This is a genomic window from Vannielia litorea, assembly GCF_900142295.1.
In the GTDB taxonomy this organism is placed as follows: domain Bacteria; phylum Pseudomonadota; class Alphaproteobacteria; order Rhodobacterales; family Rhodobacteraceae; genus Vannielia; species Vannielia litorea.
In genome coordinates, this window is record NZ_FSRL01000001.1 from 2,942,142 (window position 1) to 3,049,595 (window position 107,454).

Annotated in this window: 118 protein-coding genes (2 of these 118 running past the window's edge); 52 read left to right on the forward strand and 66 right to left on the reverse strand. The window is 68.0% G+C overall.

The window, feature by feature from the left end:
* The 3 genes from prpE to BUR94_RS14320 form a co-directional block, all read left to right on the forward strand.
* Window positions 1–576: the 3' end of a propionate-CoA ligase PrpE gene (gene prpE / locus BUR94_RS14310; RefSeq protein ID WP_074256865.1), read on the forward strand. Its footprint begins 1,323 nt before the window's first position; the window shows 576 of its 1,899 coding nt (coding positions 1,324–1,899); its start codon lies beyond the left edge, outside the window; it ends in the stop codon at window positions 574–576.
* A gap of 139 nt (window positions 577–715) precedes the next feature.
* Window positions 716–2,317 carry an ATP-binding response regulator gene (locus BUR94_RS14315; RefSeq protein ID WP_074256866.1) on the forward strand — a complete coding sequence of 534 codons (1,602 nt, stop codon included), beginning with the start codon at window positions 716–718 and terminating at the stop codon, window positions 2,315–2,317.
* Window positions 2,314–3,750 carry a sigma-54-dependent transcriptional regulator gene (locus BUR94_RS14320; RefSeq protein WP_074256867.1) on the forward strand — a complete coding sequence of 479 codons (1,437 nt, stop codon included), beginning with the start codon at window positions 2,314–2,316 and terminating at the stop codon, window positions 3,748–3,750. The genes BUR94_RS14315 and BUR94_RS14320 overlap by 4 nt, the downstream gene beginning before the upstream one ends.
* Window positions 3,751–3,763: 13 nt before the next feature.
* Here BUR94_RS14320 and BUR94_RS14325 read toward each other — a convergent pair whose 3' ends face one another.
* Together BUR94_RS14325 and BUR94_RS14330 are read right to left on the reverse strand one after the other, a co-directional pair.
* Window positions 3,764–4,138: a hypothetical protein gene (locus BUR94_RS14325; RefSeq protein ID WP_074256868.1), complete on the reverse strand. Its 375-nt coding sequence runs from the start codon at window positions 4,136–4,138 to the stop codon at window positions 3,764–3,766.
* 54 nt (window positions 4,139–4,192) lie between these two features.
* Complete coding sequence (locus BUR94_RS14330; RefSeq protein WP_074256869.1) at window positions 4,193–4,951, reverse strand: NAD kinase; 759 nt, start codon at window positions 4,949–4,951, stop codon at window positions 4,193–4,195.
* A 167-nt stretch (window positions 4,952–5,118) separates the two neighbouring features.
* Here BUR94_RS14330 and glyA point away from each other — a divergent pair, with 167 nt between their 5' ends.
* The gene (gene glyA / locus BUR94_RS14335; RefSeq protein ID WP_074256870.1) at window positions 5,119–6,408 is read left to right on the forward strand and encodes a serine hydroxymethyltransferase; all 1,290 of its coding nucleotides are present in this window, start codon (window positions 5,119–5,121) and stop codon (window positions 6,406–6,408) included.
* Window positions 6,409–6,629: 221 nt separating this feature from the next.
* Here glyA and zapE read toward each other — a convergent pair whose 3' ends face one another.
* On the reverse strand, window positions 6,630–7,715 hold the full coding sequence (zapE, locus tag BUR94_RS14340; protein ID WP_074256871.1) for a cell division protein ZapE: 1,086 nt from the start codon (window positions 7,713–7,715) through the stop codon (window positions 6,630–6,632).
* A 106-nt stretch (window positions 7,716–7,821) separates the two neighbouring features.
* On the opposite strand from zapE, the gene BUR94_RS14345 reads away from it, so the two are divergent.
* Complete coding sequence (locus tag BUR94_RS14345; RefSeq protein WP_074256872.1) at window positions 7,822–9,066, forward strand: MFS transporter; 1,245 nt, start codon at window positions 7,822–7,824, stop codon at window positions 9,064–9,066.
* Window positions 9,063–9,701: a hypothetical protein gene (locus tag BUR94_RS14350; RefSeq protein WP_074256873.1), complete on the forward strand. Its 639-nt coding sequence runs from the start codon at window positions 9,063–9,065 to the stop codon at window positions 9,699–9,701. Before BUR94_RS14345 ends, BUR94_RS14350 begins: the two co-directional genes overlap by 4 nt.
* Here the strand turns inward: BUR94_RS14350 and BUR94_RS14355 are convergent.
* The 3 genes from BUR94_RS14355 to BUR94_RS14365 are packed head-to-tail and all read right to left on the reverse strand — an operon-like array spanning window position 9,698 to window position 12,155.
* Window positions 9,698–10,630 (reverse strand): alpha/beta fold hydrolase, encoded by a 933-nt coding sequence (locus tag BUR94_RS14355; protein WP_074256874.1) that lies wholly within the window; start codon window positions 10,628–10,630, stop codon window positions 9,698–9,700. The genes BUR94_RS14350 and BUR94_RS14355 overlap by 4 nt on opposite strands.
* Window positions 10,627–11,538, reverse strand: a complete 912-nt coding sequence (locus BUR94_RS14360) for an ornithine cyclodeaminase family protein (RefSeq protein ID WP_074256875.1) — start codon at window positions 11,536–11,538, stop codon at window positions 10,627–10,629. Before BUR94_RS14360 ends, BUR94_RS14355 begins: the two co-directional genes overlap by 4 nt.
* Complete coding sequence (locus BUR94_RS14365; RefSeq protein WP_074256876.1) at window positions 11,535–12,155, reverse strand: HAD family hydrolase; 621 nt, start codon at window positions 12,153–12,155, stop codon at window positions 11,535–11,537. Before BUR94_RS14365 ends, BUR94_RS14360 begins: the two co-directional genes overlap by 4 nt.
* 135 nt (window positions 12,156–12,290) lie before the next feature.
* On the opposite strand from BUR94_RS14365, the gene BUR94_RS14370 reads away from it, so the two are divergent.
* The gene (locus BUR94_RS14370) at window positions 12,291–13,466 is read left to right on the forward strand and encodes an acetyl-CoA C-acyltransferase family protein (protein ID WP_074256877.1); all 1,176 of its coding nucleotides are present in this window, start codon (window positions 12,291–12,293) and stop codon (window positions 13,464–13,466) included.
* 27 nt (window positions 13,467–13,493) lie between these two features.
* Here the strand turns inward: BUR94_RS14370 and BUR94_RS14375 are convergent, their stop codons facing one another.
* Window positions 13,494–14,159, reverse strand: a complete 666-nt coding sequence (locus tag BUR94_RS14375) for a hypothetical protein (protein WP_074256878.1) — start codon at window positions 14,157–14,159, stop codon at window positions 13,494–13,496.
* An 80-nt stretch (window positions 14,160–14,239) separates the two neighbouring features.
* Entirely contained in the window at window positions 14,240–14,974 is a 735-nt protein-coding gene (locus tag BUR94_RS14380; protein ID WP_074256879.1) for a hypothetical protein, read from the reverse strand.
* A 113-nt stretch (window positions 14,975–15,087) separates the two neighbouring features.
* Here BUR94_RS14380 and BUR94_RS14385 point away from each other — a divergent pair, with 113 nt between their 5' ends.
* The 5 genes from BUR94_RS14385 to arfB all read left to right on the forward strand — a co-directional run bounded on the left by BUR94_RS14385 (window position 15,088) and on the right by arfB (window position 19,606).
* Window positions 15,088–16,428 (forward strand): MFS transporter, encoded by a 1,341-nt coding sequence (locus BUR94_RS14385; RefSeq protein ID WP_074256880.1) that lies wholly within the window; start codon window positions 15,088–15,090, stop codon window positions 16,426–16,428.
* Window positions 16,425–17,330, forward strand: a complete 906-nt coding sequence (gene mepA, locus BUR94_RS14390; protein ID WP_074256881.1) for a penicillin-insensitive murein endopeptidase — start codon at window positions 16,425–16,427, stop codon at window positions 17,328–17,330. Before BUR94_RS14385 ends, mepA begins: the two co-directional genes overlap by 4 nt.
* Window positions 17,303–18,208 carry an esterase-like activity of phytase family protein gene (locus BUR94_RS14395; protein WP_074256882.1) on the forward strand — a complete coding sequence of 302 codons (906 nt, stop codon included), beginning with the start codon at window positions 17,303–17,305 and terminating at the stop codon, window positions 18,206–18,208. Before mepA ends, BUR94_RS14395 begins: the two co-directional genes overlap by 28 nt.
* A 93-nt stretch (window positions 18,209–18,301) precedes the next feature.
* A complete protein-coding gene (locus tag BUR94_RS14400; RefSeq protein WP_074256883.1) occupies window positions 18,302–18,928 on the forward strand; it encodes a queuosine precursor transporter in 627 nt (208 codons plus the stop codon).
* Window positions 18,929–19,183: 255 nt separating this feature from the next.
* Complete coding sequence (arfB, locus tag BUR94_RS14405; RefSeq protein ID WP_074256884.1) at window positions 19,184–19,606, forward strand: alternative ribosome rescue aminoacyl-tRNA hydrolase ArfB; 423 nt, start codon at window positions 19,184–19,186, stop codon at window positions 19,604–19,606.
* 27 nt (window positions 19,607–19,633) lie between these two features.
* On the opposite strand, the gene BUR94_RS14410 is transcribed toward arfB, so the two are convergent.
* The 4 genes from BUR94_RS14410 to pncA form a co-directional block, all read right to left on the reverse strand.
* Window positions 19,634–20,464, reverse strand: a complete 831-nt coding sequence (locus BUR94_RS14410) for a sulfite exporter TauE/SafE family protein (RefSeq protein ID WP_245794474.1) — start codon at window positions 20,462–20,464, stop codon at window positions 19,634–19,636.
* Entirely contained in the window at window positions 20,461–21,753 is a 1,293-nt protein-coding gene (gene pncB, locus BUR94_RS14415) for a nicotinate phosphoribosyltransferase (RefSeq protein ID WP_074256885.1), read from the reverse strand. Before pncB ends, BUR94_RS14410 begins: the two co-directional genes overlap by 4 nt.
* An 84-nt stretch (window positions 21,754–21,837) precedes the next feature.
* Window positions 21,838–22,551 carry an arsenical resistance protein ArsH gene (arsH, locus tag BUR94_RS14420; protein ID WP_074256886.1) on the reverse strand — a complete coding sequence of 238 codons (714 nt, stop codon included), beginning with the start codon at window positions 22,549–22,551 and terminating at the stop codon, window positions 21,838–21,840.
* Window positions 22,552–22,604: 53 nt separating this feature from the next.
* Window positions 22,605–23,204 carry a bifunctional nicotinamidase/pyrazinamidase gene (pncA, locus tag BUR94_RS14425; RefSeq protein WP_074256887.1) on the reverse strand — a complete coding sequence of 200 codons (600 nt, stop codon included), beginning with the start codon at window positions 23,202–23,204 and terminating at the stop codon, window positions 22,605–22,607.
* 90 nt (window positions 23,205–23,294) lie between these two features.
* Here pncA and trhO point away from each other — a divergent pair, with 90 nt between their 5' ends.
* On the forward strand, window positions 23,295–24,191 hold the full coding sequence (gene trhO, locus BUR94_RS14430; RefSeq protein WP_074256888.1) for an oxygen-dependent tRNA uridine(34) hydroxylase TrhO: 897 nt from the start codon (window positions 23,295–23,297) through the stop codon (window positions 24,189–24,191).
* Entirely contained in the window at window positions 24,188–24,754 is a 567-nt protein-coding gene (locus BUR94_RS14435; RefSeq protein WP_074256889.1) for a hemerythrin domain-containing protein, read from the forward strand. Before trhO ends, BUR94_RS14435 begins: the two co-directional genes overlap by 4 nt.
* A gap of 1 nt (window position 24,755) precedes the next feature.
* Here BUR94_RS14435 and BUR94_RS14440 read toward each other — a convergent pair whose 3' ends face one another.
* Window positions 24,756–25,520, reverse strand: a complete 765-nt coding sequence (locus BUR94_RS14440) for an HpcH/HpaI aldolase family protein (protein WP_074256890.1) — start codon at window positions 25,518–25,520, stop codon at window positions 24,756–24,758.
* 149 nt (window positions 25,521–25,669) lie between these two features.
* Here BUR94_RS14440 and BUR94_RS14445 point away from each other — a divergent pair, with 149 nt between their 5' ends.
* The gene (locus BUR94_RS14445) at window positions 25,670–26,626 is read left to right on the forward strand and encodes a hypothetical protein (protein WP_074256891.1); all 957 of its coding nucleotides are present in this window, start codon (window positions 25,670–25,672) and stop codon (window positions 26,624–26,626) included.
* On the opposite strand, the gene BUR94_RS14450 is transcribed toward BUR94_RS14445, so the two are convergent.
* Window positions 26,623–27,681 (reverse strand): bifunctional transcriptional activator/DNA repair enzyme AdaA, encoded by a 1,059-nt coding sequence (locus BUR94_RS14450; RefSeq protein ID WP_074256892.1) that lies wholly within the window; start codon window positions 27,679–27,681, stop codon window positions 26,623–26,625. The two genes, BUR94_RS14445 and BUR94_RS14450, sit on opposite strands and share 4 nt — an antisense overlap.
* A 145-nt stretch (window positions 27,682–27,826) precedes the next feature.
* Between BUR94_RS14450 and BUR94_RS14455 the strand changes: the two genes are divergently transcribed.
* From BUR94_RS14455 to BUR94_RS14470, 4 genes are read left to right on the forward strand one after another with little or no spacing between them, the layout of a single operon-like run.
* A complete protein-coding gene (locus BUR94_RS14455; protein ID WP_074256893.1) occupies window positions 27,827–29,251 on the forward strand; it encodes a cytochrome ubiquinol oxidase subunit I in 1,425 nt (474 codons plus the stop codon).
* A 3-nt stretch (window positions 29,252–29,254) separates the two neighbouring features.
* On the forward strand, window positions 29,255–30,286 hold the full coding sequence (gene cydB / locus BUR94_RS14460) for a cytochrome d ubiquinol oxidase subunit II (RefSeq protein WP_074256894.1): 1,032 nt from the start codon (window positions 29,255–29,257) through the stop codon (window positions 30,284–30,286).
* Window positions 30,286–30,381 carry a DUF2474 family protein gene (locus tag BUR94_RS14465; RefSeq protein ID WP_074256895.1) on the forward strand — a complete coding sequence of 32 codons (96 nt, stop codon included), beginning with the start codon at window positions 30,286–30,288 and terminating at the stop codon, window positions 30,379–30,381. Before cydB ends, BUR94_RS14465 begins: the two co-directional genes overlap by 1 nt.
* A gap of 8 nt (window positions 30,382–30,389) precedes the next feature.
* Window positions 30,390–30,818: an acyl-CoA thioesterase gene (locus tag BUR94_RS14470; RefSeq protein WP_074256896.1), complete on the forward strand. Its 429-nt coding sequence runs from the start codon at window positions 30,390–30,392 to the stop codon at window positions 30,816–30,818.
* Window positions 30,819–30,837: 19 nt separating this feature from the next.
* Here BUR94_RS14470 and BUR94_RS14475 read toward each other — a convergent pair whose 3' ends face one another.
* Window positions 30,838–31,425 carry a YdeI/OmpD-associated family protein gene (locus BUR94_RS14475; RefSeq protein WP_074256897.1) on the reverse strand — a complete coding sequence of 196 codons (588 nt, stop codon included), beginning with the start codon at window positions 31,423–31,425 and terminating at the stop codon, window positions 30,838–30,840.
* Window positions 31,426–31,524: 99 nt separating this feature from the next.
* Between BUR94_RS14475 and BUR94_RS14480 the strand changes: the two genes are divergently transcribed.
* Window positions 31,525–32,700 carry a winged helix-turn-helix domain-containing protein gene (locus tag BUR94_RS14480; protein ID WP_074256898.1) on the forward strand — a complete coding sequence of 392 codons (1,176 nt, stop codon included), beginning with the start codon at window positions 31,525–31,527 and terminating at the stop codon, window positions 32,698–32,700.
* On the opposite strand, the gene BUR94_RS14485 is transcribed toward BUR94_RS14480, so the two are convergent.
* The 13 genes from BUR94_RS14485 to BUR94_RS14545 form a co-directional block, all read right to left on the reverse strand.
* Entirely contained in the window at window positions 32,681–33,019 is a 339-nt protein-coding gene (locus BUR94_RS14485) for a hypothetical protein (RefSeq protein WP_074256899.1), read from the reverse strand. The two genes, BUR94_RS14480 and BUR94_RS14485, sit on opposite strands and share 20 nt — an antisense overlap.
* Before the next feature lie 50 nt (window positions 33,020–33,069).
* Window positions 33,070–35,487 carry a DNA topoisomerase (ATP-hydrolyzing) subunit B gene (gene gyrB / locus BUR94_RS14490; protein WP_074256900.1) on the reverse strand — a complete coding sequence of 806 codons (2,418 nt, stop codon included), beginning with the start codon at window positions 35,485–35,487 and terminating at the stop codon, window positions 33,070–33,072.
* Window positions 35,488–35,571: 84 nt separating this feature from the next.
* Entirely contained in the window at window positions 35,572–38,787 is a 3,216-nt protein-coding gene (locus BUR94_RS14495) for a caspase family protein (RefSeq protein WP_074256901.1), read from the reverse strand.
* A gap of 48 nt (window positions 38,788–38,835) precedes the next feature.
* Complete coding sequence (locus BUR94_RS14500; protein ID WP_074257745.1) at window positions 38,836–39,456, reverse strand: LysE family translocator; 621 nt, start codon at window positions 39,454–39,456, stop codon at window positions 38,836–38,838.
* Window positions 39,457–39,553: 97 nt separating this feature from the next.
* Complete coding sequence (gene recF / locus BUR94_RS14505) at window positions 39,554–40,672, reverse strand: DNA replication/repair protein RecF (RefSeq protein WP_074256902.1); 1,119 nt, start codon at window positions 40,670–40,672, stop codon at window positions 39,554–39,556.
* 31 nt (window positions 40,673–40,703) lie between these two features.
* Window positions 40,704–41,822 carry a DNA polymerase III subunit beta gene (dnaN, locus tag BUR94_RS14510; RefSeq protein ID WP_074256903.1) on the reverse strand — a complete coding sequence of 373 codons (1,119 nt, stop codon included), beginning with the start codon at window positions 41,820–41,822 and terminating at the stop codon, window positions 40,704–40,706.
* A gap of 146 nt (window positions 41,823–41,968) precedes the next feature.
* Window positions 41,969–43,387, reverse strand: coding sequence for a chromosomal replication initiator protein DnaA (gene dnaA / locus BUR94_RS14515; protein WP_074256904.1), 1,419 nt, complete (start codon window positions 43,385–43,387; stop codon window positions 41,969–41,971).
* A gap of 572 nt (window positions 43,388–43,959) precedes the next feature.
* Window positions 43,960–44,226, reverse strand: coding sequence for a 30S ribosomal protein S20 (rpsT, locus tag BUR94_RS14520; protein ID WP_074256905.1), 267 nt, complete (start codon window positions 44,224–44,226; stop codon window positions 43,960–43,962).
* A gap of 174 nt (window positions 44,227–44,400) precedes the next feature.
* Complete coding sequence (locus BUR94_RS14525) at window positions 44,401–44,901, reverse strand: RES family NAD+ phosphorylase (protein WP_074256906.1); 501 nt, start codon at window positions 44,899–44,901, stop codon at window positions 44,401–44,403.
* Window positions 44,901–45,251: a DUF2384 domain-containing protein gene (locus BUR94_RS14530; protein WP_074256907.1), complete on the reverse strand. Its 351-nt coding sequence runs from the start codon at window positions 45,249–45,251 to the stop codon at window positions 44,901–44,903. Before BUR94_RS14530 ends, BUR94_RS14525 begins: the two co-directional genes overlap by 1 nt.
* A 74-nt stretch (window positions 45,252–45,325) precedes the next feature.
* Window positions 45,326–46,102 carry an enoyl-CoA hydratase gene (locus tag BUR94_RS14535; protein ID WP_074256908.1) on the reverse strand — a complete coding sequence of 259 codons (777 nt, stop codon included), beginning with the start codon at window positions 46,100–46,102 and terminating at the stop codon, window positions 45,326–45,328.
* A 64-nt stretch (window positions 46,103–46,166) separates the two neighbouring features.
* Window positions 46,167–47,018, reverse strand: a complete 852-nt coding sequence (gene mutM, locus BUR94_RS14540) for a bifunctional DNA-formamidopyrimidine glycosylase/DNA-(apurinic or apyrimidinic site) lyase (protein ID WP_074256909.1) — start codon at window positions 47,016–47,018, stop codon at window positions 46,167–46,169.
* Window positions 47,019–47,079: 61 nt separating this feature from the next.
* On the reverse strand, window positions 47,080–47,790 hold the full coding sequence (locus BUR94_RS14545; protein ID WP_074256910.1) for a hypothetical protein: 711 nt from the start codon (window positions 47,788–47,790) through the stop codon (window positions 47,080–47,082).
* Between the two features lie 85 nt (window positions 47,791–47,875).
* On the opposite strand from BUR94_RS14545, the gene ubiE reads away from it, so the two are divergent.
* A complete protein-coding gene (gene ubiE / locus BUR94_RS14550) occupies window positions 47,876–48,628 on the forward strand; it encodes a bifunctional demethylmenaquinone methyltransferase/2-methoxy-6-polyprenyl-1,4-benzoquinol methylase UbiE (RefSeq protein WP_074256911.1) in 753 nt (250 codons plus the stop codon).
* 6 nt (window positions 48,629–48,634) lie between these two features.
* Window positions 48,635–50,167, forward strand: a complete 1,533-nt coding sequence (ubiB, locus tag BUR94_RS14555) for a 2-polyprenylphenol 6-hydroxylase (RefSeq protein WP_074256912.1) — start codon at window positions 48,635–48,637, stop codon at window positions 50,165–50,167.
* Window positions 50,168–50,259: 92 nt separating this feature from the next.
* Here ubiB and BUR94_RS14560 read toward each other — a convergent pair whose 3' ends face one another.
* Window positions 50,260–50,943: a flagellar hook capping FlgD N-terminal domain-containing protein gene (locus BUR94_RS14560; RefSeq protein ID WP_074256913.1), complete on the reverse strand. Its 684-nt coding sequence runs from the start codon at window positions 50,941–50,943 to the stop codon at window positions 50,260–50,262.
* A gap of 12 nt (window positions 50,944–50,955) precedes the next feature.
* Window positions 50,956–52,527, reverse strand: a complete 1,572-nt coding sequence (locus BUR94_RS21065) for a flagellar hook-length control protein FliK (protein WP_074256914.1) — start codon at window positions 52,525–52,527, stop codon at window positions 50,956–50,958.
* Window positions 52,528–52,639: 112 nt separating this feature from the next.
* On the opposite strand from BUR94_RS21065, the gene BUR94_RS14570 reads away from it, so the two are divergent.
* The 6 genes from BUR94_RS14570 to BUR94_RS14595 all read left to right on the forward strand — a co-directional run bounded on the left by BUR94_RS14570 (window position 52,640) and on the right by BUR94_RS14595 (window position 57,179).
* Complete coding sequence (locus BUR94_RS14570; protein ID WP_074256915.1) at window positions 52,640–52,915, forward strand: rod-binding protein; 276 nt, start codon at window positions 52,640–52,642, stop codon at window positions 52,913–52,915.
* Window positions 52,908–53,261: a flagellar export chaperone FlgN gene (locus tag BUR94_RS14575; protein ID WP_074256916.1), complete on the forward strand. Its 354-nt coding sequence runs from the start codon at window positions 52,908–52,910 to the stop codon at window positions 53,259–53,261. The genes BUR94_RS14570 and BUR94_RS14575 overlap by 8 nt, the downstream gene beginning before the upstream one ends.
* Before the next feature lie 288 nt (window positions 53,262–53,549).
* Window positions 53,550–55,103 carry a flagellin N-terminal helical domain-containing protein gene (locus BUR94_RS21070; protein ID WP_074256917.1) on the forward strand — a complete coding sequence of 518 codons (1,554 nt, stop codon included), beginning with the start codon at window positions 53,550–53,552 and terminating at the stop codon, window positions 55,101–55,103.
* Between the two features lie 113 nt (window positions 55,104–55,216).
* Window positions 55,217–55,576: a flagellar biosynthesis regulator FlaF gene (gene flaF / locus BUR94_RS14585; protein WP_342745214.1), complete on the forward strand. Its 360-nt coding sequence runs from the start codon at window positions 55,217–55,219 to the stop codon at window positions 55,574–55,576.
* Window positions 55,573–56,013 (forward strand): flagellar biosynthesis repressor FlbT, encoded by a 441-nt coding sequence (gene flbT / locus BUR94_RS14590; RefSeq protein WP_074256919.1) that lies wholly within the window; start codon window positions 55,573–55,575, stop codon window positions 56,011–56,013. The genes flaF and flbT overlap by 4 nt, the downstream gene beginning before the upstream one ends.
* Window positions 56,013–57,179, forward strand: a complete 1,167-nt coding sequence (locus BUR94_RS14595; RefSeq protein ID WP_074256920.1) for a DUF1217 domain-containing protein — start codon at window positions 56,013–56,015, stop codon at window positions 57,177–57,179. The genes flbT and BUR94_RS14595 overlap by 1 nt, the downstream gene beginning before the upstream one ends.
* A gap of 9 nt (window positions 57,180–57,188) precedes the next feature.
* Here BUR94_RS14595 and BUR94_RS14600 read toward each other — a convergent pair whose 3' ends face one another.
* Window positions 57,189–57,431, reverse strand: a complete 243-nt coding sequence (locus tag BUR94_RS14600; RefSeq protein ID WP_139301291.1) for a hypothetical protein — start codon at window positions 57,429–57,431, stop codon at window positions 57,189–57,191.
* Between the two features lie 152 nt (window positions 57,432–57,583).
* Here BUR94_RS14600 and BUR94_RS14605 point away from each other — a divergent pair, with 152 nt between their 5' ends.
* From BUR94_RS14605 to BUR94_RS14620, 4 genes are all read left to right on the forward strand, one after another.
* The gene (locus BUR94_RS14605) at window positions 57,584–58,294 is read left to right on the forward strand and encodes a M48 family metallopeptidase (protein ID WP_074256921.1); all 711 of its coding nucleotides are present in this window, start codon (window positions 57,584–57,586) and stop codon (window positions 58,292–58,294) included.
* 113 nt (window positions 58,295–58,407) lie between these two features.
* Window positions 58,408–58,770, forward strand: a complete 363-nt coding sequence (locus tag BUR94_RS14610; protein WP_139301292.1) for a diacylglycerol kinase — start codon at window positions 58,408–58,410, stop codon at window positions 58,768–58,770.
* Between the two features lie 56 nt (window positions 58,771–58,826).
* Complete coding sequence (lfb1, locus tag BUR94_RS14615; RefSeq protein WP_074256922.1) at window positions 58,827–59,165, forward strand: LIC10280 family protein; 339 nt, start codon at window positions 58,827–58,829, stop codon at window positions 59,163–59,165.
* Window positions 59,166–59,279: 114 nt separating this feature from the next.
* Window positions 59,280–59,636: a DUF6455 family protein gene (locus tag BUR94_RS14620; RefSeq protein WP_139301293.1), complete on the forward strand. Its 357-nt coding sequence runs from the start codon at window positions 59,280–59,282 to the stop codon at window positions 59,634–59,636.
* Between the two features lie 216 nt (window positions 59,637–59,852).
* Here BUR94_RS14620 and rimO read toward each other — a convergent pair whose 3' ends face one another.
* The 7 genes from rimO to BUR94_RS14655 form a co-directional block, all read right to left on the reverse strand.
* The gene (rimO, locus tag BUR94_RS14625; RefSeq protein ID WP_074256924.1) at window positions 59,853–61,235 is read right to left on the reverse strand and encodes a 30S ribosomal protein S12 methylthiotransferase RimO; all 1,383 of its coding nucleotides are present in this window, start codon (window positions 61,233–61,235) and stop codon (window positions 59,853–59,855) included.
* 8 nt (window positions 61,236–61,243) lie between these two features.
* The gene (locus BUR94_RS14630; RefSeq protein ID WP_074256925.1) at window positions 61,244–61,747 is read right to left on the reverse strand and encodes a GNAT family N-acetyltransferase; all 504 of its coding nucleotides are present in this window, start codon (window positions 61,745–61,747) and stop codon (window positions 61,244–61,246) included.
* Between the two features lie 9 nt (window positions 61,748–61,756).
* Window positions 61,757–62,518: an ABC transporter permease gene (locus BUR94_RS14635; protein ID WP_074256926.1), complete on the reverse strand. Its 762-nt coding sequence runs from the start codon at window positions 62,516–62,518 to the stop codon at window positions 61,757–61,759.
* Window positions 62,515–63,453, reverse strand: a complete 939-nt coding sequence (locus BUR94_RS14640) for an ABC transporter ATP-binding protein (protein ID WP_074256927.1) — start codon at window positions 63,451–63,453, stop codon at window positions 62,515–62,517. Before BUR94_RS14640 ends, BUR94_RS14635 begins: the two co-directional genes overlap by 4 nt.
* 89 nt (window positions 63,454–63,542) lie before the next feature.
* Complete coding sequence (locus BUR94_RS14645; RefSeq protein ID WP_245794478.1) at window positions 63,543–64,529, reverse strand: nucleotidyltransferase family protein; 987 nt, start codon at window positions 64,527–64,529, stop codon at window positions 63,543–63,545.
* 113 nt (window positions 64,530–64,642) lie between these two features.
* Window positions 64,643–65,239 carry a GcrA family cell cycle regulator gene (locus BUR94_RS14650; protein ID WP_074256928.1) on the reverse strand — a complete coding sequence of 199 codons (597 nt, stop codon included), beginning with the start codon at window positions 65,237–65,239 and terminating at the stop codon, window positions 64,643–64,645.
* A gap of 55 nt (window positions 65,240–65,294) precedes the next feature.
* Window positions 65,295–66,224: a DMT family transporter gene (locus BUR94_RS14655; RefSeq protein ID WP_074256929.1), complete on the reverse strand. Its 930-nt coding sequence runs from the start codon at window positions 66,222–66,224 to the stop codon at window positions 65,295–65,297.
* A 226-nt stretch (window positions 66,225–66,450) separates the two neighbouring features.
* On the opposite strand from BUR94_RS14655, the gene BUR94_RS14660 reads away from it, so the two are divergent.
* Both BUR94_RS14660 and argF read left to right on the forward strand, forming a co-directional pair.
* On the forward strand, window positions 66,451–67,632 hold the full coding sequence (locus tag BUR94_RS14660; protein ID WP_074256930.1) for an aspartate aminotransferase family protein: 1,182 nt from the start codon (window positions 66,451–66,453) through the stop codon (window positions 67,630–67,632).
* Complete coding sequence (argF, locus tag BUR94_RS14665; RefSeq protein ID WP_074256931.1) at window positions 67,629–68,555, forward strand: ornithine carbamoyltransferase; 927 nt, start codon at window positions 67,629–67,631, stop codon at window positions 68,553–68,555. Before BUR94_RS14660 ends, argF begins: the two co-directional genes overlap by 4 nt.
* Window positions 68,556–68,726: 171 nt before the next feature.
* Here argF and BUR94_RS14670 read toward each other — a convergent pair whose 3' ends face one another.
* The 6 genes from BUR94_RS14670 to BUR94_RS14700 all read right to left on the reverse strand — a co-directional run bounded on the left by BUR94_RS14670 (window position 68,727) and on the right by BUR94_RS14700 (window position 75,273).
* Window positions 68,727–69,947 carry a LysM peptidoglycan-binding domain-containing protein gene (locus BUR94_RS14670; RefSeq protein ID WP_074256932.1) on the reverse strand — a complete coding sequence of 407 codons (1,221 nt, stop codon included), beginning with the start codon at window positions 69,945–69,947 and terminating at the stop codon, window positions 68,727–68,729.
* A 23-nt stretch (window positions 69,948–69,970) separates the two neighbouring features.
* The gene (locus tag BUR94_RS14675; RefSeq protein ID WP_074256933.1) at window positions 69,971–70,588 is read right to left on the reverse strand and encodes a rhodanese-like domain-containing protein; all 618 of its coding nucleotides are present in this window, start codon (window positions 70,586–70,588) and stop codon (window positions 69,971–69,973) included.
* A gap of 278 nt (window positions 70,589–70,866) precedes the next feature.
* Window positions 70,867–72,084: a bifunctional folylpolyglutamate synthase/dihydrofolate synthase gene (locus BUR94_RS14680; protein WP_074257748.1), complete on the reverse strand. Its 1,218-nt coding sequence runs from the start codon at window positions 72,082–72,084 to the stop codon at window positions 70,867–70,869.
* Between the two features lie 26 nt (window positions 72,085–72,110).
* Window positions 72,111–73,070: an acetyl-CoA carboxylase, carboxyltransferase subunit beta gene (accD, locus tag BUR94_RS14685; protein ID WP_074256934.1), complete on the reverse strand. Its 960-nt coding sequence runs from the start codon at window positions 73,068–73,070 to the stop codon at window positions 72,111–72,113.
* A 365-nt stretch (window positions 73,071–73,435) separates the two neighbouring features.
* On the reverse strand, window positions 73,436–74,329 hold the full coding sequence (locus BUR94_RS14695; protein WP_074256936.1) for a CPBP family intramembrane glutamic endopeptidase: 894 nt from the start codon (window positions 74,327–74,329) through the stop codon (window positions 73,436–73,438).
* A gap of 62 nt (window positions 74,330–74,391) precedes the next feature.
* Entirely contained in the window at window positions 74,392–75,273 is an 882-nt protein-coding gene (locus tag BUR94_RS14700) for a type II CAAX endopeptidase family protein (RefSeq protein WP_074256937.1), read from the reverse strand.
* Between the two features lie 113 nt (window positions 75,274–75,386).
* Here BUR94_RS14700 and ilvD point away from each other — a divergent pair, with 113 nt between their 5' ends.
* From ilvD to BUR94_RS14725, 5 genes are all read left to right on the forward strand, one after another.
* Window positions 75,387–77,150 carry a dihydroxy-acid dehydratase gene (ilvD, locus tag BUR94_RS14705; protein ID WP_074256938.1) on the forward strand — a complete coding sequence of 588 codons (1,764 nt, stop codon included), beginning with the start codon at window positions 75,387–75,389 and terminating at the stop codon, window positions 77,148–77,150.
* Between the two features lies 1 nt (window position 77,151).
* Window positions 77,152–77,811 (forward strand): hypothetical protein, encoded by a 660-nt coding sequence (locus BUR94_RS14710; RefSeq protein WP_074256939.1) that lies wholly within the window; start codon window positions 77,152–77,154, stop codon window positions 77,809–77,811.
* A gap of 161 nt (window positions 77,812–77,972) precedes the next feature.
* On the forward strand, window positions 77,973–78,749 hold the full coding sequence (locus tag BUR94_RS14715) for a DUF6478 family protein (protein WP_245794480.1): 777 nt from the start codon (window positions 77,973–77,975) through the stop codon (window positions 78,747–78,749).
* Between the two features lie 16 nt (window positions 78,750–78,765).
* Window positions 78,766–79,170, forward strand: a complete 405-nt coding sequence (locus tag BUR94_RS14720) for a hypothetical protein (RefSeq protein WP_074256941.1) — start codon at window positions 78,766–78,768, stop codon at window positions 79,168–79,170.
* A gap of 10 nt (window positions 79,171–79,180) precedes the next feature.
* The gene (locus BUR94_RS14725; protein WP_074256942.1) at window positions 79,181–79,669 is read left to right on the forward strand and encodes a DM13 domain-containing protein; all 489 of its coding nucleotides are present in this window, start codon (window positions 79,181–79,183) and stop codon (window positions 79,667–79,669) included.
* Window positions 79,670–79,672: 3 nt separating this feature from the next.
* Here the strand turns inward: BUR94_RS14725 and BUR94_RS14730 are convergent, their stop codons facing one another.
* Entirely contained in the window at window positions 79,673–79,969 is a 297-nt protein-coding gene (locus BUR94_RS14730; protein ID WP_074256943.1) for an alkylphosphonate utilization protein, read from the reverse strand.
* Window positions 79,970–80,098: 129 nt separating this feature from the next.
* Between BUR94_RS14730 and BUR94_RS14735 the strand changes: the two genes are divergently transcribed.
* Window positions 80,099–82,111 carry an NADPH-dependent 2,4-dienoyl-CoA reductase gene (locus BUR94_RS14735; protein ID WP_074256944.1) on the forward strand — a complete coding sequence of 671 codons (2,013 nt, stop codon included), beginning with the start codon at window positions 80,099–80,101 and terminating at the stop codon, window positions 82,109–82,111.
* A gap of 10 nt (window positions 82,112–82,121) precedes the next feature.
* Here the strand turns inward: BUR94_RS14735 and BUR94_RS14740 are convergent, their stop codons facing one another.
* Window positions 82,122–83,186: an alcohol dehydrogenase family protein gene (locus BUR94_RS14740; protein ID WP_074256945.1), complete on the reverse strand. Its 1,065-nt coding sequence runs from the start codon at window positions 83,184–83,186 to the stop codon at window positions 82,122–82,124.
* A gap of 174 nt (window positions 83,187–83,360) precedes the next feature.
* Window positions 83,361–83,606, reverse strand: a complete 246-nt coding sequence (locus BUR94_RS14745) for an EF-hand domain-containing protein (protein ID WP_074256946.1) — start codon at window positions 83,604–83,606, stop codon at window positions 83,361–83,363.
* Window positions 83,607–83,958: 352 nt separating this feature from the next.
* On the opposite strand from BUR94_RS14745, the gene BUR94_RS14750 reads away from it, so the two are divergent.
* Complete coding sequence (locus tag BUR94_RS14750) at window positions 83,959–84,519, forward strand: type 1 glutamine amidotransferase domain-containing protein (protein ID WP_074256947.1); 561 nt, start codon at window positions 83,959–83,961, stop codon at window positions 84,517–84,519.
* A gap of 189 nt (window positions 84,520–84,708) precedes the next feature.
* A complete protein-coding gene (locus BUR94_RS14755; protein ID WP_074256948.1) occupies window positions 84,709–85,614 on the forward strand; it encodes a LysR family transcriptional regulator in 906 nt (301 codons plus the stop codon).
* 66 nt (window positions 85,615–85,680) lie between these two features.
* On the opposite strand, the gene BUR94_RS14760 is transcribed toward BUR94_RS14755, so the two are convergent.
* Complete coding sequence (locus BUR94_RS14760; RefSeq protein ID WP_074256949.1) at window positions 85,681–86,109, reverse strand: VOC family protein; 429 nt, start codon at window positions 86,107–86,109, stop codon at window positions 85,681–85,683.
* Window positions 86,110–86,182: 73 nt separating this feature from the next.
* Here BUR94_RS14760 and BUR94_RS14765 point away from each other — a divergent pair, with 73 nt between their 5' ends.
* Entirely contained in the window at window positions 86,183–86,815 is a 633-nt protein-coding gene (locus BUR94_RS14765) for a TetR/AcrR family transcriptional regulator (protein ID WP_084193055.1), read from the forward strand.
* On the opposite strand, the gene BUR94_RS14770 is transcribed toward BUR94_RS14765, so the two are convergent.
* From BUR94_RS14770 to BUR94_RS14785, 4 genes are read right to left on the reverse strand one after another with little or no spacing between them, the layout of a single operon-like run.
* Window positions 86,799–87,815 carry an OmpA family protein gene (locus BUR94_RS14770; RefSeq protein ID WP_245794482.1) on the reverse strand — a complete coding sequence of 339 codons (1,017 nt, stop codon included), beginning with the start codon at window positions 87,813–87,815 and terminating at the stop codon, window positions 86,799–86,801. The genes BUR94_RS14765 and BUR94_RS14770 overlap by 17 nt on opposite strands.
* Entirely contained in the window at window positions 87,812–88,399 is a 588-nt protein-coding gene (locus BUR94_RS14775; RefSeq protein WP_074256951.1) for a peroxidase-related enzyme, read from the reverse strand. Before BUR94_RS14775 ends, BUR94_RS14770 begins: the two co-directional genes overlap by 4 nt.
* Window positions 88,396–89,130 carry a GNAT family N-acetyltransferase gene (locus BUR94_RS14780; RefSeq protein ID WP_074256952.1) on the reverse strand — a complete coding sequence of 245 codons (735 nt, stop codon included), beginning with the start codon at window positions 89,128–89,130 and terminating at the stop codon, window positions 88,396–88,398. The genes BUR94_RS14775 and BUR94_RS14780 overlap by 4 nt, the downstream gene beginning before the upstream one ends.
* Entirely contained in the window at window positions 89,127–89,849 is a 723-nt protein-coding gene (locus BUR94_RS14785) for a competence/damage-inducible protein A (protein WP_074256953.1), read from the reverse strand. The genes BUR94_RS14780 and BUR94_RS14785 overlap by 4 nt, the downstream gene beginning before the upstream one ends.
* A gap of 46 nt (window positions 89,850–89,895) precedes the next feature.
* Between BUR94_RS14785 and sfsA the strand changes: the two genes are divergently transcribed.
* Window positions 89,896–90,594 carry a DNA/RNA nuclease SfsA gene (sfsA, locus tag BUR94_RS14790; RefSeq protein WP_074256954.1) on the forward strand — a complete coding sequence of 233 codons (699 nt, stop codon included), beginning with the start codon at window positions 89,896–89,898 and terminating at the stop codon, window positions 90,592–90,594.
* 30 nt (window positions 90,595–90,624) lie between these two features.
* Here sfsA and BUR94_RS14795 read toward each other — a convergent pair whose 3' ends face one another.
* The gene (locus BUR94_RS14795) at window positions 90,625–91,482 is read right to left on the reverse strand and encodes a mechanosensitive ion channel family protein (RefSeq protein WP_074256955.1); all 858 of its coding nucleotides are present in this window, start codon (window positions 91,480–91,482) and stop codon (window positions 90,625–90,627) included.
* A gap of 190 nt (window positions 91,483–91,672) precedes the next feature.
* On the opposite strand from BUR94_RS14795, the gene map reads away from it, so the two are divergent.
* Complete coding sequence (gene map / locus BUR94_RS14800) at window positions 91,673–92,482, forward strand: type I methionyl aminopeptidase (RefSeq protein WP_074256956.1); 810 nt, start codon at window positions 91,673–91,675, stop codon at window positions 92,480–92,482.
* A gap of 41 nt (window positions 92,483–92,523) precedes the next feature.
* Here the strand turns inward: map and BUR94_RS14805 are convergent, their stop codons facing one another.
* The 4 genes from BUR94_RS14805 to BUR94_RS14820 are packed head-to-tail and all read right to left on the reverse strand — an operon-like array spanning window position 92,524 to window position 95,282.
* A complete protein-coding gene (locus tag BUR94_RS14805) occupies window positions 92,524–92,886 on the reverse strand; it encodes a hypothetical protein (RefSeq protein WP_074256957.1) in 363 nt (120 codons plus the stop codon).
* Entirely contained in the window at window positions 92,879–93,535 is a 657-nt protein-coding gene (locus BUR94_RS14810) for an HAD family hydrolase (protein ID WP_074256958.1), read from the reverse strand. Before BUR94_RS14810 ends, BUR94_RS14805 begins: the two co-directional genes overlap by 8 nt.
* A complete protein-coding gene (rsmD, locus tag BUR94_RS14815) occupies window positions 93,532–94,083 on the reverse strand; it encodes a 16S rRNA (guanine(966)-N(2))-methyltransferase RsmD (protein WP_074256959.1) in 552 nt (183 codons plus the stop codon). The genes BUR94_RS14810 and rsmD overlap by 4 nt, the downstream gene beginning before the upstream one ends.
* Complete coding sequence (locus BUR94_RS14820) at window positions 94,080–95,282, reverse strand: NAD(P)/FAD-dependent oxidoreductase (RefSeq protein WP_074256960.1); 1,203 nt, start codon at window positions 95,280–95,282, stop codon at window positions 94,080–94,082. Before BUR94_RS14820 ends, rsmD begins: the two co-directional genes overlap by 4 nt.
* 85 nt (window positions 95,283–95,367) lie before the next feature.
* On the opposite strand from BUR94_RS14820, the gene BUR94_RS14825 reads away from it, so the two are divergent.
* Window positions 95,368–95,856: a peroxiredoxin gene (locus BUR94_RS14825; RefSeq protein WP_074256961.1), complete on the forward strand. Its 489-nt coding sequence runs from the start codon at window positions 95,368–95,370 to the stop codon at window positions 95,854–95,856.
* Between the two features lie 123 nt (window positions 95,857–95,979).
* On the opposite strand, the gene BUR94_RS14830 is transcribed toward BUR94_RS14825, so the two are convergent.
* From BUR94_RS14830 to BUR94_RS14855, 6 genes are all read right to left on the reverse strand, one after another.
* Window positions 95,980–96,297: a hypothetical protein gene (locus tag BUR94_RS14830; protein WP_074256962.1), complete on the reverse strand. Its 318-nt coding sequence runs from the start codon at window positions 96,295–96,297 to the stop codon at window positions 95,980–95,982.
* Window positions 96,298–96,451: 154 nt separating this feature from the next.
* On the reverse strand, window positions 96,452–96,709 hold the full coding sequence (locus tag BUR94_RS14835) for a 4a-hydroxytetrahydrobiopterin dehydratase (RefSeq protein WP_074256963.1): 258 nt from the start codon (window positions 96,707–96,709) through the stop codon (window positions 96,452–96,454).
* Window positions 96,706–97,887: a GNAT family N-acetyltransferase gene (locus tag BUR94_RS14840; protein WP_074256964.1), complete on the reverse strand. Its 1,182-nt coding sequence runs from the start codon at window positions 97,885–97,887 to the stop codon at window positions 96,706–96,708. The genes BUR94_RS14835 and BUR94_RS14840 overlap by 4 nt, the downstream gene beginning before the upstream one ends.
* Before the next feature lie 34 nt (window positions 97,888–97,921).
* Window positions 97,922–98,677 (reverse strand): glycerophosphodiester phosphodiesterase family protein, encoded by a 756-nt coding sequence (locus BUR94_RS14845; RefSeq protein WP_074256965.1) that lies wholly within the window; start codon window positions 98,675–98,677, stop codon window positions 97,922–97,924.
* Complete coding sequence (locus tag BUR94_RS14850) at window positions 98,674–99,138, reverse strand: RidA family protein (RefSeq protein WP_074256966.1); 465 nt, start codon at window positions 99,136–99,138, stop codon at window positions 98,674–98,676. Before BUR94_RS14850 ends, BUR94_RS14845 begins: the two co-directional genes overlap by 4 nt.
* Before the next feature lie 52 nt (window positions 99,139–99,190).
* Window positions 99,191–99,877 (reverse strand): rhomboid family intramembrane serine protease, encoded by a 687-nt coding sequence (locus BUR94_RS14855; protein WP_074256967.1) that lies wholly within the window; start codon window positions 99,875–99,877, stop codon window positions 99,191–99,193.
* Window positions 99,878–99,950: 73 nt separating this feature from the next.
* On the opposite strand from BUR94_RS14855, the gene trpS reads away from it, so the two are divergent.
* On the forward strand, window positions 99,951–100,970 hold the full coding sequence (trpS, locus tag BUR94_RS14860; RefSeq protein ID WP_074256968.1) for a tryptophan--tRNA ligase: 1,020 nt from the start codon (window positions 99,951–99,953) through the stop codon (window positions 100,968–100,970).
* 165 nt (window positions 100,971–101,135) lie between these two features.
* Here the strand turns inward: trpS and BUR94_RS20305 are convergent, their stop codons facing one another.
* From BUR94_RS20305 to BUR94_RS14875, 3 genes are all read right to left on the reverse strand, one after another.
* Window positions 101,136–102,452: an HNH endonuclease gene (locus BUR94_RS20305; RefSeq protein WP_139301294.1), complete on the reverse strand. Its 1,317-nt coding sequence runs from the start codon at window positions 102,450–102,452 to the stop codon at window positions 101,136–101,138.
* A 24-nt stretch (window positions 102,453–102,476) separates the two neighbouring features.
* Window positions 102,477–103,136 carry an MT-A70 family methyltransferase gene (locus BUR94_RS14870; RefSeq protein ID WP_074256970.1) on the reverse strand — a complete coding sequence of 220 codons (660 nt, stop codon included), beginning with the start codon at window positions 103,134–103,136 and terminating at the stop codon, window positions 102,477–102,479.
* Window positions 103,137–103,511: 375 nt separating this feature from the next.
* Window positions 103,512–103,835, reverse strand: a complete 324-nt coding sequence (locus tag BUR94_RS14875; RefSeq protein ID WP_074256971.1) for a putative antibiotic biosynthesis monooxygenase — start codon at window positions 103,833–103,835, stop codon at window positions 103,512–103,514.
* 343 nt (window positions 103,836–104,178) lie between these two features.
* Between BUR94_RS14875 and BUR94_RS14880 the strand changes: the two genes are divergently transcribed.
* From BUR94_RS14880 to BUR94_RS14900, 5 genes are all read left to right on the forward strand, one after another.
* On the forward strand, window positions 104,179–105,042 hold the full coding sequence (locus BUR94_RS14880; RefSeq protein WP_074256972.1) for a branched-chain amino acid aminotransferase: 864 nt from the start codon (window positions 104,179–104,181) through the stop codon (window positions 105,040–105,042).
* On the forward strand, window positions 105,039–106,094 hold the full coding sequence (locus tag BUR94_RS14885) for an AbrB family transcriptional regulator (RefSeq protein ID WP_074256973.1): 1,056 nt from the start codon (window positions 105,039–105,041) through the stop codon (window positions 106,092–106,094). Before BUR94_RS14880 ends, BUR94_RS14885 begins: the two co-directional genes overlap by 4 nt.
* Before the next feature lie 60 nt (window positions 106,095–106,154).
* A complete protein-coding gene (locus tag BUR94_RS14890) occupies window positions 106,155–106,610 on the forward strand; it encodes a universal stress protein (RefSeq protein ID WP_074256974.1) in 456 nt (151 codons plus the stop codon).
* A gap of 102 nt (window positions 106,611–106,712) precedes the next feature.
* Window positions 106,713–107,120 carry a hypothetical protein gene (locus BUR94_RS14895; RefSeq protein ID WP_074256975.1) on the forward strand — a complete coding sequence of 136 codons (408 nt, stop codon included), beginning with the start codon at window positions 106,713–106,715 and terminating at the stop codon, window positions 107,118–107,120.
* A 90-nt stretch (window positions 107,121–107,210) separates the two neighbouring features.
* Window positions 107,211–107,454 carry the start of a NifU family protein gene (locus BUR94_RS14900; RefSeq protein ID WP_074256976.1) on the forward strand. It continues 320 nt past the right edge of the window, so the window shows 244 of its 564 coding nt (coding positions 1–244); it begins with the start codon at window positions 107,211–107,213; the stop codon falls past the right edge of the window.

A 107,454-nucleotide genomic window follows, 5' to 3' on the forward strand; every position in this document is an offset into this window, starting at 1 on the left:
GCCATCAAGCTCCCGCTGCCGCCGGGCACGCTGCCAACGCTCTGGAACGCCGAGCCCCGCTACCGCAAGAGCTACCTCGAGCACTTCCCCGGCTATTACGAAACCGGCGATGCCGGCATGATCGACGAGGACGGCTACCTCTACATCATGGCGCGCACCGATGATGTCATCAACGTCGCCGGCCACCGCCTCTCCACCGGCGCGATGGAGGAGGTGCTGGCCGCCCACACCGACGTGGCCGAATGTGCGGTGATCGGCGTCAGCGACGCGCTGAAGGGCCAGGTGCCGATGGGCTTCCTCTGCCTCAACGCGGGTTGCAACAGGCCCCATGACGAGGTGGTCAGGGAATGTGTCACCCTGGTGCGCGAAAAGATCGGCCCCGTCGCCGCCTTCAAGCTCGCCTGCGTGGTCGACCGCCTGCCGAAAACCCGCTCGGGCAAGATCCTGCGCGGGACGATGGTCAGCATCGCCGACGGCAAGGCCTACAAGACGCCCGCCACCATCGACGATCCCGCCATCCTCGATGAGATCAAGGAGGCCCTTGCCACCCTGGGCTACCCCGAAAAAGCCGCCTGAGCGCCATGGCAGGGTCCGGAATACCTGCCCTTAAATACAGCTAGCCCGACAGATAGGCTTTGTTTAATCCTGTCGACCGTGCAACCTTTGCGGGAAATCATGGTCGACGGCTGTGCGCCCCTCACGGCGGAGTGTCCTCATGGCTGAAGACTGGTCACCAGCCTCCCCTGCCCCCGGTGCCGGGGCCGATGCCGACAGTGCCATCGAACTGTTTTCGCATGACATCCGCTCCGCGGTGAACGACGTGGTCAGCGGGCTCCGGCTGGTGGACTTCTCCCAGCTCGACCCGGCCACCGCCGCCCAGCTCCAGCGCGTCTCGACCGCGGGCGAAAGCCTCGCCCGCCTGCTCGACAGCGCGCTCGACCAGCTGGGCAACAACGGCTCCCGCCGCGAGCCCGAGCCGGTGCCGCTGCTGGCGGTGCTGCGCAGCCTCGAGCGGCGCTGGTCCGGCCACGCCCGCGAGCGCAGCATGTCGCTCCGGCTCGACATCGCCGCCAACCTGCCCACCGTGCTGCACCTCGATCCGGGCGCGCTCGACCGGGTGCTGTCCAACCTGCTGTCCAACGCCTTCAAATATGCCGACTGGGGCGAGGTGCTGCTGACCGTCGACATGCGCGATGGCGACGAGCTGCGCTTCCGCGTACGCGACCAGGGGCCGGGCTTTTCCGACTCGGCGCTGGCGCGGCTGTTCCAGCGCGGCGGGCGGCCCGGCGGCCAGGCCCAGCCCGGCAGCGGTCTCGGCCTGCACATCGCCAAGGATATCGCCACACGCCTCGGCGGGCAGTTGCAGGTGTCCAATGCCTCGGCCGGCGGCGCCGAGGTTTCGCTTCTGCTGCCCCGGCCCGCCTGGGCCTGGCGCCCCGCCGCCGAGGCCGACGCGGCCAGCCCCGATGCGCCCCCGCCCCTGCCCGACCTCTCCGGCCTCACGGCTCTGGTGGCCGAGGACAACCCGACCAACCAGCTGCTCTTCACCCAGATGCTCGACCACCTCGGCGCAAGCTGGAAGCTCGCCCCCGATGGCGCCGAGGCCCTGCGCCTGCTCTCCGGCGGCGGCTTCGACTTCGCGCTGGTGGATATCGACATGCCCGAGCTGTCGGGCACAGAGGTCATTGCCCGCACCCGCGCGCTGGCGGGCGAAACCCGGCTGATCCCCATGCTCGCGGTCACCGCCTACGTGCTTCAGGAGCACCGCGAGCGCATTTACGACGCCGGGGCCGATGGCATCCTCGCCAAGCCGGTCGGCTCGCTCGCCGCCTTCGGGCAGGCCATCGCCACGCTCATGCTGCGGACCCGCGGCACCGCGCCCGCCCAGATCAACCCCGAGGCCCGCGGCCCGACCGCCCACGCCGAGGGCGAGAACCCCGATTACTGCCTCCAGCGGCTCGAACGGCTGATCGCGATCTCCGGCAAGGACGGCGGGCGCGAGTTCCTGACCCGGCTCCACGCCGACCTCTGCCGCAGCCGCGCCCTGCTGGCCCGCGCCGGAGCCGATGGCAACAGCGATGAGGTGCGGGCCCAGACCCATGTCATCATCTCGCTCTCCGGCGCCGTCGGCGCCCTGCCGCTCCAGGATCTCGCCAACCTCGCCAACGCCGCCGCCCACCGCGCCGAGCCCACCGAGAGCCAGGCCCGGACCCTCGCCGAGATCGACACCCGGCTCGGCCGGCTGATCGCCGCCATCTCCGCAGAACAGGCCACGCGCTTCGGCGCAGGCAGCGACGGGCCCGGGGCGGCAGGATGACCCCGGTGCTCCTCATCGAGGATGTGCCCTCGATGCAGCTCGTCTACCAGAGCGTGCTGCAATCGGCGGGCCACCACGTCGAGAGCGCCTCGACCGCTGCCGACGGGCTGCGCCAGTTCCGCCAGCACCGCCCCGGCGTCGTGCTGGTCGACCTCATGCTGCCCGACCGGGACGGCCTCGAGCTGATCGAGGAGTTCATCGCCGCCGACCCCTTCACCCACGTCATCGTCATCACCGCCAACGGCTCGATCAACCGCGCCGTCGAGGCCATGCGTGCCGGGGCGTGGGAGTTTCTGGTCAAGCCCTTCGACGAGGCCCGCCTGCTCGATGCCGTCTCCGGAGCCGTGACCGACCACGCCCGCGCCGCCGGCCAGCGCAGCCCCGGCGGGCCGATGCCCGACCCGATCGCCGTCCTGCCCGCGCCCGAGACCACCGGCCTGATCGGCACCTCCACCGCCATGCGCGAGGTCATGCACAAGATCGGCTCGGTGTCGCGCTCGATGGCCACCGTCTTCATCTCCGGCGAAAGCGGCACCGGCAAGGAGCTCTGCGCCCGCGCCCTGCACGACTTGTCATCGCGCGCCTCGGGCCCCTTCATCGCGCTGAACTGCGGCGCCATCCCGGGCGACCTGCTCGAGAGCGAGGTCTTTGGCCACCTCAAGGGCAGCTTCACCGGCGCCCTGGCCGACAAGCCCGGCGCGGCTGCGGCGGCCGATGGCGGCACGCTCTTCCTCGACGAGATCTGCGAGATGGACCTCGGGCTGCAAACCAAGCTCCTGCGCTTCCTGCAAACCTCCACCATCCAGCCCGTCGGTTCCACCAAGCCGCGCAAGGTGAGCGTTCGCATCCTCTGCGCCACCAACCGCGACCCGCTGGCCGAGGTGAAAGCCGGCCGCTTCCGCGAAGATCTCTACTATCGCCTCCACGTCGTGCCCCTGCACCTGCCGCCCCTGCGCGAGCGCGGCCGCGACGTGGTCGAGATCGCCCGCCACGCCCTGGCCGAATTCGCCGCCGAGGAGGGCAAGGGCTTCACCTCGCTGTCGCCGGAGGTCGAAGACCTGTTCTGCGCGCTGTCCTGGCCCGGCAACGTGCGCCAGCTGCTGAACGTGCTGCGCAACGTCGCCGTGCTGCACGACGGCACCGAGGTGACCCTGCCGATGCTGCCGATGGAGCTGCACCACGAGGTCGAGGCCCGCGCCGAGGCTGCCCGCCTGAACCAGTCCGCCGCCGCGCACCCCTCCCTCTCGCAACCGGCAGAGCCGGTCGAAGGGCTCGACGGGCTCATCGGCAAGTCCATGGCCGAGATCGAACGGCTCGTGATCGAGGAAACCATCGCCCGCAACGAGGGCTCCGTGCCCAGGGCCGCCCGCATCCTCGGCCTCTCGCCCTCCACGATCTACCGCAAGCGCGAGAGCTGGGAAAACCCGGGCTGACCCGGCCCGGCCGTCACCGGTCCAGCCCAAGCCCCCGATGCGCCGCGAACGCGCGGCAGTAGTCCATCCAGTCCCGGAACTCCCGGCTCAGAAACAGCCGCAGGCCCCTGGCCTCCCAGTCGCCTGTCCTGTCGTCGATCAGTGCACCCATTCGCGCCGGCGCATCTGCGATGCCCTCCGCCTCGGCCTGCGCGATGGCCGCGTCGCGCCACCCCGCATGCACCCGCATCAGCGCCGCGGCCTCCGCCTCGCCCTCTACCCACTGCGCCGCGTTCTGATGCAGCGCCGCGCACTCCGCCATGCTCGTGCTGAAAGGCTGCGCGCCGCCCGTGCCGGGCAGGACCAGCGCGGCCAGACCGGCCGCGGTGAGAAAGAGGGTGCGTGTCATGCCGCCGGGTCTATACGGCCCGCATGGCCATTCTGTGGCGGCAGGCCGGCGCCGTCAGGCAAACTGCTCCCGGATCAGCCGTTCCTCCAGCCCGTGGCCGGGATCGAAGAGAATCCGGTGCCGGATGCTCTCGTCCGAGCGCACGATCACCGTCACCACGTTCTCGACCGAGCGGCCATCGGCCTCGGCCCGAACCGGGCGCTTGCCGGGGTTCAGCACGTCGAAGCGCACCTCCGCGGCCATCGGCAGCAACGCCCCGCGCCACCTTCGCGGGCGAAAGGCGGCCACCGGCGTCAGCGCCAGCACCTCCGCCCCGATCGGCAGGATCGGCCCGTGGGCCGAGTAGTTGTAGGCCGTGGAGCCTGCCGGCGTGCAAAGCAGTGCCCCGTCGCACACCAGCTCGTCCATCCGCACCCGCCCGTCGACCTGAATGCGCAGCTTCGCCGCCTGCGGCCCTTGCCGCAGCAGGCTCACCTCGTTGATCGCCAGGGCCTCCTGGGTCGCGCCCCCGTCGGTGAAGGCCCGCATCCGCAGCGGGTGCAGCACCTCCTCCTCCGCCGCCTCCAGCCTCTCGGTGAGCGCCGGCTCGGCATATTCGTTCATCAGAAAGCCGATGGTCCCGCAGTTCATGCCGTAGACCGGCGTGTCGAGATGCTCGGTGTCCCGCAGCGTCTGCAGCATGTGCCCGTCGCCGCCCAGCGCCACGATCACATCCGCATCCTCCACGCCCGCATCGCCGTGCTGCGCGGCCAGGTGGCGGCGCGCCTCCCCGGCAATCTGGGTCTCCGCGGCCACGAAGGCGATCTTCTGCACGGGCGGTCCTCCCTGTTTCCCCAAAGACTTCGCGCGGCGCGATCGGAAACACAAGACCGCCGATATGCCGCCATTCCTCGCAAAAGCGGCGCTTTGCCGCTTTTGCCCCGGCCCGGCATGGGATACATCCCCGCCATCCTGACACGCATCGCAAAGAGGCCTGCCCCATGAACGCGCCCCACCGAGACAGCGGATTCTTCACCGAGACCCTCGCCTCCCGCGACCCCGAGATCGCCAAGGCCATCGGCCAGGAGCTGGGCCGCCAGCGCGACGAGATCGAGCTGATCGCCTCCGAGAACATCGTGAGCAAGGCCGTGCTCGAGGCCCAGGGCTCGGTGCTGACCAACAAGTATGCCGAGGGCTACCCGGGCAAGCGCTACTACGGCGGCTGCCAATTCGTCGACATCGCCGAAACCCTCGCGATCGAGCGCGCCAAGGAGCTCTTCGGCTGCGGCTTCGCCAACGTCCAGCCCAACTCCGGCAGCCAGATGAACCAGGCCGTGTTCCTCGCCCTGCTCCAGCCGGGCGACACCTTCATGGGGCTCGACCTGAACAGCGGCGGCCACCTCACCCACGGCTCGCCCGTCAACATGTCGGGCAAGTGGTTCAACGTGGTCAGCTACGGCGTGCGCCAGCAGGACCAGCTGCTCGACATGGAAGACATCCGCGCCAAGGCTCTGGCCAACAAGCCCAAGCTGATCGTCGCCGGCGGCACCGCCTATTCCCGCGTCTGGGACTGGGCCGCCTTCCGCGAGATCGCAGATGAGGTCGGCGCCTACCTGATGGTCGACATGGCCCATATCGCCGGGCTCGTCGCCGGTGGGGTGCACCCCTCGCCGCTGCCCCACGCCCATGTCTGCACCACCACCACCCACAAGAGCCTGCGCGGCCCGCGCGGCGGCATGATCCTCACCAACGACGAGGACATCGCCAAGAAGGTCAACTCCGCCGTCTTCCCCGGCCTCCAGGGCGGCCCGCTGATGCATGTCATCGCCGCCAAGGCCGTGGCCTTCGGCGAGGCGCTGCGCCCCGAGTTCAAGAGCTACGCCGCCCAGGTGGTGAAGAACGCGCAAGCCATGGCCGACCAGCTCCAGAAGGGCGGGATCGACATCGTCTCCGGCGGCACCGACAACCACCTCTGCCTTGCCGACCTGCGCCCCAAGGGCGTCACCGGCAAGGCCGCCGAGGCAGCCCTTGGCCGCGCCCACATCACCACCAACAAGAACGGCGTGCCGTTCGATCCCGAAAAGCCCTTCGTCACCTCCGGCATCCGCCTCGGCGCGCCCGCCGGCACCACCCGCGGCTTCGGTGAGCCCGAGTTCCGCCAGATCGCAGACTGGATCGTGCAGGTCGTCGACGGCCTCGCCGCCAACGGTGAAGAGGGCAACGCCGAGGTCGAAGAAAAGGTAAAGGCCGAGGTCTCCGCCCTCTGCGCCCGCTTCCCGCTCTACGAGTAAGGCGCACGCCCTGTCATCCTCGGTCCCGACCCGGTCATCCTCGGGCATGACCCGAGGATCTCCCACCTGCCAGAACCCCGCCCCACCCGGCGGGGTTTTTCATGCCACCAGGCGCACGCTCCATTAATTAATGCCGCCTATGTCATCCGACATGCATACGGGTTGTGCATGGGTTGTGCATCGGTTGTGTATGTGACCTTTTTGCGGTTAACGCGGGGTCCTTACCCCTCCGCACGCCCCCATCCGGCCCCCATCATCTCGCGCAACCGGCTTGCCGTGCGCTCGAACTCGAAGGTGCCTTCGCCCTCCAGATAAAGGCTCTCCGGCTGGTCCGCCGCCGAACAGATCAGCCGCACCTTCCCCTCGTAAAGCGCATCCACCAGCGTCACGAACCGCTTGGCCTCGTTGAAGTTCGAGCGGCTCAGGCAGGGGATGTCATCCACCATCAACACCCGCGCCGCCTCGGCGATGGCCAGGTAATCCGCCGGGCCCAGCGGCTTGCCGCAAAGCTCGTAAAAGCTGGCCCGCGCGACCCCGTTGGAGAACTTCGGCAGCTCCACCTCGCGGCTCTTGACGACAAGCTTCAGCGGCGCTGCATCCGGCCCCGAAAGATCGGTCCAGACTTCGTCCATCTGCGCCCGCGCCTTCGGGCCAAGCGGCGAGAAATAAACCGGATTCCCGGCCAGCCTGTCCTGCCGGTAGTCCACGTCGGCGGACAGCTCGCGCACCTCCATCCGCTGCTCCAGAAGCTCGATGAACGGCACGAAGAGCTGCCGGTTCAGCCCGTTCTTGTACAGGTCTTTCGGCGGCCGGTTCGAGGTGGTCACCACCGCCACGCCCGCCGCAAAGAGCTTCTCGAAGAGCCGCCCCACGATCATCGCATCGGTGATGTCGGTGATCTGCATCTCGTCGAAGCAGAGCAGCTCCACCTTGCCCGCCACATCCTCGGCCACGGGCCGGATGGCGTCATCCACCCCGGTCTTGCGCGCCTCGTGCAGCCCGGCATGAACCTCCTGCATGAAGGCATGAAAGTGGACGCGGCGCTTTTTCGGGGTGTTAACGCTTTCGTAGAACAAATCCATCAACATGGACTTGCCCCGGCCCACACCGCCCCAAAGGTAAAGGCCCGTCACCGGCTCGGGCGCCGATTTTCCGCCGAAGAGGCTCCGCAGGCCTCCCTTCGGCTCCGGTCGCGCCTCCAGCGCGGCCCGCACCCGTTCGAACGCGGGCAAGGCGGCCCTCTGCGCGGGGTCGTCCTTCAGCGTGCCTGTCGCAACGCGGGCGTCATAGAGGTCTGGCAGGGTCATGCTGTCCTCTAACCTTTGCGCAAGACGGGTGAAACCCACCACCCGTGATGCTCTCCATCAAGAAAAGCAATTTGACGTGTTAAGGGGCATCGTCAATTAAACACGCATGGAAACCCGCGCCCCCCTCCTCACCCCGGTCCTGATCGGCGGTTGCCTCGTCATCCTCGTCGGTTTCGCCATCCGGGCGAGCTTCGGGGTGTTCCAGATACCCATCTCGGAAGAGTTCAACTGGCCGCGCGCCGAGTTCTCCCTCGCCATCGCCATCCAGAACCTCGCCTGGGGCATCGGCCAGCCGATCTTCGGCGCCATCGCCGAAAAGATCGGCGACCGGAAGGCGATCATCATGGGCGCGGTGCTCTATGCCGTGGGCCTCGTGCTCTCCTCGGTCGCAGTCTCGCCGCTCCAGCACCAGCTGCTTGAAATCCTTGTCGGTTTCGGCGTCGCGGGCACCGGCTTCGGGGTCATCCTCGCGGTCGTGGGCCGGGCCTCCTCGGATGAAAACCGCTCCATGTCGCTCGCCATCGCCACCGCCGCAGGCTCCGCGGGCCAGGTCTTCGGGGCCCCGCTGGCCGAATGGATGCTGGGCTTCCTGAGCTGGCAGCAGGTCTTCCTCGTCTTCGCCGCCGCCATCCTCGCAGTGCTCGCCGTCCTGCCGATGATGCGCTCGCCCCAGGCCGCCACCCGCGCCGAGCTTGAGGAGTCCATCGGCCAGGTCCTCGTCCGCGCGGCAAAGGACCCCTCCTTCACCCTGATCTTCCTCGGCTTCTTCTCCTGCGGCTACCAGCTGGCCTTCGTTACCGCCCACTTTCCGGCGCTGGTGGCCGAGATGTGCGCCCCGATCCAGGCCGGCGGCATGCTGGCGGGCCTCGGCATCTCCACCACCTCCGCGCTCGGCGCCGTGGCGATCTCGCTCATTGGCCTCGCCAACATCGCCGGCACCCTCGCGGCCGGCTGGGCCGGCAAGCGCTACACCAAGAAATACCTGCTCGCCGGCATCTACACCGCCCGCACCATCATCGCCGGAGCCTTCATCCTCTTCCCGATCACCCCCGCCACGGTGCTGATCTTCTCGGTCCTCATGGGCTCGCTCTGGCTCGCCACCGTGCCGCTCACCTCGGGCCTCGTCGCCCACATCTACGGGCTGCGCTACATGGGCACGCTCTACGGCATCGTCTTCTTCTCGCACCAGCTCGGCAGCTTCATCGGCGTCTGGCTCGGCGGGCGGATGTATGACATCTATGGCGACTACACGATGGTCTGGTGGATCGGCGTCGGCGTCGGCGCCTTCTCGGCGCTGGTGCACCTGCCGATCCGCGAGAACCGCACGCCGCCGCAAGGACTTGCCGCTTGATCCGCCTGCTGCTCGCCGCCCTGCTTGTCCTCGTACCGCTCGCGGCCACCGCCGACGACACCCTCGCCTGGGCCCGCGCCCAGCCGCAGCCCATGCGCACCGTGCTGCTGCGCATCGCAAAGGATCCGGCCTTCACCTCGACCCTCTCGCAATGCCCCGGCGCGCTCTACCGCGCCTCCAAGGCCCGCTACCGCAGCGACACCTCCTGCGCCCGCAAGCCCAACGCCTGCCTCGACCGCTGCCTGAAGGGCGACCAGTCCTCCTGCTTCAACCTCGCCAACGCAATGCAAACCGTCGCGCCGCTGGAGGAAGAGAGCCGGTTCGCCTACCCGCTCTACGCCCGCGCCTGCGCGCTCGGCAATGCCAACGCCTGCGTCAATGCCGCCGCCACCGCCCGCAACGGCAGCTGGCGTCCCGGCACCCGCCCCGGCACCGCCACGGCCCCCGCCTGCCAACTCAAGACCTACGCCGAGGCCTGCACCAACGGCGCCGCCTGGGGCTGTTACATGGAGGGCAACATCCACCGCGACGGCGCCCCCGGCACGCGCCGCGACCCGGCCCGCGCCGATGCGCTCTACGCCCGCGCCTGCACCCTCGCGCCCAAGTCGGGCGCCTGCATCTCGGGCGATCGCTAGAGCCGCGCGAGAAAGCCGGTCAGCGCCTTCAGAACCTCGCGCGGATGGGTGTGCGGCACACCGTGGCCCGCCGCCTCCACCGTGATCTGCTCCGCTCCCGGCGCCACCTTCGCAAGCCGCTTGCCGGCCGCCTTCAGGATCAGCCCGTCCTCGCCGCCCCAGACGGCGAGCATCGGCAAACCGGCCGCGTCGAGCCCCTTGAGGGTGGGCCGCATGTCCTCGGCCAGCATGTGCCGGATCGAAGACAGCACCGCCCGCCGATACCCCCGCGTCCGGCTCTCCTGCGCCAGCCTTGTGGCGATGTTCTCCACCGAAGAGGGCCCCTGCCGCGCCGCCTTCCGCGCCGCAGCCCTCAGGCCCGGGCCGGAGAAGGTGGCCCAAAGCCAGTCACCCAGCACCGGTGTCGCGGCGCAGAACCGGGTGAACCCCTCCATCCGGTGCCCCAACCCGGCCGGAGCCAGCATCGCCAGCCCCCGCACATGGCTCGGGTAGGCCTCCGCATAGGCCGCCGAAATCGCCGCGCCCATGGAGTAGCCCACCAGCAGCACCCGCGCGTCGCCCGCCTCCGCCTCGATCACCCCCGCAAGCTGGCGGACGAACAGTGCGCGGTTCTGCGCCTTGCCCGGCATGTCCGAGCCGCCCCGGCCCCAGAGATCGTGGCGCACCACGCGCCAGCCCAGCACGACGAGCCCCGCCGCGATGGCGTCGAACACCCAGGAGGGCGTGGTCAGCCCATGCACCAGCACCGCCACCGGCCGGCCCGGCAACCCGTCCACCGTAACCCGCGTGAGCCCGTCGGGCAGCCGCAGCATCCGCCCCGGCAGGCCCTCCCGCGCGGCGGCGCGTGAGCGGCACATCAGCCAGGCGAGGAGAGGCGGCAGAATGACGAGGGCAACGGCCGCCGCAAGGAGCCAGCCCCAGGGGGTCACGCTCCGACCCAGTCGAGAATGTGCCGCGCGGTCATCAGGTCCAGATGCGCGCCGCCGCCGTTCTTGGCCACCGTGATCTCCGTGTCGCTCTCGCGGCGCACCGCATCGAGCTGGTAGAAATCGGCGATGATGTCCTCCTCCGAGATCACCCCCCGCGCCAGCGGATCCTTGATCTCGCCGATGTGCCCGACCGTCGTCGCCCGGCTGTCCACGAAGAGCCGCGCGCGGCGCAGCACCTCGTCATCGGCCTCCCGCATGTCGGGCCGATAGGCGCCGATCAGGTCGATGTGCTGGCCCGGTTGCAGCCATTCGCCCTTGAGCACCGGCTCGGTGCTCATGGTCGCCGTGGCGATGATATCGGCCCGGCCCACGGCTTCGGCCAGGTCCTCCGCGACCAGCGCGCCGGTCTGCTCCGCCAGCTGCGCCGCCCGCCCTGCGGTGCGGTTCCACAGGGTGAACTTCGCCCCCGGAAAGCCCGCCGAATAGGCCTCGATCAGCGAGGCCGCCACCGTGCCCGCGCCCAGGATCAGGATGTTGCGGCTCTCCGGCCGCGCCAGCCGGCGCGCCGCCAGCAGGCTGTCTCCGGCGGTCTTCCACTTGGTGACGAGGTGAAAATCCACGAAGGCCTCCGCCTCGCCGGTCCGATCGGAGAAGAGCGTCACCGCCCCGTTCACCGCAGGCTTCTCCACCGCCGCATTGCCCGGAAAGATCGTCGCCGTCTTCACCAGCGAGCCCAGCCCGTCGATCCAGGCGGCCCGGCTCAGCAGCGTGTCCTCCCCCCGGTAGAGAAAGATATCCTCGATCTCCGCCTCGGGCAGCCGGTGGGCCTCGGCCAGCGCATCGGTGAGCGCCAGCCAGTTCAGCGCAGCCTCGCCCTGTTCATAGGTTATAAACTTCGGTGTGGTCATATCGCCTTGTCCTCGGAGAGCAGGCCCTCGGCCACCAGCCGTTTCGCCAGCCCCTCCGGCCCCTCGAAGAGGTGGGTCTGCCAGCCGCGCGATGCCGCAACGCGGATGTTGTCGGTCCGGTCGTCGGCAAACAGCAGCGCCTCGGGCGGCACGCCGCAATCGGCTTCGACGGCGGCGTAGATCTCGGGGTCCGGCTTGGCCATCTTCATGTGGCCGGAAATATAGCGCCGGTCGAACTCGGCCAGAAACGGGTAGTGGCTCTCGCCCAGCTCGAAACTCTGGATACCGAAGTTCGACAAGGCGAAGACGGGCACACCGCCCGCCCGGAGCGCCCGGAGCAGGCGCACCGAATGGTCGATCGCAGGCCGGGCCATCTCGATCCAGCGGTCGTGCCAAAGGATGATCTCCGCCGTCCAGTCGGGGTAGGCCGCCGCCGTCTCCATCACCATGTCCCGAAAGGTCTCGCCCCGGTCCACCCGGTCGTTCATCCCGTGCAGGTCCACCTCGGCAAAGAGCCGCTCCCGCCGCGCGCGCCCGATCTCGGCGTCGTAGAACCGCTCCGGGTTCCATTCGATGAGCACGTTGCCGATGTCGAAGATGACGGCGCTGACAAGCATGCGGATTCCTTTCCGGGAGGCTTCGGGGCAAACTCAATCATCTGACGTTGCGGCTCTCAACCCCCAGCGCACGCTCCCCCGGTTGCCCGGCGGCCCCCGCGGGTTACACTCCCGGCAACGGCAGAGGAGGCCCCCATGGACGATATCGTGATTCTCGACGGTGCCCGCACCGCCATCGGCACCTTCGGCGGCGCGCTCGCCGCCACCGCTCCCACCGCGCTCGGCGCCACCGTCGCCCGCGAGGCAATGGCCCGCTCCGGCGTGGAGCCCGGCCAGATCGGCCATGTCGTCTACGGCCACGTCATCAACACCGAGCCGCGCGACATGTATCTCTCCCGCGTGGCGGCAATGGATGCCGGCATCCCCGAGAACACCCCAGCGATGAACGTGAACCGCCTCTGCGGCTCCGGCGCGCAGGCCATCGTCTCCGCCACCCAGGCGCTCGCGCTGGGCGATGCCGATTTCGCGCTCGCCGGCGGCGCCGAGAGCATGAGCCGCGCGCCCTACGTCCTGCCCGACGCCCGCTGGGGCCAGAAGATGGGCGATATCAAGTCGCTCGACATGATGCTGGGCGCGCTCAACTGCCCCTTCGGGACCGGCCACATGGGCGTGACGGCGGAGAACGTCGCCGCCGAGCACCAGGTCAGCCGCGCCGACCAGGACAATTTCGCGCTCGAAAGCCAGACCCGCGCCGCCGCCGCCATCGCCGAAGGTCGCTTCCAGAGCCAGATCGTGCCGGTGGAGATCCGCGTGAAGCGCGAGATGGTGCCCTTTGCAACCGACGAGCACCCCAAGCAGACGACCGCCGAAAAACTCGCCGGCCTCCGCCCCGCCTTCCAGAAAGACGGCACCGTGACCGCCGGCAACGCCAGCGGCATCAACGACGGCGCTGCCGCCCTCGTGCTCGCCCGCGCCGAGGCCGCCGAGAAGGCCGGCCTCAAGGCCCGCGCCCGTGTCATCGGCTATGCCCACTCGGGTGTCAGCCCCCATGTCATGGGCATCGGCCCGGTGCCCGCCGTGCGGGCCCTCTGCGCCCGCACCGGCCTTTCGGTCGATGATTTCGACGTGATCGAAAGCAACGAGGCCTTCGCCGCCCAGGCCATCGCCGTCAACCGCGGCCTCGGCCTCGATGGCACACGGGTCAACCCCAACGGCGGCGCCATCGCGCTTGGTCACCCGGTCGGCGCGACCGGCGCGATCATCACCGTCAAGGCGCTCTACGAGCTTGAAAGAACAGGCGGAAAGCGTGCGCTGATCACCATGTGCATCGGCGGCGGCCAAGGCATCGCGCTGGCCATCGAGGCCATCTGACCCGCGCCTGCCGCCGGGCGGAGTGCCTCACTCGAACTTGAGGCTCTCCAGCACACGCCCGCTCAGCGAGGACGGAAAATCATCGGGCGAGCCGATCGGCACCGCCTCTTCGGATATCTGGGCGAGGGCCACCACACCGGCCTCCGCCTGGGGGTTGGGCAACCCGAGCAGGCGCCAGTGCACCTTGCCGAAGGTGGGGTCGTCGTAGCTTCCGAAGATCTCCACCGCCCGGAGCCCGCCCACGTCGACCTTGCGGATATTCTGCCGGCTGGCCCCGGCCTTGCCCTCGATGAAGCCCGGCACGACCAGCGCGTTCATGATCTCCATCAGGTACTCCAGCCGCGGCTCTTCTTCGGCCATGGGAAGGCTGAGGTCCGAGAAGGTCACCGCCTCGATCAGCCCGCCCCCCTCGGTCGAGAAGACGAACTTGACCAGCCCGGTCTGCGGGGTCTCGACCACCCGGCTCTGGTAGCTGCCATCGCCCGAGAGCGGCACGACCACAGCAAAGGCCGCAGCCTCGTCCTTGCCGTGCTTTGTGAGGTAGTCGCGGTCGGCCTTGAAGGTCTCGCCCGCCACCACGTCCTGGTTGGAGCGCAGGTTGAGCTTGAACCCCCCGAGTTGCTCGGTCTGGCTCTGCGCCCAGAGCGGCGAACACAGGAGGAGGGCGGTCAGGAGGGTGAAGGCGCGCGTCATGAAAAAGGCATCCGTCGTTGAAAGCGGGTGCCGGCAGTCTAAGCGCGCCGGGGCCGAGAGGGAAAGCCCCGCCTTTGCGCCTAGTCCGCGTCCGGCGCCGCCGGGCCTTCCTGTGCGGTCTCCCGCACCGGCGGCTCCGAAAGCCGCAGGGTGGAGAGCGCCTTGCCGGTCAGGCTGGGGCCGAAGTCGGCAGCCTCGACGGCCAGATGCGCGCGATTCACATGACTCACCGCATAGAGGCTCTCGGCACGCTCCGGGTCGGGCAGGGCAATGAACCGGTACGAATAGCGGGCCTCGTCGCGCGGATCGAGATAGGTGCCCGTGAGTTCCATCGCGCGGTAGCCCTCGCCATGACCCACGCGCACCTCGCGCACCGGCTCTGCGGTGACCTCCTCGAACTTCTGGCTCAGCAGCGCGGGCCCCTGCTCGGCGAGCTTGGGCGCGATGGCGGCCAGCCGGTCATCCATCTCGCCCAGCGGAATCCGGATCGGCGCCATGAACAGGCTCTCCAGAAAGCTCTCGTCCTCGGCGCGAAAGTTGAACTGCACAACGCCGCCCTCGGGCAACTCTTCCACGCCGATGCTGTGGCTCTGCTCCGGCCGCTTGGGCAGGATGATCTGAAAGGCCACGCCCGGCACCTGCCCGGTGCGCGCGACAAAGGCTTGATCCACCCGGTAGGTGCGCCCGATCACCACCTGCTCGCTGACCGCAGCCACGTTGTCTCCGGGGCCGCCCCGGCGCATCGCCTCGCGGGCCACCAGCAGGCTCCCCGCCACGAGGACAGCCAGTATGACAAGATTGATCGGACGAAACATCGGCCACTCTGCTCGGTTTTCCGCGACCATATTTGAGCCGCACGGCCCCCGCAATGCGCAGTTGCGCCCCGGCCCGCTTCAATGCTCTATGAACCCGGACAGGGGGCAGCAAAATGTCGGAAGTTTCAGCGAAAAAGCGCATCTGGGGCTGGTTCTTCTTCGACTGGGCCTCGCAGCCCTACAATACGCTTCTGCTCACCTTCATCTTCGCGCCCTATGTCGGATCGGTCCTCGAAGACGGCAGCCGGGCCCAGGCGGCCTGGGGCTTCGGGGTCGGGGCGGCGGGCATCGTCATCGCGCTCCTCGCTCCCATCCTCGGCGCGATGGCAGATACCTCGGGCCGCCGGGTGCGCTGGATCTGGGGCTTCTCCCTGCTCTACGTCGTCGGGGCATACGGCCTCTGGTGGGCCGAGCCTCAGGACTTCGACCTCACCCGCACCCTCGTGCTCTTCGCCATCGGCCTGATCGGGATGGAGTTTGCCACGATCTTCACCAATTCCATGCTGCCCGATCTCGGCACCCGCGAGGAGATCGGCCGCATCTCCGGCAACGGCTGGGCCTTCGGCTACGTCGGCGGCCTCTTCGCGCTGGTCATCATGCTGGTCTTCCTGGCCGAGAGCCCGACGACAGGAAAGACCATGGCCGGCTTCGCACCCCTCTTCGGGCTCGATCCGGAGGCCCGCGAGGGCACCCGCGCCGTGGGGCCGCTCACGGCGATCTGGTACGCGATCTTCATGGTGCCCTTCTTCCTCTGGGTCCGCGACCCGCGGCGCGAGAAGCCCTCCGCCGGCGCGGTCAAGAAGGCGCTCTCCGGTCTGGGCAACACCCTGCGCACCCTGCCGCAGTCGCCCTCGTTGCTGGCCTACCTGACCTCGTCGATGTTCTACCGCGACGCGCTGAACGGCATGTATACCTTCGGCGGCATCTACGCCGCAGGCGTGCTCGGATGGTCGGTCGTGCAAACCGGCATCTTCGGCATCCTCGCAATCATCACCGGCGCGATCTTCGCCTGGCTCGGCGGCCGCGCCGACACTGCCTTCGGGCCGAAGCCGGTGATCGTGACCTGCGTCGTCGTCCTGACCGCCGTGGCCATATCGGTGGTCATGGTCAGCCGCGAGAGCGTCTTCTTCCTGCCCGTGGGCCCCGAGAGCCAGCTGCCCGACCTCGCCTTCTACTTCCTCGGCGCGGTGATCGGAGCGGCGGGCGGCGTGCTTCAGGCGGCCTCGCGGACGATGATGGTGCGCCAGGCCAACCCGGCACGGATGACAGAGGCCTTCGGGCTCTATGCGCTGGCCGGAAAGGCCACCTCCTTCATCGCGCCGATCTCGATCGGGGTGGCCACAACCCTTACCGGATCACAGCAACTTGGGGTCTCGCCGCTGATCGCCCTCTTCATTATCGGGCTCGTTCTGCTACTCTGGGTCAAACCGGACGGAGCAGAACCCCAACAATGATCCGAGCAGCCCTGGCAGCCCTTTCCCTTGTTCTCGCGGCACCGCTGACCGCGCCCGAGGCCTCCGCGCAATCGAAGGCCAGCGCGCTTTTTGCCTCCAAGCCCAGGCCGGCGCGCGGCAAATCCGAGGTCTTCGGCTTCTACTCCAAGGGCTGCGCCGCGGGCCTTGTCGAACTGCCCGAGACCGGGCCGCGCTGGCAGGCGATGCGCCTGTCGCGCAACCGCAACTGGGGCCACCCCGAGATGATCGAATTCATCGAGCGGCTCTCCGCCCAGGCCGTAAAATTCGGCTGGCCCGGCATCTACGTCGGCGATATTTCGCAACCCCGCGGCGGCCCCTCGCCCTCGGGCCACTCCTCGCATCAGACCGGCCTCGACGTGGATATCTGGTATACCCGCCCCTCGCGGCTGAACCTTACCCGCGGCGAGCGCGAGAGCCTCGGCGCCCTGATCGTGCGCAACAATGACCAGCGCACGCTGAACAACAAATGGACCAACGCCCATGCCGCTCTGCTCGAAGCCGCCGCCCGCGACCCGATGGTCGACCGCATCTTCGTCACCGCTCCGATCAAGATCTCGATGTGCCAGAAGGCCACCCGGCGCGACAAGAAATGGCTCCAGAAGATCCGCCCGCTTTATGGCCACCACGATCACTTCCACGTTCGGCTCAAGTGCCCGCGCGGCTCGCCGGATTGCGTGGTGCAATCGCCCGGCGTCGACGAGCTTTCCAAGGGCGGTGACGGCTGCGACGAGAGCCTGATGTGGTGGGTCACCGACTACCTCAACCCGCCCAAGGTCAAGGCCGATCCCAACGCCAGGAAGGCCCCGCGCAAGCGCCACCCGCGCGACTACGTCATGGCCGACCTGCCCCGCTCATGCGTCGGCGTTCTCAACTCGGACTGAGCCTCGCCGCCCTCGCGCTCTGTGCCGGCCTCGCCCTCGCGGCAGGCCAAGGCGGGCAGCGCGTGGTGTCGGTGAGCCTCGGCAGCAGCGATGCCGAAACCCGCTTCGGCGGGTTCTCGGGGCTCGAGGTCTCGGAGGATGGCATCCGGTTCTGGGCCCTTTCCGACCGTGCCGCGCTGGCCGAAGGCCGGCTGCTGCGCGATGCGGCGGGCAGCCTGACCGGCGTCGAGATCACCACCCACAGCCGGCTGACCGATCCCGACGGCCACCCGGTGAACGGCTACGAGAGCGATGCCGAGGGCCTGGCCCGGCGCGACGACGGGCGGTTCTTCGTGTCCTTCGAGGGCTACCACCGGATCTGGACATGGCGCGGCGACGACATCCTCCACGGCGGCGAGGCCGCGTGGCTGCCCCGCCACCCCGACTTCAAGACATTCCAGAACAACTCCGCCCTCGAGGCGCTGGCCATTGCCCCGGATGGCGCGCTCTACACCCTGCCCGAACGCTCCGGCAGCTACGCCACGCCCTTCCCGGTCTATCGCTATGCCGAGGGCGCGTGGCAAGTTGTCGGGCACATCGAGCGCGAGGGCGAGTGGCTCCCCGTCGGCGCCGATTTCGACGACCGTGGCCGCCTCACCCTGCTCTGGCGCCACTTCACCGGCTACGGCTTTTCCAGCCGCATCACCCGCCACGACATGACGGGTAACCTGTGGCCCGGCCAGGAGCTTTACCGCTCCGGCCCGCTGACCCACGGCAACCTCGAGGGCCTGTCGCTCTGGCGCGATGCCAGGGGCCGACTTCGCGCGGTGATGGTGTCCGACGACAACTTCAAGGGCTACCAGCGCAGCGAGATCGTCGAGGTGCAGCTGTCCGACTGAGGCTTGCAATGCCATCGCCACGGGTCTAGAAGCCCGCCGTCCCGCACGGTGCGGGGCCAAGTCCCCGACCACCTTGCAAAAACGGGCCATATCATGAAGACCAACCTCATCATCGGCGTTCTCGCCATGGCCGCCGTCGTGGTGGCCTCCAACATCCTCGTCCAGCATCTTCTGGGCGACTGGCTGACCTGGGGCGCACTGACCTACCCCATCGCCTTTCTCGTGACCGACACGATGAACCGCCTCTACGGCGCCCCCACCGCCCGCAAGGTGGTGATCGCGGGCTTCGTCGTGGGCGTCGCCTGCTCTTTCGTCGGCTCCCAGATCCAGGGCGAGTTCGGCCCGCTGGTCACGCTGCGCATCGCACTCGGCTCGGGCCTGGCTTTTCTTTCTGCCCAATTGCTGGACGTTGCGGTGTTTGACCGGATGCGTGCGCGGGCATGGTGGCAAGCCCCGCTCGGCTCCACGCTGGTCGGAAGCACCACCGACACGGTGATCTTCTTCTCCGTCGCCTTCGCCGCCACCTTCAACGGGCTGGAGCCGGCCGCCGTGCCGGACTGGGCGCAGGAGGGCATTCCCCTTCTGGGCAAGGGCCCCGTGGCCCCGCTCTGGGTCTCGCTCGCCGTGGCCGACTGGGGCGTGAAGCTGGCCCTGGCCGCCCTCGCCCTCATTCCCTTCCGCCTCATAACTGCAAATTTCGCGCGCGCAGAAAAAGTTTGACAGGTGCACACTTCCGATTCACGCTGAACTTGCGTTTTTCAACAGCTGAAAGGAGGTGATCCAGTGTCGAGAGCTACATTGGAGAGAGGTGTCGGGACAACGGCGGAGGTCAGCGCGTAGGGCAGCCCTTGCGCGGAGATGACCGCAATTGGCCGAGGGTCTAACCGGACCTCGCCTCCAACACAGTTCGACAGGGCCGTTCCGTCTTCCGGAGCGGCCCTTTTGATTGCCCCGCCACGGCGCTAGGAAAGAGCCATGCCGATCCGGATCAACGATCAGATCACGATAGAGGACTGGGAGCTTGTCGAGGTTTTCACCACCTCGCAGGGCCCGGGCGGCCAGAACGTGAACAAGGTCGCCACCGCGGTCGAGCTGCGTTTTGCCGCCGCCGCCTCGCCCCACCTGCCCGAACCGGTCAAGACCCGCCTGCGCCGTCTTGCGGGTCGCCGCTGGACCGATGCCGGCGAAGTGCTGCTGCTGGTGCAAGACACCCGGTCCCAGGCGCGCAACCGCGACCTCGCCCGCGAACGGCTGGCCGAGCTGATCCGCAAGGCGCTCGAAAAACCCAAGAAACGCATCCCCACGCGCCCGACCCTCGGCTCCAGGAAGCGGCGCCTGAAGGCAAAAAAGGAACGCGGCGAGGTAAAGTCCCTGCGCGGCAAGGTCGATCCCGAGTAGGGCGGGCAGGCTGCCCGCCACCCCGGCTCACCCCAGCGCCGACCAGAGCATCTTGAGCGCCGAGAGAAAGAGAAAGGCCGCAAAGGCCAGCTTCAGCCGCGCCGGGTTGAGGCTGTGGGCGATCCTCGACCCCACCGGCGCGGTGAAGACCGAGGCCGAGAAGATCAGCACCGCCGCCGGAACCGAGACATAGCCCAGCGAGTAGGGCGGCCTGAGCGGCACGCCCCAGCCCGACCAGACAAACCCGAGGGCAGCAGGCACCGCGATGACGAGCCCGAAGGCCGCCGCCGTGCCCACCGCGCGGTGCACCGGAAACGAAAACGCCGTCAGCGTCGGTACCGAGAGCGTGCCCCCGCCGATCCCCATCAGCGCCGAGAACACCCCGATGAACCCCGGCACCAGCCCTCGGGCCACGGGCCCCTGCGGCAGGTCGTCGCCCAGGACGATCTTTTTGGGCAGGGCCATGTTGATCGAGACCAGCAGCGCGATGACCCCGAAAATCAGCGTCAGCCCGCTCGAGGCGATCACCTTCGAGAGCAACCCGCCCGCCAGCGCGCCGACAAAGATCAGCGGCGCCCAGCTCTTCAGCAGGTCCGCGTCGATCGCGCCCTTGCGGTGATGCGACCGCGCCGAGCTGATCGAGGTCGGGATGATCGTGGCGAGCGAGGTCGCCACCGCCACATGCATCGCCACCGCCTCGGGCACGCCGAGCCAGCCAAAGAGCCAGAACAGCACCGGCACGATGACGATGCCGCCGCCGACACCGAGCAACCCGGCCAGTACGCCCGCCACCGCCCCCGTCGCCACCAGCCCCAGGCCCAGCGCGACCAGAAGGCTCATCGAATAGGTATCGCTCAAACGACGACCTCCATGGCATCCTGTGCCCCCACGCCGAAGACCCGCTTGTAACGCGCGATCTCCTCTTGCGGGCCCATCGCCTTGCGCGGGTTGTCCGAGAGCTTCACCGTCGGCTTTCCGTTGGCCTCGACCGCCTTGCAGACAAGGCTGAAGGGCGCCAGCGCATCGCCCGGCGTCAGGCCTCGAAAATCATTGGTCAGCAGGGTGCCCCAGCCAAAGGAGACCCGCACGCGGCCCCGGAACTGTGCCGAAAGCTCCTCGATCTTTTCCACGTCGAGCCCGTCGGAGAAGATCACCAGCTTCTGCGTGGGGTCCTCGCCGCGCGACCTCCACCAGTCGATCGCCACCTCGGCTCCCTCCGCCGGGTCGCCCGAGTCGATCCGGATGCCGGTCCAGCCGGCCAGCCAGTCGGGCGCGCGCTCCAGAAAGCCCCGCGTGCCGTAGGTGTCGGGCAGGATGATCCGCAGGTTGCCGTCATGCTCCTCGTGCCAGTCGCTCAGCACGTCGTAGGGAGCCTGGGCCAGCGCCGCATCGTCCTCTGCCAGCGCGGCATAGACCATCGGCAACTCATGGGCATTGGTGCCGATCGCCTCGAGGTCGCGGTTCTTGGCGATCAGGCAGTTCGACGTGCCCGTGAAGGCCGGGCCAAGCCCCTCGAACATCGCCTGCACGCACCAGTCCTGCCACAGAAACGAGTGCCGCCGCCGGGTGCCGAAATCGGCCAGCCGCAGCCCCTCGATCTCCTTCAGCCGTTCGATCTTTTCCCAGAGCTTGGTCATGGCGCGGGCATAAAGCACCTGAAGCTCGAACCGCCCCATGTCGCCGAGCACGGCGCGGCCACGAAGCTCCATCAGCACTGCCAGCGCCGGGATCTCCCAAAGCATCACCTCCGGCCAGTTGCCCTCGAACGTCAGCTCGTATTGGTCGCCCACCCGCTCCAGGTGATAGGCAGGCAACCGCAACCCCTCGAACCACTCCATGAAATCCGGGCGGAACATCTGGCGCTTGCCGTAAAAGGTGTTGCCCCGAAGCCAGGTGCTTTCGCCGCGCGTCAGCGAGAGCGAGCGGATGTGGTCGAGCTGCTCGCGCAACTCGCCTTCGTCGATCAGCCTGGCCAGCGGCACCGACTTGGTCCGGTTGATCAGGCTGAAGGTCACCTGCGTTTCGCGCTTGTTGCGAAACACCGACTGGCACATCAGCAGCTTGTAGAAATCCGTGTCGATGAGCGACCGCAAGATCGGGTCGATCTTCCACTTGTGGTTATAGACGCGGCTCGCGATGTCGACCATTGGCTCCTCCGGCACGGCACCGGGTGGTTATTTCAAGCGCGGAAGATGAAGTCCAGCCGGGCCGATCCTGTCGGCACCCGGCCCTCAGATCGCATTGGGCAGGTTCACCCGTTTCGAAAGTTCCTCGCGGGTTTCCACCCGTTCCGAGTAGCGGTCCACCAGGTGATCCTTGATATCGCGCGTGAGCAGGGTAAAGCGCACCAGCTCCTCCATCACGTCGACCATCCGGTTGTAGAACGGCGAGCGCTTCATCCGGCCTCCCTCGAACTCGGTCCAGGCGCGCGGCACCGAGCTCTGGTTGGGGATTGTGAGCAGCCGCATCCAACGGCCCAGAATCCGCATCTGGTTCACCGAGTTGAAACTCTGGCTCCCGCCAGACACCTGCATCAGCGCCAGCGTCTTGCCCTGGGTCGGGCGCACACCGCCGATGGGCGAGAGCGGGATCCAGTCGATCTGGGTCTTCATGATGCCGGTCATCGTGCCGTGCCGCTCGGGCGACGACCAGACCATGCCCTCGCACCACATCGCCAGGTCGCGCAGCTCTGCCACCTTGGGGTGATCCGCAGGCGCATCATCCGGCAGCGGCAGGCCCGACGGGTGGAAGATACGGGTCTCGCAGCCCATCTTCTCCAGCACCCGCGCCGCCTCTTCCACCATCAACCGCGAATAGGCCGTTTCACGCAGCGACCCGTAGAGCAGCAGGATGCGCGCCGGATGGCCGCTATGCGCCCGCGGAAAGAGCTGATCGGGGTCGGGAGCGCGAAAGCTGGCTTCGTCGAGCTGCGGTATATCGGTCATGGGTCTCTTCGGTGGTCACTGAACGCTGTGCCGACCTACCTGGGGCGCGCGCCTCAGTCCACCACCACGCCCGCGCCGCGCATCCCCTCCATTGCCGCCTTCAGCGAGCCGTCGAGGTCGATCGCGCGGCAGAGGTCGGTGCGTACGGTCACGGTAAAGCCCAGCTTTGCCGCATCCACCGCCGAGAAGTTCACGCAGTAATCCGTCGCCAGCCCCACCAGTGTCAGCTTCTCGATGCCCCGCGTCCGCAGGTATCCCTCCAGCCCGGTCGGCGTTTCGTGGTCGTTCTCGAAGAAGGCCGAGTAGCTGTCGATCCGCGGGTTGTAGCCCTTCCGCACGATCAGGTCGGCGCGGCTGGTGTCGAGCCCGGCATGAAACGCCGCACCCTCGCTGCCCTGGATGCAATGCTCGGGCCAGAGCACCTGCGGGCCATAGGGCATGTCGATCACGCTGAACGGCTCCTGCCCCGGATGGCTCGTGGCAAAGCTCGAATGGCCCTCGGGGTGCCAGTCCTGGGTCAGCACCACGGCCGGAAACGCCGCCATTAGCTCATTGATGCCGGGCACGATCCGGTCGCCGCCCTCCACCGCCAGGGCCCCTCCGGGGCAGAAGTCATTCTGCACGTCGATCACGATGAGGGCGCTGTCGGGCATGGGCGGTCTCCTTGAGTTGGGCCGAAGGTAACATCCGCATCCCGCGGGTCAATCTTGCCCGCTCGCGCAAGGGCGGCTATGCCGCGCCCCATGTATACCGTCGCCGCGCTCTACAAGTTCGCCTCCTTCCCCGACCCCGCCGCCCTGCGCGGGCCGTTGAGGGCGCTCTGCGAGGCCGAAGATCTCTGCGGCTCGCTCCTGCTGGCGCCAGAGGGCATCAATGGCACCGTTGCGGGCCCCCGCGCGGGCATCGACCGGCTCATCGCCCACATCAGGCGTCTGCCCGGCTGCGCGGATCTCGAGTGGAAGGAGAGCACCGCGCCCGCACGCCCCTTCCGCCGGATGAAGGTGCGGCTGAAACGGGAGATCGTCACCATGGGCGTCGAGGGCGTGGACCCGACCGCCTCGGTTGGCACCTATGTCGCCCCCGCCGCGTGGAACGCGCTCATCGAGGCTCCCGACGTGGCGCTGATCGACACGCGCAACGACTACGAGGTCGCCATCGGCACCTTCGAGGGCGCGGTAAACCCCGAAACCGCGAGTTTCGGCGAATTCCCGGCCTGGTGGGAGGCCAACAAGGACCGCTTCACGGGCAAGCGGGTGGCCATGTTCTGCACCGGCGGCATCCGCTGCGAGAAATCCACCAACTACCTGAGATCGCAGGGCGTGGAGGAGGTGTTCCACCTTCAGGGCGGCATCCTGAAGTATCTTGAGGAGGTGCCCGAGGCCGAGAGCCGCTGGACCGGCGAATGTTATGTCTTCGACCAGCGCGTCTCGGTCGGGCACGGGCTCACGCCCGGCGACTACCAGCTCTGCCACGCCTGCGGGCGCCCGGTTTCCGCCGCCGACCGCGCCGCGCCGGAGTATGAAGAGGGCGTTCAGTGCCCGGCCTGCGTGGGTGCCTATTCCGAGGCCGACCGCACCCGCTTCCGCGAGCGCCAGCGCCAGCTTGCACTGACCCGCGCCCGCGCCAGCTCCGGCCCATGAACGATCTCGCCCTCGCGCACCGTGCGCACCTGCCCGACGCGCTCCGCGTCCTGCTCGCCGATTACCCGCGCGAGACCTGGGAGGCGCATCCGCACTTTGCCGGGCTGGTGGCGTTCTGGCTCGACCGCCACCTGATGTTCCGCCGCCTGCTGGAGGCGCTGAACACCGAAACCCGGAGCCTGCTCGACGGCGGCGACCCGGCCCGCTTCGGCACGGCTCTGCCCCGTTTCGGCGGCATGCTGCTGCAACAGCTCCAAGGCCACCACCAGATCGAGGATGCGCACTACTTCCCGCTGCTGGAGAAGGCCGCGCCCGAGATCGCCCGCGGGTTTCAGCTCATGGAGGCCGACCATGTGCAGCTCGACCCGGCGCTGGCAGGCTTCGCAGATGCCGCCAACCTTGCGCTCGGCCAGCTCTCCGAGGGTGCCGATGCAAAGGACAGCGTTGCGCCCTTTGCGGCATCACTCCGGAGCCTGAGCGCCCTGCTCGACCGTCACCTGACCGACGAGGAAGAGCTGGTGGTGCCGGTGATCCTCAAGCTCGGGCCCGACACCATCGGCTAGGTCAGCCCTGAAACCTCTCCCGCGCCGCGATCGCGCCCGCGCGCAGCACCGAGGCATCCAGCGCCACCGCCACGAAGATCGCACCGGCGTCCCGCGCCTCGTCCTGAAATGCCGGATCCAGCGTCAGGATGCCGGGCGCCTTGCCCGCCGCCTTGATCCGCTTGATCCCGTCGAGGATCGCCGCCTTCACCTCCGGGTGCGTCGGCTGGCCCGGGTAGCCCATCGACACAGCAAGGTCGCCCGGGCCGATGAACACGCCATCCACCCCGTCCACCGCTGCGATCTCCTCGGCCTGCGCCATCCCTTCCACGCTCTCGACCTGCAGCAGCAGGCAGATCTCCTTCTCGGCGTTCTGGATGTAATCCTTGACCGCGCCATAGCGGCTGGCCCGGGTGGTGCCGCCCACGCCGCGCACGCCCTTCGGCGGATAGCGCACGAAGCGCACCGCCTGCTCGGCCTCCTCCACGCTCTGCACATAGGGAATGAGCAGCGTCTGCGCCCCCTGGTCGAGCAGGCGCTTGATCTCCACCATGTCGTTCCATCCCGGCCGCGCGATGGTGCTCACCGGGTAGCCCGAGGCGGCCTGCATCAGCGGCATCATCGCCGGGGTCGTCACCGGCGTGTGCTCGCTGTCGATCAGGATCCAGTCGAAGCCCGCACCCGCAAGCAGCTCCACCACGCTCGGATCGGGGATCGTGTTCCAGATGCCCACTTGCAGCTCTCCCGCTGCAATCGCGGCCTTGAAGGCGTTCTTCGGCATGTCCATGGCATCCTCCCTCGTGTTTCGGCGCGACACTGCGCCAATTCCGGCGCAAAGCCAAGCCGATGATGCGGCGAGACAAAATCGCCCGACCTGTGCCACATTCGTGGCCCCTGCCCGTGCCACCCTCGCGCAACCCGAAGCGGAGAGAGCGCATGGCCGACGAGACCTTCCTGAGCTACCACCTGCCGTATCGCCTGATGCGGCTGCGGCGGCGGATCGTGGCGCTGTCGGCGCTGCCGCTCCTCGGCGCGGGGCTCTCGGTGCTGCTCCATCCCGGCATCGCGCCGCTGGCCGATCCGCTCGTGCTTGTCACCGTCATGGCGCTCTGGGCCGGGTTCATGACCTGGCACCACGCCGTCTTCCCCGGCGGCTGGACAGAGGCGCTGCCGATGTCGCTCCTGTTTACCTGCCTGCTGGCCACCACGGGCACCATGACCGCGCAGGCCGGCACCCCCGCGCTCGCCGACCTGAAGGTGCAGTGGCACGTCATCAGCCTGTTTCTCACCTTCGTGGCTGGCACCGTTCTGCTCGTCTGGCTCCTTCCGGCAGCCCTGATGGCCCTGCCCAACCGCACCGGCCGCACCGGGCACAGAACCTGGGTTCCGGTCGCCCCCGAGGTGCTGGAGGCGGCGATGGTCATGCGGCCCGGCGAGACCAAGGGCCACCACCGCTGCGGCGCGCCCGATGCCGAGGGTTTCTTCCCGGTCTGGTTCACCGCCAACCTCCCCGATGCCGAGACCTTCGAGCCTTGTCCGCAGGAGATGGGCTACAAGGCCCGCATCATCGAGGGCGAGGACGGCGAGATCATCACCCATGCGGTCGTCCCCGAGACCGGACGCAGCTCGATGGCTCGCCAGCGGTTTACCCCCGAGAACGGCGGCACCCGCTACGAGATCGAAGAGGTGCACGACCACTTCAATGCCTTTACCCGCCTGCTCTTCTGGTTGGACGACGCGCAGGAAGATTACGTCACGGCCTTCGTCGACGAGATCGAGGGAAACCCGCCCCGCGCGATCAAGCAGCAGCTGCAGGACATGATGATCTCCCGCCTCGCCGGCTGGATGGTGAAAAACGATCTTGCAGGCCCGAATGCCGGCAAGGGCCGCTAGGCCGCGCGGGCCGCAAAGCCGCGCTCCAGCGCGATCAGCCGCTCCTTGCGCCACAGCCCTCCGCCGTAGCCGGTGAGGTTGCCATCGGCGCCGATCACCCTGTGGCAGGGAATGACCAGTGCGATCTGGTTGGCCCCGTTGGCCCGCGCCACCGCCCGCACCGCCTGCGGCCTGCCGATGGCCTTCGCCACCTCGCTGTAGCTGCGCACCTGCCCTGCCGGGATCTCGCGCAGCGCCGCCCAGACCGCCCGCGTGAACTCCGAGCCATGCAGCGCCAGCGGCACGCCGAAGGCGGCGCTCTCACCGCGAAAGAACCGCCCCAGTTCTGCCGCGACCTGTTCCGTCGGCTCAGGCCGTCCGAACCCCAGCGCGCCCTTCACCCCGGCGTGCAACCGCTGCAACTCGCGCGGCAAGGCCTTGCGGCCGACGAACTCCAGCAGGTGCAGCGCCCGCGCATCCGACACCGCCACCATCGGCCCAAGGGGCGTGTCGATCCAGTCGGCCATCAGCAGGGGCTTGCGGTCAAAGCTCCCCGGCGCCACACCGAGCATCCGTGCAAAGGCCGCCCGAAAGGCCGAAGCGCTCTCGAAACCCGCATCATGCTGCGCCTCGATCACCTTTCCGCCCTCGCCCAGCACCTGCAGCCCCGCCAGCAGCCGCCGCTGCCGTGCCATCTCGAGGAAGGTGGTCCCAAAGGCCCGCCGGAAGGCCCGCCGCACCGTGGAAGGGTCATAGCCCTCCGCCTCCACCTCCGCCTCCGACCAGCGCCGCGCCGGATCGCGGGCCAGCGCCTCCAGGAGCGCGGTCACCGTGGGGTCGTCGGTCAGCGCGGCGAGCGGCCTGCACCGCCTGCACGCCCGGTATCCCGCCTCGATGCAGGCCTGCGCCGTCTCCCTGAACTCGCAGTTCTCCCGCAGCGGCTTGCGCGCCGGGCAGGTCAGCCGGCAGAAAATCCCGGTCGTTTGCACGCAAACCAGCGCCCGCCCCTCGTAGCTCGCATCTCGCGCCATCAGCGCGGCATGGAGCGTGTCATCATCTGGCAATCTGAACAGCATGGCCCCAGCCTAAACCGCTGCCCGCACCGACGCAGCCGAAAATCGGGCGCCTATTTCCGCCCTGCGGCAAACCGGCACCCTGACTCGACGGCCCGGCGCTTCAGCCTACCTCCACCGCGAACCGAAACAGCCACGACGATCTGAGATGTTCGAAACCTTCGACGCCGTCTTCCTCGCCCGTTTGCAATTCGCCTTCACGGTCTCGTTCCACTTCCTGTTCCCGGCCTTCACCATCGGCCTGGCCTCCTACCTCGCCGTGCTCAACGCCCTCTGGCTGACCACGAAGCAGGAACGCTTCCTCAACCTGTTCCGCTACTGGGTCAAGATCTTCGCCCTGGCCTTCGCCATGGGCGTGGTCTCGGGCATCGTCATGTCCTACCAGTTCGGCACCAACTGGTCGGTCTTCTCCGACAAGGCCGGCCCGGTGATCGGCGCGCCCATGGCCTACGAGGTGCTCTCGGCCTTCTTCCTCGAGGCGGGCTTCCTCGGCATCATGCTCTTCGGGCGCGACCGCGTGGGCCCCGGCCTGCACATGGCCGCCACCGCAATGGTCGCCGTCGGCACCTTCATCTCGGCCTTCTGGATCCTCTCGGTGAACTCCTGGATGCACACGCCCGCGGGCTTCAGCATCGACCCGGAGACAGGCCAGTTCCTGCCCGAGGACTTCTGGCAGATCATCTTCAACCCCTCCTTCCCCTACCGGCTGATGCACACGGTCACGGCGGCCTATCTCACCACCGCCTTCATCGTCGGCGGCGTGGGCGCATGGCACCTGCTGCGCCACCGCCGCCGGGGCGAGATCGCCACGGGCGAGAGCCGCACCATGTTCTCCATGGCCATGTGGATGGCCGCCATCGTCGCCCCCGTGCAGATCTTCCTCGGCGACCTCCACGGGCTCAACACGCTGGAGCACCAGCCGGTCAAGGTCATGGCGATGGAGGGGCACTACGAGAGCCACCCCGAGGGCGCGCCGCTCTACCTCTTCGGCTGGCCCAACGACGAGACCCAGACGCTCGACTATGCCGTGGGCATCCCCAAGCTGTCGTCGCTGATCCTCAAGCACGATCTGAACGCCCCGCTCGACGGGCTGGATACCGTGCCGGACGAAGACCAGCCCCCGGTCTTCATCGTCTTCTGGTCCTTCCGCATCATGGTGATGATCGGCTTCGCCATGCTGGGCCTCGGCCTCTGGTCTCTCGCCGCCCGGGCGAAAGGCCGCCTCTACGACTGGCCCATGCTGCACCGCGCCGCCGTGCTGATGGGCCCCTCCGGCCTCGTCGCGGTGCTGGCCGGCTGGGTGACGACGGAGGTGGGCCGCCAGCCCTTCACCGTCTACGGCCTGCTGCGCACCGCCGACAGTGCCGCGCCCCTCGCGGCGCCCGCCGTCGGTGCCTCGCTCATGGCCTTCATCATCGTCTATTTCGCCGTCTTCGGCGCCGGCACATGGTATATCCTGCGCCTGATGGGCCACGAGCCCAGCCCCGCCGAACCGCGCCTGAAAGACGTGACCACAGGCCCGACCCACGCGGCCGGTCGCTCGCCCGTGCCCAACGCGCCAAAGGAGGAATGATCCATGCCCCTCGCTGAAGGCATCTCCTTCGATCTCACGGTGATCTGGGCCTTTCTCATCGCCTTTTCGGTGCTGGTCTACGTCGTGCTCGACGGGTTTGACCTGGGCCTCGGCATGCTCTTCGCGCTCGAGCCCCGCCGGAAAGACCGTGACGTGATGATGAACTCCGTCGCCCCGGTCTGGGACGGCAATGAAACCTGGCTGGTGCTCGGCGGCGGCGGTCTCTTTGCCGCCTTCCCTCTGGCCTACGCCCTGATCCTTCCGGCGGTCTACGCGCCGGTGATCGCCATGCTCCTTGCGCTCATCTTCCGCGGTGTCGCCTTCGAATTTCGCTGGCGCACCGAACGCTGGAAGCCGCTCTGGGATGTCGCCTTCATCTCCGGCTCGGCGCTCGCTGCCCTCTCCCAGGGCATCATCCTCGGCGCCCTGCTCCAGGGCATCGAGATCGACAAACCCGCCCGCGCATACGCGGGCGGCTGGTGGGATTGGCTCACCCCCTTCACCCTCGCCGTCGGCCTTGGCGTCATGGCGGGCTACATGCTGCTCGGCGCCTGCTGGCTGGTGCTCAAGACCACCGGCGAGTTGCAGAACCGGATGCGCCGCTGGGCCATGGTCTTCGCACCGCTCACCGTGGGCTTCATCGCCCTTGTCTCGCTCTGGACGCCCTTCCTGCAGGAGGGCTACTACAGCCGCTGGTTCACCGGCTGGGGCTGGGGCCTCGCCGCGGTGGTCGCCGCCCTCACCGCTGCGGCCTTCTTCGGCCTGCTCACCCGCCTGCGCATGGCCTCGGCCGAGCTCTCGCCCTTCCTGCTGGCGCTGGCACTCTTCATCCTCTGCTTCGGCGGCCTCGGCGTGTCGATGTTCCCCTATATCGTGCCTACCGAGGTCACGATCTGGGAGGCCGCCGCACCGGAGAAATCCCAGCTCTTCATGCTGGTCGGCGCGGGCATCCTGATCCCGATCATCCTGGCCTACACCGCCTTCGCCTACTGGGTGTTCCGCGGCAAGATCGACGCGGACTCGGGCTACCACTGATGCGCCGCGCGCTTTGGTTCATCGCCCTCTACGCCGGGTCGATCCTTGCGCTCGGCCTCGTCGCCCTTGCCATCCGCAGCTGGCTCGGGCTCTGATCGCGGGCATGAAAGCACCACCCGGCACCCGCGCCGACTACCGCGTCCTGAGCCCCCATGACACCCGCTGGAAGGACATGGACCCCTACGGCCATCTCAACAACGTGGCCTACTACGAGCTCTTCGACACGGTGGTAAATGCCTGGCTGGTCAACGAGGGCCTTATCGACATCCATGACGGCGACCAGATCGGCGTGATGGCCGAGTCGGGCTGCCGGTTCTTCTCCGAGGTCCGCTTTCCCGCGCCGGTCACGGCCGGCATCCGCATCGCCCACATCGGCACCAGCTCCGTCCGCTGGGAGGTCGGGCTCTTCGCCGGCGACAGCGCTTCCGCCGCCGCCGAAGGCTTCTTCGTGCATGTCTACGTCGATGCAGACACCCGCCGCCCCAAACCATTGAACGATACCCTGCGCGAAGGGCTCGCCCGCCTCCTCTAGGAGAGCCCTGCCACCCATCCTATCGGTCGTGCATCCCCTTGCCATCGAGGATCGCGTCCCGCGCCTTCTCGATCCGGCGCACCCGCGTCTCCGCCTTCTTCGCCCCGCCAAAGTGCAGCGCCCAGCCGCGCCGCCGCCCCGGTGTCAGCCCCTCCCAGGCCTCCCGCAGCTCATCGTCAGCCGCCAGCGCTTCTTCCAGCTCCTCGGGCAGGTCAAAGTCATCGTCCGGCAGGTCAACCGTCCGCCCCTCCTCCACCAGCGTCACCGCCTGCGCCACGAACCCCTCGATCGCGGCCCGCGCCGCCTCCACCTCCGCCACCGAACGAAACTCCATCACCCGCGCCGCCCGGCTGTTCGGCCCCGGCGGCACCAGCAGCCCCTCCGGATCCTCCATCAGCACCCCGCGAAAGAACGAGAGCCTGCACCGCCCGCCATAGCCACCCGGCATGCAGACGTTGGTGCCGTTCCAGACGTAGCAGGGCTGCCGCCACTTGAAGGTCTCGTCCAGCGGCCCGGCCAGCAGCACCGCCCGCACCGCCTCCATCTCCGCCTTCCACTCCCCGAGCTTGCCATAAAACACCCCGGCCCGCCGATCCTCGCTGCCCATGCCGTCCTCCCGCCGTCGCTGGGCAAAGCAAACCCCAACCCCCGCCAAATGTCAGCAACCGGATTGCAACTCCCTCCCGCCCGGCCCAATCCTGCCGCCATGACCGCGCTCCGCATCTCCAACGCCCAGGCCCGCGCCCTCTGGCTCACCGCCCACGGCCTCGCCACGCCGCCCACGGGCAAGCTCGACGCCCCCGCCATCATCCACGATCTCGGCTTCGTCCAGCTCGACTCCATCCAAGTCGTCTCCCGGGCGCATCACCACATCATGTGGTCGCGCAACGCCAACTACCGCGAGCCGGTGATGGACAAGCTCCTGGGCCGCCAGCGCGCCGTCTTCGAGCATTTCACCCACGATGCCTCCGTGCTGCCGATGGAGTTCCTCCCCATGTGGCAGCGCCAGTTCCGCCGGATGCGCGAGCGCATCTCCCGGTCGTCATGGTGGGGCCGGATGGACCCGGATCTGCTCGCCTCCGTCAAGGCCCGCGTGGCCGAGGAAGGCCCGCTCTGCACCCGCGACTTCGAGCACCAGCACCAGGGGCCCAAGGAAATGTGGCACCGACCGCCGCACAAGAAGGCCCTCGATTTCCTGTGGTTTTCCGGGGAGTTGGCCACCTGCCACCGCGACGGCTTCACCAAGCACTACGACCTTGCCGAGCGCATCTTTCCCGCACACCTCCGCGAGCAGCACCTCCCCGACGAGGCCCAGATCGACTGGCTCTGCCACGCCGCCCTGCACCGCCTCGGCTTCGGCACGCCCGGCGAGATCCGCAAGTTCTGGGATGCCACCACCGTGGCCGAAACCGCCCGCTGGGCCGACCAGGCCCGCGATCTCATCCTCGTCGAGGTCGAAACCGCCGACGGGGGCACGCTCAAGGCGCTGGCCTGCCCCGACATCGAAGTGCGCATCGCGGCGCTTCAGCCCCCCACCTCGCGCCTGCGCATCCTCAACCCCTTCGACCCGGCGATCCGCGACCGGATCCGCCTCAAACGCCTCTTCGGCTTCGACTACACGGTCGAAATGTTCGTCCCCGCCGAGAAACGCCAATGGGGCTACTACGTCTTTCCCCTGCTCGAAGGGTCGCGCTTCGTCGGCCGGATCGAGGCCAAGGCCGACCGGCGCACGGGCACTCTGACGGTGCTCAACCGCTGGACAGAGCCCAGCCTGCGCCCCTCCAAGGCCCGGGACGACAAGCTGGAGGCCGAACTCGCCCGCCTGTGCCGCCTCGCCAACCTCGAAACCGTCACCTGGGCGCTCAGCCCCGGTGCACCATGAAGGCCACCGTCGCCCGCTCGGCAAAATCGCCGTGGCGCGCCGCGTCCTTCAGGTCAGCCCTTGCCTGCGCCCGCGCGGCCTCGGGCAATTCCGCAAGCAAGGCGCCGGTCACCGGCCCCTCGAACCGCTCCGCCCGCATCGCGGCCTCCTGCTCGATGATCCAGGCCTTCACCGCCGCCCGGCGTTTGCCGTAGGCCGCGTTCTCCAGCCCGGCGGCCACGCCCCGAACCGGCAGGAGCAGCGGGTTGCCCAGGTGGTTTGCCCCGGTGCAGGCCGCAAGGCTACCAGCCAAGCCCACGCATATGACCCAGCGCAACATGGCCGAAATCCAACTGGACTCCGGCCATGGCGTCAACTGTCCTGCCAACCTCAGAAGTCGAGATTCTCCACGCTCAACGCGTTCTGCTGGATGAACTCGCGGCGGGGTTCCACCACGTCGCCCATCAGCTTGGTAAAGAGGTCGTCGGCCTCCGCGAGGTCCTCCACCTTCACCTGCAACAGCGTGCGCGCCTCGGGGTCGAGCGTGGTCTCCCAGAGCTGAGAGGGGTTCATCTCGCCTAGGCCCTTGTAACGCTGCAGCGTCAGCCCGCGTTCGCCCTCTTCGAGGATCGCTTCGAGCAGGTCGAGCGGGCCGTGGATCGGGGTGTCGCGGTCCTTGCGGCTCAGTTTGCCGGTCTCGCGATAGACATCCCGGCTCTCCGCCGCCACCTGGGCCAGCCGTCGGGCCTCGCCCGAGCGCAGCACCGCGCCGTCCAGCGTGCGGATCTCCTCGACCCCCCGCAGGATGCGCGCCAGCCGGATCCCGTGGTCCTGGGTGATCCGCCCCTGCCATCCCCGCTCGTATTCCACCGCCACCTGGTCGAGCCGGTTGGCAATGGCATCGGCGACGGCCTGAAGGTCGGCATCGGCACGGCCCGGCTCGAAGGCCCCGGCCAGGGCCGCCTGCTCCAGAATCCGCTGCGGGTAATGCGTCGGGAAGGCCTGAAGGATGCGGCGGAAGCTCCGCGCGGCATCGGCCACCCGTGCCAGATCCTGCCCGGCAATCTCTTCGCCCGAGGGCAGCCGCAACACGGCGCCCTCCACACCCTGCGCGATGAGGTAATCCTCCAGCGCCGGCACGTCCTTGAGATACACCTCCGACCGCCCGCGCGACACCTTGTAGAGCGGCGGTTGCGCGATATAGAGATAGCCCCCCTCGATGATCTCCGGCATCTGCCGGTAAAAGAAGGTCAGCAGCAGCGTCCGGATATGCGCGCCGTCCACGTCGGCATCGGTCATGATGATGATCTTGTGGTAGCGCAGCTTCTCGATGTTGAACTCGTCGCGCCCGATCCCGGTGCCGAGCGCGGTGATCAGCGTGCCCACCGTCTCGGAGGCAAGCATCCGGTCAAACCGGGCCCGCTCCACGTTGAGGATCTTCCCGCGCAGCGGCAGCACGGCCTGGTTGCTTCGCGCCCGGCCCTGCTTGGCCGAACCGCCCGCCGAGTCACCCTCCACGATGAAGAGCTCCGATTTCGCCGGATCCTTCTCCTGGCAATCCGCCAGCTTGCCGGGCAGGCTCGCCACATCCATCGCCGTCTTGCGGCGGGTCAGCTCGCGGGCCTTGCGCGCCGCCTCACGGGCCAGCGCGGCCTCGACGATCTTGCCCACGATCTGGCGGGCCTCCGTCGGGTGCTCCTCGAACCACTCCGCGAGCTTCTCGTTCACCAGCCCCTCGACCGCGGGCCGCACCTCGGAGGAGACCAGCTTGTCCTTGGTCTGGCTGGAGAACTTCGGGTCAGGCACCTTCACGCTCAGCACGCAGGTCAGCCCCTCGCGGGCATCGTCGCCCGAAAAGGTCACCTTCTCCCGCTTCGCGATCCCCGAAGACTGGGCATAGAGGTTGATCGTGCGGGTCAGCGCACCGCGAAATCCCGCCATATGGGTGCCGCCGTCGCGCTGCGGGATGTTGTTGGTGAAGGGCAGCACCGTCTCGTGGTAGCTGTCGTTCCACCACATCGCCACTTCCACGCCGATCCCGTCCTTCTCGCCTTCCATGAAGATCGGCAGCTCCATCACCGGCGTCTTGTGCCGGTCGAGGTACTTGACGAACTCGCGCACCCCGCCCTCGTAGAACAGCTCGCTCTCCAGCGGCTCCGCCGGGCGCTCGTCGCGCAGCAGGATGCGAACGCCAGAGTTGAGAAAGGCCAGCTCGCGCAGGCGAGTTTCCAGCGTCTTGAAGCTGTATTCGAGGTTCGAGAAGGTGGTCGTCGAGGCCAGAAAGCGCACCTCCGTGCCCTTCTTGCCCGCCGCTTCGCCCACGACCTTCAGGTGCTCCGCCGTCTCGCCCCGCTCGAAGCGGGCGGTATGCTCCTTGCCGTTCCGCCAGATCCGCAGCTCCAGCCAGTCCGAGAGCGCGTTCACCACCGAAACGCCCACGCCGTGCAGGCCGCCGGACACCTTGTAGCTGTTCTGGTCAAACTTCCCGCCCGCATGGAGCTGGGTCATGATCACCTCGGCGGCGCTGACCCCTTCCTCGGGGTGCATGTCCACCGGAATCCCGCGCCCGTTGTCGAAGACCGAAACCGAACTGTCGGCATGGATCGTCACCACCACGCGGTCGGCATGCCCGGCCAGCGCCTCGTCGATCCCGTTGTCCACGACCTCATACACCATGTGGTGCAGGCCGGAGCCGTCATCGGTGTCGCCGATGTACATGCCGGGGCGTTTGCGAACAGCCTCCAAGCCCTTGAGAACCTTGATGGAATCCGCGCCGTATTCTTCGGGTGCCTGTGCGTTTTCGGCCATGCCGCCTGTCCGTTGTTGTTGTGCCGGACTTATAAGCCGTCGGGCCGGGGATGTCACGCAGATGACAGGAAAATCAGCCGCTTTTCAGGGGCTTTTCGTGGCCGTGCCATCCGCCTGATTTTCCTGACCGAATTCGGCGATCCGGTCGCGCGTGACGGCGATGAATTCGGCCTGCTCCGGGGCGAGCCAGCCCTTGCCCTCCATCTCCTCCAGAACGGCCAGCGCCCGGGCCATGTTGGCGGCCGGCTCCACACCCAGATCGGCCAGCTGAAAGTAGCTGACGAAGAGCCCCCAGGTGATGCCGCTGTCGGCCTTCGCCACCTCCAGCATGTCCAGCCGCATGTCGCGGGCCACGACATGTTCGGCAATCGCCGCCTCCCGGTCGCCCTGCGCCTTCAAGGCGTTGCCAAGTTGCTCATGGCTCACCGAGGCCAGCCAGCGCAGATGCAGGTTGTCCTCCCCGGTCTCCAGCCTCCGCTTGCGCAGGTCCAACGCGATCCGGTGCCAGGCCGCCGCACTCTCCGCGCTGCCGTGGTTCAGCTCGAGATCCCCCAGCGTGGCCGCCGCCTCCGCGGCAAGATAGAGCGGTTCGGCCGGGTCCATCCTCTGCATTGCCGAGGTCAGTTCCTCATAGGCGCTGCGCAGGGTCTCGTCGGCTCCAACCAGCTCACCCAGCGCCAGCTCCGTCTGCCCCAGCCGCAACTGCCCGAGCCCGAGCTCGAGCGCCCGCCGCGGATTGGCCCCGTCATGCAGCCGGAACCACAGCCGCCCCAGCACGATATGGGTGCGGGTCAGCAACAGGTCGGAGTGGATATCCGGCCCCTGAAGGGCGAGCTGCTCGGTCTCGATCCTGAGGTTCAGGTCGAGCTGGAGAGTCTGCCAGCGCGGGTTCTTGTCGTCGAGGTCCACCAGCAGCCCGGCATAGCCCCTCGCCTCGATCAGCCGGTCCAGCGCTGCCTCGCGGGCACCGGTCCGCGCCTCGCGCTGCGCCAGGCGCATGTCCAGCGCGACGCTGTCGTAGACGAGGCCCATGTTGGTCGGATTGGTCTCCCGCGCCACATCCAGCACCCGCCGGGCCTCCTCCAGAAGATCCGTGGCCTCCTCCTGCGCGCCGCGGAGCCCGAGCGCCGCGCTCAGCGCCTCCAGGCCCTCGAACCGGGCCTGCAGGTTGGCCGTGTCCTTCGGAGCCTGCATCATCAGCGGCTCCAGCAGCTCCAGCGCCTCACGCGCCTGGGTCACCGCGGGCTCCAGCTCCCACAGGCGGGTATGGGCGCGCGCCTGCCCGGTCAGCGTCTGGCTCAGGGCGCGGCTCAGGGCGGCTCGCTGCGGGTCGGCCTCTCGCTTTTCCCGCAGGAACTGCTCGGCGCGGGTCAGGTAGGCCAGCGCCTGCTTCGGATCGCCCGCCCCGAGCAGCGCCACGCCCGCCTTCATTGCCGCCCGGCCCACCGCAAGGTCGTCGCGCGCGCCGGCGCCGCGCGGGAGGGCAAGGTAAACCTCCAGCCCCTCCCAATAGGTGTCGAAGGCGCGCATCGCCGCGCCCACGCCCATCTCCGCATCTCCCCGCCGCTCGTTGGCCTCCGCCAACCGCTCCTGCACCTCCAGATCGTCCGGAGTGGCCTCCGCATGGGGCCGCATCCGGTCTGCCGCTTCGCCGAAGTTGCGCAGGGCATCCCTGTACTCCCCCAGAAACATCGCCAGGTCACCGAGCAGCATCTCGATTTCCCACAGGTCGATGTCATATTGCCGCTCGGCGCCGGGGCCTTCGCCCGCGCGCAGCGACCGAAGCGCCATTTCCAGCGCCTCCCGCACCGCGCGGCTGTCGCCCAGCCCCTTCTGAGCCTTCGCGATGCCCAGGAAGGCCGTGTAGAGAAACCGGCGGATTTGCAGGTCATCGGGGCCAGCCTCCAGCTCCGCCGCCGCAAGGTCGCGCATGCCCTCGTAAGCCTCCTGCGCAAGAGGGGTATCGCCCATCAGCGCGAAGAGCTCGGCCGCTTCGGCAAACAGCGCGATCCGCGCCAGCCGCATCTCGCGGGTCGGCCCCAATGCGGCGATCTCGGCATGGATAGCCCCGGCCTGCTGCAACACCTCCATGGCGAGGGCATAATCCAGCCGGGTGCGCGCCACGCCGGCCTTGATCCGCAGGGTCTCCGCCTCCGACACCCGGCGGGCCAGCAGGTTCTCCTTCAGCGCGTCGCCAGAAGCCCGGTCGAGTGCCACCGCCGCGTCGAGCGCCTGCAGCGCTCCGGTGAAGTCGCCCAGCTCCAGCCGCGCCTCGGCCTTCTGCCGCATCTCCGCCACCGCCCCGTCCGAGGCCGAAAGCGCCCGCAGCTGCGCCTGCGTCTCGCTGAAGGCCCGCGCCGCCTGCGCCAGCTTCTCGGCGCGTTCGCTGGGTGCGGCCCCGCTCAGGTCGGCCGCCAGGAGCGCCCCGTAGATCGGCGCCAGCGGCACCCGCGCGTCGCGGGCCACCCGCTCCACCTCGGCCCGCAGATCGGGCGTCAGCTCCGCCATCGCCAGCAGCAACCGCTCCCGTTCCGGCAGGGCATCGCTCTGTCCCGCGGCAAAAAAGAGCCGCGGCAGGGCGCTCTCCACATAAGGAAGTTGCGCACCCCGCGTGCGGTCATACACCTCCTGCTGCACCAGCGTGAGCACAGAGCGCACCTCCAGCCCCGGCACCGCAAGATGCCGCGCCAGCGCGGCGGCAAAGGGCGAGTTGCTGCCCTCGCCATCCAGCGCCACGGCTCCCGGTGCGGTCGAAAACCCGATCAGCGTGCCCTCGGCCCGTGGCACGGCGGCAAACCCCGGCGACTCGCCCGCCTTGAGCGCCACCGCCGCCCGGCCCTCCTCGGACCCCTCGAAAGGGTCCACCCGGCAGGCATCCACCAGCACCACCGCCACCGGCGCGATCCGCGCCACCCGGGCCCGGATGTCGCCCAGGCTCAGGCTCGTCTCCATCAGCGTCTCCAGGCTCTCGCCCTTGCCGTCCACCGGCAGCAGCCGGTTGTCGCCCCCCACCTCGAAGCCATGCCCGGCGAAATAGACCACCACCACATCGGCCCCTTCGCCATCGTATTCGAGGTCTTCCAGAGCCCGTTCCATCCGCCGCTTGTCGCGGTCGCGCTCGTAGAACACCTCGAAACCGAGCGCCTCCAGCGCCGCGCCCACCGTGTCGGCATCGTTGGCCGCGTTGGCCAGCGGCCTGATGTTCTCGTAGCGGTCGTTTCCGATCACCAGCGCAACCCGCTTCTCGGCGAGAGCGGGCAAGGCCGTGAGGCAGAGGAAGACGACGACGAGCAGGCGCATTTTCGAGAGGATACCGGGGAAGTTCTCGAACGCCAGTGACGATTTCCGTCAGGTAAACGGGATCACGAGCCCCACCACCATGAGCAGGCTCCCCGCCACGATGTTGGTGCCCCTCAGCGCCCTCGGCGAGGCCAGCAACCGCCGCGCCCGGTCGATCATCAGCGCGAAGACGAGGTTGCCGAAGAGCGGGACCACGGCGGAGATCGCGGTGATGGTGGCAATGTCGGCCCAGGTCACGCGGGTCAGGTCAAAGAAGCCCGGCAACACCCCCATGTAGAACAGGATCGCCTTCGGGTTGGCCAGGATCACGGCGACGCCCGCGGCAAAGCCGGCCCACATGCCGGGGCGGGTCAGGCGGCTGTCGGTGGCAATGGTCCTGCCCGCGTTGCGCAGGATCAGCGCGCCCATGACCAGGAAGATCCCCGCCGCAACCCACTTCAGCGCGGTCATGAAGCCCGCGAAGACGGTCGTCACCCAGGTGATCCCGTAGATCGCGAGGAAGGGCCAGAGCACGTCGCCGATGACCACGCCCAGCGCCAGCGGCCATGCCGCGTTGAATCCGCCCGAGAGCGCCCGCGCGGTGAGCGCCATCCAGACCGGGCCGGGGGTGAGAAAGAGGATGAGGAGCGCAAAGGCATAAAGCCCCAGTTCGGCCGGCGTGATCGTCATGGCGCGCCCGCCGCGGCAAAGCGGCATGCCCGGGCCGCCCTGCCCCCAAAGGTCGACCATCCCGCCGCCTTCGGCACGTGAAGGGAGAGCCCTGACCTCACACCGAAACCTCCCGCACCCGCGACACCCCGGCCTCTTCGGTGACCTCGAAATGCTGCGCCTTGCCGCCCAGCTCGTCGAAGAGCTCCGCCCCGGTGCCGGTCATGAAGGCCTGTGCGCCCAGCCGCTCGATCTCGGCATAGAGCGCGGCGCGGCGGCCGGCATCCAGATGCGCGGCCACCTCGTCCAGCAGCAGCAGCGGCGGCGCTCCGAAATCCTCCGCCAGCGCCCGCGCATTGGCGAGGATGAGCGACAACAGCAGCGCCTTCTGCTCGCCGGTGGAGCAAAGCCGCGCCGGGGTGGCCTTGGCGATGTAGGTGGCATCGAGGTCAGCCCGGTGCGGGCCGGCGAGCGTGCGGGTCGCCGCAAGGTCGCGCGCGCGGCCCTCGGCAAGCGCGGCGGTCAGGGCCTCGGCATCGCCCGGCGTGTCGCAGGCCGGCTCCGGATGGGCCAGCACCAGCTCCGCCGCCGGAAAGGCCCCATCCGCCTCGCCCTGGGCCCCGGCCAGCCGGATCAGCGCATCCTCCCGATTCCTGTGAATACGCGCGCCCTCCTCGCCCATCCGGGCCTCCAGCGCGGCATACCAATGGGCATCGCGCACCATGTCCTTCAGCAGACGGTTCCGCTCGCGCATCGCCTTCTCGTAGGCCAGCACCGCTTCGCCATGCGAGGGCTCGAAGCTCAGCACGATCCGGTCCAGAAACCGCCGCCGCCCCTCCGCGCCCTCGATCCAGAGACGGTCCATCGCGGGCACCAGCCAGACAACCCTCGCCAGCCGCCCCAGCGCCACCTGCGCCGCCGTCTTGCCATCAATCTTCACCGAGCGCCCGGAGGCACCCGCCTCGGCCCAGGTTTCCAGCTCGTGGTGGTGCCCCAGCGAGGTGAGCTCCGCCTTGACCTTCCAGCCCAGCCCCTCCGGCGCGCGGGCCATCTCCTCTGTGGCCGCCCGCCGCAGCCCGCGCCCCGGCGAGAGCATCGACACGGCTTCCAGCACGTTGGTCTTGCCCGCCCCGTTCGGCCCCCAGAGGGCGACGGGCCGGCCATCCAGCACCAGCTCCGCCCGGCGATGCGAGCGGAAATGCGAGAGGGTCAGAGAGGTGAGCGCGAGGCGGGGCATATCGGTGGCGCGGGCCTTGGCCCGCGCTCCATCAAACCCGCATCGGCATCACGACGTAGAGCGCAGAGGTGTCGGAGCCTTCGCGCATCAGGGTCGGGTCGCCGGCGGAGTTGAACAGGAACACCGCGTTCTCCCGGTCCACCTGGCTGGCGATCTCCAGCAGGTACTTGGCATTGAACCCGATATCGAGGTGCTCGTCGGCATAGGCCACCGCCAGCTCTTCCTCGGCGTTGCCGCTGTCTGGCGCGTTGACCGACAGCACCAGCCGGTCTTCATCCAGCGAGAGCTTCACCGCGCGCGAGCGCTCGCTCGAAACTGTCGCCACCCGGTCCACCGCGCGGGCGAACTCGGCGGCATCCACCTCGAGCTTCTTGGTGTTGCCGGTCGGAATGACACGGGTGTAATCGGGGAAGGTGCCGTCGATCACCTTGGAGGTCAGCGTGATCTCGGGCGTGGCAAAGCGCACCTTGGTCTCGCTGACGGAAACGGCGATCTGCGCCTCGTCGTCATCGAGCAGCTTGCGCAGCTCGTTCACCGTCTTGCGCGGCACGATTACGCCGGGCATCGTCTCCGCGCCCTGGGGCAGCGGCGCGTCCACACGGGCCAGCCGGTGCCCATCGGTCGCCACGCAGCGCAGCGCCTGCCCATCCTCGCCGGTGGCGACATGCATGTAGACACCGTTGAGGTAATAGCGCGTTTCCTCGGTGGAAATCGCAAACTTGCTCTTGTCGAAGAGCCGCCGCAGCGTGCCCGCATCGGCGCTGAAGTTGGCGCCATACTCGCTCGACGCCATCACCGGAAAATCCTCTTTCGGCAGGGTCGCGAGCTGAAAGTTCGAGCGCCCGGCCGCCACTGTCAGCCGCCCGGCCGCGGAGTCGTCGGAGAGCTGCACCTGGGCGCCATCGGGGAGCTTGCGGACGATTTCGTGCAGCGTCACCGCGCTCACCGTCGTCGCGCCCGCCTTCTCGACCATCGCCGGGGCCTTGTCGACCACCTCGATATCGAGGTCGGTGGCGCGGAACTGCACGCCATCCCCCTCGGCCTCGATCAGCACGTTGGCGAGGATCGGAATGGTGTTGCGCCGCTCGACGACCGACTGCGCCTGCGCGATGGCCTTCAGCAAGACGGCCCGCTCGATCGAGAATTTCATTGCTCTGTCCCCCATGGTGCCGGGACGCGCAGACTATGCGTTTCGCCCCCGCAGGCAAGTTGTTTCTCGCAGTTTCGTGAGTTTTGGAGGAGCGTCAAGAGCGCCCCCCGCGACATGGTGGGTGGGCAATCTGCCCACCGCCCGGATCAGGCCTCGAGCATCCTCTTCAGCATCTCGACATCATCGGCCAGGCCGCTGTCGGTCTGCATCATCTCCTCGATCTTCCGCACCGCATAAAGCACCGTGGTATGGTCGCGGTTGCCGAAGCGGCGGCCGATCTCGGGCAGCGAGCGCGAGGTCAGCCCCTTGGCGAGGAACATCGCCACCTGGCGCGGACGGGCAATGGTGCGGTGCCGCTTGGGGCCGGTCATGTCGGAGATGCGCACATTGTAATGCTCGCACACCCGGCGCTGGATCTCCTCGATGGTCAGCTTGCGCTCGGAGGCGCGCAGCAGGTCGGCAAGGCACTCCTGCACCATGTCCAGCGTCACCTCGCGGCCCACAAGGTTGCCGAAGGCGAAGATCCGGGTCAGCGCGCCCTCGAGCGTGCGCACGTTGCCGGTGATCCGGTGGGCAAGAAACTCCAGCACATGCTTGGAGATTTCCAGGTTTCCGTAGTGGCCGCGATAGAAATCGGCCTTCTGCTGGAGGATTCCGAGGCGCAGCTCGTAATCGGTCGGGTGCAGGTCCACCACGAGGCCCGAGGCCAGGCGGCTCGCGATCCGGTCCTCGATCTTCTTGATGTCGTGCGGCGCGCGGTCGGCGCTGATGACGATCTGCTTGCCCTGATCCGAGAGCGCGTTGAACGTGTGAAAGAACTCTTCCTGCGTGCTGTTCTTGCCCGCAAAGAACTGCACGTCATCCACCATCAGCACGTCGACTGAGCGGAAGGCCTCCTTGAACTCGTGCATCCCGTCCTCGCGGAGGGCCCGCACGAAACGATACATGAACTGGTCCGACGACAGGTAGACCACCTTCTTTTCCGGGCAGTTCTCCTTCAGCGCCCAGGCGATGGCGTGCATGAGGTGGGTCTTGCCGAGGCCCGAGCCGCCATACAGGAACAGCGGGTTGAAGGTGAGCGGCCCCCCCTCCGACACCCGGCGCGCGGCGGTATAGGCCAGCTGGTTCGGCTTGCCGACAACGAAGCTCTCGAAGGTGAAGCGTTCATCTAGTGAGGCGCCCGGCAGGTCATCGTCGCCACCGTCCTGGCCGGTCCCCGACCCGGACGCTGCTCCACGGCCCGCACTGCCGGCCTGGCTCGTGCCATCGGCCGAGGCCGCGACGCGGTCAGGCGCACCGGCCGTCGGCTGCATCCGCGGCCGCGCCGACGGAACGCGAAACTCCAGCCGCCGCACCTGGAGCCCGTCCCGGCTCATGTGCTTGACGATCGTGTCCGAGAAATTGCGGCTCACCCAGTTGCCGAAAAAGTTGGTCGGCACATCGAAATGCGCAACCCCGTCTTCCAGGCTGCTCAGCTTGAGGGGTTCGATCCAGGTCTTGTAATTGTTGTGCCCGACCGTCGTCCTGAGCGTTTCGCTAACCTGGCCCCATCGTTCTTGTGGCATTCCGAATGTCCTGTCCCGTCTTATGTTTGTTCCACTCATAAACAAACCGCCCCTGCCTAATCCTGGCGGCCCGCACCGCTGCGGCCCATACACCTCGGGGGTAGGACAACACTTAAGCCTGCCTGTTGCGTCGCACCGCACAGGCTGCTCGACCGAGCAAACAATAAGGCGGACCAAACGGACGCAAGCTATGCCCGTCGGCCAGTGACATCTCTTCGGACATGTTGCGTCGGCAGCAGCGAACCTGCTCACACGGCCTTCCGGCCGCCCTTGCAGACTCTATTCGACAACAACTCGTTTCCGACGTGCGGTCTCGGTGCAGCGCTTCCCCTGAAGCTCCGAGACCTGGCCGGAAACGACCATGTCCCCCCTAGGCGACGTGAATCGCAGGATTGGTGATAGCAAGGCGTCGCGCGGCCCGGCAACTGACCTTTTGACTTGACTCAATCTTTTCCGAGGCGAATCCTGCCACCCCTCTGAACGCCCTAGTTTTTATGACTCTCGCGCCACGTGAGAACAAAAAAGGGCGCCGACCCGAAGGTGGCGCCCTCTGGCAGAAATGTCGCAGCGACTCAGTTGCCGACGGCCTTCACGCGGGAAGTGAGGCGCGACATTTTCCGGGCTGCGGTGTTCTTGTGGTAGACGCCCTTGGTGACGCCGCGCATCAGCTCGGGCTGGGCAGCGCGCAGGGCGGCGGTGGCGGCTTCCTTGTCGCCGGAGGCGATGGCTTCCTCGACCTTGCGAAGGAAGGTGCGGATGCGCGAGCGGCGCGCCTTGTTCACCGCAAAGCGGGCTTCGTTCTGGCGGGCGCGTTTCTTGGACTGGGGCGAGTTGGCCATGGTGTGTCTCTCTCTCGTCGGGCCGCCTCGATGCGAGAACGGCAATCAAAACTGGTTCGCGCGGGAAGACCCGACCCCGGGTTCGCTACCGGGCGATTCTGGCCAGAGCGGGCCTCACACGCATGTATCGGCGGGCATATACAGCCCTCGCCGTGATTTGCAAAGGAAAAACGCCTACTCCGGCGGCTCGGGCGGGTAGCGCAGACGCCGGTGGTCGTCGATCACCCTGACCCGCCCGTCCCAGCGCCAGAGCACCAGGTTGATGTCGCCCGGCCCGGCACCCGGCGCGAAGCTCCGCACCCGCATCGCGTCATGGCGTTCGGCCAGCCGCGCCGCGATCTCCTGAACCCGCGCCACGCCGCGCCGGTCGGCCTCGTCGGCCCAATCCGGTTGCGCCAGGTCCTCCGCCGTCACCCCCTCTGCGGCCAGCGCCGCCGGGTCGGTCGCATCGAGCACCCGCTCCGCCTCGACCTCCAGCGCTACCACCGTCACCGGCATGAAGGTGCCCGCCTGTTGCACCTCCCGCAGCGCGGTTTCGACAGAGAGCGCCGTGTAGAGGGCAGGCACGCCCGCGCGGTTGAACCGCCCGCCAAACTGCGCCGCCCCTTCGCCCGAGAGCGGCCGGTAGGCCCAGTAGGGATTGAGTGCCCGGTAAACCGTGCCCGACCAGCGCATCAGGCGTGAAGGCCGGCGTCCAGCCTGTCGAGAAAGCGATGCACCGCCTCCGCCCGCCCGTCCTGCACCAGCCGCATGGCGGTCACGTCGCCGTATCCGCTGAGCGGGGTGGAGCGATACCAGGCATAGGCCAGCAGGTCGGAGCCGAAGCGCGGGCTGACGCGGGTGAGGATCTCCACCATCTCGCGCAGGCGCTTCTGGGTCTTGGCGGTTCCGGCCCGCGCCTGGCGGGCCACCGCGTCACGGCTCAGCCCGGCCGTCTGCGCCACCTCTTCAACGGTGGTCAACAGCGTCGCCGCCAGCTTGCCCGGCGCGAACTTGCCATTCTCGGCAATGTCGGCAAAGACCATTTCACCACTCCAATTGACGCGAACACCGTCAATATAGGTGACATCGGCCCAAAAAACAACACGCGCGCCGCATCCTACTTGTCGCGGAACTGCGGCTCGCGCTTCTCGAGGAAGGCCTTCATGCCCTCCTTCTGGTCCTCGGTGGCAAACAGCCCGTGGAACAGCCGCCGTTCGAACAGCAGCCCCTCGCGGAGCGGCAGCTCATAGGCCCGGTTCACCGCCTCCTTGGCAGCCTTCACCGTCAGCGCCGACTTCTCCGCAATCTTCTGGGCGGCACTCATGGCCTCGTCCATCAGCTTCTTGGCGGGCACCACGCGGCTGACCAGCCCCGAGCGCTCCGCCTCCTCGGCATCCATGAACCGCCCGGTCAGGTGCATGTCCATCGCCTTCGACTTGCCCACGAAATGGGTCAGCCGCTGGGTGCCGCCGATCCCGGCGATGACGCCCAGGTTGATCTCGGGCTGGCCGAACTTGGCGGTATCGGCGGCGATGATGAAATCGCACATCATCGCCAGCTCGCAACCACCGCCCAGCGCATAGCCCGACACGGCGGCGATGATCGGTTTGCGGCAGGCCAGGATCCTGTCGATCTGCGAGCCGAACATGTCGCCCATGAAGACATCGACAAAATCCTTGTCCGCCATCTCCGAGATATCGGCCCCGGCGGCAAAGGCCTTTTCCGATCCGGTGAGGATGATGCACCGCACGTTCTTGTCGCCATCGGCCTCGCCAACGGCCTCGGCCAGCTCTCCGATGAGCTGTCCGTTCAGGGCGTTGAGGGCATCGGGGCGGTTGAGGCGGATGAGGCAAACATGGTCGGCGGTCTCGACGACGATGGTTTCATAGGCCATGAGGCGGCTGTCCCTTTCGGCTGCCAATTCACCCTTTGTTAGCAGGGTGAGGCAAGGCTGCAAGTTATCTTTGACATGTCCCGCAATAGAAACTCGAGCGTCCCGACTGCACGATCCGGCGGATCGTGCCGCCGCAACCGGGGGTAGAGCATGGGTGCCCCTCGCGGTCATAGGCCGCAAACCGGTGCTGAAAATATCCAAGCTCGCCAGAGGCTTGCCGATGATCCCGCAGGCTCGACCCGCCGGCCTCGATCGCCTCGCCAAGAACCTCCCGAATCGCCGGTACGAGCCGCGCCACCCGCGCCGCGCCGATCTTGCCTGCCTTGCGCACCGGCGAAATGCCGGTGCGATGCAGCACCTCGCAAACGTAGATGTTGCCCAGCCCTGCCACGATCCGCTGGTCCAGCAGCGCCGCCTTGACCGGCGTGTTCCTGCCCCGGAAGGCCGCCACCAGATGATCCTCGTTGAAGCTGTTACCCAGCGGCTCCGGCCCGAGCTCGGCGAGCAGCCGATGCGCCTCGGCCTCGCCCGTGGCCACCAGGTCCATCACCCCGAACCGCCGCGCATCGTTGAAGGTGACCCGTGCGCCGCTCGCCATCTCCAGCACCACGTGGTCATGCTTCTCCGGTGCCGGGTGGGCATGGTGAAACAGCCCCAGCCCCTCGCCGCTCACCCGCATCCGCCCGCTCATGCCGAGGTGAATCAGCAGCGTCTCCCCGCTGTCGAGATCGGCCAGGATGTACTTGCTCCGCCGCCGCAGCCCCAGCACCCGCTTGCCCGTCAGCCGCTCCGCCATCCCTGGCGGGAACGGCCAGCGCAGCCCCTCCCGGTTGACCCGGGCCTCGGCGATCACGGTGTTCTCCATGGCGGGCAGCAGGCCGCGGCGCACGGTCTCCACCTCGGGCAGTTCGGGCATGTCGGCTCCGGTTCAGATCTCAGGCGCCAAACCTAGCCCCCCTGCCCGGCCCCGCAAGCCCTCAGGCGCGCGCACCGCGCCCGTCGATCACCCCATGCGCGCGGGTCAGGAAGTCGTTCATGCCGGTCAGGTACTTCTGCACCCGCATCTTCTTTCCGTCCGCCGCTCTGAGCCGAAACACACCTTGCCCCTCGTCCCTGATATCCACCAGGTCGTGCCAGGCGATCTCCCGGCGAAACTGGATCAGGCTCTGCGAGACGATCACGTCGCGGTCGTAGCGCATCTCGAAGCTGAAGACATGCGCGATCCCCAGCAGCCCCGCGCCAATGGCCGCTGGCTGCACGAAGAGCATCACCTGCGGATCCAGCCCCATGTCCATGAAGAGCAGCGCCGCCACAGCGGCCCCGCCAAGCGCCACGGTCGAAAGGCGCATCCCCCAGGTCGTGCGCATCACCTTGGTCCCCAGCGAGTCCTCCGCCGCCCGCGCCATGCCACGCGAGGCCAGCGGCGCGATGTCGCGCTGCCCCATGAACTTCGCGCCCAAAGTCCGCTCCACCCTGCGGCCCGAGGCATCTTTCGGGGCGGTCACGTCTTCCAGCTTGCGGGCCACGGCCCGTGCCGCCATGGCGGGAAGCACGTGGAACAGCAGGATATACCCGCCGATCAGGAGCAGTATCGCCGCGCAGATGGCCACCAGAAGCCCCGCCACGATCAGCGGGTTCTCCATCACGGCGCTGACCAGCCACAGTATGGCCTGTTCGTCCTCACTCACCCTGCACCCTCCTGCGCGCATCTGGCGCGTTTGTATCCGGTGCGAATTGCCTATATCCGGTTTGCGAACAGAATGGGGCAAGCCCATGGCAGACGACCAGAAAACCACGCATTTCGGTTTCTCCGAGGTGCCGGAGGCCGAGAAGGCCGGCAAGGTCCACGGGGTATTCTCCTCCGTGGCCTCCAAATACGACATCATGAACGACCTGATGAGCGCGGGCATCCACCGCCTCTGGAAGGACGCGATGATGGACTGGCTCGCGCCGCGCCCCGGCCAGAGGTTGCTCGACGTGGCCGGCGGCACCGGCGACATCGCCTTCCGCTTCCTGCGCCGGGCAGGCGAGGAGGCGAGCGCCACGGTCTGCGACATGACCGAGGCCATGCTGGTCGAGGGCCGCAAGCGCGCCGAGGCCGCCGACCTGGCCGACAAGCTCGACTGGGTGGTGGGCGACGCGATGGCCCTGCCCTTCGACGCGGGCAGCTTCGACACCTACACCATCTCCTTCGGCATCCGGAACGTGACCCGCATCCCCGATGCGCTTTCCGAGGCCTTCCGCGTGCTCCGGCCCGGCGGGCGGCTCATGGTGCTGGAGTTCTCCCAACTCCCCAACCCGCTGATGCAGAAGGCTTATGACGCCTACTCGTTCAACGTGATTCCCGGCATGGGCAAACTGGTGACAGGCGACCGCGACAGCTACCAGTATCTCGTCGAGTCGATCCGCAAGTTCCCGGCGCAGGAGGAGTTCGCCTCGATGATCCGTGCCGCCGGCTTCGAGCAGGTGAAATACCGCAATCTCAGTCTCGGGGTGGCCGCGCTCCACTCCGGCTGGAAGCTCTGAGGGGCGATGCGCGGGCCGCACAACATCTGGCGCCTCATCCGCACCGGAGCGACCTTCGAGCGCACCGGCGCGATGGGCGTGGCACTCGAGGCCATGGATGCACCGCGCCCGCTGCGCGTGGCTGCCCGCATCCTCGGCTGGCCGTTCAAGTGGCTCGGCCACAAGGGCGACCCGGCCCAGCCGCCCGTCACCCGCGCCCTCACCGCGCTCGGCCCCGCCTATATCAAGTTCGGCCAGATCCTCTCCACCCGCCCCGATGTGGTCGGCCCCGAGCTCGCCCAGCAGCTCATGGTCTTGCAAGACAAGCTGCCCCCCTTCCCCCGCGCCGAGGCAATGCGCGTGGTCGAGGCCGAGCTTGGCCAGCCGGTCGAGGCGATGTTCTCCGATTTCTCCGAGCCGGTCGCCGCCGCCTCCATCGCCCAGGTCCACAAGGCCACCAGCGCGGATGACGGGCGCCAGGTCGCCGTCAAGGTGCTGCGCCCCGGCATCGAGCGCGCCTTCTCCCGCGACATCGACGCCTTCTACTTCGCCGCCGCCATGATCGAGGCGCTCTCTCCGGCCTCCCGCCGCCTCCGGCCCCGCGACGTGATCGCGCATTTCGAGGGCGTCGTGGCCGGCGAACTCGACATGCGGCTCGAGACCTCCGCCGCCTCCGAATTCGCCGAGAACACCGAGGGCGACGAGGGCTTCATCGTGCCGCGCCCGTTCTGGCCGCTGTCGTCACGCCACGTGATGACGCTGGAATGGGCCGAGGGCATCCCGCTCAACGATCTCGCCGCGATCGACGCCGCCGGCCATGACCGCGTGGCCCTCGGCGAGCGGGTGCTCTCGCTCTTCCTGCGTCACGCCCTGCGGGACGGCCTCTTTCATGCCGACATGCACCAGGGCAATCTCAAGGTCGCGCCCGGCGGCGAGATCATCGCGCTCGACTTCGGCATCATGGGCCGGATCGACGAATACACCCGCCGCGTCTACGCCGAGATCCTGATGGGCTTCATCCGCAAGGACTACAAGCGCGTGGCCGAGGTGCATTTCGAGGCCGGCTATGTGCCCGCCGACCGCGACGTGGACGAGTTCGCACGCGCCCTGCGCGCCGTCGGCGAGCCGATCTTCGGCATGGACGCGACCCACATCTCGATGGCCCGGCTCCTCTCCTACCTCTTCGAGGTGACCGAGCGCTTCGGGATGGAAACCCGCACCGAGTTGATCCTGCTCCAGCGGACGATGGTGGTGGTCGAGGGCGTGGCCCGCTCGCTGCACCCCAACATCAACATCTGGCAAGCCGCCCGGCCGGTGGTGGAGGACTACGTCAAGCGCAACGTCGGCCCCGCCGCGCTGCTGCACGACCTGAAGGAAACCGCCCGCGTTGCCATCCGTTTCGGCCCGCGCCTGCCCGCGCTGCTGGAAAGGGCCCTGATCGCCCAGGCCACGCCTCCTCCGCCCCGTCCCAGCGGCGGCCCGCTCTGGGGCCGTCTCGCCTGGGCCGGCCTCGGCGCGGCTCTGGCCCTCGCAGCGGTTGCGCTGCTGGACATGCTCTGAATCCGGCCTCCCGTCGTGCTCCGGCGGCACGAACCTCCCGATTGCCGCGCCGATAGTCCAAGGCGGCGCCAGGCGGGCAGGCGATGCCAGGTCTACGGGTCCGGCGCGGGTTCATAGACCACCGGCAGGCGCAGCGCCGTGGCGCTGGAGGCCGGAACCGCGATGCCGCTGTCGAGCAGCAGCACCGTCTCGCCAGCCTCGATCCTGGCCTCCGCGACGCGGGCATAGACCTGCGCCTCCGCCGTGCCCACCAATTCGCCGTTCCGGTAGCTCTCCACCTCGAAACTGTAGATCCCGTCGGCCAGCGGCACTCCGGTCTCATCCGTCCCCTGCCAGACGTGGTAGGGCGCCGTGGTGTCGATCGACAGCCGCTGCCGCTCCACGCCAAAAGCGTCGCGCACCACGAGCACGCCCGTGTCGGCGCCCTTCGCCACATCCAGCGTCATCTCGACAGGCTGGCCGGTGAAGAGGGCGGGCGCCGTCACCCGGGTCTCCATGCCGACAAAGCTCGCCATTTCCGCCATGCCGCCCAGGCTCATCTGCGCGCTCAGCCGTTCGAGCAACACGTTGGTGCGCACCTGTTGCTCGACGTTCGAGAAGGTGGCCAGCTGCACGGCAAAGTCGGCACTGTCCAGCGGGTTCAGCGGGTCCTGGTTCTGGAGCTGGGTCGTCATCATTTTCAGAAAGGTCTCGAAGTCCGAGTTGATGAACCCCTCGCTTGACTGCGATGTGGTGCCCGAGGTGAGCGTTGCCGCTGTGGCGGATGTGGTTTCCATCTGTGTCTCCAGTCAAAGCCTGAGGTCGAGCCCGGCATCGCCGAGGCGGAGCATGGGGCGCGGGGCGGTCGCCTCCATCGGGGCCGGGCTGCCGGGGCTGCCATCACCGGCCCAGCCGAGGCTCCTGCCCTGTGCGCCCGAGCCCCTGTGACGGTCGGCGAATGTCGCATTGCCGCCCAGAAAGCTGAATTGCGCGCCCTCGGCCCCGAGGCGCCGCATTTCCTGCGCCAGCACGTCGATGTGGCGCCGCAACAGGTCGAGCGTTTCGGGGCGCTCGGCGGCGATCACCACATGCAGGCCGGCCTCCGCGCCGGAGAACGAGAGTTTCAGCCGTCCCAGTTCCTCGGGATGCAGGCTCAGCTCGATGGGTCCGTCCGGCAGCGGCCGCGCGATCTGGCCGATCTGCACCGCCACTTGCTGCGCCACCGCCGTCTGACCCGGCGGCGCGGCAGGGCCCGCGGCTTGCGGCGCAACCGTTGCGCCGCGCGGCTCTGTCACGCCCTGGATCGCGGCGACCTCGGCCTCGGGCATGGGCACAATCGCCGCAGCACGCGGGGGGGTGGGTGCCGGCGAGGTTGCTGCAGCGGCCCCCTGCGCAGGAGCGGGCTCGGCCTCACGGGCTGTTTCCAGGGCATGGGTCGGCGGCCGCGGGCGCGCCTCCGGCGGTGCCATCTCTCGAATGCCTGCGCGTTTCACGGTCTGCGCCCTGTCGGTGCGCAGCCCGGCGTCGCTCCTGGGCAACATCGGGCCCGGGGCTGCCTTGTCGGGCGGCAGGGCCTGACCCTCCGCCGCGGGCGCGCGAGCCGGGTCGGCCTCAACGAATCGCAGGGGCGGATCCTCCTGCTCCGGCACGGGCCGCCCGTCCCTGACCACCGGGGGAGCCAGCGTCGGCGAAGCCCCGCCATCCCGCATGCCCGTCTTCGGAGCGGCCGGCGGTTCAGGTGCGCCGGCCACCGCTTGACCCTGTATCACCGCCTGCGGCGCCCGCCCGGCCTCGGCACGCGCGCGCGGGTCCTGCTGCCTCCCGGGCATTTCCCCAAGCTCCGGGGCGGGCGGCCGCAGGGAGTTGTCCGGCAGCGGGCCGTCCCGGCTGCGCCCGAGAGCCTCCGCCGCGCCCGCCGCCGCCGGAGCCACATCCCCCGTCGTCGCCGCCTCGGTCCCCGGCTGCGGCGCAACCTGGGGAGGGGTGGGCAGGAGCCCTGTGGGGGCGGGCTCAGGCACGAGGTCCTCCCCTTCCGGCGCAAAGGGTGCGTCCGCCGCCTCGAGCGCCCCTTCCGCCTCTTCCGCCTCCAGCAGCGACGGCTCCAGCGGGGTTGCGCCGGCCAGGTCGTCCGCCCCGTCCTCCGGCCCCGGATCCTCCGGAGCATCCACAACCTCTGGCTCAGCCACCCTCGGGGCGCCTGCCGCATCCGGTGGAGCCACGACACGCTGGGCCGAGGCGGAGGCGAAGACAGCGGCCCAATCGCCCTCGCCCTGGGCCGGCGCACCGCTTGCCCCGCGCGGATGACCCGCCTGGTGCACCGGCCTCGCCTGCCCGGTCGACACGGCAAAAGCGGCCAGCTCCGACATCATCGCGTTCTGCATCCCAACCTGATCCTTCTGGCAAGTTGCTCGCAGAATGACCGGCTTTGGTTACCGATCTTTTACCGCTTTCTGCCCTAATGCCTCAAAATCGCCGCAATTCGAAAGGCACCGCATGCCCTCGATTCCCTCCACTCCCCCTGCCGCCGTCCCGCCCGATCGCGTCGCGCAGCTGCGCAAGGTCGCGGTCGAGCTCGAGGCGAGCTTCCTGGCCGAGATGCTGGGCCAGGCCGGGCTTGGCGAAACGCGCGAGGCCTTCGGCGGCGGCGCGGGCGAGGAGGGTTTTGCCTCCTTCCTGCGGCAGGAGCAGGCGCGGGCAATGGCACGCCAGGGCGGTATCGGCCTGGCAGAACACATCTTTGAAAGTCTGAAGGCGCGAACACATGGCTGACAACATGGAACTCTACGAACGTGCGCAGGCCCTCATGGCGGCCGAACGCGAGGCTCTCAAGGGGGCCGACTTCGAGCAGCTCGAGGCCCTCTACGAGCAAAAGCACGACCTCCTGAAGGAGATCGAGGCCCGGGCCGACACGCTGACACGGTCCCAGATCGAGGCCCTGTCGGTGAGCGCGCGCGGCAACGACCGTCTGCTCGATGCCGCGCAGCGCGGGCTCCGCGCCGTGGCCCGCAGGCTGAGCGAGACCCGGCGCGCCGCCGAGCATCTCGATACCTACACGGACAAGGGCAAACGGCAGGATCTCGGGCCTGTGCGGTCGAGCTTCGAACGTCGCGCCTGACCGCGCCTTCCGAACCCTGCCGGCGCGGGCGGGCCTCTTGGCATGCCTGCGCACCGCGGCTGGCCCGCATTTCCGGACAATGAGAGACAAAGTGCTCTCAAATCAGGACGTTGAGACCGTCACATCTTAGCAATCGCTTAAGCTCGTTCAGGCAGGTTCGCCCCGCACCTCTGTGGGTGGCGCGGCCCGGTCGAATGGTCCGCAACACGGTGAAACCGGATCTGGCCGTCCTGCGGGGCGGCTCTCCGAAATGGCGCAAAGCGCCCATCTGAAAGGACCAAGGGAACCATGTCCAGCATTCTGACCAATACAAGCTCGATGGTGGCCCTGCAGACGCTCCGTGGCATCAACATGAGCCTCGAGCAGACCCAGGCCGAAATCTCCACCGGCAAGTCCGTGGGCTCCGCCCGCGACAACTCCGCCATCTGGGCGATCTCCAAGGTGATGGAGTCCGACGTTCGCGGCTTCAAGGCCATCTCCGAGAGCCTGTCTCTGGGCGAAAGCACCGTCGCGGTCGCCCGCAACGGCGCCGAAACCGTCACCGACCTGCTCGTGCAGATGAAGGAAAAGATCGTTGGCGCGCAGGAAGAAAACGTCGACCGCGGCAAGCTCCAGGCCGACATCGACGCGCTCTCCGACCAGATCGCCTCCGTCGTAGGTGCGGCCCAGTTCAACGGGCTCAACCTCCTGTCCGGCACCGACGAGGTGAACATTCTCAGTTCGCTCGACCGGTCCGCCGGCGGCACCGTGGCGGCCTCCGACATCGCCGTGGCGCGGCAGGATCTCAGCTTCGACGCAGGCGTGATGGGGACGACCAACAACCTGGCCACCTACATCACCGCCGCCGACGGTTCGAACTCGCTCGCCGGTGTGGCCGGCAACCAGTTCTCCAACGCCGCCAACACCATGACCATCGCGCTCGCCTCGGCCACCGCGGGCTCGTCCAACACCTACAACCTGCAGGTCAACGGCACCACGGTGACCTACACCTCCGCGACCTCGGGCAACACCGTCACCTCGGTGGCAGATGGCATCGTCGCCGCGCTCAATGCAGCCGGCATCGAAGACATCACCGCCTCGGCGGCCACCGGCACCATCACCCTGTCGTCGACCGTCAAGTTCGACGATGTGGAGGTGAACTTCTCCACCACCGACTCGGCCGTCACGGCCAACGTCAACGGCGGCGGCGCAGGTGGCGCAGGTGCCGGCTTCACCGGGGAGACGATCAACGCCCGCGCGTCCTCGGTCACCTTCTCGACAACCGCGGCCGTGCAGGACGGCGACGGCTACCGGGTGTCGATCGGCGGCGTCAACTATGACTACATCGCCGGTCCCGGCGAAAACATGGAAGACGTGGCGCGCGGCCTGAAAACCGTGATCGACGGAGCCGGCGTGGCCAACATCTCGACCAACGTGATGCAAGACGCCACCACCGGTGCCTGGGTGCTCCAGCTCGACAACGACAGCAGCACCGATCTCGCCCTGACCGACGATGGTTTCTCGGGCGGCACGGCAACCGGCGGCCTCTCGGGCGTCGACAAGCTCGATGTCACCACCGACGAGGGTGTCGAGGCGGCTCTGGCCAACATCGAAACCTACATCGACACGGCGATCGGTGCCGCGGCGGCCTTCGGCTCGGTCGAAGGCCGGATCGAGACCCAGTCGGAGTTCATCCAGAACCTGACCGACAGCCTCACCGCCGGCATCGGCAGCCTCGTGGACGCCGACATGGAGGCCGCCTCGGCCCGCCTCCAGGCGCTCCAGGTGCAGCAGCAGCTGGGGGTCCAGTCGCTCTCCATCGCCAACCAGTCGCCGCAGTCGATCCTGTCGCTGTTCCGGTAACCGCCTGACGGGCGGGGCGCCGAATGGACCGGGCCAAAACGGCCCGGGGCGCCCCGCCCACACTCTACTCGCCCAAATGCCCCCCTGAGTGGAAGGACAGAGACTTGAACTCCGTGCAACTGGCGCAAAGCGCCTATTCCTCCGGCCAGCAGGCCCCGCTGCGCACCCATCGCGGCACCGAATACGCAGCCTTCAGCCGAGTCACCTCGCGCCTCAAGGCGCCTCGCAGCTTCAATGCGCTGGCGGCCGCGGTCCACGAGAACCGCCAACTCTGGACAGCGCTGGCCGCCGATGTCGCCGATGCCGAGAACGGCCTCACCGCCGATCTGCGCGCCCGCATCTTCTATCTCGCCCGCTTCACCGCACAGCATTCCTCCAAGGTGCTTCGCCGCAAGGCCGACGTGCTGCCGCTGATCGAGATCAACATGGCCGTCATGCGCGGCCTCGGCGGCAAGGTGGAGGCGGCACGATGAGCGGCCTCGTCCTCAAGCTCAGCCCCAAGGAGCGCGTGCTCATCAACGGCGCGGTGATCGAAAACGGCGACCGGCGCTCGCGGCTCTCCATCGTCACCCCCGGCGCGCACATTCTGCGCCTGCGCGATGCCATCCACCCCGAGGAGGCCCGGACCCCGGTCAAGCGGGTGGCCTATATCGCCCAGCTCGTGCTCTCCGGCGATACCGCGCCGGCCGACGCCGACATCCAGCTGATGCGGGGAATCGAGCAACTGAGCCAGGTCTTCACCGATCACGACAGCCGCACCCAGCTCGACACCGCCACCGCCGCGGTGCGTGAGGGGCAGCACTACCAGGCGCTGAAATGCCTGCGTGCCCTCATTCCGCGCGAAGACCGGCTGCTGGCGGCGCACAGGCCCGATCGCCCCGCGATACCGCCCAACGTGACGCCCTCGTGATGTTCACGCCCATCGTCCCCCTCGGCGGCCTGCTCGGCTGGCAGTTTCTCCAGCGCACGCAGGAGAGCCAGCAGCAGAGCCTTGCCACTTCGGCGACGGTCGAGCGCGACATGGCCGAGTTCGAGGCGCGCATCGCCCAGGTGCAAACCGCCGAGGAACTGGTGAACGATTTCCGCCTCCTCCGCATCGCCCTCGGCGCCTTCGGCCTGTCGGACGACATCAACAACACGTACTTCATCCGCAAGGTGCTGGAGGAGGGCACCGAGGACTCGCAGGCGCTCGCCAACCGCCTCTCCGACACCCGCTATTACGATCTCGCCGAGGCCTTCGGCTTCGGCGCCTATGAGACACCAAACAACGCCTTCGGCGCGATCGAGGACCGGATCCGCGCCGGCACCGATACGCTCCCCGCCCGCCAGCGCGAGGCTGCCGGAGATCGGGCCCTCCTGCTGATCGACCGGCTCGATGCCCTGACCACCCAGCTCGGCGCCGAAGAGAAGGACCCTGCCGCAGAGGCCATCCTGCGAGGCGAGATCCAGGAGCTCTGGCCCGCCGTCATGGGCAACCCCCGCCTCCGCGAGGCCATGCTCTCCACCTTCGGGGTCGCGGAGGGATTTGAAGCGCTCCCCCAGGCCACCCAGGTCGAGGTGATGCGCCAGAAGGTCGTCGGCCTCTTCGAGGGCCGCCCGGCCGCGCAGATGACCGGCTTCACCGACCGGATCAGGCAATCCTACACCGAGCGCCAGTTCGAAATCGCCGTCGGAGAGCAGGCCCAGGAACTTCGCCTCGCGCTCAACCTGGAGCGCGCACTGCCGGCCATCGCCGGCGACCCGGACGATGCCGATGACACGATGTGGTTCAAGATCATGGGCAGCTCGCCCCTCCGCGCGGTCTTCGACACCGCCTTCGGCCTGCCCGATGCCTTCGCCGCGCTCGACATCGACAAGCAGCTCGAGGTCTACAAGCAGCGCGCGCGTTCCGTCTTCGGCAGCAGCGAGGTCTCGCAGTTCACCGATCCGGAGGCCCGCGAGGCGCTGGTCCGCCTCTACCTCGTGCGCACGGAGCTGAACGGCACGGCCTCTTCGCCCGGCGCCTCGAGTGCCGCGCTGACCATTCTCAGCGGGGTGACCTCCGGCAGCCTCTTCACCACCCTGCTCAGCCGCTGAGCGCCGGCCTCATCCCTCGCCCGCGGGCCGCACCTGATACACGCCTTCCGGCAGGTCGAGCGCAGCGGCCAGATCCCGCATCTGGGTCAACGAAAGGGTGATCTTCTGCACAACATCCTGGCGGGCATCCAGCTGTTGGATGGTCACGCAGTCCTCGAAGGCCTGGATGGTCACATCCTCTTCCAGATGCGGCCTGCCCTCGTCCACAAGGGTGATCACCGTCGCGTCGAAATCGTGTTCGATGGTAAACATGGCGCCAGCCTAGCCCGCCGCTCCGGCGCTGTCAGCCGCCAAACGGCAGGCGGCCGGGCAATCTGCCGCCGCCCCGCAGCAAGGGGCTACAGCGGCCCGGCACCGCCTGCTAAGCTCCCCGCCAGAAGATCAGCCAAGGTAAGGCCATCGCCATGAAATTCCCCGCAATCGCGCTTGCGGCCCTGTCGCTTCTGGCAGGCTGCGTCGAGGTCAGCGAACCCCAGCAACCGCCAAGCCAGCCAGCGCCCGCCACCACCTCGGGCGGCTTCGATGCCAACCGGGCCGCGCGCAACTTCGTCACCGTGGTCAACCGGGTGGAGCCCGTCGCCGAGAGCGAATGTCGCGCCCGACTGCCCCGCGCCAATTGCGATTTTCTCATCGTGGTCGACGACCGGCGCGGCCAGCCGCCCAACGCTTACCAGACCGAGGATCGCTCGGGCCGGCCGGTCATCGCCTTCACCCTCGCGCTCATCGCCGACGCCCGCAACCAGGACGAGCTCGCCTTCATCCTCGGTCACGAGGCCGCGCACCACATCAAGGAGCACATCCCCCGCACCCGCGAAAGCGCCACCTTCGGGGCGGTGCTGCTCGGCACGCTCGTGGGCGTGGGCGGCGGCGGCGATGCCGCGGTCGAGGCCGCCAGCCGCGTCGGCGCCGGCATCGGCGCACGGCGGTTCTCCAAGGAATTCGAGCTCGAAGCCGATGCGCTCGGCACCATCATCGCCAAGCGCGCCGGCTACGACCCGGTGCGCGGCGCGGCCTTCTTCAACCGCATTCCCGACCCCGGCGATGCCTTCCTCGGCTCCCACCCGCCCAACGCCTCCCGCATCGAAACCGTCCGCCGCACCGCGGCCGGGCTGTAGCACGAGGGCGCCAGTGGCCGCACAATCCGGCGGCAGGCGGAACAAAAAGGTTCAGGATCAACGCGCTCGCCGCTATCTCCGGAACCGGGGATCGTGGTGTGAGGGGCGGAACGATGTTGAAACAGCAAATCAGGCGCATCTGGCTTCGCACACGGTGGAGCTGGGAGGGGCTGACCCATGTCTGGCACACCGAGCACTCGCTCAAGCAGTGGGTCATGGCCTATGCCGTCTCCGTCGTGGTCGCCCTGGTGCTCCCCATCACCCCCGGTGAAAAAGCCCTGCTGCTGATGGGCGGCGTGCTGGTCTTCGCCTTCGAGTGCATCAACACCGCCATCGAACGCACCGTCGATCACATCTCGATGGAGCGCCATCCGCTCGCCAAGCAGGCCAAAGACACCGCCTCTGCCGCCGTCGCCCTCTCTGCCGTGGCGCTGGGGCTGGCCTGGGTCGTCATCCTCATCGGTCTTGCCCTCTGAAGGTCGGGGCGGGCACAGTCGGCCCATTCAATCCCCGATCATTCAGGACACGCATCATGACCCATCGCCTTGCCTTCGCCGCCCTCACGGCCACCCTCGCCCTCTCCACCCCATTGGCCGCCCAAAGCCTCACCGGCAGCTACACCGCCCAGGGCCGCAACCCCGACGGCTCCGCCTACACCGGCACCGTCGAGATCGTCGAGAACGGCGGCGCCGTCAGCATCACCTGGACGGTCGGCAACAGCTATGCCGGGGCCGGCACGATCGACGGCAAGCTGATCACCGTGCAATGGGGCAGCGACCACCCGCTCTATTACGTCATCACGCCCTCGGGCGAGCTGCACGGCACCTGGGGCAACGGCACCGCCCTTGAACGGCTGATCCCAATGCGGTGACGTGCTGCGCGCCCCTGCCGCTTCGTGAACTGTGCCGTATTTGACCTGAGTCAACGCGGCAAGTCAGGAGCAAGGGCAAACTTGTGCCGTGAACCGGACAAGGGACCGAGGCGCATGAAACCCATGGGCGACGAACGCACACACTACCTGCTGGCCCTTGGCATGGCCAAGGCCACGCGCACCGATCTGGTCGACGCGATGGAAACCGGCGCACTCGACAACGACGCATGGGCCCGGATGCTGCACCGCTGCCGCAGCTGCGGCTGGCCGGAGGGCTGTGCCGATTGGGTCGATCATCAGATGGAGTCCGGGGCCGAATGCCCGCCCTCCTGCGTCAACCAACGCAGGTTCGCCGAGCTGCGCGCCCGTTCCGCCCAGGCCCGGCGCGATTCCGACATCGCCGTCGAAGCCGCCACCCTGGCAATGGCGCGGGCAGAGCGCGTGATGAAAAAGGCCGCAGGCGCCCGCTGAGGCACTGCGCAGAACATGTCGACAGGGGCAAGGGACGGAGCCTGAAACGGGCGGCCCCGCCGGCATCACCAGGGGTCGGTGACTGGGGAGCCACCGACCCCATCATTTTTCCCGGCACCGCGTGATACCCGCGAGCTTGCCGGACCCATGCGCCGCTTCATGGCCGATACCCTGACGGCGATGCTGGTCTTCACACGCCCGCCACGGGCCGCCCGCTCAGGGCGCAGCGATCCGCCGCCCCCAGAGGTCGTATTCGCTGGCCTCGTCCACCTCGACCGTCACGATATCGCCGGGGCTCAGCCCCTCGGTGTCTTCGTCGATGAAGAGGTTGCCGTCGATCTCCGGCGCATCGGCCTTGGTCCGGCAGGTCGCCACGCCCTCGGCGTCGATCTCGTCCACGATCACCTCGCAGCGCGTGCCCACCTTCGCCGCCAGCCTGGCCTCGCTGATCGCCTGCGCCTTTTCCATGAACCGCGCCCAGCGCTCGGCCTTCACCTCTTCGGGCACATGGTCGGGCAAGGCGTTGGACCTTGCGCCCGCCACGTTCTCGTACTTGAAGCACCCCACCCGGTCGAGCTGGGCCTCGTCGAGCCAGTCGAGCAGATGGGCAAACTCCTCCTCCGTCTCGCCCGGATAGCCCACGATGAAGGTCGACCGCAGGGTGATGTCGGGGCAAATCGCCCGCCACTCCGCGATCCGCTCCAGCGTCTTTTCGCCATGCGCCGGCCGGGCCATGCGCTTCAGCGTTTCGGGGTGCGAATGCTGGAACGGGATGTCGAGATAGGGCAGCACCAGCCCCTCCGCCATCAGCGGAACGACCTCGCGGACATGCGGATAGGGATAGACGTAATGCAACCGCACCCAGGCCCCGAGGCCCCCGAGGTCCCGCGCCAGATCGGTCATATGCGCCCGGTGCCCGCGCTCCTCGGCATGGCGAATGTCCACGCCATATGCCGAGGTGTCCTGGCTGATCACCAGCAGTTCGCGCACCCCCGCCGCCACCAGCCGCTCCGCCTCGCGCACCACCGCATGCGCCGGGCGCGACACCAGCCGCCCGCGCATGTCGGGAATGATGCAGAACCTGCACTTGTGGTTACAGCCCTCCGAGATCTTCAGGTAGCTGTAATGCCGCGGCGTCAGGCTCACCCCGCTCGCCGGCAACAGATCCACGAACGGATCGGGCGCGGGCGGCACCGCCGCATGCACCGCGTCCAGCACCTGCTCGTATTGGTGCGGCCCGGTCACCGCCAGCACCTTCGGATGCGCCCCGGTGATGTAGTCGGGCTCCGCGCCCAGGCAGCCCGTCACGATCACCCGGCCATTGGCCGCCATCGCCTCGCCGATCGCCTCCAGGCTCTCGGCCTTGGCGCTGTCGAGAAACCCGCAGGTGTTGACGATCACCGCATCGGCGCCGGCGTAGTCCGGGCTGATCCCGTAGCCCTCTGCTCTGAGCCGGGTCAAAATCCGCTCGCTGTCCACCAGCGCCTTGGGGCAGCCGAGTGAAACCATGCCGATGCGCGGCTGCCCGTCACGGGGAGCCTCGCCAAAGCGGGGAGCGGGCGCGAGGTCGGGGCGCAGATCGGGCGGATTGCTGGACATGCGCCGCGCTATACAGGCGCACGCGGCGCGGCGGAAGGGGCAACGCTGCGGCGAAAGGTGATCGAGGTGGGCCGGTCAAAGCCCTCATGCGCCGTCCGCCCGACCTCGACAAAGCCCAGCGCGGCAAAGGCGGCATGGTTCTCGGTCAGCTCGACCCGCGATTGCAGCTCCAGCGCCTCGAACCCGCCGTCCCGCGCCATCTGCTCCGCCAGGTCCACCATCTGCCGCATCAACCCCTGCCCGCGCAGCTGCTCGGTGACGGCCAGCTTTCCGAGATAGATCACCGGTCGCCTCGGCGCCGCAAAGCCGCAGGCCACCACCCGCGAGCCGTAGCGCACCAGCATCAGCACCTCCTGCTCCGCCTTTTCCGCCAGGCCCTCGGGCGTGAGGCGCTTCAGCGACGAGGGCGGGTCGATCCGGCCTTCCATCTCGGCAAAGCAGGCCACCAGCAGCCTGTGCAGCCCGCGCCAGTCGTCAAACCCCGGCCCCGCCACCTCTGCCTGCAATTTCATGCCACCGCCTCACGGCTTGATCCGCCACCCTGTCTTGAAGATGGCATAGATCGCCAGGAGGCAGGCAACGAAAAACCCGGCCACCGCGATGAGCGAGATGCCCACGGGCACGTCGGAGATGCCGAAGAAGCTCCAGCGGAACCCGCTCACCAGGTAGAGCACCGGGTTGAAATGGCTCACCGTGGCCCAGGCCGGCGGCAGCATCGAGATCGAGTAGAACGACCCGCCCAGAAAAACGAGTGGCGTGACCACCAGCAGCGGAATCAGCTGCAACTGCTCGAAGTTCTTCGCCCAGATCCCGATGATGAAGCCCAGAAGCGCAAAGCTCACCGCCGTCATGACGAGAAAGGCCAGCATCCAGACCGGATGCAATATGTTCAGCTCCACGAAGAAGTTCGCGGTGATCATGATGATGCCCGCGATGAACAGCGCCTTGGTCGCCGCCGCGCCGACATAACCGATGACGATCTCGATAAAGCTCATCGGCGCCGAGAGCAGCTCGAAGATCGTGCCGATGAACTTGGGAAAGTAGATCCCGAAGCTCGCGTTGCTGATGGATTGCTGCAACAGCGTCAGCATCACCAGCCCCGGAACGATGAAGGCGCCGTAGCTGACCCCCTCCACGCTTTCGATCCGTCCGCCGATGGCGGAGCCGAAGACCACGAAGTAGAGCACCGTCGAGAGCACCGGCGAGATGATGCTCTGGGTCACGGTCCTGAAGAACCGCGCCATCTCGAACCGGTAGATCGCCCCGATCGCCAGCCAGTTCATTGCGCCACCTCCTTCTGCTGCCCCTCGTCGACAAGCGAGAGGAACACGTCCTCGAGGCTCGATTGCCGGGTCGAAAGGTCGGTAAATTTCAGCCCCGCCGCGGCCAGATCGGCCATCAGCCGGGTCACGCCCGTACTCTCGGCGGTGGTGTCGAAGGTATAGGTCAGCCGGTTGCCCTCCAGCTCCAGCTCGTAGCCCGCAAGGCTCGCCGGGATCGCATCGGGCGCCTTGGCCAGCTCCAGCACCAGCTCCTTGCGGCCCAGCGACTTCATCAGCTTGTCCTTCTCCTCGACCAGCAGCAGCCGCCCCTTGTCGATCACCCCGATCCGGTCGGCCATCTCCTCGGCTTCTTCGATGTAATGGGTGGTCAGGATGATCGTCACCCCGTCGGCCCGCAGCTCGCGCACCAGCTGCCACATGTCCTTGCGCAGGTTCACGTCCACGCCCGCCGTGGGCTCGTCGAGAAACAGCACCCGCGGCTCGTGGCTGAGCGCCTTGGCGATCAGCACCCGCCGCTTCATCCCGCCCGAAAGCTCGTTGTTCCGGCTGTCCTTCTTGTCCCACAGGCTCAGGCTCCGCAGCACCTTCTCCAGGTAGGCGTCGTCCTTCCGCTTGCCGAAGAGCCCGCGCGAAAAGCGCACGGTGTTCATCACCCTCTCGAAGGGCTCGATCGAAATCTCCTGCGGCACCAGCCCGATCATGGCGCGGGCGGCGCGGTAGTCGGTGGCAATGTTGTGCCCGCCCACGGTCACCGTGCCGCCGGTGGGCCGGATCAGCCCGCAAACCGCCGAGATCGTCGTCGTCTTGCCCGCGCCGTTCGGCCCCAGCAACGCGAGGATCTCGCCCTCCTCGATATCGAGGTCGAGCCCGTGCAGCGCCGTGTGGCCGCTGTCATAGGTCTTCTGCAATCCCTTGATGGATATGATCGGGGCCATGTGGTTGGCCTCCCTTGTCCCTCGTTACATCAGGGGAAGAGTTCTAGCGCCCGGCGGTGTTCTGACAAGTCCGTGAACGGGCATTCCTGTCAGAGCGCTGTCAGGAGGGCGCGGCTTTCGGGCATTCGGTCAAGCGTCGCGTCGATCAGCGTGCACCACTTCGGCCCGCCCGCCCGCGCCTCCTCCCAGGCCTCCTTCAGCTCGTCCGGACGGTCCTCCGCCAGCGTCGCGATCAGCAACGCCGCCTGTGCCATGTCCTTGCGCGCCTTGCTCCGGTCCTCGCCCGCGCGCCGGGCGGCGACGATGAGCTTGTGAATCGCATAGGCCTCCGGCCGCGGCACCTGCACCAGCACGCCGGAGCGATAGAGCCCCACCGCCGGGATCGGCCGCGCCAGCAGGAAATTCAGAAAGTGCAACGCCTGCGCCGACACCCCCAGCGACGGCAACTCCTTCAACCCCTCGTCCGCCTCGAAGGAAGGCGTGAGGAATTCGACCAACATCTCACGTCGCGTCTGCCGCCACTTCCAGACCTTCCCCTTGTGGAGAGACGGAACGGGATCAAAGGACAGGTCCGCCAGCACGTCGTTCAGTGGCTCCGATACCGTGTCGTCCAGTGCAACCGAGAGCCGCTCGAAACTTGCGATATCCATGTCACCGGTCATCGCGAGGTCCGAGTACCCCAGTCTCACACCCAACTCGCCTTCGTAGAGCTTGAACGCCTGCGTGCCGATGATCGTGCCGCCCAGCCGGAACACCCCGATCCGCGCCATCGCGGCCAGCAGGCTACCCGTGCCGCCATCCATGCTGGCCACACCCTCGGCACGCAGCAGCCGCACCAGCCGGGTCCGGTTTGCCTCTCGCGCCTCAGCTTCCGCCCGCAGGTCCCGTATCCGGTCAAGCCGCCCTCGAAGCTCGTCCGTATCCTCACCGATGTATGTCTTTTGAACGTCCGAGCCGACACGGTACACGTCGTACCAATAATCCTTCCCGTTCACCTTGTAGAGGGTCGGCTTTCCACGCACATCGCTTGCCCGCTCATCCTTTAGAGAACGGAGGAGGTCGTGGTAGGCAGCCATTGCATTGGCGGAATGTCGGTCAAGTTGGGCCATGTGCAACAAAAATATCTTTCGTTGCACAAGGAGGTCAACTCACTTTGTGCAACAAAAATTATTTTTGCTGCACAAGCCTCTCAGCGCCGCCGGTCGCGGCGCGACGACATCGGCTGGAAGGCCACGCCCACATGAGCCTCGCAATAGGGCTTGCCCTGCTGCACCGAGAGCCCGCAGAACCAGAAGTCATCGGTCGCCGGGTCGCCGATCGGCCATTTGCAGGTCCGCTCGGTGAGTTCCATCAGCGTGAGCCGCTTGGCCTTCTTCTCCACCTCGCGCACCGAGGCCAGCGCCTCGGGGCTGATCTCGTTGGCCGAGGGCTGCGGCGGCAGCGGCTGGCCGGCGGGGATGATCGCCTTGCGGGCCGGGCTGACGGGCGCGGCGCTCTGGGTCGCGGGCTCCTCGCGCGCGGGCTTCTCCTCGGCAGGTTCGGCCTTTGCCGGCTTCGCCTTGGGCTTGGCCTTGGCCGCGGCGGGCGTGGGCTTCTCCTTTGCGGCGGGCTTGGCCGCCGGAGCCGGCGCCGCGCCCGTGGTGCGGTTCGAGAGCCCGAGCCGATGCACCTTGCCGATCACCGCATTGCGGGTCACCCCGCCCAATTCCTTTGCGATCTGGCTGGCCGACTGGCCCTCGCCCCACATCCGCTTCAGGGTTTCAACGCGCTCATCGGTCCACGACATGCCCGACCATCCTTTCAAACTGCAAAGCGGCCCGCCACCGGGCCGCTTGTTGCCCTTATTTTACTACGCCTCGCGCCGGGCGCAACCCGACCGGGCGCTTTCTGCCTTCTCTCCAGGCCAGCAGGAGCGCGCCTGCAACAATGATCGACGCGCCCAGCCAGCTCACCCAGTCCGGCACCGCCCCGAAGATCACCGCATCGAAGAGCGCGGCAAAGACCAGCGTGCCGTAGATGAACGGCGCCACGAAACTCGCATCGGCCCGGGCCATCCCGTTGATATAAAAGCTCTGTGCCGTTGCCATCGACAGTCCGACGCCGGCCAGCGCGCCCCATTGCGCCAATGTAGGGCTCTGCCAGCCTGCGGCCAGAAGCGCCGCACTGGCGATCAGCACGCCCAGCACGTTGTTGACAAGCAGAATCTGCAATCGCCCCTCCCGGCGGGTCAGTTTCTTGATCCAGATGTTCTCCGTGCCCATCGCCACCGCGGCCCCCAGCGCCAGCAATGCGGCGGGCTGAAAGCTCTCCGGCGTGGGCCGGAGCAGCACCGCCGCGCCGGTGAGCGCCACGGCCACGGCGGCCCAGCGCACCCGGCCCACCCGCTCGCCCAGCAGGACCACCGCAAAGATCAGCGTGAACACCGGGCTGGTGAAACTCAGCGCCGTGGCATCGGCCATCGGGATGAAGGCCACGGCGGCAAACATCAGCGTCACCCCGCCCCAGCCGCACCCCGTCCGCGCCAGGTGCAGCCCCCAGTGCGGCCGGGTGAACCGGGGCCGGATCACCGCGCAGCCCGCGACAAAAAACACCAGCGCAAAGACGAACCGCCCGTGGCTCACCTGGAAGGGCGACAAGGCCGACCCCAGCGCATCGGTCGTCAGCGTCTTGGCAAACAGCGTCGACAGCGCGATGAAGGCCGTGGCACCGGCGATGCAGAGCGCCGCCAGGGTGTTGTCGGGCCGCACCGGGGCAAAGGGAACATCGGACATGGGCAATCCTCGTGCTGCGGGCATAGATCGCGCTTCCCAAGCTGCCGTCAATGCGCTATCTGCCCCCCATGACCACTGGTGACATCCTCCGACGCCGACGCCGCGCCTGATCTCTCCCGGGCCGCCTTGCCGTGCCCGCCCGCCCCATGGTCCAAACCCCGAAAATCGTTGACGAACGCCGCCGGCTCTTGCATGCCCAAGGCCTGTATCCCGAAAGGACGATCCGATGATCCCCTCCATCCTGCCGACCTACAACCGCGCCCCCCTCACCTTCGTGAAGGGCGAGGGCGCATGGCTTGTCGAGCAGGATGGCCGACGCTTCCTCGACCTGGGCTCCGGCATCGCCGTCAACGCGCTGGGCCACGCCGCGCCCGAGCTGGTCAAGGTGCTGACCGAGCAGGCAAACAAGCTCTGGCACGTCTCCAACCTCTACACCGTCGCCGAGCAGAAGGCGCTGGCCGACAAGCTCGTCGAGGTGAGCTTTGCCGATACCGTCTTCTTCACCAACTCCGGCACCGAGGCCTGCGAGCTGGCGGTCAAGATGGCGCGCAAGTTCCACCACGCGGCGGGCCACCCCGAGCGGGTCGAGATCCTCACCTTCGACGGCTGCTTCCACGGCCGGTCGTCGGCCGCCATCGCCGCCTCCGGCACCGAGAAGATGGTCGGCGGCTTCGGCCCGCTGCTGCCCGGCTTCCGCCACCTCACCTGGGGCGACATGGCCCAGCTTGAGGCCGAAATCGCCAAGCCGGACGTGGCGGCGGTGCTGATCGAGCCGATCCAGGGCGAGGGCGGCATCCGCGTGCTCCCCGATGATCAGCTCAAGGCCATCCGCGCTGCCTGCGATGCGCATGGCGTGCTGCTGATCGCCGACGAGGTGCAATGCGGCATGGGCCGCACCGGCAAGCTCTTCGGCTTCGAATGGGCCGGGATCGAGCCGGATATCGCCATGTCCGCCAAGGGCATCGGCGGCGGCTTTCCGCTCGGCGCGGTGCTGGCCACCGAGGCCGCGGCAGCCGGCATGGTCGCGGGCACCCACGGCTCCACCTACGGCGGCAACCCGCTGGGCTGTGCCATAGGCAAGGCCGTGGTCGATATCGTCTCCGACCCGGCCTTCCTGGCCAATGTGTCCCGCAAGGGCGGCCTTCTTCGGCAAAAGCTCGAAGGCCTCGTTGCCGCCCACCCCGAGGTGTTCGAAGGCGTCCGCGGCCAGGGCCTCATGCTCGGCCTCAAGTGCAAGCTGCCCGCGGCCGACGTGGTGAAGGCGGGCTACGATGCCCTCGTCATCGGCGTGCCCGCCGCCGACAATGTCATGCGCCTTCTGCCGCCGCTTAACATCACCGAGGAGGAGATCGCCGAGGCGATCACCCGCCTCGACGCCGCCGCCACCGCCGTGGAGGCCGCGCAATGAACCACTTCCTCGACATCAACAAGACCGACATCACCGACCTGAGGCAGATGATCGACACGGCAGGCGCCATGAAGACGGCCCGCGCAGGCCGCCTGAAGGGCCTGCCCGACGACGCGCAGCCGCTGGCGGGCCACATGGTCGCGCTCGTCTTCGAAAAGCCCTCCACCCGCACCCGTGTCAGCTTCGACGTGGGCGTGCGGCAGATGGGCGGGCAGACGATGGTGCTCTCGGGCGGCGAGATGCAGCTCGGCCACGGCGAGACCATCGCCGACACCGCCCGCGTGCTGTCGCGCTACGTCGACCTCATCATGCTGCGCACCTTTGCCGAGGATACCCTTCTGGAAATGGCCGAGCACGCCACCGTGCCGGTCATCAACGGCCTGACAGACCGCAGCCACCCCTGCCAGATCATGGCCGACCTGATGACCTACGAGGAGCATCGCGGCCCGATCAAGGGCAAGAAGGTGGTCTGGACAGGCGATGGCAACAACGTCTGCGCCTCCTTCGTCCACGCCGCCGGCAAGTTCGGCTTCGATCTCACCTTCTGCGGCCCCGAGCAGCTCGACCCCGAGCGGGTCTTCGTCGAAGAGGCCCGCAAGGCCGGCAGCAAGATCGAGTTCGACCGCGACATCTGGTCCGCCGTCGAAGGGGCCGACCTGATCGTGGCCGATACATGGGTCTCGATGCACGACGCGCAAAGCACCCGCGAGCGCCGCCACAACCTGCTGCGCCCCTACCAGGTGAACGAGGACGTGATGGCAGCGGCGGGCGAGCAGGCGCTCTTCATGCACTGCCTCCCCGCCCACCGCGGCGAAGAGGTGACATCGGCGGTGATGGACGGCCCCCAGTCGGTGATCTTCGACGAGGCCGAGAACCGCCTGCACGCCCAGAAGGCGATCCTGCGCTGGTGCCTCGGCGTCTGAGCCCGGCCCGGCGCATCGGCGATGCCCACCCTGCACCCCCACCGCGGCGACGGCGGCTCGAAGGCACCCGCAGCCCCCTGAAAACAAAACCACCGGCCACGAGCGGGCCGGTGGGCGGGGGCGTGCCTGGGTGTTGGTCTTGCTCTTTCGCCCCTTGAGCCTCGGCTGGCCTCAGCCCGCCGGAATGGTCAGCCTCTGCCCCGCCTTGACGTGGTCGGGGCTCGGCAGCGTGCCGCGGTTGGCCTCGAAGATCACGGTGTAGCGCGAGGTGATGCCGTAGAACCGGTAGGCGATCGAGGCGAGGCTGTCGCCCTCCCGCACGGTATAGGTCACCGGCTTGCTCAACCGCCGCGCCGGGCGCGTCTCGGGGCCTGCACTCTTGCGTGCCGCCACCGTGGAGGCCGTGACCAGCGCGTTCAGCACCAACCGCGAGTCCACCTGCCCGTCAGGCCGCAGGAGCGCCGCCGGCGCCTCGAGCTGGCCCGCCGCCGAAAGCTCGTCGATCAGGGCCACAAGGTATTCCTCCGAGCGGCCTTCCTCCATCGCGGTCGCGATCACCTCTTCCAATGTCACTGGCCCGCCGGTGGCCACCGGCCTCGGGCCCGCGCCCGCTTCCTCGAGGCCCCGCAGGACATAGGCTGTGGACCATTCCTGCGCGTCCTCCAGCGGGGTCGTCACCTTGCGCGGACCGAGGCCGAGGCCGATCAGCACGTAATCCGTGCTCCAGCCTGCCGCCTCCTCCAGCGCCCGCTGCGAGGAGGGCGCGGTCACGAACCGGCGCTGCGCCGATACCGGCGCGGGCGGCGGCGCAGGCTCCGTCGGCAGCTCGAGGCCGAGCCCGGCCAGCACGCCCGCACTGAGGGCGCGCATGTCGTCGGCGGTTTGCGCCCTCGGCGTCTCCGCCTCTGCCTCAAGCGCCTCTTCCGGCATCGCCAGGGCCGAGAGCGCCACCGTGGCCGCCAGCGCGACCTCGTCGGCCAAAGGCCCTTCCACACCGGTGACGTCGCTCTGCGAAAGCGCAGCCAGAACATCCGCCGCCAGCGCATCGGCATCAACGCCCGGCGCGGCCTCGGCAACTTCGGCACCGGTCTCGGCAGAGCTCTCCGCCTCCGGAACCTCCGGCTCGGGGGCCTCGACCACCTCCGCAACCGGCGCCGGTTCCACCACCGCCTCCGCTTCGGCCACCACCTCCGGCTCCGTCGCCGGCGCGGGCGCCATCACGGAGGCCTCACTCGCCTCCATGGTCACCAACCCGCCGCTGCGCATCATGTCGCCGGTCGAGGCAATGCCGCCCGAGGTATCCACGCGCTCGCGCCCGACGCCGGGCACGAACAGGACGGCGGCCAGCGTTGCGGTCAGCAAGGCCGAGGCCGTCACCAAGGCTCTGAACATGTTGTCCCGTCCCTGCATGCCGGTCAGGGCTGCGTCACGGTGAGGCCGAGCAGCGACCACACCTGCAATCCGCCACGGTAGTAGCGCAGCTTGTCCGCCGGATAGCCTGCCGAGGCGAGGCTGGTGATCGCCCGCGCCGACTGGTCGCACCACGGGCCCGAGCAGAACATCGTCAGCGACATGGCACCATCGAAGTTCCAGCTCCCGTCCGGCCCCTCCACCGCGCCCAGCGCCTTGAGAATCTCCTTCCGGTAGGGGTTCTTCGGGTCGAGCGTGGTGTAGGGCACGTTGACCGCGCCGGGGATCGTGCCCTTGAGGTAGACATCGGGCATCCGGCTGTCGAGCAGCAGCCCGGTGCCGCCTGCCACCTCCGCTTCGAGGAAGGAGATCACCTCCAGCTCGCCCACCGTCGCCACGCCTTCGGCCGCCGCATTGGGCTGGATGCAGGCGGGCGGGCAGTTCTCGGCCAGCTCGCGGCTCAGGCCTTCGCCCTCCACCGGCGCCCGTTCGATGGTGATCGGCTCGCCCTTCAGGTCAAAACTCTTGGAGAGGATATCCTCGGTGATCCAGAGCGGCTCCGCCCCGAGGCCCGCAGCCCCGGAGGCAAGTCCCGCCGCAATCGCTAGAGCGGCCAAGCGCATGACAGTCCCCCAATCGTCGGCGCGCCCTTGGATATGTGCTGGCAGGCTGGCGCACCTATAGTATTTGACCCAAAATCTAGCGGATTTCCGCCAATTTGGTCAACATCAAGTGTGCTCTCCGGGCCTCTCAAGGCTTCGCCGATTCGGGATTGCGAGTCGTTACAAGGACTTATCCGGCGCAGAAATTTCGCCCCAAACCCGCACCGCCCCGCCAAAGGCCCCGATAGGGCAGCGGCACGGCTAAAACCGCTCGTCGCAGGCTGCTCGAACCGCCCCGATCAGGCTCGCCCGCCCAGCACCGCGCCCGCCAGGTAGAGCGATCCGCAGATCACCACGCGCGCGCCGGGATGCGCCAGGGCGACCGCATCGAGCGCAGCCGCGAGGCTCGGAGCCTCCTCACCCGCCATGCCCAGCGCCCGCGCGGCGGCGGCGATGACACCCGGCGCATGCGCCTTGGGCTCGTCAGGGATCGGCACCGCCACCAGCGCCGTCGCCTGCGCAGCCAGGGGCGTCAGAAAGGCCTCCGGCCTGCGGTTGGCCAGCATCGCGACCACCAGCACCGTCTCCCGCTCCGGCAATTCGGCCAACCCCTGCGCCAGCACCGCCGCCGCCGCCGGGTTGTGCCCGCCGTCGAGCCACAGCTCCAGCCCGGCCCGCTCGTCCAGCCGTTGCATCCGCGCGGGCCACAGGGCGTTGCGCATGGCCGCCTCCAGCGCCGCATCGCCCTGCCCCAGCGCCCGCAGCGCGGCAATCGCCACACCCGCGTTGGCCACCTGGTGCGGGCCGCGCAACACCGGCAGCGGCACGTCCACCAGCCCGGTCTCGTCCTGCACCACCAGCCGCCCGCGCTCCACCTGGCCATGCCAGTGCTGCCCCTCGGTCAGCAGCGGTGCGCCCACCCGTGCCGCCGCCCGCTCGATCACCGCCTCGGCCACCTCCTCCTGCCGCGCCACAACGGCCTGAACCCCGCGCTTCAGGATCCCCGCCTTTTCGCCGGCGATCTCGCCCAGCGTCTCGCCGAGAAACTCCTGGTGATCGAGCGCCACCGGGGTGATGACGCAAAGCGCCGGGGCCTCGACCACGTTCGTCGCATCAAGCCGCCCGCCCAGCCCCACCTCGAGCAGGCACCAGTCGGCGGGCTCCCGGGCCATGGCCACGAAGGCCGCCGCCGTGGTGGCCTCGAAAAAAGTGATCTCTTCGCCCGCGTTGGCCTCGATGACCTCTTCCAGCACCGCGCAAAGCGCCTCTTCCGAGATCTCCTCGCCGGCCAGCCGGATCCGCTCGTGAAACCGCACCAGGTGCGGCGAGGTATAGGCATGGACCCGCCCGCCGCCGCCCTCCAGCCCGGCCCGCAGCATCGCCTGCACCGAGCCCTTGCCGTTGGTCCCGGCGATATGGATCACCGGCGGCAGCCGCCGCTCCGGGTGGCCCAAGGCGGCGAGGAGCCGGTGCATCCGGTCCAGCGTCAGGTCGATCTCGGCGGGGTGGAGCCGCATCAGCCGCTCCAGCAGGGCCGTGCTGCTCACGTCTTTGGCTCACCCTTCGGGGTCGGGGCGGCCTCTTCGGCCGGGGCCTCCGGCGCGGCCAGTGCCGGCTCGGCGGGCGGCGCGGGGAGATCGCCCGCCACCGGCGGCTCCATCCCCATCAGCATCCGGCACAGCGAGACAAGCTCTTCCTTCAACTTCTTGCGGTGCGTCACCCGGTCGAGCATGCCGTGATCCAGCAGGTACTCGGCCCGCTGAAAGCCCTCGGGCAGTTGCTCGCGGATGGTCTGCTCGATCACCCGCGTCCCGGCAAAGCCGATCAGCGCATTCGGTTCGGCAATGTGAATATCGCCCAGCATCGCGTAGCTCGCCGTCACGCCACCGGTGGTCGGATGGGTCAGCACCACGATGTAGGGCAGCCCGGCTTCCTTGAGCATCTGGATCGCCACGGTCGTGCGCGGCATCTGCATCAGGGCCAGGATACCCTCCTGCATCCGCGCGCCGCCCGCAGCCGAAAACACGATATAGGGCCGCTTCATCTGCACCGCGCGCTCCGCGCCCGCGATGAACGCATTGCCCACATACATGCTCATCGACCCGCCGATGAAGCTGAAGTCCTGCGCCGCGGCCACCACCGGGGTGCGGCCGATCTCGCCCTCGGCCACCAGCATCGCCTCATGTTCGCCGGTCGCCTTCTGCGCCGCCTTCAGCCGGTCCGGGTAACGCTTCTGATCCCGAAAGTGCAGCGGATCCGCCACCGGCTCGGGCACCTTCACCTCGGTGAAGATCCCGCCGTCGAACAGCGCGGTGAACCGCTCGCGCGGCGTGAACTGCATGTGATGGTCGCAGTTCGAGCAGACGTTCAGGTTGTCGCTCAACTCCCGGTGAAACAGCATCGTCCCGCATTCGGGGCACTTCTTCCACAGGTTCTCGGGCACCTCGCGCCGCGAGAACAGCGAGTTGATCTTGGGCCGGACGTAGTTGGAGATCCAGTTCATCGCACCTTTCCGGGGCTGCCTGCTGCATCCCGTGAAATAGGCCGCGCCGGGGGGAATTGCAATCAACCCCTCCGGTGCGCCTCCGCCGTCACCGCAGGGCACCCGGCGCTGGCCAGGCTCTCCCTGCCCTGGCTGCTCTCCGGCGCCGCCGCCGTGGCGGACGGCACAGGCACCACCATGTCGGAGGAAACGGCGCAAAGCCCGGTCAGCAGGATCAGGGGGGTCAGCCGAAGGCGAGAAAAAGCCCGGCACAGAACGGGCTGGCCGGGCGCTCCGGAAGGCGGCAAGCCGCACATCCACGGCATAGTTTTGGTCTTCTCACCTTTGTTCTGCACCATACATCGCGGGTACGGCCCGTGCAAGGGTCAGCGGTCGATCAGCGCCTTGACGATCCACCAGTTGACGAAGACCATCCCGATCGAAACCGCGAGCCCCAGGCTGACGAGTCCCTCCTCCGCGAGGCCCCAGGGCGTGACGTAGAGCGCCAGCCCGGTGATGGTGCCCTTGATGCTCAGGATGAAGAGTGCGAGCAGGTTGTTGGCAAAGTGAAAGCCCATCGCGGCCCCCAGCGACCCGGTGCGCTCGGTGAGGTCGGCGGCGACGAGCCCGAAGGCGAAGGCCGCCAGAAGCACCAGCGGCAGGTTGCGCCCGGACTCCGGGTCCCAGTGCAGGAGCCCGAAGCAGAGCGCGGGCAGGGTAAACCAGATCCAGCGGGCGGCGAAACGGGCCGCAAGCTGTTGCATCAGGTACCCCCTGAACAGGATCTCCTCCGCCGCGATCTGCACAAACAGCAGCGGCAGCGCCAGCGGCATCCAGACCAGCCAGCGCATCGGCTCCAGGTTGGCCTCGGGCGGCCAGACCAGGGCGCTTGCGCCCATCAGCACCCCGAAGACCACGAGCACAACCAGGAAGGCCGTCACGAAACCGCGCCACCAGTCGCCCCAGGGCCCCAGGAGCGAGCCGGGCCCGCGATAGTGCAGCGCGGCGGCAGCCAGCACCGGCCCCAGCGCCATGCCCCCGAAGGTGAGCAGCAGCAGCGCAACCGACCCCGGCATCCGCCCGGCCTGAAGCTCCTGGAAGAACGGCATCACGCCCCAGAGCCCCTGCTCGGCCGCCACGACGCCCACAGCGCCTCCGAGCACCAGGAGCGTCCAGGAGATGTAGATGAACAGGATGAGCAGCACGCCCAGCAAGAGCCGCCATATTTGCGGATAAACCTTCGCAGGCAGCAGCATCGCCGTAAATTCCGGATGTCTCATCGCCTGCTCTCCTCGGCCTTTTCGGCGAGGTTACCGCATCGGCCCGGCCACCGGAATCCCCTTCACGCGCGGATCGCCACCCGCGCCGCCAGCCAGCCCACCAGCAACACCCCGAACTCCGCCGGCATCAGACCCGGAATCACGCCCGCGTCGGCGGCGAAGGGCGTGTGATACAGCGCCAGCCCCGCCACCGGTCCGGGCACGGTCACGCCCAGCAGGGCAACGCCGTTGTTCACGATGTGCAACGCCAGCGCCGGGCCAAGGTTGCCCGCCCGCGCGGTGAGGTCGGCCGCGACCAGGCCGAAGACGAAGGCCCAGAGGCAGAACCAGATCGCGTTGTCCCCCGCGCTCGCCGTCCAGTGCAGCAGCGCGAACAGGATCGCCGGCGCCGCCATCCAGGCCCAGTTGCCCGCCCGCGTTCCCGCCGCGATCTGCTGCGTGAGATAGCCCCGGAAGAACAGCTCCTCGGTGCCCGCCTGCACCGCCACGGCGGCAAGGCCGAGCGGCAGGTAAAGCATCCAGCGGTTCACCGGCATCGCCGCATTGGGGATGAGGTCGTAGCTCGTTGGCAGAAAGGCCGCCGCCGCAATGTAGAGCGGCACGAGCCAGTAGAGCACCCGGAAGAAGTCGCCCACCGCATGGGCGCCAGGGCCGAAGAGGCTGAGAAACCCGCGCCAATGCACCGCCCGCAGCGCAATCGCCAACGCCACCGCGAACAGCCCGTGCGAGAACAGCGCCGCCAGCGTGCGCCCGGCGCCGGTGCCATCGCTGGTGAACACCGCCTCCACCGCCTCCGGACCGCCGAGCGCGGCAAGCAGGATGAACACCAGCTGTTGCAGCATCATCACCGCCACGAACATGAGCCCCAGCACTGCCCCGATCCGCCAGAGATCGGGGGTTGCGCGGGCCGGCGCGGCGAACTCGCTCAACCGCTCATATGCCATGTGACTGCTCCATGCAGCCTGAGATAGGCGAGCCGGGCGCGGGCCGCAATCCGGCTTGCCCCTTGGCCGAGCCGGGACTATTCCGGCAGGCGACCGACAGAGGGAGAGAACCCATGCTGAAACGCCAGACCGACAAATCCAAGCTGCCCAGCCGCCACGTCACCGAGGGACCGGCTCGCGCACCGCACCGCTCCTACCTCTATGCCATGGGCCTCTCCGAAGACGAGATTCACCGCCCGCTGGTGGGTGTCGCCACCTGCTGGAACGAGGCCGCGCCCTGCAACATCGCCCTCAACCGCCAGGCCCAGGCCGTCAAGCTGGGCGTCAAGGCCGCCTCCGGCACGCCGCGCGAGTTCACCACCATCACCGTCACCGACGGCATCGCCATGGGCCACGAGGGCATGCGCTCCTCGCTGGCGTCGCGCGAGGCCATCGCCGACACCGTCGAGCTCACCATGCGCGGCCACTGCTACGATGCACTGGTCGGCCTCGCGGGCTGCGACAAGTCGCTGCCCGGCATGATGATGGCCATGGTCCGGCTCAACACGCCGTCGGTCTTCATCTACGGCGGCTCGATTCTGCCGGGCAAGGCGCCCACCGGGGCCGACGTGCCCGCCGATTTCGCCTCCCGCGACCTCACCGTGCAAGACATGTTCGAGGCCGTCGGCCGCCACCAGAACGGCGACATGTCGGATGCCGCGCTGGATATCCTCGAGCGCGTGGCCTGCCCCTCCGCCGGCGCCTGCGGCGGCCAGTTCACCGCCAACACCATGGCCTGCGTCTCCGAGGCCATCGGGCTTGCGCTCTTCAACTCCTCGGGCATGCCCGCGCCCTACGAGAGCCGCGACCAGTATGGCGAGGCCTCCGGCCGCGCGGTGATGGAGCTGATCGAGAAGAACATCCGCGCCCGTGACGTGGTGACCCGCAAGGCGCTCGAGAACGCCGCCCGCGTCGTCGCCTGCACCGGCGGCTCCACCAATGCCGGCCTCCACCTTCCGGCGATTGCCCACGAGGCCGCGATCGACTTCAACCTCTTCGACGTCTGCGACATCTTCAAGGACACCCCCTACTTCGTCGACCTCAAGCCGGGCGGCGCCTATGTCGCCAAGGATCTCTACGAGGCCGGCGGCGTGCCGGTGGTGATGAAGGAGCTGCGCAAGGCCGGCCTGATCCACGAAGACTGCATCACCGCCTCCGGCAAGACCGTGGGCGAGGAGCTCGACCTGGTGACCCGCGAGGCCGATGGCCGCGTGATCCACCCGGTCGCCACCCCGATCACCCCCACCGGCGGCGTCGTGGGTCTCTCCGGCAACCTCGCCCCCGATGGGGCCATCGTGAAGGTGGCCGGCATGGAGAAGGACCAGCAGGTCTTCACCGGCCCGGCCCGCGTCTTCGAGTGCGAAGAAGAGGCCTTCGAGGCCGTGAAGGCCCGCAGCTACAAGGAAGGCGAGGTCATCGTCATCCGCAACGAGGGCCCCGCAGGCGGCCCCGGCATGCGCGAGATGCTGGCCACCACGGCGGCGCTCTCCGGTCAGGGCATGGGCAAGAAGGTGGCGCTGATCACCGATGGCCGGTTTTCCGGCGCGACCCGCGGCTTCTGCGTCGGCCACGTCGGCCCCGAGGCGGCCCACGGCGGCCCCATCGCCCTGCTGAAGGACGGCGACATGATCACCATCGACGCGGTGAACGGCGAGCTCTCGGTCGCCCTCTCCGAGGCCGAGATGGAGGCCCGCAAGTCCGCATGGGCCGGCCCGCGCAAGACCGACTACGCCTCCGGCGCGCTGTGGAAATACGCCCAGCTCGTCGGCTCCGCCAAGTTCGGCGCCGTGACCCATCCGGGCGCCAAGGAAGAAACCCACGTCTACATGGACCAGTAACATGGCCTTCGCTGCCCGGCTCATCGCACCCCTTCTCGCCCTCGCGCTCGCGGGCTGCGAGGGAGTGGTGCTGCCGGGCAGCTCCAGCGCACCAACCCCGGCCGCCGCCTCCGGTGCGGCGCCCGCCCGCTCCGTCCCGCCCAAGCCGCCCACCCGGCTCGAGGTCGGCGGCGTGGTGGTGGCCGCGCCCGACGGCTACTGCGTCGACACCCGCGCGCGAAAGGGCAGCTTCGTGCTGCTCGCCGCCTGCTCCGCCATCAGCCAGTCGCCCGAGCACCCGGCACCGGGGCGGATGGGGCTGCTCTCCGCCACCGTCGGCAAGCGCGGCTCCGGCAGCCCCCCGCCCGACGCCGACCAGCTCTCAAGCTACTTCCGCTCCGCCGAGGGCCGCGCCACGCTGTCCTACGCGGGCGACCCAGCCTCGGTCGCCATCACCGATGCCCGCAGCCAGAACGGCGTGTTCCTGCTCGCCCTGATCGACCGCTCCGCCCCACCCCAGCCCGAGCTGGGGGCGGCCCGCTGGCGGGCGCTCTTCACGGTCGATGACAGGCTCGTTTCGGTCATCCTCCACTCCCTGAAGGAAGACCCGATCAGCCGCGATGGCGGCACCGCCCTGCTTCAGACCTTCGTCGCCCGCATCCGCGCCGCCAACGCGGGCTGAGCTGCGCCCGTTCCGCCACGTTCCGCGGGCAATCCCCATCCCGGCGGCATTTGCAGGATTGAAACACTTTCCCGCCACTATCATACCGGCGTAGACTGGCCCCACACTCACCCCGGCTCCGGCCGTCACAGCAGACCTGCAGCGCGCTTGGCAAGACCGATATGGCAAAACCGATGGACAGCCTGATCGACCGTGTCGCCCACCGCCGCGCCCTGCGGCGCTGGAGCCGCGCCGCCGATGCCGCCGCCTCCACCGATCTTCCCGCGTTGCGCAGCCTGCGCAGCAAGGCTCGCCAGTTGCGCCGCCAGCTCGACCGCGTGGTGCACGAGGCCGATGGCCGCCTGACCCTGCCGCTCATCGGCTCCAACGCCATGCACCGCCCGATCGGGTCCGATTGGGCCTGGCGCCCCGAGCTCTGGCGCGGCCCGATCTCGCCACCCGGCCACGCCGCCGCGCCCACCCGCACCATGCTGGGCCAGGCCGCCACGCTCTACCACGACTGCACCTATTCCGAGCTGACCCTGCGCCAGATCCGCAATACCTCCGAGGAGGATCTCGCGCCCTTCGGCCTCCGGATGGATGTGTTCCGCTTCGACGGTTCGTTCCTCTCCATCGTGCTCGACCTGCCCGCCGAGGCCGTCGACGGGCTCAAGCGCAAGCACGTCATCGGGCTGGAGGCCAAGGTCGAAGTCGAGAAGCCGCTCGAGATCTTCGCCCGCCTCAACGTCCGCCACGGCCCCAACACCGAGCAGATCGTGCGCGAGCTGCCGGTGACCGAGGGCGGCGTGCAGATGGCCGAGTTCGACCTCGCCTATACCGGCCTCAACGAAAAGCGGGTCGAGAAGGCCTGGGTCGACCTGATCTTCGAAGGCCCCCAGATGAACCAGATCGTGCTGCGCGATCTCACCCTCTCCCGCCGCCCCCGCGCCGAGATCTGACAGAGGACGCCGCCCGATGCCGGATACCACCCAGACCAGCCAGCTCACCCTCTCCAAAACCCGCATCCAGGCAGGTGTCTGGGAGGGGCTGCTGATGGCCGACGGCGTGGGCAACACCCAGCCCCGGATCGAGGTGATCCACCTCGGCAAGCCGCTGGAGGGTGTCGAGATCAAGGCCGACGGCGAGATGCAGAACCTCTGGCAGCTCCGCGTGCCGATCCCGGCCGAGCTGCTCTGCGACGGCGTGCAGACCTTCGCCATCCGCGACGCCCGCACCGGCGCCGCGCTGGAGCATTTCACCATCGTCACCGGCCAGCCCCTCGAGGATGACATCCGCGCCGAGGTCGATCTGCTGCGCGCCGAGCTCGACATGCTGAAAAAGGCCTTCCGCCGCCACTGCCTCGAAGTCCTGGGCCGCTAGGGTCGCCGCCATGAAGCGCCTCCTCCTTATTGCCGCCCCGAGCTTCCTGCTTGGGGCCGTCTTCGGCGCCGCCTTCTGGTACCTCGCCTCGCCGCTCTGGATCGACCGGGTGGTGAACGAGAGCCTCGTCACGGGCCAGGGCGTCACCGTGCTGGCCGAGGGCCGCTTCCGCGACGCCGGCGCCGCCCACCGCGGCACCGGCACCGCCCGCCTCGTCACCCTCCCCGACGGTCGGGTGGAGGTGCAGCTCACCGACTTCGAGGTCACCAATGGCCCCGATCTGGAGCTCTGGCTCTCCGACGCGCCCGACCCGCAGAGCTCTTCGGAGGTGTCGGGCGGGGACTGGGTCTCGCTCGGGCTGCTTAAGGGCAACATCGGCGACCAGAGCTATACCGTGCCCCCCAGCATCGACGCCACGCGCTACCGCTCCGTGGTAGTCTGGTGCGAGCAGTTCGGCGTGCTCTTCTCCCCCGCGCCCCTCGCCGCGCCCGGCGGCTGAGCCTCAGCGCTTCTTCACGAACTCCGTCCGCAGCACCAGCCCCTTGATGCTGTCATGTCGGCAGTCGATCTCTTCGGGGTTCTCCGTCAGCCGGATCGACCGGATGACCGTGCCCTGCTTCAGGGTCTGGCCCGCGCCCTTCACCTTCAGGTCCTTCACCAGCACCACCGCGTCACCATCGGCCAGCCGGTTGCCCGCGGCGTCCAGCACCGCCTCGACCTCCGCCGCCCCTGCCGCCAGCTCCGAGGCCGGCAACCACTCGCCGCTGGCCTCGTCATACACATAGTCCTCGTCCGTCATCGCATTCTCCCGACCGTTCTCCTGCTCCCTACCGCACCCCGCGCTTCGCCTCCAACCGACATGACGCCGCGTCTTGCCGTGACATCCCCCTGCCCGCGCGGCACTCTGCCCGCAGGAGGACGCCACACGATGACCAGCTACCCCCATCTTCTCGCCCCGCTCGACCTGGGCCATGTGACCCTGCCCAACCGCGTGCTCATGGGCTCCATGCACACCGGGCTGGAAGAAACCAGGGACTGGTCCCGCGTCGCCGCCTTCTACGCCGCCCGCGCCTCCGCCGGGCTGATCGTCACCGGCGGCATGGCCCCCAACCGCGAGGGCGGGGTGTTTTCGGGCGCGGCGGGCCTCTACACCCCCGACGACATTGCCAACCACCGCATCGTCACCGATGCCGTGCACGCCGAAGGCGGCCGCATCGCCATGCAGATCCTCCACGCGGGCCGCTACGCCTACAGCCCCGATTGCGTCTCGGCCTCGCCGATCAAGTCCCCCATCTCGCCCTTCCCGCCGAAGGAGCTCGACGAGGAGGGCATCGAGAAACAGATCGCCGACATCGCCACAGCCGCCGCCCGCGCCCGCGAGGCCGGCTACGATGGCGTCGAGGTCATGGGCTCCGAGGGCTACTTCCTCAACCAGTTCATCGTCACCCACACCAACAAGCGCACCGACCGCTGGGGCGGCTCTTACAAAAATCGCATCCGCTTGCCCATCGAGGTGGTCAGGCGCGTCCGCGAGGCCGTCGGGCCCGACTTCATCGTGATCTACCGCCTCTCGATGATCGACCTGGTGCCAAATGGCTCCACCACCGAAGAGGTCATCCATCTCGCGCAGGAGATCGAGAAGGCCGGCGCCTCCATCCTCAACACCGGCATCGGCTGGCACGAGGCCCGCATCCCCACCATCGCCACCTCCGTCCCCCGCCGCGCCTTCGCCTGGGTGACGCAAAAGCTGATGGGCCACGTCTCCATTCCCGTGATCACTTCGAACCGGATCAACACCCCCGAGGTGGCCGAGAGCGTGCTGGCCGAGGGCTGCGCAAACATGGTCTCCATGGCCCGCCCCTTCCTCGCCGACGCCGATTTTGTCACCAAGGCCGCCCGCGGCGAGGCCCACACCATCGCCCCCTGCATCGCCTGCAACCAGGCCTGCCTCGATCACACATTCTCCGGCAAGATGACGACCTGCCTGGTCAACCCGCGCGCCTGCCACGAGACCGAGCTGGTCATCACCCCGGCGGGCACGCCCAAATCCATCGCCGTCGTCGGCGCCGGCCCCGCCGGCCTTTCGGCGGCCCTCACCGCCGCCGAGCGCGGCCACGCCGTCACCCTCTTCGACGCCTCCCCCGAGCTGGGCGGCCAGCTCAACATGGCCAAGCAGATCCCCGGCAAGGAAGAGTTCCACGGCCTCGTCGACTGGTACGCCACCATGGTCGAGCGGTCCGACATCACGCTCAAGCTCAACACCGAGGCCACGCCCGAGCGCCTCGCCCCCTTCGACGAGGTCATCCTCGCCACCGGCGTCTCCCCGCGCGATCCCGGCATCCCCGGGCAGGACGGCCCCAACGTGCTGAGCTACATCGACGTGCTGCGCCACAAGGCCCCCGTGGGCCAGCGCGTCGCCATCGTCGGCGCGGGCGGCATCGGCTTCGACGTGGCCGAATACCTCTCCCACGAGGGCGAAAGCCCCACCGAGCACCTGCCCGAATGGATGGAGATGTGGGGCGTTGCCGACCCCGCCCGTCACCGCGGCGGCCTCGCCCCCGAGGGCCCCCAACCCCCGGCACCGGCGCGCGAAATCTTCCTGCTGCAACGCAAGGACGAACGCCCCGGCAAGCGCCTCGGCAAGACGACCGGGTGGATTCACCGCGCCGCCCTGAAAATGGCCAACGTCAAGATGATGGGCGGCATCGCCTACGAGCAGATCAGCGCGCAGGGCCTCCACGTCACCCAGAACGGCGAGCCCAGGCTCATCGAGGCCGATACCATCGTGCTCTGCGCCGGCCAGGTCAGCAACCGCGGCCTCGCCGATGCGCTCGCGGCCTCCGGCAAGCCGGTTCACGTGATCGGCGGCGCCGACGTGGCCGCCGAGCTCGACGCCAAGCGCGCCATCAACCAGGGCACCCGGCTGGCCGCAACGCTCTGAGGCCCCCGCCTCAGGCCACCTCCAGCCCGATCTTCCCCACGTGGCCCTTGGCCATGAACGCCTCCTGCGCCGCCGCCATGTCCCGCAGCGCGAAGACCTGCGCAACCACGGGCGCCACCTCGCCGCGCTCGATGTAGCGCACAAGGTCGGCAAACACGTGGTCGGGCTGAAACGTGCTGCCATGAAAGGTGAGGTCGTGCAGGTAGAGCGTGCGCAGGTCCAGCTCCACGATCGGCCCCGCGATCGCCCCCGAAACCGCGTAACGCCCCCCCGGGCGCAGCGCCTCCACCAGTTCCGGCCAGCGCGGCCCGCCGACGAGGTCCACCACCACCTCCACGCTCTTCTCCGGCAGGGGATCGTCGCGCCCCAGCACCTCCGCCGCACCCAGTGCGCGCACCGCATCGGCCTTCGAGGGGCTGGTCACGGCCACCACCTCGGCCCCGCGCCGCGCCGCCAGTTGGATCGCCGCCGAGCCGACGCCCCCGCTCGCCCCGGTGATCAGCACCCGCTCGCCCTTCCGGGGCTGCACCCGCGCCAGCATCCCCTCGGCGGTGGAATAGGCGCAGGGAAAGCTCGCCAGCTCCACGTCGCTCAGATCGCTCTCCACCTTCAGCGCATCCTTGGCGCCAATGGCAAGAAACTCCGCAAAAGCGCCGTCGCGCTCCGAGCCGAGGGTCTCGAGGTGAAAGGGTCCACCGTGGGGGTTGTACATCGGCCGCAGCAGCACCCGCTCGCCCAGGCGGCCCTCGTCCACACCGGCGCCCACCGCCACGATCCGCCCGCAGCAATCGGCGCCCTGCACGCGCGGAAACTGCAGCGCCCCTGACCAGGCACCATCGCCCGCCTCCGCGCCGCCATAGCCGCCCGCCCCGCTCGCCGTGTCACCCCTCACGGATTTCGAGTACCAGCCGATCCGCGTGTTGATATCGGTGTTGTTCACCGCCGAGGCCCCCACCTTCACCAGCACCTCGCCGGGCCCCGGCTGCGGTACCGGCAGATCCTCGCGCCAAGCCAGCATCTCCGGGCCACCGTGTCCGAGCAGCACCATTCCCCGCATCTTTGCCGGCACATCCATCGCATTCTCTCCCGCCTGTTCCCCTCAAGGCTCGCAGTGCACCCCACGGAAGGCAAGCAAGAACCGCCAGCCGGATCGCTCCGGCTGGCGGCCTCACGCAAGCATGCCACTGGCAAGGTCAGGGCGGCGAGGCTCCTGGGAATGGGGTTTTCGGCCCCGCCGCCCGCTCCGGCCTCAGCCGGAGGTCAGAAGGCCCGCCGCCACGGCGGCCTCCCATTCGGCGGTATCCACTTCGCCATCGGCGGAGGTGTCGATCTCGCCAAAGATCTCCTCGGTGATCTCCGGATAAGCCACCTGCATCTCCTCCATCGAGAAGGTGCCGCTGCCATCCGCGTCCTCCACCATCGGCGTGTCCTGCGCCATCAGCGGGGCTGCGGCCAGGGCGGCGAGGGTGGCGGCGGTCATCATGATCTTGGTCATTGCTCTCATTTCCTCTTGTTGGGTTAGCGGCCCCGGCTGTCATCGCACCGCGGCCTGCGAGAGAGAGGTAAGTCCGCCGCCCGGCCGGTTTCCATGCCTCTCGCGCAATGCGCCCGCCCCACGGCGCCGCGCCGCCAAATCGCGCATCCGGCACCCGCGCCTTCCCGCCAGTGCCGGCCGGTGCCCGCCCCCTGGTCCTTTTGCCGCTGAGCCGCCCCCGCCGCCCACGCCATCTTCCGCCGAGAAAGCCCGGCGCCCGCCCCTCGGCACCCTCTCGCCCATCCGTGAAGGAACAACCCCGCGCCCGCCCCGTTGGTGTGCCGATTCCGAAACGCGAAGAAAGGAGCACATCATGCCCCGCATCGAAGACGCCAAGATCCTGATCATCTCCACCATGGGCTTCGAGCAATCCGAGCTCGAGTTTCCCCGCGACCAGCTCCGCGCCAAGGGCGCAACCGTCCACGTCGCCACCCTCGACGGCAAGCCGATCAAGGGTTGGGAGGGCTCCGACTGGGGCCGCGAGGCCGAGGCCGACGCCCGCATCTCCGAGGTGAGCGCCGCCGATTACGATGCCCTCGTCATCCCCGGCGGCCAGATCAACCCCGACCTGCTGCGCGTCGAGGACGACGTGCTCAAGCTGGTGCGCGACTTTTTCGACGCCGGAAAGACGATCGCTGCCGTTTGCCACGCCCCCTGGGTGCTGGTCGAGGCGGGCATCGCCAAGGGCCGCGAGATGACCTCCTACCACTCGATCAAGACCGACGTGCAGAACGCCGGCGCCCAGTGGGTCGACCGCGAGGTGGTGGCCGACAACGGCATCGTCACCTCCCGCAAGCCCGACGACCTCAAGGCCTTCGTCTCCAAGATCGTCGAGGAGATCGAGGAAGGCACCCACGAGCGCAAGGCCGCCTGACAACACGCCTTTCTCAGCCGGGGGCGGGCCATGCGCCCGCCTCCGCATCCCGCCTTCCGCAAGGTCCACCCGTTTCTCCCTGCCCGACAATCGCCGCCATTTCCCCGGTAATGTCCGGCTCCCGTCCCAATTGCGCCCGAATTCGCGCCCATACCAAAGCCCGACAAGAACACGAGCAGAGGTATCGGCATGGATCGTCTGACCGAAATGGAGGCCTTCGCCACGGTCGTTGACCAGGGTGGCTTCACGGATGCGGCGAAGAAGATGGGGATCTCCAAATCCGCCGTTTCCAAGCACGTCTCCTCCCTGGAGGCCCGCCTCGGTGCACGCCTCCTCAACCGGACGACCCGCCGCGTCTCTCCCACCGAGATCGGCCTCGCCTATTACGACCGCGCCCGCCGCGTGCTCAACGATGCCGGAGAGGCCGACGCGCTGGTGACCTCCATGCAATCCGCCCCCTCGGGCCTCCTGCGCATCTCCGTCGCCACAGACTTCGGCGTGAACCACCTGAGCCCGGTGCTCGGCGAATTCCTCCGCGAGTTCCCCGACATCACCGTCAACATGGTGCTCAACAACCGCTACGTCGAGCTGATCTCCGAGGGCTTCGACATGGCCATCCGCATCGGCGAGCTGGAGGATTCCACCCTGCGCGCCCGCAAGCTGGCCGACACCACCAAGCGCATGATCGCCTCGCCCGCCTATTTCGAAAAATATGGCCGCCCCGAAAAGATCGACGACCTGAACGAGCACAAGCTCCTGCACTACTCCAACCAGTCCTCCGGCAACGTCTGGAAGCTGACCGCCCCCTCGGGCGAAAAGCGCCAGGTCCGCACCGCCGGCTGGCTTACCGTCAACGACGGCCAGTCGCTGCTCAACGCCGCGATCTCGGGCCTGGGCATCGCCTACCTCCCCAACTTCCTCTACTGCGAGGCCGAGAAGGCCGGCCTGGTGCAGGAGGCGATCCCGGATCTGCCGGTGGAGATGCTGGGCATCTACGCTGTCTACCCGCCCGGCCGCTTCACCCAGCCCAAGGTCCGCGCCTTCATCGACTTTCTGGTGCAGAGCTTCGCCGCCAAGGGCCCCGATACCTGGTAAGCTGCTGACGAGATCTCCCTGACAAGGTCAGACTGGCCGGGCACAGCGCCCGGCCTTTTCCTTTTGTCATCCCGGCAAGGCGCCCGCGTCGAACTGCGCCGCAAAGGCCTCCGACGGCGGGATCGGCGTGATCACGTCGATCATCACGCCCCCCGGATCGGCGGTGATGAAATGCCGCTGGCCAAAGTCCTCCGACCGCAGGTCCAGCAGCATCGGCAGGCCCTCCGCCACGAGCCGCCCATGCACCGCGTCCACGTCCGGCACCTCGAAATTCAGCAGCAGCCCGCCCGCATCCGCGCCCCGTCCGGCGGCGGGAATCGTCGCATGATCCCGCTGGAGCAGCGCCAGGTTCACGCCTTCGTCCTCCGCCGATTGCAGATGCACGTACCAATCCGCTTCGAACAGTGCCCGAAAGCCGAAGTGCCGCCTGTAGAAGGCCGCACGAGCAGCGACATCCTCGCACAGGAGAACCGGGTAATACTGCGTGCACTTCATGGCTTCTCTCCTTCGCTGAAAATACATACACTCTGCATGTATCTGTCGAGAGATAAACATACAGGCTGCATGTATGCAATCAAGATCCACCCGCCGCTCGAACGAGGACCGCCGCCGCGAAACCCGCGAGGCGCTGCTCGCCGCGGCCAGAACCTGCTTTGTGAACAAGGGCTTCGCCGCCACCGGCACGCCCGAACTGGTCGCGGCGGCGGGCATGACCCGCGGCGCGCTCTACCACCATTTTGCCGACAAGACAGACCTCTTCCGCGCCGTGATCCAGGCCGAAGCCGAGGCCGTGGCCGCCGCGATTCGCGCCGCCGCACCCGCCGAAATGCCCGTGCCCGAGGCCCTGCTTGCCGGGGCAGATGCCTATTTTTCCGCCATGGGGGCTCCGGGCCGCGCCCGTCTGCTGCTGGTCGAGGCCCCCGCCGTGCTCGGCCCCGCCGAGGTCGCGGCGCTCGACGCCCGGACTGGCGGCGCCACCCTGCAAGAGGCGCTCACCGCCCTGCATCTCGCGGCCCCGATCCCGCAAACCGCCCAGCTGCTCTCCGCCATGTTCGACCGCGCCGCGCTGGCCGTGGCCGAGGGCGCCGACCCCGCGCCCTACCGCGCCGCCCTGCGCCACCTGCTCGAGGCCCTGGCCCGCCCGCAGGTCGGGACTTTTCCCGACTCCGGCGCGCCAGGCACCGCTACTCCGTCGAACTGAGAATAGCCTCGACCCGCCGGTTGGCCTCCCGGCCCTCCTCGGTCAGGTTGGAGGTGATCGGCGAGAGAAAGCCCACGCCCTCCGCCTTGATCTGGCTGGCCGGCACGCCCAGCGCGGTCAGCCGCGCCTCCACCGCCCCGGCCCGCTTCTTCGACAGCGCGATATTGCCCGCGAGCGAGCCCTCCGCATCCGTGTGGCCCACCAGCACGACCGACCGCTCCGGGTGGGTCTTCAGGTAACCCGCCAGCAGGTCGAGAGACGTGTACTCCCCGACCTCCAGCTGCGAGGAGCCGGTGGCAAAGGCCAGGTCCTCCAGCACCGCGCGCCCGTGAATCTCGAGCTGCTGCGTGAGCGGCATCACCGTGGTCGAGGGCGTCGAGAAACCAAGCAGCGGCCCGGCCAGATCATCCTCGTCGCCTTCGTCGATCAGGCTTTCGCCAAGGTCCGGAGTCTTTGTCGAGGCCACCAGCACGTCGGCCTCCGCCTCTTCCGGCCCGACGCGGGTGATCTGCACAAACCCCCGGCCCGCCGACCGGCTCACCAGGAAGGCCACGTACTCCGGCTTCTCCTCGCCCATCCGGTGCGCGGCCATGAAGCGGTAATCGCCAAGGTCCACATGCATGTCCGGCTCGGGCAGGTTCTCGGTCGCATAGCGAAAGTCAAACCCGCCGCACTCCCGCGCCTCACATTCGAAGATCACCTCGAACCCCGAGGCCTCCACCTGCGCGCGCAGCGGGGCGAGCAGTTGCAGCGTGGTCATGCCCCGCGCCTGCACCTGCCAGGCCTGCTGGCGCACCTGCCCCTCGGCCCAGACGCTCTGCATGTCGCCGTTGCGGAACGGGCTGATCGGCAGACGGTAGCTGCCCAGCGTTTCCACCTGCTCCGCCGTCTGGCGGGCACCGGCCGGAAACTCCAGCTTGAGGGCATCGGCACCGCTCGCCCCCGCCATCGTGATCGGGGTCAGAAACGCTGCGGCCAGGAGGGCCGTACGCAAGTTCATCGACTCAGGCCGTGATACTCCGGGTTCGGTTTCATTTCCGTTGCCGTCGCCACGCGGTTCGTCATGTTGAAGAACCCGGTCACCGAGGCGATATCCCAGATATCCCGGTCGCTCCAACCTGCGGCGCGCAGCGCGGCGCGGTCTTCATCATCCACCTTCGCGCAGGATTCTGTCAATTTTGCAGCGAAATCGAGCATCGCCCGCTGCTTCGCCGGCAAGTCGGCGACGCGGTAATTCATCACCAGCTGCTCACCCAACACCGGGTCGCCGCTGAGCGCCCGCACCGCCTGCCCATGTGCCACAAGGCAATAGAAGCAATGGTTGATCGAGGAGACCACCACGGCAATCATCTCCCGCTCCAGCTTGGTCAGCCCGCTCTCGGCCAGCATCAGGTCGTTGTAGAGCGCGGTGAAGGCATTGAGCTTGTCGATGTCGAAGGCATGGGCCTTGAGCACGTTCGGCACCATCCCGAGCTTTTCCTCGCAGATGCGAAAGTACTTTGCCGTCGCTTCGGGGAGCGGGTCGACCATGGGAAGGTCGAGCGCCGTGACGCTCTCGTTCTTTGCCAATGCTATGCCTCTCATCCGGCCTCTTGCCGGGCCTGCCGCCGACGATACAGGTAGTGGCCCACCAAATCCATTTCTAACCGCTCATACAACGCATTCGCCGCCACATTCTGTTGCGTGACGAGAACTGTCATGTAGCGCGCGCCGTGATCTTGTGCCCAGCGCGCCGCGCCACGCATCATGTTGACGGCGGCTCCTTGCCGACGCATCGCCTCGCGCACCTCCAGCGCGTGCAGCATGGCGATGTCGTCCTGTACCGCCACAAAGGCCGTGCCCGCCGGCGTGTCGTTCGAACGGCCCAGCAGCGCCGTCTTCGGCCCCTCCGCCCGCTCCATGATCGCCAGCCGCTCCGGCCCGATGCCCCCCTCGGCCCACATCTCGCGCTGGATCACCAGCGGCGGAAAGTCGACAGCAAACACCCTCACCCGCGGCAGCTCTCCTGCCGCCAGCCGCGCCACCGGCGCCACCCTGATGTTGGTCGGATCCTTCACCGCGTAGCCCGCCGCCGCGAGCCGCGCGTCGAGCCGGGCCTGGTCGCCCCGCAGCCGCACCAGCGCGGGCTGGCCCAGCGCCGCCTGCGCGGCCTCCATCGAGCCGAGGTCCGCCTCCTCGTCCTCCGTGGTGGCCGAGGACACCCGGCTGCCGCCTCCGCCGCCCTCCCGCACCCACCACGCGCCGGCCCGGATGCTGCGCACCGCGGGCCATGTCGCGTCGATCGCGGCAAAGAGGGCGTCGAGGCTCGGCGTCACGTGCCGAACAGCTCCACCAGCCGCACCATCGCGGCATCCACCCGCGCCCCGTCCTGCCCGCGGACAACGATGTTGGTGCCGTAGATCCCATCCTGCTGAAACGGGTAGGAGCCGAAGCTGAGATCGCGGAACTCCTCCGCCAGCGCGCCCAGCGGATCGGCCACCACGCCCTCGCCCCGCATCACCCGCAGCGATTGCGAGAGCAGCGGCGCCCCGCCCGCCAGCGTCGCCAGCACGCCCGCCACCATCGCCTCGAACACCGCAGGCACGCCCGCCATCACATGCACGTTCTCGATGGTGAAGCCGGGGGCGATGCTCACCGGGTTCTCGATCAGCGCCGCCCCCGGCGGCACCCGCGCCATCCGCTTGCGCGCCTCGGTAAACTCGATCCCCCGGCTGGCGTAGTGATCGCCCAGCAGCTTCAGCGCGTCCTCCCGCTGCGGCGCGGTGGTGCCGAAGGCCTCGGCCACCGCCTCCGCGGTGATGTCGTCATGGGTCGGCCCGATCCCGCCGCTGGTGAACACATGGTCGAAATGCACCGAGAGCGCCTGCACCGCCGAAACGATCGCCGCCCGCTCGTCGCTCACCACCCGCACCTCTCGCAGGTCGATGCCATGCTTGGTCAGCTCCCCCGCCAGATGATGCATGTTGCTGTCGCGCGTGCGCCCCGAGAGGATTTCGTCGCCAATCACCAGCATCGCAGCCGTGGGGTTGTTCATGGGGAGTGTCCTTGAGCCTTGCTGCCTGCCGGTATAGGCCCGCCCCATGCGCTTCGCCACCCCCCTCGTCCGGGCCCGCCTGCTGCGGCGCTACAAGCGCTTCCTGGCCGATGCGGTGCTGGAGGATGGCCGCGAGGTGGTGGCCCATTGCCCCAACCCCGGCGCCATGACCGGGCTGGCCGAGCCCGGCACCCGGATCTGGCTGGAGCCCAACGACGACCCGAAGAAAAAGCTGAACTACGGCTGGCGGCTGGTAGAGCACGACAGCGGCGACTTCACCGGCATCGACACGGCCCTGCCGAACCGGGCGCTGGCCGAGGCGCTGGCCGCAGGCGCGGTGCCGGGCCTCACCGGCTACCAGGCGATCCGCGCCGAGGTGCCCTATGGCGCAAGCAGCCGGGTCGATTTTCTGCTCACCGGGTCGGGCCCCGCGTGCTACGTCGAGGTCAAGAGCGTCACGCTGATGCGCACGCCCGGCCTCGCCGAGTTTCCCGATACCGTCACCGCCCGCGGCGCGCGCCACATGGCCGAGCTCGCCGCCATGGCCGCGCAGGGCCATCGCGCCATGGTGCTCTTCCTCGTCCAGCGCACCGACGCCGCCCGTGTCGGCATCGCCGCCGATATCGACCCGGCCTATGCCACAGCCTTCACCGAGGCCCGCGCCGCAGGCGTCGAGGCCATGGCGCTTTCGTGCAGCATAACGCCCGAGGCAATCACCCCGGGCGCACCGCTTCCGCTCGCATAGGGCGGGCAATCCGCCCACCATCGGCCTCCCCTACTCGGCCGCCACCGTGTAGACGGTCCGCGTCGGAAAGGGGATGTCGATGTCGGCCTCGTCCAGCGCCTCCTTCACCTTCCGGGTCATGTCGGCTTTGTAGGCAAAGTACTCCGAGGCATCGACCCAGACCCGCACCAGAAAGTCCACCGAACTGTCGCCCAGGTTCGTCACCTGGAAAAACGGCTCCGGCTCGGCCTTGCTGCGCGCGTCGGCCATGATCGTCTCGCGGATCACCTGCTCGGCCTGCGCCAGGTTCACCCCGTAGCCCACGCCAAAGGTCCACTCCGCCCGGCGGGTCTTGTTGGTGGAGTAGTTCTTGATGACATTTCCCCAGACATCGCTGTTGGGCACGATCACCTGCACGTTGCTGAGGTCGGCGATCTCGGTGGTGTTCAGGCTGATGTCCTTCACCGTGCCCATCTGCCCGTCGATCTCCACGAAATCCCCCAGCTTGAACGGGCGGAACACGATGATCATCACACCGCCCGCAACGTTCGAGAGCGTGCCCTGCAAGGCAAGGCCCACGGCGAGGCCGGCGGCACCGATGGCGGCGATGATCGAGGTGGTCTGCACCCCGAAGGTGTTGAGGATGATCAGGAAACTGAAGCCAAGGATGATCCAGCGCACGATGTTTCCCAGAAAGTGAAACAGCGTCTCGTCCAGCTTGGCGTTGCGCTCGGCGATCGCCACGATCCGCCGTTTCACCCATCCGGCCACGATGTAGCCCGCGATCAGGATCAGGATCGCCGTCACCACGCTGCCCAGCACCGAGGCCATGAAGCCGATGGTCAGAAAATCGCCCAGCACCTTGTCGCTGCCCACCGGCGTCGTCAGCAGATCGTTCAGAAATTCCATGCCCGTTCGTCCTGTCCCTGTCTTGTGTCACACGTCTCTTGGGGCGCGGCGTGCACCCTGTTCACGAGGTCTCAACGCGGGCATGTCAAAAAACGTTCCGGCCAGAAACCCCCTGCGACCAGACCCGCGCTAGCGTTTCGCGGTCAGTTGCACTATTTGAACCCTGAAACTCCGAAAGACGGCGAGAACGATGGACGAAACGCGCGAGCGGCTGACACGAGACGGGATTCGCATCCACGGCGAGGCAGACTTTGCCGGAATGCACGCCGCAGGGCGGCTGGCGGCAGAGATCCTCGATGCCTGCGCCCCGCTCGTCGTGCCCGGCGCCACCACCGGCGCGATCGACGCCGAGATCGAGCGGCTGGTCAACGAGGCCGGGGCCAAGTCGGCCACCATCGGCTACAAGGGCTACCAGCACGCCTCCTGCATCTCGGTCAACCATGTCGTCTGCCACGGCATCCCCGGCGACAAGGTGCTGAAGGACGGCGACATCCTCAACATCGACGTGACGGTGATCGTCGATGGCTGGTTCGGGGATACCTCGCGGATGTTCGTGGCCGGCAAGCTGCCCCGCAAGGCCGAACGGCTGATCGAGGTCACCCATGACGCGCTGATGCTCGGCATCGAGGCCGCGCGCCCCGGCAACACCTTCGGTGATATCGGCCACGCCATCCAGAGCTTTGTCGAGAGCCACCGCATGTCGGTGGTGCGCGATTTCTGCGGCCACGGGCTGGGCCGCGTGTTCCACGCCCCGCCCAACGTGCTGCATTACGGCCGCCCCGGCACCGGGCCCAAGCTCGAAGAAGGCATGTTCTTCACCATCGAACCGATGGTAAACCTCGGCCGCCCCGAGACCAAGGTGCTCGCCGACGACTGGACGGCCGTCACCCGCGACAAGTCGCTCTCCGCACAGTTCGAGCATTCCGTCGGCATCACCGCCGAGGGCGCCGAGATCTTCACCCTCTCGCCCGGCGGCCTGTTCCACCCGACCTACGGTTAGGCCACGCCGTAGGGAGCGGATTCATGGCGCACCCGGGTGCCTCACCGCTTCGGCGGCGCAACCGGCTCCGTCCCGGTGATCTTACACACACCCTCCGGCCGCGGGTTCGACATCGAGCCCAGCGGCTCCGCCACCACGCCCCCGAACCGCGCCTCGTGCAGGTAGGCGGGCCGCCCCTTGATGAGCGCGATCACGCCCCGGCAGGTCCGCAGCGCCTCCTCCGTCTCGTCGACGTAGCGCCAGCAGAACCCGCCGCCCCAGTCGGTGTTGAAACAGTCGATCCGCCGCCCCGCACCGTCACAGGCCAGCGCCCGGCAGTCGTTGCAGAAGTGCCAAGGGTAGCGCAGAAACGCCTTCCGCTCCACGCCGCAGCCGGGGCAGAAATGGCCGGGCAGCTCATCCATCCAGCATCTCCTCCAGCCGCGCCCGCAGCCCCGCCATCGAGTGCACCAGCGCCACGCCCTCGGCCTCCATCTTGGCCGCGTTGCCATGCTCGACGTAGCCAAAAAAGCCCATCCCCGCATCCCGCGCCGCCCAATGGCCCACCGGGCTGTCGTCCACCATCACCGCCCGCGCCGGCGCCACGCCTGCCGCCTCCGCCGCGAGCAGCAAAAGCCCCGGCTCCGGCTTTGCGGTGCCGTGGTCATGCGCCGAGAACACCCGCGCGCCCAGGCGCTCCAGCAGGCCGCTCGGCCCGAGCGAGCCGCGCATCTTCTGCATCGGCCCGTTCGACGCCACCGCCACCGCCACGCCCCGCGCCTCCAGCCAGTCGATCAGCGCCACCGCGCCCTCCGTCATCTCCACCCCCGCGGCCATCCGGGCGAAGATGCGCTCGTAGATGAACGGCACCCAGCCCTCCGGCAGCGCGGCCCCCGCCTCGCGCAGCCGCCGGTCCACATCCTTCATCGTCCCGCCGGTGAAGCGGTCATGAAAGTCCTCGGCGCTCACCACAAAGCCCCGCGTGGCGAGGTCCGCCACCACCAGCTCCGAGAGCGGCCCCTCGCTGTCCACCAGAACCCCGTCGCAATCGAATATGACCAGTTCGAGTGTCATGCCTTCTCCATCAGCGTGATATGGGTGTCGCCATAGGCGCGGTGCTCGATCAGGTCAAACCCCTCCGGCGCCTGCATCGGCGCCGATTCCTCCCACACGATCAGCGCCTCCGGCGCGATCCATCCGCCCGCCACCGCAGAGGCCAGCGCGCGTTGGCCCAGCCCCTTGCCATAGGGCGGATCGAGGAACACCAGGTCAAACCCCGCGCCCCGGTTCTCGCCCATCCGCGTGGCATCGCGGCGATAGAGCTTCACCTCGCCCATGGCGCGCAGCTTCTCCACGTTCTCCCGGATCAGCGCCCGCGCCTTCTGCCCGTCGTCCACCGCCGTCACATGCACCGCGCCCCGGCTCAGCGCCTCCAGCCCGAGCGCCCCGGTGCCGGCGAAAAGGTCGAGCACCCTTGTGCCTTCCACGCCCCCGCGCGAGGCCAGCACGTTGAACAGCGCCTCCCGCACCCGGTCGCTCGTGGGCCGCAAATGCGCCCCCGCATCCCCCTTGCCCAGCGCCGCCAGCGCGGTGCCGCGAAACTTGCCCCCAACGATCCTCACGCCTTGAGCAAGGCCTTCAGCTCGGTCGCCGGGTCGGCAATCGCCGCCTTGTCCGGGCTCCTGCCCGCCTCGATCAGCCGCTTGCCCACCATGTAGGCCCGGCTGTCGTTCATCGCGTCCACCGCCAGCAGCCTGCCGCCCCCGTAGTACCAGAAGCTCACCGCATCTCCCTCCCCGCGCGTGACGATCTCCTCATACCCGGTGCTCAGCCCGGCGATCTGGAGCTTGCAGTCATACTGGTCGCTCCAGAACCACGGCCTGGCCACATAGGCCTTCTCCGCCCCCAGCATGTTCTCGGCCACCAGCTCCGCCTGGTCGATCGCGTTGCCCACCGATTCCAGCCGGACCCGCCCGCCCCCATGCGGGAACGAGGCGCAATCGCCCGCCGCGTAGATCGAGGGGTCCGAAGTGCGGCCAAATTCGTCGGTCCTGATCCCGTTCTCGATCATCAGCCCGCCCAGCTCGGCAATCTGCGTGCAGGGCGTGATGCCCACGCCCACGATCACCACATCGGCCTCCAGTTCCGCGCCATCGGTCAGCAACGCGCCGCTCACCCGGCCCTCGCCCAGCAGCTTCTCCAGCCCGATCCCCTCGCGGATATCCACGCCATGGCACTCGTGCAGGGCGCGGAAGTAATCCGAGGTCTGCGGCGCCGCGACCCGCTGCAGGATCCGGTCGGCCATCTCCACCAGCGTCACGTCGAGCCCCAGCTTGGCACAAACCGCCGCCGCCTCCAGCCCGATGTAGCCGCCGCCGATGATCAGCGCCTTGCGGCCCGCCGTCAGCTCCGGCTGCATCCGGTCGATATCGGCCAGCGTCCGCACGGTGAACACGCCCTCGAGGTCGCCGCCGATCGCCGCCGGCAGCCGGCGCGGGGTGCTTCCGGTGGTCAGCGCCAGCAGGTCATAGCCCAGCCGCTCCTCGCCCAGGTGGAGCGCCTTGTGCTCCCGGTCGATCCCGGTCACCGCCGCACCGAGCTTCAGCACGATGTTCTGCTCGGCATAAAACTCCTCCGACCGCAGGTAGAGCCGCTCCAGCTCCATCTCGCCCAGCAGGTAGGCCTTGGAGAGCGGCGGCCGCTGGTAGGGCAACACCGGCTCCTCGCCGACCAGCGTGATCCCGCCGTCAAAGCCCAGCGCCCTCAGCTTGCTCACCAGCGACGACCCCGCCTGCCCCGCGCCCACCACAACGATCTCCATGCCCAACCTCCCTTGCCTTTCCGTCAGTTCGGCGCATTTGATGGTCCGAAACCTGCGAACAGCAAATAGATAAAGGAGAGGGACCATGCAAATCTCGGTAGGCGACACCATCCCATCGGCAACTTTCGTGCGCATGGGCGCCGAAGGCCCCGAGCAGATCGCTCTGAAAGACATAACCACCGGCAAGAAGGTCATCATCTTCGGCCTGCCCGGCGCCTACACCGGCACCTGCTCCACCAAGCACGTGCCGAGCTACATCGAGAACATGGACATGCTGAAGGACAAGGGCGTGGCCGAGGTCATCTGCGTCTCGGTCAACGACCCCTTCGTGATGGACGCCTGGGGCAAGGACACCGGCGCAGCGCAGGCGGGCATCCACATGCTGGCCGACCCCGAGGGCACCTTCACCAAGGAGATCGGCATGACCTTCAACGCCCCGCCCGCCGGCCTCATCAACCGCTCGCTGCGCTACGCCATGGTCCTGCACGACAACGTGGTGACCACCTTCAACCTCGAGGGCGGCCCCGGCGAATGCTCCGTCTCCGCCGCGCCTGCGCTCTTCGACGAGCTCTGATCCACGACACCGTCATCCTCGGGCTCGACCCGAGGATCTCTCACCCACCGGGAGATCCTCGGGTCTGGCCCGAGGATGACCTCCTTGCGGCCAGTGGCGCGCCCCGAGCCGCGCGCCCTCCCCTCAACTCCAGGCGATCGCCGCGCCCGCCAGCACCAGCGCGATGCCGAGGCCTTCGCGCAGCGTGTAGCGCTCCTCGAAATGCAGCAGCGACACCACGCCGATGAAAACCACTTCCGCCCCGAGGATCCCGACGTAGATCAAACCGAGGCGTTCGCGCTGCAGGGCAAAGGCCTCGAAGGCCCCCGCCGCCAGCAGCGCCGCACCGATCACCAGCACGACCCAAAGGCTCTGGACCGAGGCCCAGGATTTCATGGCAAACATGGCCAGGCAGTAGAACAGCGCCGAAACAAGTGCGAGGAGGGCAACGGATTGCGGCATGAGAATGCTCCGATCTTGAATGACCAGAGCCTAACGGCCGTCCGCGCTACGCCTCAGACCCGCCCACCATTATTCACGACTTTTTCCGCCTGACGCGCGAAGAAGGGTTTCAACGAGAGTTCTTCCGCCCCGAATAATCTTCGTGAAGGTTCTTCTACCCCGCCAACCGCTCCATCACCGACGCCAGCTTCAAATCCTTCTCCGTCAGCGTCCCCGCCGAATGCGTCGTCAGCCGCACGTCCACCCGGTTCCACGAATTCGACCAATCCGGGTGATGGTCCGCCTTCTCGGCCGCCAGCGCCACCCGCGCCATCCACCCGAAGGCCTCCGAGAAATTCCGGAACCGGAAGCTCTTCGCCAGAACTTCGCCCTCCTTCTCCCAGCCCGCCGCTTCCAGCTCTTCAAGGGTCAATCCTGCTCCTCCCGATGCTCGCGGCGGAACGGCCCGTAGCCCGTCAGCACCTCGATCTCGTAATCCACCGCCCGCGCTTCCTGTTCCAGAAAATCCGCAATCGCGCGCCGAAACCCCTCGTCGGCCACCCAATGCAGCGAGTGCGTCTCCTTCGGCAGGTAGCCCCGCGCCAGCTTGTGCTCGCCCTGCGCCCCGGCCTCCACGCGGGCCAGCCCCCGCGCAATCGCCTCCTCGATGGCCACATAGTAGCACAGCTCGAAATGCAGGCAGGGGTGATGCTCGGTGCAGCCCCAGTAGCGGCCAAAGAGCGCGTCGCGCCCGATGAAGTTGAGCGCGCCCGCAACCCAGCGGCCCTCGCGCTCCGCCAGCACCAGAAGCATGTCATCGCGCAGATGCGCCTGCGCCTCGTCAAAGAACGCCCGCGTCAGGTAGGGCGAGCCCCACTTCCGCGCGCCGGTGTCCTGGTAAAACCGCCAGAACGCATCCCAATGCGCGGGCTCGATCTGATCGCCGGTCAAACGCACAATCCGCCCGCCAAAGCCCTGCGCCTGCGCCCGCTCCTTGCGGATCATCTTCCGCTTCCGGCTGCTCAACGCGGCCAGGAAGTCGTCGAACGCGCCATACCCCCGGTTCTCCCAGTGAAACTGCTGCCCCCGCCGGTGCATCAGCCCCATCTGCGCCCCGGCCTCGGCCTCCTCCGCCGTGCAGAAGGTGGCATGCACCCCCGAAAGCCCCGCCTGCGCCGCCACCTGCACCGCGCCCTGCACCAGCGCGCTCATGCCGATCCGCTCCCAGCCCGGCTTCACCAGAAACCGCCGCCCCGGCACCGGCGTGAAGGGCGCGGCGATCTGCAACTTCGGATAATACTCGCCGCCCGCCCGCTCGTAGGCATGGGCCCAGGAGTGATCGAAGACATATTCGCCCTGGCTGTGAAACTTGGCATACATCGGCGCCACGGCGATCAGCTCATCCCCCGCCCGCGCCAGCAGGTAGGTCGGCTGCCAGCCCGAGCGCCCGCCCACCGAGCCGCTGTCTTCCAGCGCTTTCAGAAACCGCCAGGTCACGAAAGGATCGGCCGGCCGCCCCCTTCCCGGCGCGGCACAGGCATCCCATGCCTCGGGCGTCACCGCGCCAAGGCTGTCCACGGTCTCGATGGTGATGTCCGAGCTGCCATCCATAGCCAGGCCAGACTTGGCTCGCCGCGCCGCGGCGTCAAGCGGCGGCGTAGCCCTCGAAGGTCACATTGGCGGCAATCTCGCGCGCCTTCGCCTCTTCCGCCGCGCTGCGGATCGTCCAGCACAGAATTTCGGCACCCTGCGCCTTCAGCTCCGCCACCCGTGCGTCGCCCAGCGCCCCGTGCCTGTGGCTGATGAAGCAGGCCCCCACCCGGTCGTAGTCCGGGATCTCCCGCAGCTCCGCCCGCCGCGCCTCGGGGATCGTCTCCCAATCCTCGGGCCGGTAGTCATCGGTTACCAGCCCGCGTGGCACCTCGGGCAGCAGCTCCGCCATCGCGGCCATCGAATGCGGGTTGAAGCTCATCAGCGCCACATCGCCCCGGTAACCCGCCAGCGCCTCCGCCGAGGCCCGCTCCAGCGCACCCACGTTCGGCCCCAGTATGCCGTCCTGATCCTTGATCTCGATGAGCAGCGGCACCCGGCCAGCGACGAGCCGCAGCACCTCCGCAAGCGTCGGCACGGCCTCGCCGCCGCCGGTCAGGGTGATCTGCCCCAGCTCCTCCGCCGTCCGCTGCGCCACCGGCCCGGTCTCGCCGGTCAGCCGGCGGAGGTCGTAGTCATGAAACACCATCGGCACGCCATCCTTCGACGGCTGCAGATCCAGCTCGATCCCGTATCCGGCCGCGATCGCCGCCTCAAAGGCCGCGCGGCTGTTTTCCACCCGTCCCGCGGCGCGGTCGTGATAGCCCCGATGCGCGATCGGCACGGCGAGGAAGCTTTCGGGGAGGTTCATTTCAGCTTGAAGATCCCCTCGATCTCCACCGCCACGCCAAAGGGCAGCGAGGCCGCGCTCACCGCCGAGCGGGCATGGCGGCCCGCGTCGCCCAGCGCCTCCACCAGAAAGTCCGAGGCCCCGTTCACCACCTTCGGCTGGTCGCCGAACTCTGCGGTCGAGTTCACGAAGGCCGTCAGCTTCACCACCCGCTCCAGCCGGTCGAGATCGCCCCCGCAGGCCGCCTTCACCTGCGCCAGCAGGCTGATCGCGCAGGCTTTGGCCGCCGCAACCCCGACCTCCACCTCCATGTCCGCCCCGAGCTTGCCCTTGATCATCTGGCCATCGGCCATCGAGATCTGGCCGCTGACGTAAAGCAGCCCGCCCGCCTCCACGAACGGCACGTAATTGGCCGCCGGCGCGGCCGCGTCGGGCAGGGTGACGCCAAGCTCTGCAAGGCGGGTCTCGAATGTTCCGGGCATGGGCAAATCTCCTTTGGCGCGCACCATCGCCCCGCCCTCTCCGCCCGTCAAGCTACCTCCGCCGCAGCCGCGCCATCAGCCGCTGCCAGCCGCCCGGCGCCAGCGGCACGCTGAGGAACAACCCGGCCAGGAACCCGCCGATATCCCCGATCCAGTCGGACCCGGAACCGAACAGCACGCCGAACACCAGCTGGAACACCAGCAGGATCCCGATCAGGCCGAACGCCCGGTACTGGCTCTCGCCCATCCGCCCCAGATGCACCCACATGATGTAGGTATAGCCGCCGATCAACGCATAGGCCCCCGGAAACGCGCCATAAAGCGCCCCGCCCGGCGCCAGTAGCCAGAACGCGACAGCCCCCGCGAGCACCCCGGCAAAGAACAGCGCCGCCACCGCCACCTGCCCCAGGATCTCCCCCACCATCTTGCCCAGCGCCAGCGTGAAGACCCCGGCAAAGACCATGTGGGTGAACCCGCCATGCACGAAGGGATAGGTCACCAGCCGCATCAGCTGGCTCGGCGGATACTCCCCGCGCTCCACCATCATCCCCATGATCTCGCCCGAAAACGCAAACCGCTGCAGCGCAAAGATCCGGGCGTCATCGCCACCCCGCGTGCTGCCCACGATCCCCGCCTGGCTCAGCGCAAACCACAGTTCCGCGGCCCCCATCAGCCCGACCAGCGCCAGCACCACCGGCGGCACCGCGTTGAACGGCGAGGCGTTGTGATCCCAGTCCATGACGACCCCTTGTTGAACTTTCCGAGCGCCATGGGTAAGCGAGCAGGGCAGAATTGACCAGACGAGGCACCTCATGGCCGACACCCAGTTCACCCCCCGCATCTTCTCCGGCATCAAGCCCTCCGGCGGGCTGACGCTCGGCAACTACCTCGGCGCCATCAAGCGCTGGGTCGAGATGCAGGAAGAGGGGACGCAGAGCATCTACTGCGTCGTCGACCTCCACGCCATCACCGTCTGGCAGGACCCGGCCGATCTGCGCGCCGCCACCCACGAGGTCGCCGCCGGCATGCTGGCGTCGGGCATCGACCCGGCGCGCTCCATCCTCTTCAACCAGTCCCAGGTCCCCGAGCACACCCAGCTCGCCTGGATCTTCAACTGCGTCGCCCGCGTCGGCTGGATGAACCGGATGACCCAGTTCAAGGAGAAGGCCGGCGCCAATGCCGAGAAGGTCTCGCTCGGTCTCTACGCCTACCCCTCCCTGATGGCCGCCGACATCCTGCTCTACCACGCCACCCACGTCCCCGTGGGCGAGGATCAAAAGCAGCACGTCGAGCTGACCCGCGACATCGCCGCCAAGTTCAACCACGACTACGGCGTCGAGTTCTTCCCGATGACCGAGCCGGTGATCGAGGGCCCCGGCATGCGCGTGATGAACCTGCGCGACGGCTCCAAGAAGATGTCCAAGTCCGGCGAATCCGACATGGAGCGGATCAACATGCTCGACGATGCCGACACCATCTCCAAGAAGTTCAAGAAGGCCCGCACCGACCCGGCCCCCCTGCCCGAGAGCCCCGAGGGCCTGAAGGACCGCCCCGAGGCCAAGAACCTCGTCGACATCTACGCCTCCCTCTCCGGCGGCACCCAGGAGTCGGTCATCGCCGAATACGCCGGCGCCGGCTGGGGCCAGTTCAAACCCGCCCTGGCCGATCTGGCCGTGGACAAGCTGGCGCCGATCTCCGACGAAATGCGCCGGCTCATGGCCGACCCCGCCGAGATCGACCGGTTGCTGGCGGTTGGACGGGATCGGGCGCGGGAGATCGCGGCGCCGGTGCTGGAGCGGACCTATGAGATTGTGGGGCTGGTGCGGAGTTGAGGGGGTGGGTGGGCAATCCGCCTACCCCTTTGTGAATCTGTGAAGGACGGCTGAAAACATGGCCAAAGGCAGTCTCTATGTGCGTCGTGCGGGAAACAACCTTCGCGGCACACTGCAAGAGCCACATCCGTGTCGGTCATTCATGAAGATGTCGACAGACGTGCTTCACTGAATGTGTCGGAAATACTTCGCGTGCCATTCTGCATACTCAACACCGAAGCCGTGTTCAGCTAAAATCTCTAACTTCCTGCCATTGATCTCCGTGTCGCCGGTGGCGCTACGGACAATCGGGTTGCCTTCGTTCGGGTGAATCCACACTCCACCTTGGTCGAACGCTTTGTGATGGTTCGGGCAAAATGGAAGAATATTCTTGAGGTGATCAGGTCCTTTAAACGGGTCGCCTACCGGCTTCACGTGCCCTGCCTCAGAGTACGTCTTCCCAGTCGGATCGACTTTCAGTGCGATCCCGCAGATCGCACAGCGATTATCATATAGGTTCTTAACCCATTCCGCGTGTAGCCGGTTTCTGACTTGCTGTTGCGCCTGAGCATAGGCCCGCTGCACAACTGTTAAGGTCAAATCGGTTGGCTTTTTGCGTTTGGTAATATCCCTATGGGAAGAAAGTCTCGGAGAACCGGTTCGACGAGGGCTTGTATTCGATGCAGCTTCAACAGTCCCACCGTTCCATTCCATATCGTCCAAGCGGGCCGGCCCTCCCAAATCGAGGTATTCCTCGATCACCGAAAAAGCCGCGTAATAGGCGAGCGCCGGATCGGCTGCAGTCAGCGCCCAAAAGTCTTCCGCCTCCACAAAGGTCAGAATTTCTTGCGCTGACATTTCAAGGCTAATCTCCCGTTCAAAAATGCAGCGATCCAAGAATAGGAAGAGCGCGCTTGACCACCAGTCTTCTCGCTCGGATCCGGTCAATCCGAGAAGACTGGATTGCTGATAAAGATAGTGCAGGTTCGTGGCAAACTTTCTTGGGGATGCAGCACTGTAGATCATCGCCCCGGAAGAGAAAAACTCCTCAATTTTATCAGACGTTATTTTGCTCACATCCCACTGGTGGCCATTCCAGACTTCCTCAACCACGAAGCGCCTCGCCCAAGGAGCAGGATGTGACTGAAACGGGCGCGCACGGTCCCAAGTTCCAACTCGACTAAAATTCAGTGCGCACATTGCCAAACGGTCAAACGACTGGTCATGCTCGCCGGCCAATGCCTCGAGTACTAATTGGTCAGGGATAATATAGCTCTCCCCCTCTACTACCTGATTATAGAGAAAGAAATTGAGAGGCACGAGCGGGTCGCCGTCCGCATGCTGTGCGATTATCTTCCGCGCGGCATCTCTGGGAACGGGCATCAGACCATCAGAGAAAACCGCGTTGATTACCCGATGCAACAAACCCAAGCCCGGGGCATCCCCCCAGCCGAAGTTCTTAGAAAAAGACCCCGGACGGCTTTCTAATGCTTTCCAATCCAAGTGCTACTGCGCCTCTTACTCACCTTATTCAGCAGCACTCACGGAAGAGTTGTAAGCATAGGTTTTCCAGCTCGGCTTGTAATCAGCATCCGCCTGATTACCCCATACCGTCCAACCTTCCCGAACGCCACGACCGAACAACTCAAGAAACGGCCCCCATGAGCACTCCTCGATGATCCTATACTGCTCATCCGGCTTGCGACTGTGCTCCCGCTTTCGGGTTTTCAGAAGGTCGCTTTCAGGCTCTTCAGCTTCGATAAAATTGACCTGAGACCTGCCCGGCGCGAGCGTGCGCACGTTCTTGCCCCGCGTTCCGAACAGTAGGATTTCAGTCACGTTGCGGAAGTAGAATCCGACGCCGCGACCATCGGGCCCGCCATCTTTTCTAACCTTTTCCCAAACTATGTTTGACTTGTATTCAAAGCCCCACGCCTTCAGCACCTGCAACCCTTCAGGGAGAAGGGCATTCGGAACCCAAAGATAGCAATGCGCGCGGTCTTCGATATGATCCGCAACTGGAAGAGCGCATATCTCGTCAAGTGTCATTGTAGGGTACCGGGCGAGACGCTTGTGCTCGGGTGCAATCTTGCCAGTGCGGTTCTGGAAACGCCACGGCGGATCAGCCATCACGGTGGCAAATCTGTCGTCGCCCAGGAATCGGGTGAGGTCATCCGCTGCGTTCATCGTTCTTTCCCTAGTGCTCAAGCCTTCTTCTAGCTCAGCATGTTGTATGCATCAAACCTTTAGTATCGGTGAAGCCCATCGAGGTTACTGACAGCAACCGTCTGCCCGCGCCTCAGGAGAACGATCTTTCTCGCGGCATCATCGAGAACCCCCACATGAGACATTGGCCACGTCAGTGTGCACCAATTCTGCCCACCCCACCGTCCCGCACCATTAACCACCCCACGCCCCTCCCCTGTGCAAAAACCGCGTATGCATAGGTTGTGCATGGGTTGTGCATGGGTTGTGTATCCCTGCCTTCTCGCCGGTTTCCGCCCTCGGGCGCAAAACCCTGACGCATCGTCCAGCCGCCGCCTGACGGCCGGAAGATGCCGCTCAAAACTGGTCCGTTTCGAACACCGTATGGATCACGTGCCCCTCCAGCATCTCGATCAGCGGTTTTGAAACTTCCTTGCTTTCCCAACGGGTTGGCGAGGCCAGGGCCTCGGCGATATGCGCCCGCTCGGCAAACCGCATCGCCATGACGAGCGGAAACCGGCTCTCCTCGTCGTCGCTCTCCACGTCGCGCATCACCCGCAGTTCCAGCAGGTGCGGAAACGCCGACCACAGCGGCACCAGGTTCTCCCGCCAATAGGCGTGGAACTCCTCCTCTTTTCCCTGCTTTATCAACCCCTTGAAGAACGCACATCGAATGAACATCCCGAATCCTCCCCAGATGGTTCCCCCGATACATGCCCCATCCGCCCCGCATGTCACACCCCCGTCACCAAACCGTCACCCCAACGATTCCTCGTGCCCCTAGCATGGTGCCAAGGGAGCGCGGCCTGTCCCCATATCGCCCGCTTCCGCCCGAGGCGGCCCCTCGTCCGGCGCATGGCACCCCGCCTGCGCCCGATCACCGCCGAAGGATAGAGCTGCCCAGCTCCTGTCCCCCGGAGACCTGCAGGCTCTTCGCCCCCGGCCCGCCCCAGGCCGGGGGCCATCCGCTCTGGACCTCCCCGCGCCGCGGTCCTACGGTCGCGCCGCAAGAAGGAGGCCCCCCATGGCAACCGGAACCAACATCCGCACCTATTACGACGGCAGCTGGCACGAGGGCGACGTGATGATCATGCGCGCCGCCGACCACGGCTCCTGGCTCGGCACCACCGTCTTCGACGGCGCCCGCTTCATCGACGGCGTCGCCCCCGACCTCGAGGCCCACCTCGCCCGCGTGAACCGCTCTGCCGAGGCGCTGATGCTGCGGCCCACCGTCTCCACCGAGGCGATGCTCGAGATCGCCTGGGAGGGCCTCAAGCTCTATCCGAAGGACGCCGCGGTCTACATCCGCCCGATGTACTGGGGCATCGACGGCGGCCACATGGGCATCCTGCCCGCCGACGCGCCCGCAGGCTTCGCGCTCTGCCTCGAAGAGGTGCCGATGGCGCCGCCCGAGGCCACCGTGCGCCTCACCACCACCCGCTTCCGCCGCCCGGTGATCGAGAGCTCGGTGTGCAACGCCAAGGCGGGCTGCCTCTATCCCAACAACGCCCGGATGCTGGCCGAGGCCAAGTCCAGGGGTTACGACAACACGCTGGTGGCCGACGCCATGGGCAACGTGGCCGAAAGCGCCACCGCCAACGCCTTCATGGTGAAGGACGGCGAGGTCTTCACCCCCATCGCCAACGGCACCTTCCTGTCGGGCATCACCCGCGCGCGGCACATCGCCAACCTGCGGGCCGACGGGGTGAAGGTCCACGAGACCGTGCTCACCTTCGACGACTTCCGCGCGGCGGACGAGGTGTTTCTCTCCGGCAACCTGATGAAGGTCACCCCGGTCACCGAGTTCGACGGCACCCACTACCAGCACGGGCCGGTAACCCGCCGCACCCGCGAGCTCTACTGGGATTGGGCGCTGTCCGGACGATGAGCCCCGCCCTGCCGGCGCTGCGCGTCAACGTCCAGACCCTCGCCATCGGCGCCCTCGGCGCGGCCCTTGCCTGGGCGGTGGGCATGCCGCTGGCCTTTCTGGCCGGGCCGGCCATCGCCGTGGCCTGCGCCGGCTTCGTCGGGGTCGAGGCCGCCATTCACAACCGCCTGCGCGATGCCTGCTTCGTCCTCATCGGCCTCACCGTCGGCGGGCTCGTCACCCCCGACAGCCTCGGCGCCATGGCCTCCTGGCCCGGAGCCTTCGTGCTGCTCGCGGCGCTCACCCTGGCCACGCCCTTCCTCATCCGCGAGGTGCTCTGCCGCTGGTTCGCCTTCTCCCGGCCAGAGGGCTTTCTTGCGGCCGCACCGGGCCACCTGTCCATGGTGGTGGCGCTGACCGAGGGGCTGGGCCTGCCGCTGATCCGCCCGGTGCTGATGGCCTCCTTCCGCGTGCTGATCCTCACCCTCACCGTCCCGTTTGCAACCCGGCTCGCGGGGGTGCCCATCGGGCCGGGCCTGCCCACCGCCGAGCTGACGGAGAGCTGGCTGATGATCGTGCCGCAGGTCGCCGCCGCCGTGGTGCTCGGTCTTCTGCTCGGCAGGCTCCGCATGCCCGCGCCGCTGCTGATCGGCGCCATGGCAGTGGGCGCAGGCGTAAAGCTCTCCGGGCTGGCCGAGGGCAGCCTGCCCGGCTGGCTCTCGCAAACCGTTCTTGTCGTCATGGGCAGCCTCATCGGCTCGCGCTTCCGCGGCATCACCGGGCCCGAGGTCCTGCGAGACCTGACCGCATCCATCGTGGCCGTCGGCGCCTCCGCCGTCCTGGCCGCCCTCTTCGCGCTGGCCGCGGCCCGCGTCTCGGGCCTGCCTTTCCTCGACGTGCTCATCGCCTTCGCACCCGGCGGGCTGGAAACCATGATCATCGTCGGCGCCGCGGCCGGGGCCGACCCGAGCTTCGTTGCCGCCGCCCACGTCAGCCGCCTCGTGATCCTGGCGCTGATCCTGTCGGGTTTCGCCATCCACCATGGCCGCACACCGCCGCCGCCCGATCGCTAACGCGCCATTGCCACCGCCCGGTCTCCGGGCCATGATCCGCCCGCAAGGAGGGCCACCCTGATGCGCAAGTTCCTCGTCGTGCTGGATGACAGCCGCGAATGTCTCAATGCCATGCGCTTCGCCGCCATGCGCGCCGCCAAGACAGGCGGCGGCGTGGAGATCCTGTCGATCATCCCGCCCGACGAGTTCAACCACTGGATCGGCGTCGGAGACGTGATGCGCGCCGAGGCCCGCGAGCGGATCGAGGCCCACTTCGAGGTCTTCGCCAAGTGGATGCGCGACCGCCAGGGCGTCGACCCCGAGTTGGTCATCCGCGAGGGCGAACCGGTCGACCAGATCCTCGCCCAATGCCGCGAAGACAAGGACATCGGCGTGCTGGTGCTGGGCGCCGGCACCGGCAAGAACGGCCCCGGCCCGCTGGTCACCCAGCTCACCAGAAACGCCGGCGCCCTCGACTTTCCCATCACGATCGTGCCGGGCGAACTGTCCAAGGAGCGGCTGGAGAGCATCACCTGAAGGGCCCGCCACCGCCCGGCGGCACGGCACGCCTCGCAGCTTGATTCCGGCCCCGGGCTCCGGCTTTGCTGGGCGCAAGCCCCCAAGACCCTCCGAGGCCCCGTGCGCGCCCTGCTCCTCTCCCTGCTGATCCTGCCCCTCGCGGCCTGCCTCTCCGCCCCCGCGCTCCCGCCCGAGGGCACGCCCTACGCGGTGAGCCTCATCCCCGGAGACAATCTCTATCCCCAGCGCGAAACCCGGATCTACGCCACCGACACCGCCGCCGTGCTGGAGCCCGCACACCCGGCCAATGACATGCGCGAGACCCGCAGCGTTACCCCTCTCCGCCCCGGCACCTGGGCCGAACTGCTCCGCCTCAACGCCCTGCCCCACCGGCCGGTGCCGCCGCCGCCCGCGCTGCCCGCGTGCTGCCACGCCGACGCCACGCCGGTCTACCACTTCGTCCATCACCCCGGCCCTCTGGCTCGCGATGCCTTCGAAGGGGCGCTGGAGTGGGCGCGCAACCCGTAGCCTGCCGGGCCGGATTTAGAATCATTCCAAAACTTGACCCGCCCGCCCTCGAGGCGCATATATGCCGCAACCCCGAAAGGACTGCGCGCCATGTTCATCCAGACCGAATCCACGCCCAACCCCGCCACCCTCAAGTTCCTGCCCGGGCAGGAGGTGATGGGGGCCGGCACCGCCGATTTCCCCACGCCGGAGGCCGCCTCCGGCTCGCCGCTGGCCCAGCGCATCTTCGCCGTCTCCGGCGTGACCGGCGTGTTCCTCGGCCATGATTTCGTGACCGTCACCAAGGCGGACGGCAACGAGTGGGATCACCTCAAGCCCGCCATCCTCGGCGCGA

What these genes read in the sequence shown, in the direction of transcription:
- BUR94_RS14635 (WP_074256926.1), bottom strand. Translation starts at nt 62,518, where the DNA reads ATGAACTGGCTGGCGATCGGGGCGATCTACCGGTTCGAGATGGCGCGG.
- BUR94_RS14495 (WP_074256901.1), bottom strand. Translation starts at nt 38,787, where the DNA reads ATGCGCCTGCTCGTCGTCGTCTTCCTCTGCCTCACGGCCTTGCCCGCT.
- mutM (WP_074256909.1), bottom strand. Translation starts at nt 47,018, where the DNA reads ATGCCCGAACTGCCCGAGGTGGAGACCGTGCGCCGCGGCCTGCTGCCC.
- BUR94_RS14650 (WP_074256928.1), bottom strand. Translation starts at nt 65,239, where the DNA reads ATGTCGTGGACCGATGAGCGCGTTGAAACCCTGAAGCGGATGTGGGGC.
- dnaA (WP_074256904.1), bottom strand. Translation starts at nt 43,387, where the DNA reads ATGCCACAAGAACGATGGGGCCAGGTTAGCGAAACGCTCAGGACGACG.
- BUR94_RS14450 (WP_074256892.1), bottom strand. Translation starts at nt 27,681, where the DNA reads ATGCTGTTCAGATTGCCAGATGATGACACGCTCCATGCCGCGCTGATG.
- rimO (WP_074256924.1), bottom strand. Translation starts at nt 61,235, where the DNA reads ATGTCCAGCAATCCGCCCGATCTGCGCCCCGACCTCGCGCCCGCTCCC.
- BUR94_RS14530 (WP_074256907.1), bottom strand. Translation starts at nt 45,251, where the DNA reads ATGGTCTTTGCCGACATTGCCGAGAATGGCAAGTTCGCGCCGGGCAAG.
- BUR94_RS14805 (WP_074256957.1), bottom strand. Translation starts at nt 92,886, where the DNA reads ATGGATGAGCTGCCCGGCCATTTCTGCCCCGGCTGCGGCGTGGAGCGG.
- BUR94_RS14740 (WP_074256945.1), bottom strand. Translation starts at nt 83,186, where the DNA reads ATGGATGTGCCGGCAAAGATGCGGGGAATGGTGCTGCTCGGACACGGT.
- BUR94_RS14765 (WP_084193055.1), top strand. Translation starts at nt 86,183, where the DNA reads ATGCAATCAAGATCCACCCGCCGCTCGAACGAGGACCGCCGCCGCGAA.
- BUR94_RS14660 (WP_074256930.1), top strand. Translation starts at nt 66,451, where the DNA reads ATGATCCCCTCCATCCTGCCGACCTACAACCGCGCCCCCCTCACCTTC.
- BUR94_RS14830 (WP_074256962.1), bottom strand. Translation starts at nt 96,297, where the DNA reads ATGCCGCAATCCGTTGCCCTCCTCGCACTTGTTTCGGCGCTGTTCTAC.
- BUR94_RS14455 (WP_074256893.1), top strand. Translation starts at nt 27,827, where the DNA reads ATGTTCGAAACCTTCGACGCCGTCTTCCTCGCCCGTTTGCAATTCGCC.
- BUR94_RS14370 (WP_074256877.1), top strand. Translation starts at nt 12,291, where the DNA reads ATGGACGATATCGTGATTCTCGACGGTGCCCGCACCGCCATCGGCACC.
- BUR94_RS14695 (WP_074256936.1), bottom strand. Translation starts at nt 74,329, where the DNA reads ATGAGACATCCGGAATTTACGGCGATGCTGCTGCCTGCGAAGGTTTAT.
- BUR94_RS14670 (WP_074256932.1), bottom strand. Translation starts at nt 69,947, where the DNA reads ATGTTCAGAGCCTTGGTGACGGCCTCGGCCTTGCTGACCGCAACGCTG.
- mepA (WP_074256881.1), top strand. Translation starts at nt 16,425, where the DNA reads ATGATCCGAGCAGCCCTGGCAGCCCTTTCCCTTGTTCTCGCGGCACCG.
- BUR94_RS14850 (WP_074256966.1), bottom strand. Translation starts at nt 99,138, where the DNA reads ATGCCCGGAACATTCGAGACCCGCCTTGCAGAGCTTGGCGTCACCCTG.
- dnaN (WP_074256903.1), bottom strand. Translation starts at nt 41,822, where the DNA reads ATGAAATTCTCGATCGAGCGGGCCGTCTTGCTGAAGGCCATCGCGCAG.
- BUR94_RS14605 (WP_074256921.1), top strand. Translation starts at nt 57,584, where the DNA reads ATGAAATTCCCCGCAATCGCGCTTGCGGCCCTGTCGCTTCTGGCAGGC.
- ubiB (WP_074256912.1), top strand. Translation starts at nt 48,635, where the DNA reads ATGCGCGGGCCGCACAACATCTGGCGCCTCATCCGCACCGGAGCGACC.
- ubiE (WP_074256911.1), top strand. Translation starts at nt 47,876, where the DNA reads ATGGCAGACGACCAGAAAACCACGCATTTCGGTTTCTCCGAGGTGCCG.
- BUR94_RS14885 (WP_074256973.1), top strand. Translation starts at nt 105,039, where the DNA reads ATGAGCCCCGCCCTGCCGGCGCTGCGCGTCAACGTCCAGACCCTCGCC.
- BUR94_RS14465 (WP_074256895.1), top strand. Translation starts at nt 30,286, where the DNA reads ATGCGCCGCGCGCTTTGGTTCATCGCCCTCTACGCCGGGTCGATCCTT.
- BUR94_RS14380 (WP_074256879.1), bottom strand. Translation starts at nt 14,974, where the DNA reads ATGTTTCGTCCGATCAATCTTGTCATACTGGCTGTCCTCGTGGCGGGG.
- BUR94_RS14840 (WP_074256964.1), bottom strand. Translation starts at nt 97,887, where the DNA reads ATGGATGGCAGCTCGGACATCACCATCGAGACCGTGGACAGCCTTGGC.
- BUR94_RS14735 (WP_074256944.1), top strand. Translation starts at nt 80,099, where the DNA reads ATGACCAGCTACCCCCATCTTCTCGCCCCGCTCGACCTGGGCCATGTG.
- BUR94_RS14560 (WP_074256913.1), bottom strand. Translation starts at nt 50,943, where the DNA reads ATGGAAACCACATCCGCCACAGCGGCAACGCTCACCTCGGGCACCACA.
- BUR94_RS14525 (WP_074256906.1), bottom strand. Translation starts at nt 44,901, where the DNA reads ATGCGCTGGTCGGGCACGGTTTACCGGGCACTCAATCCCTACTGGGCC.
- BUR94_RS14820 (WP_074256960.1), bottom strand. Translation starts at nt 95,282, where the DNA reads ATGGAGATCGTTGTGGTGGGCGCGGGGCAGGCGGGGTCGTCGCTGGTG.
- BUR94_RS14760 (WP_074256949.1), bottom strand. Translation starts at nt 86,109, where the DNA reads ATGAAGTGCACGCAGTATTACCCGGTTCTCCTGTGCGAGGATGTCGCT.
- BUR94_RS14570 (WP_074256915.1), top strand. Translation starts at nt 52,640, where the DNA reads ATGCCCTCGATTCCCTCCACTCCCCCTGCCGCCGTCCCGCCCGATCGC.
- BUR94_RS14825 (WP_074256961.1), top strand. Translation starts at nt 95,368, where the DNA reads ATGCAAATCTCGGTAGGCGACACCATCCCATCGGCAACTTTCGTGCGC.
- flbT (WP_074256919.1), top strand. Translation starts at nt 55,573, where the DNA reads ATGAGCGGCCTCGTCCTCAAGCTCAGCCCCAAGGAGCGCGTGCTCATC.
- lfb1 (WP_074256922.1), top strand. Translation starts at nt 58,827, where the DNA reads ATGACCCATCGCCTTGCCTTCGCCGCCCTCACGGCCACCCTCGCCCTC.
- BUR94_RS14500 (WP_074257745.1), bottom strand. Translation starts at nt 39,456, where the DNA reads ATGACGATCACGCCGGCCGAACTGGGGCTTTATGCCTTTGCGCTCCTC.
- BUR94_RS14375 (WP_074256878.1), bottom strand. Translation starts at nt 14,159, where the DNA reads ATGACGCGCGCCTTCACCCTCCTGACCGCCCTCCTCCTGTGTTCGCCG.
- BUR94_RS14700 (WP_074256937.1), bottom strand. Translation starts at nt 75,273, where the DNA reads ATGGCATATGAGCGGTTGAGCGAGTTCGCCGCGCCGGCCCGCGCAACC.
- BUR94_RS14875 (WP_074256971.1), bottom strand. Translation starts at nt 103,835, where the DNA reads ATGTTCATTCGATGTGCGTTCTTCAAGGGGTTGATAAAGCAGGGAAAA.
- BUR94_RS14745 (WP_074256946.1), bottom strand. Translation starts at nt 83,606, where the DNA reads ATGACCAAGATCATGATGACCGCCGCCACCCTCGCCGCCCTGGCCGCA.
- BUR94_RS14810 (WP_074256958.1), bottom strand. Translation starts at nt 93,535, where the DNA reads ATGACACTCGAACTGGTCATATTCGATTGCGACGGGGTTCTGGTGGAC.
- BUR94_RS14750 (WP_074256947.1), top strand. Translation starts at nt 83,959, where the DNA reads ATGCCCCGCATCGAAGACGCCAAGATCCTGATCATCTCCACCATGGGC.
- BUR94_RS14710 (WP_074256939.1), top strand. Translation starts at nt 77,152, where the DNA reads ATGGCCTTCGCTGCCCGGCTCATCGCACCCCTTCTCGCCCTCGCGCTC.
- BUR94_RS14475 (WP_074256897.1), bottom strand. Translation starts at nt 31,425, where the DNA reads ATGGGCAGCGAGGATCGGCGGGCCGGGGTGTTTTATGGCAAGCTCGGG.
- BUR94_RS14675 (WP_074256933.1), bottom strand. Translation starts at nt 70,588, where the DNA reads ATGCGCTTGGCCGCTCTAGCGATTGCGGCGGGACTTGCCTCCGGGGCT.
- BUR94_RS14365 (WP_074256876.1), bottom strand. Translation starts at nt 12,155, where the DNA reads ATGCTTGTCAGCGCCGTCATCTTCGACATCGGCAACGTGCTCATCGAA.
- accD (WP_074256934.1), bottom strand. Translation starts at nt 73,070, where the DNA reads ATGAACTGGATCTCCAACTACGTCCGGCCCAAGATCAACTCGCTGTTC.
- gyrB (WP_074256900.1), bottom strand. Translation starts at nt 35,487, where the DNA reads ATGGCCGAAAACGCACAGGCACCCGAAGAATACGGCGCGGATTCCATC.
- ilvD (WP_074256938.1), top strand. Translation starts at nt 75,387, where the DNA reads ATGCTGAAACGCCAGACCGACAAATCCAAGCTGCCCAGCCGCCACGTC.
- argF (WP_074256931.1), top strand. Translation starts at nt 67,629, where the DNA reads ATGAACCACTTCCTCGACATCAACAAGACCGACATCACCGACCTGAGG.
- BUR94_RS14880 (WP_074256972.1), top strand. Translation starts at nt 104,179, where the DNA reads ATGGCAACCGGAACCAACATCCGCACCTATTACGACGGCAGCTGGCAC.
- BUR94_RS14645 (WP_245794478.1), bottom strand. Translation starts at nt 64,529, where the DNA reads ATGGCTGCCTACCACGACCTCCTCCGTTCTCTAAAGGATGAGCGGGCA.
- BUR94_RS14890 (WP_074256974.1), top strand. Translation starts at nt 106,155, where the DNA reads ATGCGCAAGTTCCTCGTCGTGCTGGATGACAGCCGCGAATGTCTCAAT.
- trpS (WP_074256968.1), top strand. Translation starts at nt 99,951, where the DNA reads ATGGCCGACACCCAGTTCACCCCCCGCATCTTCTCCGGCATCAAGCCC.
- BUR94_RS14630 (WP_074256925.1), bottom strand. Translation starts at nt 61,747, where the DNA reads ATGAAATTGCAGGCAGAGGTGGCGGGGCCGGGGTTTGACGACTGGCGC.
- BUR94_RS14480 (WP_074256898.1), top strand. Translation starts at nt 31,525, where the DNA reads ATGACCGCGCTCCGCATCTCCAACGCCCAGGCCCGCGCCCTCTGGCTC.
- BUR94_RS14385 (WP_074256880.1), top strand. Translation starts at nt 15,088, where the DNA reads ATGTCGGAAGTTTCAGCGAAAAAGCGCATCTGGGGCTGGTTCTTCTTC.
- map (WP_074256956.1), top strand. Translation starts at nt 91,673, where the DNA reads ATGGACGAAACGCGCGAGCGGCTGACACGAGACGGGATTCGCATCCAC.
- arfB (WP_074256884.1), top strand. Translation starts at nt 19,184, where the DNA reads ATGCCGATCCGGATCAACGATCAGATCACGATAGAGGACTGGGAGCTT.
- BUR94_RS14440 (WP_074256890.1), bottom strand. Translation starts at nt 25,520, where the DNA reads ATGGACATGCCGAAGAACGCCTTCAAGGCCGCGATTGCAGCGGGAGAG.
- cydB (WP_074256894.1), top strand. Translation starts at nt 29,255, where the DNA reads ATGCCCCTCGCTGAAGGCATCTCCTTCGATCTCACGGTGATCTGGGCC.
- pncA (WP_074256887.1), bottom strand. Translation starts at nt 23,204, where the DNA reads ATGCCCGACAGCGCCCTCATCGTGATCGACGTGCAGAATGACTTCTGC.
- BUR94_RS14395 (WP_074256882.1), top strand. Translation starts at nt 17,303, where the DNA reads ATGCGTCGGCGTTCTCAACTCGGACTGAGCCTCGCCGCCCTCGCGCTC.
- BUR94_RS14445 (WP_074256891.1), top strand. Translation starts at nt 25,670, where the DNA reads ATGGCCGACGAGACCTTCCTGAGCTACCACCTGCCGTATCGCCTGATG.
- zapE (WP_074256871.1), bottom strand. Translation starts at nt 7,715, where the DNA reads ATGACCCTGCCAGACCTCTATGACGCCCGCGTTGCGACAGGCACGCTG.
- BUR94_RS14845 (WP_074256965.1), bottom strand. Translation starts at nt 98,677, where the DNA reads ATGAACCTCCCCGAAAGCTTCCTCGCCGTGCCGATCGCGCATCGGGGC.
- BUR94_RS14345 (WP_074256872.1), top strand. Translation starts at nt 7,822, where the DNA reads ATGGAAACCCGCGCCCCCCTCCTCACCCCGGTCCTGATCGGCGGTTGC.
- BUR94_RS14715 (WP_245794480.1), top strand. Translation starts at nt 77,973, where the DNA reads ATGGCAAAACCGATGGACAGCCTGATCGACCGTGTCGCCCACCGCCGC.
- BUR94_RS14315 (WP_074256866.1), top strand. Translation starts at nt 716, where the DNA reads ATGGCTGAAGACTGGTCACCAGCCTCCCCTGCCCCCGGTGCCGGGGCC.
- BUR94_RS14755 (WP_074256948.1), top strand. Translation starts at nt 84,709, where the DNA reads ATGGATCGTCTGACCGAAATGGAGGCCTTCGCCACGGTCGTTGACCAG.
- BUR94_RS14720 (WP_074256941.1), top strand. Translation starts at nt 78,766, where the DNA reads ATGCCGGATACCACCCAGACCAGCCAGCTCACCCTCTCCAAAACCCGC.
- BUR94_RS14775 (WP_074256951.1), bottom strand. Translation starts at nt 88,399, where the DNA reads ATGAGAGGCATAGCATTGGCAAAGAACGAGAGCGTCACGGCGCTCGAC.
- BUR94_RS14730 (WP_074256943.1), bottom strand. Translation starts at nt 79,969, where the DNA reads ATGACGGACGAGGACTATGTGTATGACGAGGCCAGCGGCGAGTGGTTG.
- glyA (WP_074256870.1), top strand. Translation starts at nt 5,119, where the DNA reads ATGAACGCGCCCCACCGAGACAGCGGATTCTTCACCGAGACCCTCGCC.
- BUR94_RS14870 (WP_074256970.1), bottom strand. Translation starts at nt 103,136, where the DNA reads ATGAACGCAGCGGATGACCTCACCCGATTCCTGGGCGACGACAGATTT.
- BUR94_RS14485 (WP_074256899.1), bottom strand. Translation starts at nt 33,019, where the DNA reads ATGTTGCGCTGGGTCATATGCGTGGGCTTGGCTGGTAGCCTTGCGGCC.
- BUR94_RS14575 (WP_074256916.1), top strand. Translation starts at nt 52,908, where the DNA reads ATGGCTGACAACATGGAACTCTACGAACGTGCGCAGGCCCTCATGGCG.
- BUR94_RS14680 (WP_074257748.1), bottom strand. Translation starts at nt 72,084, where the DNA reads ATGCGGCTCCACCCCGCCGAGATCGACCTGACGCTGGACCGGATGCAC.
- BUR94_RS14360 (WP_074256875.1), bottom strand. Translation starts at nt 11,538, where the DNA reads ATGACCACACCGAAGTTTATAACCTATGAACAGGGCGAGGCTGCGCTG.
- BUR94_RS14470 (WP_074256896.1), top strand. Translation starts at nt 30,390, where the DNA reads ATGAAAGCACCACCCGGCACCCGCGCCGACTACCGCGTCCTGAGCCCC.
- BUR94_RS21065 (WP_074256914.1), bottom strand. Translation starts at nt 52,527, where the DNA reads ATGCAGAACGCGATGATGTCGGAGCTGGCCGCTTTTGCCGTGTCGACC.
- arsH (WP_074256886.1), bottom strand. Translation starts at nt 22,551, where the DNA reads ATGACCGATATACCGCAGCTCGACGAAGCCAGCTTTCGCGCTCCCGAC.
- rpsT (WP_074256905.1), bottom strand. Translation starts at nt 44,226, where the DNA reads ATGGCCAACTCGCCCCAGTCCAAGAAACGCGCCCGCCAGAACGAAGCC.
- BUR94_RS14795 (WP_074256955.1), bottom strand. Translation starts at nt 91,482, where the DNA reads ATGGAATTTCTGAACGATCTGCTGACGACGCCGGTGGGCAGCGACAAG.
- recF (WP_074256902.1), bottom strand. Translation starts at nt 40,672, where the DNA reads ATGCCCCGCCTCGCGCTCACCTCTCTGACCCTCTCGCATTTCCGCTCG.
- BUR94_RS14855 (WP_074256967.1), bottom strand. Translation starts at nt 99,877, where the DNA reads ATGGACTGGGATCACAACGCCTCGCCGTTCAACGCGGTGCCGCCGGTG.
- BUR94_RS14320 (WP_074256867.1), top strand. Translation starts at nt 2,314, where the DNA reads ATGACCCCGGTGCTCCTCATCGAGGATGTGCCCTCGATGCAGCTCGTC.
- BUR94_RS14325 (WP_074256868.1), bottom strand. Translation starts at nt 4,138, where the DNA reads ATGACACGCACCCTCTTTCTCACCGCGGCCGGTCTGGCCGCGCTGGTC.
- BUR94_RS14655 (WP_074256929.1), bottom strand. Translation starts at nt 66,224, where the DNA reads ATGTCCGATGTTCCCTTTGCCCCGGTGCGGCCCGACAACACCCTGGCG.
- BUR94_RS14620 (WP_139301293.1), top strand. Translation starts at nt 59,280, where the DNA reads ATGAAACCCATGGGCGACGAACGCACACACTACCTGCTGGCCCTTGGC.
- BUR94_RS14435 (WP_074256889.1), top strand. Translation starts at nt 24,188, where the DNA reads ATGAACGATCTCGCCCTCGCGCACCGTGCGCACCTGCCCGACGCGCTC.
- BUR94_RS21070 (WP_074256917.1), top strand. Translation starts at nt 53,550, where the DNA reads ATGTCCAGCATTCTGACCAATACAAGCTCGATGGTGGCCCTGCAGACG.
- BUR94_RS14535 (WP_074256908.1), bottom strand. Translation starts at nt 46,102, where the DNA reads ATGGCCTATGAAACCATCGTCGTCGAGACCGCCGACCATGTTTGCCTC.
- BUR94_RS14400 (WP_074256883.1), top strand. Translation starts at nt 18,302, where the DNA reads ATGAAGACCAACCTCATCATCGGCGTTCTCGCCATGGCCGCCGTCGTG.
- BUR94_RS14640 (WP_074256927.1), bottom strand. Translation starts at nt 63,453, where the DNA reads ATGGCCCCGATCATATCCATCAAGGGATTGCAGAAGACCTATGACAGC.
- BUR94_RS14610 (WP_139301292.1), top strand. Translation starts at nt 58,408, where the DNA reads ATGTTGAAACAGCAAATCAGGCGCATCTGGCTTCGCACACGGTGGAGC.
- BUR94_RS14770 (WP_245794482.1), bottom strand. Translation starts at nt 87,815, where the DNA reads ATGAACTTGCGTACGGCCCTCCTGGCCGCAGCGTTTCTGACCCCGATC.
- BUR94_RS14595 (WP_074256920.1), top strand. Translation starts at nt 56,013, where the DNA reads ATGTTCACGCCCATCGTCCCCCTCGGCGGCCTGCTCGGCTGGCAGTTT.
- sfsA (WP_074256954.1), top strand. Translation starts at nt 89,896, where the DNA reads ATGCGCTTCGCCACCCCCCTCGTCCGGGCCCGCCTGCTGCGGCGCTAC.
- BUR94_RS14785 (WP_074256953.1), bottom strand. Translation starts at nt 89,849, where the DNA reads ATGAACAACCCCACGGCTGCGATGCTGGTGATTGGCGACGAAATCCTC.
- BUR94_RS14725 (WP_074256942.1), top strand. Translation starts at nt 79,181, where the DNA reads ATGAAGCGCCTCCTCCTTATTGCCGCCCCGAGCTTCCTGCTTGGGGCC.
- trhO (WP_074256888.1), top strand. Translation starts at nt 23,295, where the DNA reads ATGTATACCGTCGCCGCGCTCTACAAGTTCGCCTCCTTCCCCGACCCC.
- pncB (WP_074256885.1), bottom strand. Translation starts at nt 21,753, where the DNA reads ATGGTCGACATCGCGAGCCGCGTCTATAACCACAAGTGGAAGATCGAC.
- BUR94_RS14600 (WP_139301291.1), bottom strand. Translation starts at nt 57,431, where the DNA reads ATGTTTACCATCGAACACGATTTCGACGCGACGGTGATCACCCTTGTG.